The sequence below is a fragment of the Mesorhizobium sp. LSJC269B00 genome (assembly GCF_000502815.1).
Taxonomy (GTDB): Bacteria; Pseudomonadota; Alphaproteobacteria; order Rhizobiales; family Rhizobiaceae; genus Mesorhizobium.
In genome coordinates this window covers 57,672-153,971 of sequence record NZ_AYVN01000015.1, presented here as the reverse complement: position 1 = coordinate 153,971, position 96,300 = coordinate 57,672, and the positions used below count along the sequence as shown (strand labels likewise).

85 protein-coding genes and 4 pseudogenes (1 of these 89 cut by a window edge) are annotated in these 96,300 nt (G+C 63.3%); 48 read left to right on the top strand and 41 right to left on the bottom strand.

Annotated features, from left to right (window positions below):
• Positions 1 to 223 precede the first annotated feature (223 nt).
• Complete coding sequence (locus tag X771_RS139265; protein ID WP_023690043.1) at positions 224 to 1,018, bottom strand: class II glutamine amidotransferase; 795 nt, start codon at positions 1,016 to 1,018, stop codon at positions 224 to 226.
• 15 nt (positions 1,019 to 1,033) lie between these two features.
• Positions 1,034 to 1,288, bottom strand: a complete 255-nt coding sequence (locus X771_RS139270) for a DUF6356 family protein (RefSeq protein WP_023685117.1) — start codon at positions 1,286 to 1,288, stop codon at positions 1,034 to 1,036.
• Positions 1,289 to 1,402: 114 nt separating this feature from the next.
• On the opposite strand from X771_RS139270, the gene X771_RS139275 reads away from it, so the two are divergent.
• The 7 genes from X771_RS139275 to X771_RS139295 all read left to right on the top strand — a co-directional run bounded on the left by X771_RS139275 (position 1,403) and on the right by X771_RS139295 (position 5,992).
• Positions 1,403 to 1,873: an Lrp/AsnC family transcriptional regulator gene (locus X771_RS139275; protein WP_023690042.1), complete on the top strand. Its 471-nt coding sequence runs from the start codon at positions 1,403 to 1,405 to the stop codon at positions 1,871 to 1,873.
• A gap of 85 nt (positions 1,874 to 1,958) precedes the next feature.
• Positions 1,959 to 2,444 (top strand): dUTP diphosphatase, encoded by a 486-nt coding sequence (gene dut / locus X771_RS139280; protein ID WP_023690041.1) that lies wholly within the window; start codon positions 1,959 to 1,961, stop codon positions 2,442 to 2,444.
• The gene (locus X771_RS139285; RefSeq protein ID WP_023685119.1) at positions 2,445 to 3,104 is read left to right on the top strand and encodes an HAD family phosphatase; all 660 of its coding nucleotides are present in this window, start codon (positions 2,445 to 2,447) and stop codon (positions 3,102 to 3,104) included.
• A gap of 176 nt (positions 3,105 to 3,280) precedes the next feature.
• Positions 3,281 to 3,928 carry a hypothetical protein gene (locus X771_RS01000000165440; protein ID WP_023690040.1) on the top strand — a complete coding sequence of 216 codons (648 nt, stop codon included), beginning with the start codon at positions 3,281 to 3,283 and terminating at the stop codon, positions 3,926 to 3,928.
• Positions 3,925 to 4,098, top strand: a complete 174-nt coding sequence (locus X771_RS1000000169460) for a hypothetical protein (RefSeq protein ID WP_023690039.1) — start codon at positions 3,925 to 3,927, stop codon at positions 4,096 to 4,098. Before X771_RS01000000165440 ends, X771_RS1000000169460 begins: the two co-directional genes overlap by 4 nt.
• Positions 4,099 to 4,176: 78 nt before the next feature.
• On the top strand, positions 4,177 to 4,980 hold the full coding sequence (locus X771_RS139290) for an oxaloacetate decarboxylase (RefSeq protein ID WP_023690038.1): 804 nt from the start codon (positions 4,177 to 4,179) through the stop codon (positions 4,978 to 4,980).
• A 13-nt stretch (positions 4,981 to 4,993) separates the two neighbouring features.
• Positions 4,994 to 5,992, top strand: a complete 999-nt coding sequence (locus tag X771_RS139295) for a proline racemase family protein (RefSeq protein WP_023690037.1) — start codon at positions 4,994 to 4,996, stop codon at positions 5,990 to 5,992.
• Positions 5,993 to 5,997: 5 nt separating this feature from the next.
• Here the strand turns inward: X771_RS139295 and X771_RS139300 are convergent, their stop codons facing one another.
• Both X771_RS139300 and X771_RS139305 read right to left on the bottom strand, forming a co-directional pair.
• On the bottom strand, positions 5,998 to 6,699 hold the full coding sequence (locus X771_RS139300; RefSeq protein ID WP_023690036.1) for a sulfate transporter family protein: 702 nt from the start codon (positions 6,697 to 6,699) through the stop codon (positions 5,998 to 6,000).
• A 197-nt stretch (positions 6,700 to 6,896) separates the two neighbouring features.
• A complete protein-coding gene (locus X771_RS139305) occupies positions 6,897 to 7,799 on the bottom strand; it encodes an EamA family transporter (protein WP_023690035.1) in 903 nt (300 codons plus the stop codon).
• A 56-nt stretch (positions 7,800 to 7,855) separates the two neighbouring features.
• Between X771_RS139305 and X771_RS1000000169920 the strand changes: the two genes are divergently transcribed.
• On the top strand, positions 7,856 to 8,602 hold the full coding sequence (locus X771_RS1000000169920) for an adenosine kinase (protein WP_156936040.1): 747 nt from the start codon (positions 7,856 to 7,858) through the stop codon (positions 8,600 to 8,602).
• Positions 8,518 to 9,246, top strand: a pseudogene (locus tag X771_RS139315) (adenosine kinase); the annotation flags it as partial. The gene X771_RS1000000169920 and the pseudogene X771_RS139315, both read left to right, overlap by 85 nt.
• Positions 9,247 to 9,317: 71 nt before the next feature.
• Here the strand turns inward: X771_RS139315 and X771_RS139320 are convergent.
• From X771_RS139320 to X771_RS139330, 3 genes are all read right to left on the bottom strand, one after another.
• On the bottom strand, positions 9,318 to 10,391 hold the full coding sequence (locus X771_RS139320; RefSeq protein WP_023732507.1) for a sensor domain-containing diguanylate cyclase: 1,074 nt from the start codon (positions 10,389 to 10,391) through the stop codon (positions 9,318 to 9,320).
• Positions 10,392 to 10,515: 124 nt separating this feature from the next.
• Entirely contained in the window at positions 10,516 to 12,795 is a 2,280-nt protein-coding gene (locus X771_RS139325; RefSeq protein WP_023690031.1) for an NADP-dependent malic enzyme, read from the bottom strand.
• Positions 12,796 to 12,937: 142 nt separating this feature from the next.
• The gene (locus tag X771_RS139330; protein ID WP_033001488.1) at positions 12,938 to 14,119 is read right to left on the bottom strand and encodes a glycosyltransferase; all 1,182 of its coding nucleotides are present in this window, start codon (positions 14,117 to 14,119) and stop codon (positions 12,938 to 12,940) included.
• 165 nt (positions 14,120 to 14,284) lie between these two features.
• On the opposite strand from X771_RS139330, the gene mutS reads away from it, so the two are divergent.
• The 4 genes from mutS to X771_RS1000000166025 all read left to right on the top strand — a co-directional run bounded on the left by mutS (position 14,285) and on the right by X771_RS1000000166025 (position 18,857).
• Positions 14,285 to 17,014 carry a DNA mismatch repair protein MutS gene (gene mutS / locus X771_RS139335; protein WP_023690029.1) on the top strand — a complete coding sequence of 910 codons (2,730 nt, stop codon included), beginning with the start codon at positions 14,285 to 14,287 and terminating at the stop codon, positions 17,012 to 17,014.
• A gap of 73 nt (positions 17,015 to 17,087) precedes the next feature.
• Positions 17,088 to 17,552 carry a nuclear transport factor 2 family protein gene (locus X771_RS139340; RefSeq protein WP_023685130.1) on the top strand — a complete coding sequence of 155 codons (465 nt, stop codon included), beginning with the start codon at positions 17,088 to 17,090 and terminating at the stop codon, positions 17,550 to 17,552.
• A gap of 66 nt (positions 17,553 to 17,618) precedes the next feature.
• Positions 17,619 to 18,179: a TetR/AcrR family transcriptional regulator gene (locus X771_RS139345; protein WP_023690028.1), complete on the top strand. Its 561-nt coding sequence runs from the start codon at positions 17,619 to 17,621 to the stop codon at positions 18,177 to 18,179.
• A 129-nt stretch (positions 18,180 to 18,308) separates the two neighbouring features.
• The gene (locus tag X771_RS1000000166025) at positions 18,309 to 18,857 is read left to right on the top strand and encodes a hypothetical protein (RefSeq protein WP_023690027.1); all 549 of its coding nucleotides are present in this window, start codon (positions 18,309 to 18,311) and stop codon (positions 18,855 to 18,857) included.
• 28 nt (positions 18,858 to 18,885) lie between these two features.
• On the opposite strand, the gene X771_RS139350 is transcribed toward X771_RS1000000166025, so the two are convergent.
• From X771_RS139350 to X771_RS139360, 3 genes are all read right to left on the bottom strand, one after another.
• The gene (locus tag X771_RS139350) at positions 18,886 to 19,731 is read right to left on the bottom strand and encodes an aldo/keto reductase (protein WP_023690026.1); all 846 of its coding nucleotides are present in this window, start codon (positions 19,729 to 19,731) and stop codon (positions 18,886 to 18,888) included.
• A gap of 92 nt (positions 19,732 to 19,823) precedes the next feature.
• Positions 19,824 to 20,207 (bottom strand): DUF305 domain-containing protein, encoded by a 384-nt coding sequence (locus X771_RS139355; RefSeq protein WP_023685134.1) that lies wholly within the window; start codon positions 20,205 to 20,207, stop codon positions 19,824 to 19,826.
• 43 nt (positions 20,208 to 20,250) lie between these two features.
• Entirely contained in the window at positions 20,251 to 22,764 is a 2,514-nt protein-coding gene (locus X771_RS139360; RefSeq protein WP_023690025.1) for a heavy metal translocating P-type ATPase, read from the bottom strand.
• Positions 22,765 to 22,940: 176 nt separating this feature from the next.
• Here X771_RS139360 and X771_RS139365 point away from each other — a divergent pair, with 176 nt between their 5' ends.
• The 6 genes from X771_RS139365 (at position 22,941) to X771_RS139390 (ending at position 30,899) form a co-directional block, all read left to right on the top strand.
• Positions 22,941 to 23,783, top strand: coding sequence for a glycosyltransferase family 25 protein (locus tag X771_RS139365; protein ID WP_023690024.1), 843 nt, complete (start codon positions 22,941 to 22,943; stop codon positions 23,781 to 23,783).
• Between the two features lie 33 nt (positions 23,784 to 23,816).
• A complete protein-coding gene (locus X771_RS139370) occupies positions 23,817 to 26,612 on the top strand; it encodes a [protein-PII] uridylyltransferase (protein ID WP_023690023.1) in 2,796 nt (931 codons plus the stop codon).
• Positions 26,613 to 26,688: 76 nt separating this feature from the next.
• On the top strand, positions 26,689 to 28,296 hold the full coding sequence (murJ, locus tag X771_RS139375) for a murein biosynthesis integral membrane protein MurJ (protein ID WP_023690022.1): 1,608 nt from the start codon (positions 26,689 to 26,691) through the stop codon (positions 28,294 to 28,296).
• A 172-nt stretch (positions 28,297 to 28,468) separates the two neighbouring features.
• On the top strand, positions 28,469 to 29,536 hold the full coding sequence (gene trpS, locus X771_RS139380) for a tryptophan--tRNA ligase (RefSeq protein WP_023690021.1): 1,068 nt from the start codon (positions 28,469 to 28,471) through the stop codon (positions 29,534 to 29,536).
• Positions 29,537 to 29,636: 100 nt separating this feature from the next.
• On the top strand, positions 29,637 to 30,128 hold the full coding sequence (locus tag X771_RS139385; protein ID WP_023672856.1) for a universal stress protein: 492 nt from the start codon (positions 29,637 to 29,639) through the stop codon (positions 30,126 to 30,128).
• Between the two features lie 201 nt (positions 30,129 to 30,329).
• Entirely contained in the window at positions 30,330 to 30,899 is a 570-nt protein-coding gene (locus tag X771_RS139390) for a NifU family protein (protein WP_023685140.1), read from the top strand.
• 182 nt (positions 30,900 to 31,081) lie between these two features.
• Here the strand turns inward: X771_RS139390 and X771_RS139395 are convergent, their stop codons facing one another.
• Entirely contained in the window at positions 31,082 to 31,699 is a 618-nt protein-coding gene (locus X771_RS139395) for a L,D-transpeptidase (RefSeq protein ID WP_023692663.1), read from the bottom strand.
• Between the two features lie 238 nt (positions 31,700 to 31,937).
• Between X771_RS139395 and cueR the strand changes: the two genes are divergently transcribed.
• A complete protein-coding gene (gene cueR / locus X771_RS139400) occupies positions 31,938 to 32,357 on the top strand; it encodes a Cu(I)-responsive transcriptional regulator (RefSeq protein ID WP_023690019.1) in 420 nt (139 codons plus the stop codon).
• A gap of 259 nt (positions 32,358 to 32,616) precedes the next feature.
• On the opposite strand, the gene X771_RS139405 is transcribed toward cueR, so the two are convergent.
• The gene (locus X771_RS139405) at positions 32,617 to 33,024 is read right to left on the bottom strand and encodes a hypothetical protein (protein WP_156936039.1); all 408 of its coding nucleotides are present in this window, start codon (positions 33,022 to 33,024) and stop codon (positions 32,617 to 32,619) included.
• On the opposite strand from X771_RS139405, the gene X771_RS139410 reads away from it, so the two are divergent.
• Positions 33,023 to 33,523, top strand: a complete 501-nt coding sequence (locus X771_RS139410; protein WP_198025860.1) for an MmcB family DNA repair protein — start codon at positions 33,023 to 33,025, stop codon at positions 33,521 to 33,523. The two genes, X771_RS139405 and X771_RS139410, sit on opposite strands and share 2 nt — an antisense overlap.
• 52 nt (positions 33,524 to 33,575) lie before the next feature.
• On the opposite strand, the gene nhaA is transcribed toward X771_RS139410, so the two are convergent.
• The 5 genes and pseudogenes from nhaA to X771_RS139440 all read right to left on the bottom strand — a co-directional run bounded on the left by nhaA (position 33,576) and on the right by X771_RS139440 (position 40,532).
• Complete coding sequence (gene nhaA / locus X771_RS139415; protein ID WP_031203177.1) at positions 33,576 to 34,763, bottom strand: Na+/H+ antiporter NhaA; 1,188 nt, start codon at positions 34,761 to 34,763, stop codon at positions 33,576 to 33,578.
• 371 nt (positions 34,764 to 35,134) lie between these two features.
• Positions 35,135 to 35,698: an ActR/PrrA/RegA family redox response regulator transcription factor gene (locus tag X771_RS139420; RefSeq protein WP_023672848.1), complete on the bottom strand. Its 564-nt coding sequence runs from the start codon at positions 35,696 to 35,698 to the stop codon at positions 35,135 to 35,137.
• Positions 35,699 to 35,784: 86 nt separating this feature from the next.
• Entirely contained in the window at positions 35,785 to 37,110 is a 1,326-nt protein-coding gene (locus X771_RS139425) for an ActS/PrrB/RegB family redox-sensitive histidine kinase (RefSeq protein WP_023690015.1), read from the bottom strand.
• Between the two features lie 32 nt (positions 37,111 to 37,142).
• Positions 37,143 to 39,601, bottom strand: a pseudogene (gene hrpB / locus X771_RS139435) (ATP-dependent helicase HrpB).
• Between the two features lie 40 nt (positions 39,602 to 39,641).
• Positions 39,642 to 40,532, bottom strand: coding sequence for a DMT family transporter (locus X771_RS139440; RefSeq protein WP_023690012.1), 891 nt, complete (start codon positions 40,530 to 40,532; stop codon positions 39,642 to 39,644).
• A 26-nt stretch (positions 40,533 to 40,558) separates the two neighbouring features.
• On the opposite strand from X771_RS139440, the gene X771_RS139445 reads away from it, so the two are divergent.
• The 15 genes and pseudogenes from X771_RS139445 (at position 40,559) to X771_RS139505 (ending at position 55,154) form a co-directional block, all read left to right on the top strand.
• Complete coding sequence (locus X771_RS139445) at positions 40,559 to 41,257, top strand: PIG-L deacetylase family protein (protein WP_023715560.1); 699 nt, start codon at positions 40,559 to 40,561, stop codon at positions 41,255 to 41,257.
• Between the two features lie 247 nt (positions 41,258 to 41,504).
• A pseudogene (locus X771_RS03800) lies at positions 41,505 to 42,912 on the top strand (ABC transporter substrate-binding protein).
• A gap of 229 nt (positions 42,913 to 43,141) precedes the next feature.
• On the top strand, positions 43,142 to 44,089 hold the full coding sequence (locus X771_RS139450) for a sugar ABC transporter permease (RefSeq protein WP_031198535.1): 948 nt from the start codon (positions 43,142 to 43,144) through the stop codon (positions 44,087 to 44,089).
• The gene (locus tag X771_RS139455; RefSeq protein ID WP_023690009.1) at positions 44,086 to 45,036 is read left to right on the top strand and encodes a carbohydrate ABC transporter permease; all 951 of its coding nucleotides are present in this window, start codon (positions 44,086 to 44,088) and stop codon (positions 45,034 to 45,036) included. Before X771_RS139450 ends, X771_RS139455 begins: the two co-directional genes overlap by 4 nt.
• 214 nt (positions 45,037 to 45,250) lie before the next feature.
• A complete protein-coding gene (locus X771_RS0135020) occupies positions 45,251 to 45,454 on the top strand; it encodes a hypothetical protein (protein ID WP_023668776.1) in 204 nt (67 codons plus the stop codon).
• A 2-nt stretch (positions 45,455 to 45,456) separates the two neighbouring features.
• Positions 45,457 to 46,569: an ABC transporter ATP-binding protein gene (locus X771_RS139460; protein WP_023684204.1), complete on the top strand. Its 1,113-nt coding sequence runs from the start codon at positions 45,457 to 45,459 to the stop codon at positions 46,567 to 46,569.
• Complete coding sequence (locus tag X771_RS139465) at positions 46,562 to 47,575, top strand: ABC transporter ATP-binding protein (RefSeq protein WP_023690007.1); 1,014 nt, start codon at positions 46,562 to 46,564, stop codon at positions 47,573 to 47,575. Before X771_RS139460 ends, X771_RS139465 begins: the two co-directional genes overlap by 8 nt.
• A gap of 64 nt (positions 47,576 to 47,639) precedes the next feature.
• Complete coding sequence (locus tag X771_RS139470) at positions 47,640 to 49,283, top strand: dihydroxyacetone kinase subunit DhaK (RefSeq protein ID WP_023690006.1); 1,644 nt, start codon at positions 47,640 to 47,642, stop codon at positions 49,281 to 49,283.
• Positions 49,284 to 49,353: 70 nt separating this feature from the next.
• Positions 49,354 to 49,956, top strand: coding sequence for a dihydroxyacetone kinase subunit DhaL (gene dhaL, locus X771_RS139475; protein WP_023732533.1), 603 nt, complete (start codon positions 49,354 to 49,356; stop codon positions 49,954 to 49,956).
• On the top strand, positions 49,953 to 50,342 hold the full coding sequence (dhaM, locus tag X771_RS139480) for a dihydroxyacetone kinase phosphoryl donor subunit DhaM (protein ID WP_023690004.1): 390 nt from the start codon (positions 49,953 to 49,955) through the stop codon (positions 50,340 to 50,342). The genes dhaL and dhaM overlap by 4 nt, the downstream gene beginning before the upstream one ends.
• Positions 50,343 to 50,363: 21 nt before the next feature.
• Positions 50,364 to 50,666, top strand: coding sequence for an HPr family phosphocarrier protein (locus X771_RS139485; protein WP_023684207.1), 303 nt, complete (start codon positions 50,364 to 50,366; stop codon positions 50,664 to 50,666).
• The gene (ptsP, locus tag X771_RS139490; RefSeq protein WP_023690003.1) at positions 50,650 to 52,236 is read left to right on the top strand and encodes a phosphoenolpyruvate--protein phosphotransferase; all 1,587 of its coding nucleotides are present in this window, start codon (positions 50,650 to 50,652) and stop codon (positions 52,234 to 52,236) included. Before X771_RS139485 ends, ptsP begins: the two co-directional genes overlap by 17 nt.
• 10 nt (positions 52,237 to 52,246) lie before the next feature.
• Complete coding sequence (locus X771_RS139495) at positions 52,247 to 52,672, top strand: hypothetical protein (RefSeq protein ID WP_023668784.1); 426 nt, start codon at positions 52,247 to 52,249, stop codon at positions 52,670 to 52,672.
• Positions 52,673 to 52,694: 22 nt separating this feature from the next.
• On the top strand, positions 52,695 to 53,681 hold the full coding sequence (gene dhaK / locus X771_RS139500) for a dihydroxyacetone kinase subunit DhaK (RefSeq protein ID WP_023690002.1): 987 nt from the start codon (positions 52,695 to 52,697) through the stop codon (positions 53,679 to 53,681).
• Positions 53,682 to 54,128: 447 nt separating this feature from the next.
• Positions 54,129 to 55,154: a nucleotidyltransferase family protein gene (locus tag X771_RS139505; protein WP_023690001.1), complete on the top strand. Its 1,026-nt coding sequence runs from the start codon at positions 54,129 to 54,131 to the stop codon at positions 55,152 to 55,154.
• 8 nt (positions 55,155 to 55,162) lie between these two features.
• Here X771_RS139505 and X771_RS139510 read toward each other — a convergent pair whose 3' ends face one another.
• From X771_RS139510 to X771_RS139525, 4 genes are all read right to left on the bottom strand, one after another.
• Complete coding sequence (locus tag X771_RS139510; RefSeq protein WP_023690000.1) at positions 55,163 to 56,158, bottom strand: HPr kinase; 996 nt, start codon at positions 56,156 to 56,158, stop codon at positions 55,163 to 55,165.
• On the bottom strand, positions 56,155 to 56,589 hold the full coding sequence (locus X771_RS139515; RefSeq protein ID WP_023668789.1) for a lasso peptide biosynthesis B2 protein: 435 nt from the start codon (positions 56,587 to 56,589) through the stop codon (positions 56,155 to 56,157). Before X771_RS139515 ends, X771_RS139510 begins: the two co-directional genes overlap by 4 nt.
• Positions 56,589 to 56,876, bottom strand: coding sequence for a PqqD family protein (locus X771_RS139520; protein WP_023684213.1), 288 nt, complete (start codon positions 56,874 to 56,876; stop codon positions 56,589 to 56,591). Before X771_RS139520 ends, X771_RS139515 begins: the two co-directional genes overlap by 1 nt.
• A 545-nt stretch (positions 56,877 to 57,421) precedes the next feature.
• Complete coding sequence (locus X771_RS139525) at positions 57,422 to 58,219, bottom strand: DUF2259 domain-containing protein (protein ID WP_023689998.1); 798 nt, start codon at positions 58,217 to 58,219, stop codon at positions 57,422 to 57,424.
• Between the two features lie 218 nt (positions 58,220 to 58,437).
• Between X771_RS139525 and X771_RS139530 the strand changes: the two genes are divergently transcribed.
• Both X771_RS139530 and X771_RS139535 read left to right on the top strand, forming a co-directional pair.
• Positions 58,438 to 60,345, top strand: coding sequence for a propionyl-CoA synthetase (locus X771_RS139530; protein ID WP_023689996.1), 1,908 nt, complete (start codon positions 58,438 to 58,440; stop codon positions 60,343 to 60,345).
• Positions 60,346 to 60,416: 71 nt separating this feature from the next.
• Positions 60,417 to 61,118, top strand: a complete 702-nt coding sequence (locus X771_RS139535) for a metallophosphoesterase family protein (protein ID WP_023689995.1) — start codon at positions 60,417 to 60,419, stop codon at positions 61,116 to 61,118.
• An 88-nt stretch (positions 61,119 to 61,206) separates the two neighbouring features.
• Here the strand turns inward: X771_RS139535 and X771_RS139540 are convergent, their stop codons facing one another.
• The 6 genes from X771_RS139540 to X771_RS139565 form a co-directional block, all read right to left on the bottom strand.
• Positions 61,207 to 63,585, bottom strand: a complete 2,379-nt coding sequence (locus X771_RS139540) for a polysaccharide biosynthesis tyrosine autokinase (protein WP_023689994.1) — start codon at positions 63,583 to 63,585, stop codon at positions 61,207 to 61,209.
• Positions 63,586 to 63,775: 190 nt separating this feature from the next.
• A complete protein-coding gene (gene galU, locus X771_RS139545) occupies positions 63,776 to 64,672 on the bottom strand; it encodes a UTP--glucose-1-phosphate uridylyltransferase GalU (protein ID WP_023668795.1) in 897 nt (298 codons plus the stop codon).
• A 75-nt stretch (positions 64,673 to 64,747) separates the two neighbouring features.
• Positions 64,748 to 65,695 (bottom strand): glycosyltransferase family 2 protein, encoded by a 948-nt coding sequence (locus X771_RS139550; RefSeq protein WP_023689993.1) that lies wholly within the window; start codon positions 65,693 to 65,695, stop codon positions 64,748 to 64,750.
• Positions 65,685 to 66,632: a glycosyltransferase family 2 protein gene (locus tag X771_RS139555; protein ID WP_023684220.1), complete on the bottom strand. Its 948-nt coding sequence runs from the start codon at positions 66,630 to 66,632 to the stop codon at positions 65,685 to 65,687. Before X771_RS139555 ends, X771_RS139550 begins: the two co-directional genes overlap by 11 nt.
• A complete protein-coding gene (locus tag X771_RS139560; RefSeq protein ID WP_023711254.1) occupies positions 66,629 to 67,624 on the bottom strand; it encodes a glycosyltransferase family 2 protein in 996 nt (331 codons plus the stop codon). Before X771_RS139560 ends, X771_RS139555 begins: the two co-directional genes overlap by 4 nt.
• Positions 67,625 to 67,666: 42 nt before the next feature.
• Complete coding sequence (locus tag X771_RS139565) at positions 67,667 to 68,839, bottom strand: glycosyltransferase (protein WP_023689991.1); 1,173 nt, start codon at positions 68,837 to 68,839, stop codon at positions 67,667 to 67,669.
• A gap of 177 nt (positions 68,840 to 69,016) precedes the next feature.
• On the opposite strand from X771_RS139565, the pseudogene X771_RS139570 reads away from it, so the two are divergent.
• Positions 69,017 to 70,183 (top strand): annotated as a pseudogene (locus X771_RS139570) (polysaccharide pyruvyl transferase family protein); the annotation flags it as partial.
• 225 nt (positions 70,184 to 70,408) lie between these two features.
• Here the strand turns inward: X771_RS139570 and X771_RS139575 are convergent.
• The 9 genes from X771_RS139575 to X771_RS139615 all read right to left on the bottom strand — a co-directional run bounded on the left by X771_RS139575 (position 70,409) and on the right by X771_RS139615 (position 81,059).
• Positions 70,409 to 71,872, bottom strand: coding sequence for a lipopolysaccharide biosynthesis protein (locus tag X771_RS139575; protein WP_023684224.1), 1,464 nt, complete (start codon positions 71,870 to 71,872; stop codon positions 70,409 to 70,411).
• Positions 71,869 to 73,038, bottom strand: coding sequence for a glycosyltransferase (locus X771_RS139580; protein WP_023684225.1), 1,170 nt, complete (start codon positions 73,036 to 73,038; stop codon positions 71,869 to 71,871). Before X771_RS139580 ends, X771_RS139575 begins: the two co-directional genes overlap by 4 nt.
• Positions 73,039 to 73,259: 221 nt before the next feature.
• Positions 73,260 to 74,501 carry a glycosyltransferase gene (locus tag X771_RS139585; protein WP_023689989.1) on the bottom strand — a complete coding sequence of 414 codons (1,242 nt, stop codon included), beginning with the start codon at positions 74,499 to 74,501 and terminating at the stop codon, positions 73,260 to 73,262.
• A gap of 223 nt (positions 74,502 to 74,724) precedes the next feature.
• Positions 74,725 to 75,804, bottom strand: coding sequence for a glycosyltransferase (locus X771_RS139590; protein WP_023668804.1), 1,080 nt, complete (start codon positions 75,802 to 75,804; stop codon positions 74,725 to 74,727).
• A 31-nt stretch (positions 75,805 to 75,835) separates the two neighbouring features.
• Complete coding sequence (locus tag X771_RS139595) at positions 75,836 to 77,167, bottom strand: UDP-glucose/GDP-mannose dehydrogenase family protein (RefSeq protein WP_023668805.1); 1,332 nt, start codon at positions 77,165 to 77,167, stop codon at positions 75,836 to 75,838.
• Between the two features lie 55 nt (positions 77,168 to 77,222).
• Positions 77,223 to 78,122, bottom strand: a complete 900-nt coding sequence (locus X771_RS139600; protein WP_023668806.1) for a glycoside hydrolase family 16 protein — start codon at positions 78,120 to 78,122, stop codon at positions 77,223 to 77,225.
• Between the two features lie 121 nt (positions 78,123 to 78,243).
• The gene (locus X771_RS139605; RefSeq protein WP_023668807.1) at positions 78,244 to 78,639 is read right to left on the bottom strand and encodes a hypothetical protein; all 396 of its coding nucleotides are present in this window, start codon (positions 78,637 to 78,639) and stop codon (positions 78,244 to 78,246) included.
• Between the two features lie 127 nt (positions 78,640 to 78,766).
• Positions 78,767 to 79,789, bottom strand: coding sequence for a glycosyltransferase family 2 protein (locus X771_RS139610; protein ID WP_023689987.1), 1,023 nt, complete (start codon positions 79,787 to 79,789; stop codon positions 78,767 to 78,769).
• A gap of 145 nt (positions 79,790 to 79,934) precedes the next feature.
• Positions 79,935 to 81,059 carry a nucleotidyltransferase family protein gene (locus tag X771_RS139615; RefSeq protein ID WP_031203173.1) on the bottom strand — a complete coding sequence of 375 codons (1,125 nt, stop codon included), beginning with the start codon at positions 81,057 to 81,059 and terminating at the stop codon, positions 79,935 to 79,937.
• Between the two features lie 485 nt (positions 81,060 to 81,544).
• Here X771_RS139615 and X771_RS1000000167420 point away from each other — a divergent pair, with 485 nt between their 5' ends.
• The 6 genes from X771_RS1000000167420 (at position 81,545) to X771_RS139645 (ending at position 87,269) form a co-directional block, all read left to right on the top strand.
• Entirely contained in the window at positions 81,545 to 81,697 is a 153-nt protein-coding gene (locus X771_RS1000000167420) for a lasso RiPP family leader peptide-containing protein (RefSeq protein WP_023684233.1), read from the top strand.
• A 164-nt stretch (positions 81,698 to 81,861) separates the two neighbouring features.
• Entirely contained in the window at positions 81,862 to 82,131 is a 270-nt protein-coding gene (locus X771_RS139625) for a PqqD family protein (protein ID WP_245259933.1), read from the top strand.
• A 25-nt stretch (positions 82,132 to 82,156) separates the two neighbouring features.
• Positions 82,157 to 82,531, top strand: coding sequence for a lasso peptide biosynthesis B2 protein (locus X771_RS139630; RefSeq protein WP_023689984.1), 375 nt, complete (start codon positions 82,157 to 82,159; stop codon positions 82,529 to 82,531).
• A gap of 3 nt (positions 82,532 to 82,534) precedes the next feature.
• Positions 82,535 to 84,454 carry a lasso peptide isopeptide bond-forming cyclase gene (locus X771_RS139635; RefSeq protein WP_023689983.1) on the top strand — a complete coding sequence of 640 codons (1,920 nt, stop codon included), beginning with the start codon at positions 82,535 to 82,537 and terminating at the stop codon, positions 84,452 to 84,454.
• On the top strand, positions 84,451 to 85,428 hold the full coding sequence (locus tag X771_RS139640) for an HPr kinase (RefSeq protein WP_023689982.1): 978 nt from the start codon (positions 84,451 to 84,453) through the stop codon (positions 85,426 to 85,428). The genes X771_RS139635 and X771_RS139640 overlap by 4 nt, the downstream gene beginning before the upstream one ends.
• Positions 85,429 to 85,433: 5 nt before the next feature.
• Positions 85,434 to 87,269, top strand: a complete 1,836-nt coding sequence (locus tag X771_RS139645; protein ID WP_023689981.1) for an ABC transporter ATP-binding protein — start codon at positions 85,434 to 85,436, stop codon at positions 87,267 to 87,269.
• A 47-nt stretch (positions 87,270 to 87,316) separates the two neighbouring features.
• Here X771_RS139645 and X771_RS139650 read toward each other — a convergent pair whose 3' ends face one another.
• On the bottom strand, positions 87,317 to 87,589 hold the full coding sequence (locus X771_RS139650; protein WP_023668815.1) for a hypothetical protein: 273 nt from the start codon (positions 87,587 to 87,589) through the stop codon (positions 87,317 to 87,319).
• A 607-nt stretch (positions 87,590 to 88,196) separates the two neighbouring features.
• Here X771_RS139650 and X771_RS139655 point away from each other — a divergent pair.
• The 3 genes from X771_RS139655 to X771_RS139665 all read left to right on the top strand — a co-directional run bounded on the left by X771_RS139655 (position 88,197) and on the right by X771_RS139665 (position 91,584).
• On the top strand, positions 88,197 to 88,874 hold the full coding sequence (locus tag X771_RS139655) for a sugar transferase (protein WP_023668816.1): 678 nt from the start codon (positions 88,197 to 88,199) through the stop codon (positions 88,872 to 88,874).
• A gap of 217 nt (positions 88,875 to 89,091) precedes the next feature.
• Positions 89,092 to 90,315 (top strand): polysaccharide biosynthesis/export family protein, encoded by a 1,224-nt coding sequence (locus X771_RS139660; RefSeq protein WP_023689979.1) that lies wholly within the window; start codon positions 89,092 to 89,094, stop codon positions 90,313 to 90,315.
• A gap of 177 nt (positions 90,316 to 90,492) precedes the next feature.
• Positions 90,493 to 91,584, top strand: coding sequence for an acyltransferase (locus X771_RS139665; protein WP_023689978.1), 1,092 nt, complete (start codon positions 90,493 to 90,495; stop codon positions 91,582 to 91,584).
• Positions 91,585 to 91,594: 10 nt separating this feature from the next.
• Here the strand turns inward: X771_RS139665 and X771_RS139670 are convergent, their stop codons facing one another.
• From X771_RS139670 to X771_RS139685, 4 genes are all read right to left on the bottom strand, one after another.
• On the bottom strand, positions 91,595 to 92,878 hold the full coding sequence (locus X771_RS139670; RefSeq protein ID WP_023689977.1) for an O-antigen ligase: 1,284 nt from the start codon (positions 92,876 to 92,878) through the stop codon (positions 91,595 to 91,597).
• A 287-nt stretch (positions 92,879 to 93,165) separates the two neighbouring features.
• Positions 93,166 to 93,993, bottom strand: coding sequence for an SDR family oxidoreductase (locus X771_RS139675; RefSeq protein ID WP_023668820.1), 828 nt, complete (start codon positions 93,991 to 93,993; stop codon positions 93,166 to 93,168).
• A gap of 101 nt (positions 93,994 to 94,094) precedes the next feature.
• Positions 94,095 to 94,580, bottom strand: a complete 486-nt coding sequence (locus X771_RS139680) for an acetone carboxylase subunit gamma (RefSeq protein WP_023668821.1) — start codon at positions 94,578 to 94,580, stop codon at positions 94,095 to 94,097.
• On the bottom strand, positions 94,577 to 96,300 hold the 3' portion of the coding sequence (locus X771_RS139685; RefSeq protein WP_023689976.1) for a hydantoinase B/oxoprolinase family protein. The gene runs 481 nt beyond the window's last position; the window shows 1,724 of its 2,205 coding nt (coding positions 482-2,205); the start codon falls outside the window, past its right edge; it ends in the stop codon at positions 94,577 to 94,579. Before X771_RS139685 ends, X771_RS139680 begins: the two co-directional genes overlap by 4 nt.

Here is a 96,300-nt window from a genome sequence, read left to right as displayed (position 1 = left end):
CTTGCGATATCGCTGGCGCGAACCACCACGAAAGCGCAAGTTTCAGTCCATGCCAAAGCTATCTTAGCGCCTATGCCCACTTTGGGGGGCGATTGGCAGCTTTGGCTTCGGCGCCCCTTTTCCTGCGTTGAAAATTGGCGAAGGCCGCCGTGACCTCCAATCTCCCCCCTCGTGGGGAGGGCAGGACAGAGGGGGGCGCGAAGAATGCGGCCTAGACTAGGGCCTAGACGACCAGTGCCAGCCTTGCCACAGCCGGCACGAACGGCCGAATGCTCATCCCATCACCCGTAATGGTCACAAAACTCGCCGGCGGGATGGCCTGCCATTCCCCGCCCTCGCGATCGAAAGGCTCCGACACGATGCAACGGCCGGCATTGCGCACCGACGTGTACAGCGTCGGCGCGTGGGCGTCGCTGGCGTAGCGCACGGCATAGAGCGCCTGCCCATCCGAGAACGCTGCGGTCAGTTTCACGGCTGGCTCCAGACCGGCGTGGCGTGACGCCTCTAGAACCCGAGCGGTGGCGCGCGATACTGCCCCTTGCGGGTCGCCAGCAAGACCCTCATCGATCATCAGCAGGAAAAACAATTCGGAATCGGTGGTGCCCTCGCGCTGGTCGAAGACGGCGTCGCAGAGCGAGTTCTCCAGCGCGCGGCGGATCTTTTCGAAGCCGCCGATCTGGCCATTGTGCATGAACGACCAGCTGCCGGAGATGAAGGGGTGGCAGTTCATGCGGCTGGTGGCGCCGCCGGTCGACGCTCTGACATGGGCGAGGAACAGGCCGGATTTGATCTGTCGGCACAGGCTTTTCAGATTGGGATCCGACCAGGCCGGCAGGATGTCGCGGTAGAGGCCGGGCTCGGGCCGGTCGCCATACCAGGCAAGGCCGAAACCGTCGCCATTGGTCGGCGACTTGGCTTCCTGGGCGCAATGGCTCTGGGCAATCAGCGAGTGGCAAGGCGCGGTGACGACGTCCTCGAGGAAGACCGCGTCACCCAGATAGGCCGCCCATCGGCACATCGCTTCTAACCAATCCTAGGCGCGATCCAAGAGAGCCTGGGGCTCCTTGACCGCGTGCGAGCCTCTGTTGTGCGTCCGCTCGTAGAGTTCGCGAACGATTCGGCTTGCCGTAGTTTCGAAGAGAAACGGCAAGAAAGCGTGAACGAGTGCCGCACCAGCGGCCATCAGGAGGCGCGAGCAGAACCAGGCGGCAAAGGCCATATGGCTGAAATAGGTCTCGCCCACCTTGGCCGGGTGAGAGGTGAACAGCTTCGAAAACAGCGTCGTCATGGTGATCCCTCCTGCCGGGATAAGCCCCGATGTGGGTATCCTGCCACGGGGTAAAGGTTCATCGGTCTCAATTTGTCCTTGTCTAACGCCGTCGTTCGGGACATTCATCCCAACATGGCGCTTGAATTCGATGAAATCGACCGAAGATTGCTGGCCGAGCTGCAACGCGACGGCACACTGTCGGTCGATCAGCTCTCCGAAAAAGTGTCGCTGTCGCGCAACGCCTGCTGGCGCCGGGTCAAGCGGCTGGAAGAGGACGGCGTCATCACCGGACGGGTGGCGCTGGTCGATGCCGACAAGCTCGGGCTCGGACTTTCGGTGTTCATCCTGATCCGCACCTCCAATCATGACCCGGACTGGCTGCAGAAGTTCCGTGCGGCGGTGACCGGTTTTCCAGAGATCACCGGGGTCTATCGCATGTCCGGCGATCTCGACTACGTGCTGCGCGCCCGCGTCGCTGACATGAAGGCCTATGACCGCCTCTATCAGCGGCTGATCGCCAAGGTGGCGCTGTCGGACGTTTCGGCCTCCTTCGTCATGGAGGAGATCAAGGAGACGACGGTCGTTCCGGTGGAATTGCGCTAGGTCACACTGACGCCCGAAAGAAAGCCGTTGATAGGCCTGCGGACGAGTTGACCGAATCGCCGTTCGCGCCGATAGGATCGATTTTATGCGCGCAGCCCTCCACAATTCCTCCGTCATCGGTCCAACCGTCGGCTTCGTCAGGTTGCCGCATGGCGATGGACTTCCCCTTCCCGCTTACGAAAGCACCGGCGCCGCCGGCATGGATCTGCGCGCCGCGGTGCCGGAAGACCGGCCGCTGCTGATCCTGCCTGGCAAGCGCGCCTTGGTGCCGACCGGTCTGATCCTGGAAATTCCCGAAGGAATGGAAGGCCAGGTGCGGCCGCGCTCCGGCCTTGCCTTCAAGCATGGGCTGACCGTCCTCAATTCACCAGGCACGGTCGACAGCGACTATCGCGGCGAGGTTAAGGTGCTGCTGGTCAACCTCGGCGACGAGGATTTCGCGGTGACGCGCGGCATGCGCATTGCCCAGATCGTCTTTGCCGCGGTGACGCAGGTGACGGTTGAGGAGCGCTCGCTGGCCGGCGCCACGACGCGCGGCGCGGGCGGGTTCGGATCGACCGGCACCGCCTGAATGAGCATACCGAAACTGGTCATCTTCGACTGCGACGGAATCCTGGTCGACACCGAGAACCTTGCCAACCGGCGGCTTGCCGAGTGGTTTGTTGCCGCCGGTTATCCCACCACATTCGAATATTGCCGCAAATATTTTTCCGGCCGCAGCATGGCTTCGGTGCAGAAGGAAATCGAAGAGACGACCACGGTGCGGCTCGGCGCCGATTTCGTCGATCGCTGGAATGCCGGCCTGCCCGATCTGTTTGCGCATGGCGTCGAGGCGATCCCCTATGTGCGCGACTTCATCGAGGCGGTTCGCGCGGCCGGCATTCCCTATTGCGTCGCCACTTCTGCGCGTATCTCGAAGATGCACATCACGCTCGGCCAGACCGGGCTGCTGCCGCTGTTCGAGCATGCCATGTTCTCTTCGACCATGGTCAGCCGCGGCAAGCCGTTCCCGGACCTGTTCCTGCATGCGGCAAAGACCATGGGTTTTGCGCCGGCCGACTGCATCGTCATCGAGGACAGCGTAGCCGGCACGCAGGCCGGCATTGCCGCCGGCATGCGTGTCTATGCCTATCATGGCGATCCCTATTCCGACCGCGATGGCCTGGCCAGCGCCGGCGGCGTCCTGTTCGACGACATGCGCGAACTTGCCGGGCTGGTGCCGATCCACTGAAGCTGTGTTAGGTTCCGCGCGGCCAGCCTGAGGCGCCCATGCCAACGAACCTGCTTCGCTCCATCCTAAAGCGTTTCACCGTTTCATGGAAACGGCGAACCGCTCTATCTTTTTGTTTTGTTGCAATTTCCGGCCGGAAAACCGCACACACTTTTCCTGAAATTGCTCTAGCGCTTGTGCTGCTGCCGTGGCTTTGGACCGCAGCCGGCGCGCAAGCCGTCAGCTTCCCGGAATTCGGCAGCGCCATCCCCGGCCACATGGATGTGACCTATCTGGACCTCGCAAGGATGGTCATTCCCGGCCTCGCAGGTGACAGCAACGGTTTCTACCGGGGTGGATTGCCGATCGAGATGCGCCACATCGAGGGACCGGATGGCGGCGGTTCGCCGCCTGAGACATCGGGCCTCTCCAACGCCGGCGTGCTCGCCATCAAGGCCGGGGGCAAGGACCGGCTGGCGATGCTCTACGACCTCGGCGACTCTCCCGACAGCGCCGAAGGCTATGCCGTGCTGGCGCTCTACGACATCACAGACAAGCCGAAGCTGCTCGACGCCGTCAATGTCGCGCTCGACCGCGGCACCTATTTCCGTGAACCGGGCAAGCTTTCCGTTGGGCCGAACGACGACATCGTGATCACCATGAGCGCGCATTTCAATTCAAGCCAAAACTACGCGATCACGCCGCTGATCATGGTGCGCGACGACAAATTCCAACTGATCGACATGATCTTCACCTTCGATGAGAACCTGTGCGCCTACAGCCGCAAGCAGGATGTTGCTTTGCAGACGATCGCTGACGGACAGCCTTATGCGCGGTCAAAGTGACGGTGACCGACGCCACGGTGCTCAACGGCGAGAGCTGCGACGACCAGCCCCCCAAGCCTGAAGCCCACGCAATTTCCGTTACCTATCATTGGGACAAAAAGACGTTGCACTACGTCAAGGATTCCGACGCGCTGGACAAACTGGCAGGAGAGAACGCCAAACGCTTCTGAGCCAACCGCATTCGTTTGCCCGGTGCATTTCTGCACGATAGAAATCTGCCGACATTTCCGCATCTGAAGGGAGCACTCATGGACAAGGGCAAGATCTTTCGCGACCTGCACGCCTCGACCTTCGTCATGCCCAATCCCTGGGATGTCGGCACGACCAAGCTCCTGGCCTCCTTCGGCTTCAAGGCGCTGGCGACGACCAGCGCTGGCTTTGCCTTTTCGCGCGGCCTGCCCGACGGCGCAGTAACGTTCGAAGCGATGATCCACCATTGCCGCGAGCTGACGGCGGCGACCAGCCTGCCGGTGTCGGCCGATCTCGAGAAAGGCAAGGGCAACAGCGCGACGAGTGCCGCCGAGACGGTTTTTGCGGCCGAAGCGGCAGGTCTCGCCGGCTGCTCGATCGAGGACCATACTGGCGATCCCGACAAGCCGATCTATGAGTTTTCACACGCCGTCGAGCGCGTTGCAGCTGCTGCTGAAGCCGCACGGGCGCTCAAGCATGATTTCGTCTTCACCGCGCGGGCCGAGAATTTCCTTTGGGGCAAACCGGATCTCGACGACACGATCAAGCGGCTGCAGGCCTTCGAAAAGGCCGGCGCCGATGTGCTCTATGCGCCCGGCCTCAAAGATGTCGAGACCATCCGGAACATCTGCTCGGCGGTGAGCAGGCCAGTCAACGTCATGGCACTGCCGGCCTTCACCATCGCCGACCTTGCCATGGCCGGGGTCAAGCGCATCTCGCTCGGTCCGTGGCTGACCAATTTCGCCTTCGGCATGCTGGAAACCGCGGCGCGCGAGATCCAGCAGGACGGCACGTTCGGCTTCACCCGGGCCGCCATCCCGTTCGGCAAATTGCAGGCGCTGTTTTCCAAATCCTCAGGCTAGGGGGTCCCGGCGCATGACGCTCACCGTCGTCGACATGCACACCGGCGGCGAGCCGCTCAGGATCGTCACCGACGGCTATCCAGACATTCCCAAAGGCACGATCCTGGAAAAGCGCGCCTATGTGCGCGACCACCTCGACCATTTGCGCAAGCTGCTGATCTTCGAGCCGCGCGGCCACTACGACATGTATGGCGCGCTGCTGGTGGAGCCCGACCTGCCCGGCGCCGAGCTGGCCGTGCTGTTTATGCACAACGAGGGCTATTCGACGATGTGCGGCCACGCCATCATTGCGCTTGGCCGCTACGCCGTCGACGAAGGGCTGGTGGTCAAGCAGGAGCCAATCACCACCGTCAACATCGAGGCGCCGTGCGGCATGGTCGTCGCCTCGGTCGAGGTCAGGGACGGCAAAGCGGGATCGGTGTCGTTCGAAAGCGTGCCGGCCTTTCTGTTTGCCCATGACCAACAAATCGAATTGGGGGGATACGGCAAGATTGCGTTCGACATCGCCTATGGCGGCGCCTTCTACGCGCTGGCCGACTGCCATCAATTCGGCCTGGAGTTCGGCCGCAGCCGGGTGCGCGATTTCGTCGACGCGGCAACCGCGCTGACCGAGCGGCTGAAGGCGGCGTTCCCTCTATCGCATCCCGACCATGCCGATCTCGCTTTCCTCTACGGCACCGTCCTCACCGATGGACACGATGCGTTCTCCGGCGAGGCAACAAAAAACATCTGCGTCTTTGCCGATGCCGAGGTCGACCGCTCGCCGACCGGCTCCGGCGTCACCGCGCGGCTGGCGGCAATGCATGCCAAGGGTGAGATCAACCCTGGTCAGGAGCGGTCCTTCGAAAGCATCGCCGGCTCGCGCTTTTCCGGAGCGGTGGCGCGCACGACCATGGCCGGCCCGCATGATGCGATCATCGCCCGCGTCGGCGGCCGCGCCTACTATTCGGGCCGGGCGGAATTCACCGTCGAGCCGGATGACGAATTGGGACGCGGTTTTCTTCTGCGTTGATAGGCCTATCGCCCGGCGCTCTCCCGCGCGCCGACCGCCTTGTGCAGATGCACCATCATGGCGGCGGCAAAGAGCGGCGTCAGCAGGTTGAGCAGGGGCACGGCGAGAAAGGCGGCAATGAGCAGCCCGGCCAGAAACACGGTGCCGGCATGTTTCCGGCGCAACGCCCTCGCCTCGTCTTCCGGGCGGAAGCGCATGGCGGCGAATTCGAAGAATTCACGTCCCAGCAGATAGCCGTTGACGATGAAGAAGGCGGCGATGTTGACGCCCGGAACCAACAGAAGCAGCAGGGCGACGATGTTGCCCAGGATGACAACGCCGAAGAATTTCACCGACAACACGAGCGAGCGCAGCGCCGGCATGGCGCGTCCGACGGGATCGGCCGGATAGTCGGTGCGCTCGACCACTTCGGCGATGTCTTCGAGAAACAGGCCCGCCACGATTGCCGTCACCGGCGCGATCAGCAGCGCCATCCCGAAGGCAAGCGCGATGGCAGCGATGATGCCGCTCAGCCATCCGGCCCAGGACGGCAGGCCGGGCAGCAAGGAGTGAACCCATGGCAGGGCCAGCCAATCGACAAGCCCGGTCAAGACGAACCACAACGCGACCAGCGCCAGGACGGTCAAGCCCAGCGTCTTCAGGAAAACCGCGCGGAATTCGGGAGAAAACAGCCGGCTGAAGGCGGCGCGGGCAGCGTTGAAGATCACGGCGTTTCACCCCCAGGAACGAACGGATATCTCCGACATAGGCTGAGACCCTGTCAGCCGCAAGCCTGCTGGAGCGGGCGCAATTCCGGACGGGAACTAGAGCATGATCCCAAAAAGTGGGTACCGGTTTTTGGAAAAGATCATGCTCCAACAAAGGGTTAGATCATGATGAGATTTCAACCAAATCTCATCACGATCTAGCGCGCCAGCGCCCGGGAGCGGGCTGGGATGGTCATTGCCGCAACGCCGGCGACGACGCAGCCCATGCCCCAGAAAGCTGTCGGCCCAAGGCTCTCGCCGAGGAACACGACGCCGATGCCGACGCCGATCGGCACGCGCAGATAGGCCTGCGACGTCGTGCCGACCGAACCAAGCGTGTGGATGAGGCGGAAAAAGATGCAGAAGGCCAGCGCCGTGGAGAACACCGACAATGCCAACAAGGCCAGTATCGACGCCATTGAAGGCGACAGGGTCCACGGGCGGTCGAAGGCCAGGCTCAAGGGGACGAGGATGACCGCGCCGCACAGCATCGAGCCGGCGGCCGGCAGCATCGGGTCGAGTCCCCTAAAGCCGCGGCCGAAAATGGCGGCGCCGGCATAGCAGACCGTGGCGGCAATGACGGCAAGCTGCGCCCACAATTGATGGCCGAGCCCGCCAAGCGCCTGGGTGCCGACGATCAGGCAAATGCCGGCAATGCCGGCACCGACACCGAACAGCTTGCGTGCGGTCACGGATTCATGGCGGGTGATAAGCGCGGTCAGCAGGAAGGTGAAGATCGGCGAGGTCGCGTTGAGAATGGTGGCCAGACCGGCGTCGATGGAGCGCTCGGCGGCGGCGATCAGCGTGAACGGCACGACGCTGTTGAGGCAGGCCTGGACCATGAACCGCCACAAGGTCGCGCTGTCCTTGGGCATGGCGAGGCCGCGCCAGCGGATCAGCGCGAGCAGGATGGCGCCGGCAATCAAGGTGCGGGCAGCGATGAAGGATATCGGCGGGATCGTCTCGACACCGATCTTGATGAAGGTATAGGACGCGCCCCACAGGGCGGCCAGCACGCCAAGCAGCGCCAGTTCGGTGGTCATGTCGGTCTTTGCTTGCATGCGGGTGCTTCCAGCGCTTGATTTGAGGCCAAGCTTGTAGGCGACCCGGCGGTCAGATGCTTCGGCCACGGTCGAACTGTGATGGAGCCTCGTCCCAGGCGCGCGCGCCGGCTTGGGCCGGCAAAGGATGGAAATCGGTTGCCATTTTTCGGGGTGATGCTGTAGACCCGCCCGGGCGCGGCAGAAAGCCGGCAGGTTCCGAGGCGGAGACATTGATGCCGGATTTTGACGTGCTTTGCATCGGCAATGCCATTGTCGACATCATCGCCCAGTGCGACGACGCTTTTCTCGAGACCAACGGCATCATCAAGGGTGCGATGAACCTCATCGACACCAAGCGCGCCGAGCTGCTCTACAGCCGCATGGGGCCGGCGATCGAGGCCTCGGGCGGCAGCGCCGGCAACACGGCGGCGGGCGTCGCCAGCTTCGGCGGCCGCGCCGCATTCTTCGGCAAGGTATCGAACGACCCGCTCGGCGAGATCTACGCCCATGACATCCATGCCCAGGGCGTTGCCTTCGACACTAGGCCGCTTGAGGGACAGCCGCCGACGGCGCGCTCGATGATATTCGTCACCCCCGATGGCGAGCGTTCGATGAACACCTATCTCGGCGCCTGCGTCGAACTCGGCCCGGAAGACGTGGAGGCCGACAAGGCATCCGGCGCCAAGGTTACCTATTTCGAGGGCTATCTGTGGGATCCGCCGCGCGCCAAGGAGNAATCTACGCCCATGACATCCATGCCCAGGGCGTTGCCTTCGACACCAGGCCGCTTGAGGGACAGCCGCCGACGGCGCGCTCGATGATATTCGTCACCCCCGATGGCGAGCGTTCGATGAACACCTATCTCGGCGCCTGCGTCGAACTCGGCCCGGAAGACGTCGAGGCCGACAAGGCATCCGGCGCCAAGGTTACCTATTTCGAGGGCTATCTGTGGGATCCGCCGCGCGCCAAGGAGGCGATCCGGCAGACGGCGAAGCTCGCACACGAGGCCGGGCGCGAAGTGTCGATGACGTTGTCGGATTCGTTCTGCGTCGACCGCTACCGGGACGAGTTCCTCGAGCTGATGCGCTCGGGCACTGTCGACATTGTCTTTGCCAACAGCCACGAGATCAAGTCGCTCTACCAGACAAAATCCTTCGACGAGGCGCTGGCGGCTATCCGCAAAGACTGCAAGATTGCCGCCGTCACCCGCTCCGAAAAAGGCTCAGTGATCGTGCGCGGCGACGAGACCGTCACCATTCAGGCGACGACGATCCGCGAACTGGTCGACACCACCGGCGCCGGCGACCTCTATGCCGCCGGTTTCCTCTACGGCTACACCTCGGGGCGCAGCCTGAAGGATTGCGGCGATCTCGGCTCGCTGGCCGCCGGGCTGGTGATCCAGCAGCTCGGGCCACGGCCGCGGCAAAACCTGCGCAGCGCGGCCCAATTGGCGGGGTTGCTGTAGGGCCGTCTTTCGGCGCGCAGCGCCGAGCCAGATGAGGGGTTCCCGCCGGATCAGGCTGTCCGGCGCTCCGCTCAGGCGGTGCGGCGAAGGTCGTCGGACGTAGGCCCGGGTTCCAAAGCCCCGGCGGTGACCAGCCGGTTGCGGCCGCTCTTTTTGCCGATGTACATCAGTCGGTCGGCGAGCGTTATCAGCGCCTCCGAATCGGACGCTTCCGCCGGGTAGATGGCGACGCCAACGGTGCAACCAACATGGATGGCTCCATTCGGCGTCGGCACCTTGATCCGCAGCTTTTCCAGGATACGTTCGGCGACGCCCACGGCCTTCTGTCGGGCCCGGCTAGCCTCTCCTGAAAACAGGAATGCGAACTCGTCTCCACCGAGCCGCGCCACGAAATCAGCGCTGCGCAGGATGGTGCGAAGCTGACCCGCCACCTCCTGCAGCAGCGCGTCGCCGGCCTCGTGGCCGAGCGTGTCGTTGACCTTCTTGAACCTATCGAGGTCGATGAACAGCAGGCCGGCCGCCTGGCCGGTGCTGTCGCAGCGGTCGATCACCGACCTCAGCTCGTTGTGAAAGGCGCGCCGGTTGGGCAGGCCGGTCAATGCATCGTGGTTGGCCGAATGATCGCTCTGCTGCTTGGCCAGCTCGATCTCGCGCTTTTGTACGGAGAGTTCCTCATTGGCGGCCTTGAGTTCGAGCAGCAGTTCGGCATTGAGATCCTCGACTACCTTACGGTCGCTAATGTCGACGACGAAACCTTCGAGGAATTCGAGTTCGCCGGCACCATCCCAGACCCCGCCTCCGATCTCGCGCACCCAGAGCGGCTCGCCGACCTGTGGCACGATGCGGTAGTCGACGTTCCAGTTGCAGCGCGCCTCGAGCGCGGTATCGACGGCGGCATAGACCGCAGCGAGATCATCCGGGTGGATCGCCGAGACATAGTCGCGCACGGCATTTTGAATGAAGTCGCTCGGCCGATAACCGCTGACGGTTAAAATGCCGTCGCTGATGTAGAGCATGGTGTAGGACGCATCGTTGCGGCAACGGTAGAGATAACCGTCCATGCGGCCGGTGATGCTCAGCAGCGCATCCAGGCGCTCGTCGTGATAGACCCCCTGGCCGACCACAGATGCCGTGTCATGCTTCATGGCCGCACCCCCGTTTTGGCGGTCTGAGCGCGCCGCCAATGCCATAAGGCCATAGGGGGCGAGAACGTTCCCTATAGCAGCCGAATATTATCAATCTCTTATGCGTTGGCGATTTTGCCGCCAATCAGGCTCCCGCGCTATAGGCCGCGATCGCAGCCATGTTGACGATGTCCGAATCCTTGGCGTTGAGCGAGACGATCTGGACCGGTTTGTTCAAGCCGACCAGCAGCGGGCCGATGACGGTGGAGCCGCCGAGTTCCTGCAGCATCTTGGTCGAGATCGAGGCCGAGTGGAACGCCGGCATGATCAGCACGTTGGCCGGGCCGGTCAGCCGGATGAACGGATACTGCGCCATGGCACGGGCGTTCAACGCAACGTCGGCGGCCATCTCGCCGTCATATTCGAAATCGACGCGGCGCTTGTCGAGGATACGCACCGCTTCCTGCACCCGCTCGGAGCGTTCGCCCTGCGGGTGGCCGAAGGTCGAATAGGCAAGCATGGCGAGCCTCGGCTCGTAGCCCATGCGGCGGGCAAATCCCGCCGCCTCTTCGGCGATGTCGGCGATCTGTTCGGCATTGGGCATGTCGTGCACGGCGGTATCGGCGACGAGGACTGTTTTGCCCCGCGCGAGCACGATGGAGACGCCGATGACGCGGTGTCCGGGCTTGGCGTCGATGACGCGGCGGATATCGTCAAGCGCCGTGGAATAGTTGCGGGTGACGCCGGTGACGATGCCGTCGGCATCGCCCAGCGCCACCATGCAGGCAGCGAAATGGTTGCGGTCGTTGTTGATCAGCCGCTGGCAGTCGCGGAACAGGAAGCCTTTGCGCTGCATGCGCTCGTAGAGATAATCGGTGTAGATGCTGTTGCGGCGCGAAAGCCTGGCATTGATGATCTCGATGCCTTGCTTGTTCAGGTCGATGCCGGCGTGCCTGGCGTTTTCCTTGATGACGTCGTCGCGGCCAAGCAGGATCGCGGTGCCGAGCTTCTGGTTCACATAGGATACGGCGGCGCGCATCACCTGTTCTTCCTCGCCCTCGGCAAAGACGATGCGCTTGGGCTGGCGGCGGACGCGATCGTAGATGCGCTGCAAGGTCGAGGCGATCGGGTCGCGGCGGGCCGACAGCTCCTGCGCGTAGCGGTCGAGGTCGAGGATAGGCTTGCGGGCGACGCCTGACTCCATCGCCGCCTTGGCCACAGCGAGCGGGATGGCCGAGATCAGGCGCGGATCGAACGGCACCGGGATGATGTAGTTGGGGCCGAATTTCGGCCGGTTGCCCTGATAGGCGGCGGCGACATCGTCGGGCACGTCCTTGCGCGCCAGGTCGGCCAGCGCTCTCGCTGCGGCGATCTTCATGTCGTCATTGATGGTGATGGCCCTGACATCCAGCGCACCGCGGAAGATGTAGGGGAAGCCCAGCACATTGTTGACCTGGTTGGGGTAGTCGGAACGCCCGGTGGCCATGATGGCATCGGTGCGGATTTCGGCCACTTCCTCCGGCGTGATCTCCGGGTCGGGATTGGCCATGGCGAAGATGATCGGGTTCTTGGCCATCGACTGCACCATCTTGGTGGTCAATGCGCCCTTGGCCGACAGGCCGAGGAAGACGTCGGCGCCGTCCAGCGCCTCGGCCAGGCTGCGCGTGTCGGTCTTGACCGCATGCGCCGACTTCCACTGGTTCATGCCTTCGGTGCGGCCCTGGTAGACGACGCCCTTGGTGTCGCACAGGATGATGTTCTCGGGGGCAAAGCCTATCGCCTTCATCAGTTCGATGCAGGCAATGCCGGCGGCGCCGGCGCCGTTGCAGACCATTTTCGTGGTCTTCATGTCGCGGCCGGTGATCTCCAGCGCGTTGATCAGCCCGGCGGCCGAGATGATGGCGGTGCCGTGCTGGTCGTCATGGAAGACCGGGATGTCCATCAGTTCGCGCAGCCGCTGCTCGATGATGAAGCATTCCGGCGCCTTGATGTCTTCCAGGTTGATGCCGCCGAAGGACGGGCCGAGAAAGCGCACGCAGTTGATGAATTCGTCGGCATCCTCGGTGTCGACCTCGAGGTCGATGGAATCGACATCGGCGAAGCGCTTGAACAGCACCGCCTTGCCTTCCATCACCGGCTTGGAGGCCAACGCGCCGAGATTGCCGAGGCCGAGAATGGCGGTGCCGTTGGAGATGACGGCGACCATGTTGCCGCGCGTCGTGTAGTCGAAAGCGCGGCTGGGGTCTTCGGCGATGGCCAGCACAGGAACCGCCACACCCGGCGAATAGGCGAGGCTCAGATCGCGCTGCGTAGCCATCGGCTTGGTGGCGACGATCTCCAGCTTGCCGGGGCGGCCCATGGCGTGGAATTCCAGCGCCTCCTCGGCGCTGACGGAGGGGCCGCTGTTTTCGGTTTTCTTGGCCATGATGCTTTTGATTTCCTCGCCGGTGTCGCCCCCTTGAGACGGGTGCGTGTTTTTGAAACTTCTGGATCAAGGCTACACGCCACCGCTGTAAATCGCCAAGCGATCTTCACGCCCGCAGCGAATCTCCCGAAGTCGAACGGCGTCACGTCGGCTCTGGCTCGCTGACGAAGGCAGCGATTTCGCGCACCGTTCCCCGCCGCATCATGCCGTCTGTGCCGGGGAAAGGCCACGTCTCGATGGGTGGCGCACGGCTTCCCTTGCGCCGCAGCAATGCAGTCAGGAACGCCATGAGTTCGATGCGCTGGGCGTGAACCTTCTCCAGCGTGCGGCGGCGGATGTGCTGACGCGGTATGGCACGATCTCGCAGCGTCTCGACGGCGCGGCGAATGGCAGCCGGTTCCGGATCGGCGACGATGCAATAATCCGGATCGAAATAGACGTCGCGACCGCCAAGGCTCGGCGTACTGACGATCGGCAGGCCGGCCATCAGATATTCCATCGAGGAGTACATCGCTCCTTCCACGGCCGACAGGCACAGCCCGACGGCGGCCTGGTTGTAGACGTGGTTGACCTGTTGCGCCGTCAGCTTGCCCGGCCAGCCGTCGACGAGCGGATTGGCGATCTGGTGCAGCAGCGATTGCGCCTGCAGTCGCCGGACAAAGGCGCGGGCGGCAACCGGCGGCAATTCGCCGATCGAATAGGTGATGTGGGCCAGCCGCTCTATGTCGAAGGCCAGGTGATGGCGTTTGATCGGCGAGATGCGGCCATTGTAGACGGCGTCGAATTCGACCGGCACGTCCGGCAGCGGCCGGAATATATCCTCCGATACCATCAGATTGTGGTTGGAGAAGATGGCATTGCCGCCCGCAGCCGCGACGAGACGGCGCTCTTCCTCGGTGTTGCACAGGAAGATGATCTCGTGCAGCGGAAACCGGCCGGCGTACCAGGCGAGGTCGCGGCCCATCCGGGAGATGACCGCCGGCCGCTCCATGGTCCAGGTCTGCATCGTCAGGAAGGTGACGCGCCGTCCCGCCAGGCGCCGGCCAAGGGCCGCCAGCGGATAGAGCGGACGGGCTCCGCCAATCGGGACATAGAGCACCAGCGGGTCGCGGCTGAGCACATGCAGCGACATCTCGATGCCGCTATCGAGATCGGACAGCGGTCCCCGTGTCGGCAGGAGGAAGGGGACGCGCTTGCGCACTGTCCCGCTAAGCTTGCTTTTGGTGCGGTGGACGCGCCGCGCCGCCAACAGCAGCAGGCGCTCAAGCGCCGATCCAGCCGGACCGACCAGCTCTTCGAACGCCTCCTGTTTGTCCTGATCCATGCCGCTTATCCCCGCCATGGCGATCATAGGGTCTGGTTGGCGCCCGAAGCAACCAACGGCTTCACCCGGCATAGAGGGAGCACAAGCCGCCGTCGAGGCCGGTCGTCCCCTGCTTTTCGAGCCGCCTGCATTAAACCCCGCACCCACATCTGCTAGCGTGCGGGCATGAACATGCACACTTCAGCAGAAACCGACGCCCCAGAGGTGACACCGCCTGCGCCCGTCGGCAGCGTCACGCCGATGATGGAGCAGTTTATCGAGATCAAGGCGGCGAATCCGGATTCTCTGCTGTTCTACCGCATGGGCGATTTCTACGAGCTGTTCTTCGACGACGCCGAAAAGGCGAGCCGGGCGCTGGGCATCGTCCTGACCAAGCGCGGCAAGCACCAGGGCCATGACATTCCGATGTGCGGCGTGCCGGTGCATGCGGCCGACGACTATCTGCAAAAGCTGATCGGCCAAGGTTTTCGCGTTGCCGTCTGCGAGCAGATCGAGGATCCGGCGGAAGCCAGGAAGCGCGGCGGCAAATCGGTCGTACGCCGTGACGTGGTGCGCCTGGTGACGCCAGGCACCATCACCGAGGATAAATTGCTGGCGCCGTCGGAATCGAGCTTCCTGATGGCGCTAGGGCGGGTGAAGGGCGGCAACAGCGGTGACGCCTTCGCCCTGGCCTGGATCGAGATCTCGACCGGCGTCTTCCGCGTCGCCGAAACCACGGCCGACCGCCTGCTGGCCGATGTCTTCCGCGTCGACCCGCGCGAGCTGATCGTCGCCGAGCCGGTGTTTTACGATCCCGAGCTGAAGCCGGTGTTCGACGTCATCGGCCGCGTCGCCAGCCCGCAGCCGCCGTCGCTTTTCGATTCGGCTTCGGCAGCGGGGCGGATCGCGCGCTTCTTCGAAGTGGCGACGCCTGACAGTTTCGGTGCCTTCTCGCGCGCCGAATTGTCGGCGATCTCGGGCGCCATCGCCTACGTCGAAAAGACGCAGAAGGCCGAGCGGCCGCCTTTGTCGCGTCCCGAACGCGAGGAGCAGGGCTCGACGCTGTTCATCGATCCTGCGACACGCGGCAATCTGGAACTGTTGCGCACGCTGTCGGGCAGCCGCGACGGCTCGCTGTTCAAGGCTATAGACCGCACGGTCACCGGCGGCGGAGCCAGGCTGCTCGCCGACCGGCTGATGGCGCCGCTGACCGATCCGGCGGCGATTGCTGCCCGGCTTGATTCGGTATCGTTCTTCCGCACCGAGACGCGGCTCTGCCAGGCGGTGCGGTCAAGCCTGAAGAGCGTCGCCGACATGCCGCGGGCGCTGTCGCGGTTGGCGCTCAACCGCGGCGGTCCGCGCGATCTCGGCGCGCTGCGTGCCGGCTTCGAAGCGGCGGCCACCATTGCCGAACTGTTCGGAACGACCGTCCTGCCCGCTGAGCTGACCGCGGCACTTGCCGCGATAAAGGCGCTGCCGCGCGCGCTGGCCGAGCATCTGACCCAGGCTCTTGGCGAGGAACTGCCGCTGCTGAGGCGCGACGGCGGCTTCGTGCGTGGCGGCTACCATGCCGAACTCGACGAAATGCGGGCGCTGCGCGACGAATCGCGCAAGGTGATCGCCGGACTGGAGCGCTCGCTGATCGAGGAGACCGGCATCCGCTCGCTGAAAATCCGGCACAACAATGTGCTGGGTTACTACATCGAGGTGACCGCCAACCACCATTCGATCATGACCGGAAGCGACGGCGCCAAGGCGCGCTTCATCCACCGCCAGACCATGGCCAATGCCATGCGTTTCACCACGACCGAACTTGCCGAACTCGAGACCAAGATCGCCAATGCCGCCGACCGGGCGCTGAGCATCGAGCTTGCCGCTTTCGATACGCTGACGGCTGAGGCGGTCGGCGAGGCGCAGAAGATCCGCGCCGGCGCCGATGCGCTCGCCGTGCTCGACGTGTCGGCGGCGCTCGCGCTGTTGTCGGAGAGCGAAGCCTGGTGCCGGCCGCTGGTCGATTCCAGCCTTGCCTTCGACATTTCGGGCGGGCGCCATCCTGTGGTGGAACAGGCGCTGCGGCGTTCGGGCGAAGGGCCGTTCGTCGCCAATGATTGCGATCTGTCGCCGCAAGACGGGGCCAAGGCCGGCGCGATCTGGCTGCTCACCGGTCCGAATATGGGCGGTAAGTCGACCTTCCTGCGGCAAAACGCACTGATCGCCATCCTCGCCCAAACCGGTTCCTTCGTGCCGGCGACGTCGGCCCATATCGGCGTTGTCGACCGGCTGTTCTCGCGGGTCGGCGCCTCGGACGATCTGGCGCGTGGCCGTTCGACCTTCATGGTCGAGATGGTAGAGACGGCGGCGATCCTCAACCAGGCCGGTGAGCGGGCGCTGGTGATCCTCGACGAAATCGGCCGCGGCACCGCCACCTTCGATGGCCTGTCGATCGCCTGGGCGGCCGTCGAGTATCTGCACGAGAAGAACCGCTGCCGGGCGATCTTCGCCACTCATTTCCACGAAATGACGGCACTCTCCGGCAAGCTGCCGCGACTGCACAATGTCACGATGCGGGTCAAGGAGTGGGAAGGCGACGTCGTCTTCCTGCACGAGGTCGGCAAGGGTGCCGCCGATCGCTCCTATGGCGTTCAGGTCGCTCGCCTTGCCGGTCTGCCGGAAGCGGTGGTCGGCCGCGCCAAAGAGGTGCTGCATCAGCTCGAGGAAGGCGATGTCTCCGGCAAGGCCAACCGACTGGTCGACGATCTGCCGCTGTTTTCGGTGGCAATGAAGCGGGAAGCGGCAAAGCCTGCGGAGAGCGACGCATTGGGCGCAGCGCTGGGTGAGATCAATCCAGACGAGATGACGCCGCGCGAGGCGCTGGAAGCGCTCTACCGGCTGAAGGGGCTGGCGGGGAAAACCTAGCCCGATTTCGGCCTTGACCAATTGTACCGATTGGTACAATGCTCGCCATCGCCTTTGCCGATGGGAGAATGACATGAGCCGTCCGCCGCTGCCGCCCTTCACCGCCGAGACCGCCGCGCAGAAGGCTCGGCTTGCCGAAGACGCCTGGAACAGCCGCGATCCCGAACGGGTTTCGCTCGCCTATACGCAGGACAGCACCTGGCGCAACCGCGCCGAGTTCGTCTCGGGCAGAAACGAGATCGTCTCCTTCCTCACGCGCAAATGGGCTCGCGAGCTCGACTACCGCCTGATCAAGGAGGTCTGGACCTGGAACGACAACCGCATCGCGGTGCGCTTTGCCTATGAATGGCGCGACGACAGTGGCCACTGGTTCCGCTCCTACGGCAATGAGAATTGGGAATTCGACGCGGCCGGGCTGATGCGTAGGCGCGTCGCCAGCATCAACGACCTGCCGATCGCCGAGGGTGAGCGCAAATATCACTGGCCGCTCGGCCGCCGGCCGGACGACCATCCCGGCCTGTCCGAACTCGGATTTTAGAATATGATCCCTAGAGCTGTGTCGCGGTTTTCGGCAAAGATCATGCTCAAGCGGAAAAACTAGCGCATGCGCAGGATCGCGCCCGATCGCGCCGATTTGCTCTCCATCATCGGCGAGGTTTTCCGCGAACACGGCTATGAAGGGGCGAGCCTGGCGCGGATCGGTGCGGCGACCGGCCTAGGCAAAGGCAGCCTTTACCACTTCTTCCCCGGCGGCAAGGAAGAGATGGCGGCGGCTGTCATTGCCCATATAGATGGCTGGTTCGAGGAGAATGTCTTCGTGCCGTTGCAGGACAGGGCCTACCCTCGCACGGGCATCGATCGGATGTTCGAAGCGACCGACAGCTATTTCCGCTCGGGACGCCGGGTGTGCCTGATCGGCGCCTTCGCGCTGGACGAATCCCGCGACCTCTTCGCCATTGCGATCAAAAGCTATTTCGGCCGCTGGGTGGCGCATCTTGCCGAAGCGCTGACCCGAAGCGGGCACAGCGCTGGCAGGGCGGACGAACTCGCCGAAGAAGCGGTCGGCGCCATCCAGGGCGCGCTCACGCTGGCACGCGCCTTCGACGACACGGCAGTGTTTTCCCGCGCCCTGCAACGAGCGCGGGCGGCGCTGGAAACCACCTAGCCAATTGCATGGGCGTCTGGCATTCAGAATGCGAGTTGTTCATTGCCACCTCCTAGGCCCATCCATAACGAAATTGGGAAGGCAAATGGCGCGATCTCATGAAGCATTGCCGTGAGGATACTGCCCCACATGATTTGGACTCCGCACGAGGTCGTCAAGACTGAATTGCAACCTGGAGAAACCGTGCGCTGGACTGGATCTCCATCCTTTATGGGTATGCTTCGGACCCAGTTATTTCCGATTATTTTTGCCATCGCCTTGACCTGTTTCTGTACTCCACTCCTCCTCAGCGCTCTAAGCGAACCATTCCTTAAGCACATTGGGTGGAATTCACTCTCGCTGATCACGTGGTTTGTCGCTATTGGCTTTGGACTATGCCTGCTCGGCAATGCCGTCTGGAATACTTTGGCTGTATGGCGAACGGTCTACGCCGTGACCGATCGTCGAATCCTTATCATCAGCGATTTGTGGTGGCGGCATGTCCTTGCCATGGCCCCTAATGCCATAAACACCATTGAGCGAAACGAACGCTCGAACGGTAGAGGATCGATTACCTTTCGCCGGGAAACGGTTGATACGGGCGACGAACCAACCACAACCACAGTGAGCTTTGTCGGTGTCCGCGATGTGCGAAACGCAGCGCGCGAGATCGAAAACCTACGACTGGGCAGCAAGTAGACGGCCAGTCTGACCAACCGCAATCAATTCAGATCATCTCCAGCCCGCGCTTGCGCGTCGGCGGTGGAAAGGCGCGGTCGAGTTCGGCGAGGTCTTCGGCCGTCAGCCTGATATCGAGCGCGGCGACATTCTGGCGGACATGGTCGTGGCTGCTCGCCTTCGGAATGGCGATGACAGCGGGCTGCGCCATCACCCAGGCAAGCGCGATCTGTGCTGCCGTGGCGTTGTGGCGGGCGGCGATGGTTTCCAGCCTGGAATTGCGCGCCAGCGCGCCCTGCTCGACCGGCGAATAGGCCATCAGCGGGATGCCGCGCTGCCGGCTCCACGGTGCGAGATCGAATTCGGGGCCGCGCCGCGACAGATTGTAGAGCACCTGGTTGGTCTGGACATGATCGCCAGACGACAGGCCGGTCAACTCCTCCATCTCGTCGGTGTCGAAATTGCTGACACCCCAGTGGCGTATCTTGCCGGCCTCCTTCAGCGCCTCGAACGCCTCGACGGTTTCAGATAGAGGCACACTGCCCGGCCAGTGCAGGAGATAGAGATCGATGCGGTCGGTGCGCAGGCGCTTCAAGCTGTTTTCGCAGGCCCGCGCCACGCCGGCGCGCGAGGCATTGGACGGCAATACCTTGGAGACAAGAAAGAGTTCGTCGCGGCGCCCGGCAATGGCTTCCGCCACCACCTCCTCGGCGCCGCCGCTGGCATACATTTCAGCGGTGTCGATCAACGTCATGCCGAGGTCCAGCCCGAGCTTCAGGGCATTGACCTCCCCGGCGCGGCGGCGGGAATCCTCGCCCATCTTCCATGTGCCCTGTCCCAGCACCTGGACGGCCTCGCCCGAAGGCAGCGTGGTGGCTCTTATCGTCGATGGCATGTGGGCTCCTGGCGCCGTGTAATCGATGTGAATGGCATCACAACCACGGAGAGAAATCCAGAATGGATCTCTCCGGCATGGCCGTTGCTGCCTTACTTCGCCGGATGGGCGGCGAGCCAGGCCTGCATCTTGGCGATCTCGGCTTCCTGCGCGGCGATGACATCTTCGGCCAGCTTGCGGATTTCGGGATCCTTGCCATTGGCGAGTTCCACCTTGGCCATGTCGATCGCGCCCCGATGATGCGGGATCATGCCGCGCACGAAATCGACATCGGCATTGCCGGAATATTCGATCATCATGTCGGTGTGCATCTTGTCCATCGCCGCCTTGTAGCCGTCGGTCGAAGGACCTTGCGCGCCCATCGCGCCCATGTCGTGTTTCATCTCTTCGGATTGCGCCGGGACGCTTTCGAGGAAAACGGCAAGCAGCATTCCCGCCGCCATCATCAAAAGCACGATTTTCTTAGCCAAGGTCATCCATGATCTCCTGTTGATTGAAATTCGAATCTGGGGGCTTTGCTCAGAGTTTCAACGTCCGCAGCCGCAATGCGTTGGCGATGACCGAAACCGAAGACAGGCTCATGGCCGCCGCCGCCAGCATCGGCGACAAAAGCGTGCCGGTGAGCGGATAGAGCACGCCGGCAGCAACCGGCACGCCAAGCACATTGTAGAGGAAGGCGAAAAACAGATTCTGGCGGATGTTGCGGATAGTCCCCTGGGCGAGCGTTCGCGCCCTGACGATGCCGTTGAGATCGCCCTTGACCAGCGTAATGCCGGCGCTCTCGACAGCGACATCGGCGCCGGTGCCCATGGCGATGCCGACATCGGCGCTGGCCAAGGCCGGCGCATCGTTGACGCCGTCCCCGGCCATGGCGACGCCGGCACCTTTCGCACGCAACTCCTCGACAAGGGCGGCCTTTTGTTCCGGCAGAAGGCCGGCGCGCACCTCGTCAATGCCAAGGCTTTTGGCGATGGCGCGCGCCGTGCGCTCGTTGTCGCCGGTCGCCATGATGATCCGCAAGCCTCTGTCGTGCAGCGCCCTGATCGCCTCGGCTGTCGTTGCCTTGACCGGATCGGCGACCGCGACAATGCCGGCCAGTCTTTTGTCCACCGCAACGAACATCGCCGTCTTGCCCTCGGCCTGCAGCGCCTCAGCTTTCGCCGAAAGGGAAGCGGTGTCCATGCCCACGTCGGCCATCATGGCGGCGTTGCCGAGAGAAACCTTCCTGCCAGACACCGTGCCGGATACGCCCTTGCCGGTGACGGCGTCGAAGCCGCTGGCCTCGATGAGCGTCAGCCCGCGTTCGCCGGCGCCGCCGACAATGGCCTCGGCCAGCGGATGCTCCGAGCCTTTTTCCAGCCCGGCGGCGAGCGCCAGCAACTCATTCTCGGACAGGCCGTCGGCAGCGACGACATCGGTCAAGCGAGGCTTGCCTTCGGTCAAGGTGCCGGTCTTGTCGACGATCAACGTGTCGACCGAAGCGAAGCGCTCGAGCGCGGCCGCGTCCTTGATCAGCACGCCCGCGTGCGCCCCGCGCCCGGTGGCGGTCATGATCGACATCGGCGTCGCCAGGCCGAGCGCGCAGGGGCAGGCGATGATCAGCACCGAGACCGCCGAGACGATGGCAAAGATCAAGCTGGGTTCGGGACCGAAGATCGCCCAGGCGGCAAAGGCCGCGAGCGCGACCAGCACGACGGCCGGCACGAAGTAGAAGGAGACGCGATCGGCCAGACCTTGAATCGGCGCGCGCGAACGCTGCGCCTTTGCGACCAGCTCGACGATGCGCGAAAGCGTCGTTTCGGAGCCGACCTTTTCGGCGCGCATGATCAGCGAACCGTTCTTGTTGAGCGTGCCGCCGGTCAAGGCATCGCCTTTCGTTTTTTCGACCGGCAGCGGCTCGCCCGAGATCATCGATTCGTCAACGGCGGAACGGCCTTCCGTTACAGTGCCGTCGACCGGCACGGCGTCGCCCGGACGGATGCGTAGGTGGTCGCCGGTCTTGACCGCAACGAGCGGCACGTCGGTGTCGGAGCCGTCCTCCCCGATCAGCCTTGCCGTCTTCGGCGCCAGGTCGAGCAGCGCACGGATGGCCGAGCCGGTCTTTTCGCGCGCCCGCAATTCGAGCACCTGACCGAGGAATACCAGCGCGACGATGACGGCGGCTGCCTCGAAATAGACCGGCACTGTGCCGCCATGACCGCGGAACTGGTGTGGAAAAATGTCCGGGAACAGAGTGGCCGCCACGCTGTAGAGATAGGCAGCGCCGACACCGAGCGAAATCAGCGTCCACATATTGGGGCTGCGGTTGACCAGCGACTCCCAGCCTCGGTGGAAGAACGGGAAGGCCGCCCACAGCACGACGGGGCTGGCCAGCGCCAATTCCAGCCAGACCATCGTTCGCCCGTCGACAAACGCCTGGAACGTCAGGCCGAGCATCGGCGCCATGGCAACGATCAGCAGCGGCAGGGACAGCACCGCGCTGACCCAGAACCGTCTGGTGAAGTCTACCAGTTCGGGGTTCGGGCCCTCATCGCCAGTGGGAACGCCCATCGGCTCAAGCGCCATGCCGCAGATCGGGCAGGAGCCGGGCTTGTCTCTTACCACTTCGGGATGCATCGGGCAGGTGTATTGCGTGCCTTTCCGCACTGGCGACGGCGTCGGCCTGTCACCGAGATAGTTTTGCGGCTCGGCCTCGAACTTCGCCCGGCAGCCGGCCGAGCAGAAATAGAAACCCTGGCCTTCGTGGCGGAAAAAATGCCTGGCGGTAGCGCGGTCGACACTCATGCCACAGACGGGGTCGGTGGCGGTCAGGTATTTTTCGGGCCCGGCGACGAATTTCGTACGGCAACCCTCGCTGCAGAAGTGAAAGAGACGGCCGCCATGCTCGGCCGTCGGCTTGCCCGCTGCCGGATCGACGCTCATGCCGCAGACCGGATCGCGCACCACTGCTTCGGCGGCCGGCTCAGCAGCCTTTGCCGTACAGCAGTTGCCATCGGCCGCGTGCGCGTGGTGGTGATGCTCGGAATGCGCCATCGAAAAGTGCCTTATATCTGTCTGGGTGAGGAGGTAGTGCTTCCAGTAACTGGAAGGTCAAGGGGCGATTTCCACTTTTCGATCGTGGCCGTCATCGCGCACATCGAGGGAAAATCGCTTACGCAACTTTGTTCCCATGCTATGGACGCGCGTCCCACTGCATCGATCCCACCCAAATGAAATGCCTGATTATCAATCTCGATCGGTCCCGCGATCGCCTCGCCCATGTAACGGCGGAGTTCGCGCGCATCGGCATCGCCTTCGAGCGGGTCGCCGCCATCGATGCGCGAGATCGGCCGGATCTGGCCGAAATGCCGCAGGGCAAGAAGCATTTGCGCCTGGCCGACGCCGAGATTGCCTGCCTGCTCAGCCACCAACAGTGTTGGTCGACGATCGCTGCAGGTGAGGATGCTTACGCGGCGATTTTCGAGGACGATGTCGTTTTCCCGGACAAAGCCGGCGCTTTGCTTGCCGATGCGGGCTGGATTCCCGCCGATGCGGACATCGTCAAGTTGGAAACGTTCTTCAACCGGACCGTAATTTCACGCAAGCAAGTTGCCTGCGGCCACGGTTTTTCTGCGAGCAGACTGCACGGGCTCCATATCGGTACGGCGGGATACATCCTGTCCAGACAGGCCGCGCGGGACCTTCTTGCGGCAACGAATGAGATCAGCATTCCCGTCGATCACCTCATCTTCAATCCGCGTTTTGCGACCTCGTCCGACAAGGTCATTTACCAACTCGTCCCAGCATTGTGCCTGCAGGCACAATTCCTCGGCGACAGTCCGGTGAGATTGCCAAGCCTGCTCAAGCAGGAGCGAACAGAGGAATGGGTGGCAAGCGGGATAGGTAAACGGCGCCCCAGGCCAATCACCGCCAAGGTAAGGATCGAGACCAGGCGGTTGACGCGGCAGATCGCCGATCTCTTCCGGCTCCGGCGCGAGATGATCATCCCTTTCTGGTATCGCGGCCGACGCGTCCGTCCGCCCCATACACAGCGCCGTGAAAACGCGCTATAGACGCCGCGCAAAGGCGAGGCCCACCGGCAATCCATGGCAAAAATCTCCCTCAAGCTCGACGCGCTGATCGACAGCGAGGCTTTGCGCCGCGACATGACGGCGCTGATCTCGGCCGCCAGCGGCATCGAGCCCGGCGCGCGCGTCGGTGCGCTCCGGCTGCTGAAGGATCGGCTGACCGAGGGCCGCAAGGTTGCCGAGCGCATGCTGATGGACGATGGCAGCGGCACGGCCTGCGCCGCCCGGCTGTCGCATCTGATGGACGAGATCATCCGCGCCCTCTACGAGTTCGCCGCGACCCACGTCTACCGGGTGAAAAGCCCCTCGACCGCAGAGCGCATGGCGGTCGTTGCCGTCGGCGGCTATGGCCGCGGCACGCTGGCGCCGGGCTCCGACATCGACCTGTTGTTCCTGCTGCCCTACAAGCAGACGCCGTGGGGCGAACAGATCGTCGAATATATGCTCTATATGTTGTGGGACCTCGGGTTGAAGGTTGGCCACGCCACCCGCAACATCGACGAGTGTCTCAGGCTGTCGCGCAGCGACATCACCATCCGCACCACGATCCTGGAAGCGCGGTTCCTATGGGGCGAACAGAAGCTCTTCGACGAATTGCTGACCCGCTTCGACCATGAAGTGGTGCGCACCACCGGACCGGAATATGTGCAGGCCAAGCTCGCCGAACGCGATGATCGCCATGCCAAGGCCGGCGAAAGCCGCTATCTGGTCGAGCCCAACGTCAAGGACGGCAAGGGCGGCCTGCGCGATTTGCAGACGCTGTTCTGGATCGCCAAATACTTCTATCGCGTGCGCACCGGCGAGGAACTGGTCGAAAAGGGCGTCTTCACCGAAGCCGAGTACCGCGAATTCCAGAAGGCCGAAGACTTCCTGTGGGCGGTGCGCTGCCACATGCATTTCCTCACCGGCAAGCCAGAGGAACGGCTGCATTTCGATATCCAGCGCGAGATCGCCGAACGGCTGGGCTACACCACGCATCCCGGTCTGTCGGCGGTCGAGCGCTTCATGAAGCACTACTTCCTCGTCGCCAAGGATGTCGGCGACCTCACCCGCATCTTCTGCGCCGCGCTCGAGGAAGAGCAGGCCAAGCATGTGCCCGGCTTCAACCGCATCTTCCTCACCTTCCAGCGCCGCAAGCGCAAGCTGGCAGGCACGTCGGACTTCATTGTCGACAATCACCGCATCAACGTCGCCGACGACAGCGTGTTCGAGCGCGACCCGGTCAATCTGCTCAGGCTGTTCTGGTTCGCCGACAAGCACGGGCTGGAGTTCCATCCCGATGCGCTGAAGCTGCTCACCCGCTCGCTCGGTCTGGTCAACAAGTCGCTGCGGCGCGACGAGGAGGCCAACCGGCTGTTCCTCGACATCCTGACCTCGGACCGCAATGCCGAGCTTAATTTGCGGCGCATGAACGAGGCCGGCCTGCTCGGCAGGCTGATCCCCGATTTCGGCAGAATAGTCGCCATGATGCAGTTCTCGATGTACCACCACTATACGGTGGACGAGCACCTGATCCGCTGCATCGGCGTCTTGGCCGAGATCGAGCGCGGCGATGGTGAAAAGGTGCATCCGCTGTCGCACACGCTGATGCCGGGGCTAGAGAAGAGCCGCGAGGCACTCTATGTCGCGGTGCTGCTGCACGACATCGCCAAGGGCCGGCCGGAGGATCACTCAGAGGCCGGCGCCCGGATCGCACGCCGCATCTGCCCGCATATGGGGCTGTCGGCCGCCGACACCGAGACCGTCGCCTGGCTGGTCGAGAACCATCTGGTGATGTCGATGACGGCGCAGACGCGCGACCTCAACGACCGCAAGACGATCGAGGATTTCGCCTCGATCGTGCAATCGGTCGAGCGGCTGAAAATGCTGTTGATCCTGACCGTCTGCGACATCAGGGGTGTCGGGCCGGGCGTGTGGAACGGCTGGAAGGGCCAGCTCCTGCGCACGCTCTACTACGAGACCGAACTGCTTTTGACCGGCGGCTTCTCGGAAGTGTCGCGCGCCAAGCGGACGGCGGCGGCGCGCGAGCGGCTGGCCGAGGCGCTGGCCGATTGGCCGGACAAGGCCCGCAAGCGCTATGTCGGCCTGCATTACGAGAACTATCTGCTGACGGTCGACCTCCCCGATCAGTTGCGCCATGCCGAATTCATCCGCGAAGCCGACGCGGCAGGCAAGAAGCTCGCCACCGTGGTCAGGACCCACCAATTCGAGGCGGTGACCGAGATAACCGTGCTGGCGCAGGATCATCCGCGCCTGCTTTCGGTCATTGCCGGCGCCTGCGCGGGAGCCGGCGGCAACATCGTCGACGCGCAGATCTTCACCACGTCCGACGGCCGCGCGCTGGACATCATCCTGATCTCACGGGAATTCGACCGCGATGAGGATGAGCGCCGTCGCGCCGAGCGCGTCGGCCGGCTGATCGAGGACGTGCTGTCGGGCAAGAGCTGGCTGCCGGAGATGATCGAGAAGCGCACCCGGCCGCGGCGCGGCGCCAAGGTGTTCAAGATTCCGCCGCGCGCCGAAATCCGCAACACGCTGTCGAACCGGTTTTCGGTGATCGAGGTCGAGGGACTGGACCGGCCTGGGCTGTTGTCGGAAATCACCAGTGCGTTGTCCGATCTCTCGCTCGACATCGCCTCGGCTCACATCACCACCTTCGGCGAGAAGGTGATCGACACTTTCTATGTCACCGACCTTACGGGGCAGAAGATCGACAACCCGGCACGCACCGCCACCATCCACGCCAGGCTGATCGCGGCGCTTGAAGGCGTTGTCCCGGAGCGCGGCGGCAAGGCCAAGGCGGCGGCCGAGTGACCATCACTTTGTTCCAATCACCCCCTTTGTCCCAATCATCCCCTTTGTCCCAATCATCCAGGCAATCTCCCCGCGCATGAGCCTCGTCAAGAAATTCGCCACGGTTGCGTCCGGCACGCTGATGAGCCGCGCCCTTGGCTTTGGCCGCGAAATGCTGATGGCGGCCGCACTCGGCACCGGGCCGGTGGCGGACGCCTTCAACGCCGCCTTCCAGTTTCCCAACACGTTTCGCCGGCTGTTTGCCGAAGGCGCCTTCAACGCCGCTTTCGTGCCGCTGTTTGCCAAGGAGATCGAGACTCACGGCACCGACGGCGCCAAGCGCTTTTCGGAGGAAGTGTTCGGCGTCCTGTTCACCGCACTTCTGGCGCTGACCATCGTCATGGAATTGGCGATGCCGCTGATCGTGCGCTATCTCGTGGCGCCGGGCTTTGCCGACACGCCGGGCAAATTCGAGACGACCGTCCTGCTGGCGACGATCATGTTCCCGTATCTCATCTGCATGTCGCTCGCAGCCATGATGGCCGGCATGCTGAATTCGCTGCGCCGCTATTTCGCGGCTGCCGTGGCGCCCGCATTCCTCAACATCATCCTGATTAGCGTGCTCGGCTACGCCTGGTACCACGGCATGGATGCCCGTGAGGTTGGTTTCAGCCTGTCCTGGGGCGTGCTGGCGGCGGGGCTGGTACAGCTCGCCATTGTCTGGGTGGCGGTGCGCAATGCCGGCATCGCCATCGGCTTTCGCCGGCCGAAGATGACGCCCAACGTCAAGCGCCTGCTGATCCTGGCGCTGCCGGCGGCGATCACCGGCGGCATCACCCAGATCAACCAGCTGATCGGCACGGCGATCGCGTCGGCGCAGGACAGCGCCGTGTCGTCGCTTGCTTACGCCGACCGCATCTACCAGCTGCCGCTCGGCGTCGTCGGCGTCGCGGTGGCCATCGTGCTGTTGCCGGAGCTGTCGCGGGCACTGAAATCGGGCAATCTGGTCGAGGCGGCCAATCTGCAGAACCGCTCGGTCGAGTTCACGCTGTTCATGACCTTGCCGGCGGCGGCGGCCCTTTGGGTAATGGCGGAGCCGATCGTGCGGCTGGTCTATGAGCGCGGCGCCTTCGCCGCCACCGGCTCGACGCCGACCGTGGCCGCGATCCTGGCGATTTTCGGCCTCGGCCTGCCGGCCTTCGTGCTGATCAAGGCCTTCACTCCCGGCTATTTCGCCCGCGAGGATACGCGCACGCCGATGATGTTCGCCGCCATCTCGGTCGGCGTGAACGTGATCACCGCGCTGACGCTGTTCCCGAAAATGGGCGCGCCCGGCATTGCGGTGGCCTCGGCCGTCGCCGGCTGGGTCAACGCGGTGATGCTGCTTGCGGTGCTGATCCGACGTGGCCATTGGGGCCGCGACGTGCCGCTGCTGAAGCGCATTCCGCGTCTTGTGCTGTCGGCGGCGGTGATGGCGGTGGCGCTCTATTTCGCCGAGCACTGGCTGGCCGTCAGGCTCGGCCCCGGCTCGCCACTGGTGATCAAGGCCGTGACGCTTCTCTCATTGGTGGCCGGCGGGGCGCTGCTCTACTTCGTCACGGCTTTCGCCACCGGCGGCGCCGATTTCGGAATGATCCGGCGCAATGTGAAACGCGGCTCGGGCAAGGCAGCGGCGCCAGCCCCAAACGCCGATCTGGACGAATAGTCCGGGCGAGCTAACAGCAACACCGGTCTTGATCCTCTCCGCCCCTTCGTCCATAAGCGCGCCGTCGCAAGACTTTCGCCGCGCGTGGTTTCCAGCCGCGTGATTGGCTCCGAAAAGTCTGCAACTTTTCGGAATCACGCTTATACGGCCCTCCACAAGCCATGAGGACATCATGACCGCCTTCAAACAGCTCGTTTTTTCCGGGGTACAGCCGACCGGCAATCTGCATCTCGGCAACTATCTCGGCGCCATCAAGAAATTCGTCGCCCTGCAGGACACGTCAGACTGCATCTATTGCGTCGTCGACCTGCATTCGCTGACGGCACAGCTCGTCCATGATGACCTCGCCGACCAGACCCGCTCGATCACCGCCGCCTTCCTTGCCTCCGGCATCGACCCGAAGAAGCACATCGTCTTCAACCAGTCGCGGGTGATGCAGCATGCCGAGCTTGCCTGGATCTTCAATTGCGTGGCGCGCATCGGCTGGATGAACAAGATGACGCAGTTCAAGGACAAGGCCGGCAAGGACCGCGAGAACGCCTCGCTGGGCCTGCTTGCCTATCCCTCGCTGATGGCCGCCGACATCCTGCTCTACCGCGCGACCCATGTGCCGGTGGGCGAGGACCAAAAGCAGCATCTGGAGCTGACCCGCGACATCGCGCAAAAGTTCAATAATGATTTTTCGAGCCGCATCGCCAGCCTTGGCGTCGGCGTCGAGATGCAGGTCGGCCAGGAGACGGTGAACGGTTTCTTCCCGATAACCGAACCGGTGATCGGCGGGCCGGCGGCGCGCATCATGAGCCTGCGCGACGGCTCCAAGAAGATGTCGAAGTCGGACCCGTCGGATCTGTCCCGCATCAATTTGACCGACGATGCCGACACCATCTCGAAGAAGATCCGCAAGGCCAAGACCGACCCGGAAGCGTTGCCAAGCGAAGCCGACGGCCTGGAAAGCCGCCCCGAAGCGGAAAACCTGGTCGGCATCTATGCCGGGCTGGCCGAGATGTCGAAGGCGGACGTGCTGAAGGAATTCGGCGGCCAGCAGTTTTCCGTGTTCAAGCCGGCGCTCGCCGACCTTGCCGTGGAAAAACTGGCGCCGATCGCCGGCGAGATGCGCCGTATCGAGGGAGACCGCGCCTATGTCGACGCGGTGCTGAGAGACGGCGGCGAACGCGCCGGCGCGCTGGCTGGGACCACCATGAAGACGGTACGCGACATTATCGGCCTGTTGCAGGGCTGATCCTACCGTCAGTGCACCGCACCATTCTGGCCCAAGGCCGGCGGCTTGCCGCCGGTCTGTCGCGGTGGCAGATTGCGGCCGAAACATCGAGTAGATAGACATGGTCTCCAAACGCCTCAGTCGCGAAGCCGGCCATCGCAGGAAATTCCTGACGATCATCGACGACACGCCCGAGTGCGAGCGCGCCGTCGCCTACGCCTCCAAGCGGGCGCAGAGCACCAGCGGCACGCTGGTGCTGCTCTACATCATCACACCGGACGACTTTCAGCACTGGCTGGGCGTCGAGAAGATCATGCGCGAGGAAGCCAACGCCACGGCGCGCGCGGCACTCGACGGCTACGCCAACAAGGTGCGCCAGAAGCTCGGCATCGAGCCCGAGATGGTGGTGCGCGAAGGCAAGCCGACCGAAGAGATCCACAAGCTGATCGAGGAAGACCAGGACATCGCCATCCTGGTGCTGGCGGCAGGTGCCGGCAAGGAAGGACCCGGGCCGCTGGTCGGGGCTGTTGCCGGCAAGGGCGCCGCCTTCCCTATTCCCGTCACAGTGGTGCCGCAGAACCTTTCCGACGAGGAGATTGACAGCCTCGCGTAGAGAGTGATGCGGGAAAGTGTGAAGCGGTTCGGATAACATCACGATCCTGGATTTATAGCCCGCGCGGGATTCCTTCCCAGCCAGCAAAAACATTCCGCCAGCCAGCCATTTTGAGCGATGCGTTTCGCTTGAATGTACAGCCGATTGAGCCTATTTAGAACTATTCCAAACTAGCTGCCCGACTGGGGCACGGAGACGGCCATGTTCATCCAGACCGAATCGACGCCGAACCCGGCAACGCTGAAGTTCCTGCCCGGCAAGGAAGTGCTTGTCGAAGGCACCGCCGATTTCCGCGACGCCGACAGTGCAGCCAGCGCCTCGCCGCTGGCCGGCCGCCTGTTCGAGATCCCCGGCGTGACCGGCGTCTTCTTCGGCTATGACTTCATCACCGTGACCAAGGACGGCCCGGACTGGCAGCACCTGAAGCCGGCGATCCTGGGCGCCATCATGGAGCATTTCATGTCGGGCGCGCCCGTGATGGTCAACGCCGGCCCCGCCGCCGAGACCAGCCAGACCGGCGAATTCTACGACAAGGCCGATGAGCAACTGGTCATCACCATCAAGGAACTGCTCGACACCAGGGTGCGCCCGGCGGTTGCCCAAGATGGCGGCGACATCACCTTCCGCGGCTTCGAGAACGGCACCGTGTTCCTGCACATGAAGGGCGCCTGCGCCGGCTGCCCGTCCTCGACGGCGACGCTGAAGCACGGCATCCAGAACCTGCTCCGCCACTTCGTGCCGGAAGTACAGCAGGTCGAGCAGGTCTCCTAAGACCCCTTCACGCATTCGAGCGAGCAACAAAAAACCGGGCCAGATTGCCCGGTTTTCTGTTTTGGACGTCCGTTGTTGCCTAGACGGTCCGCGTACGAAGGGTAACGCCTATTTTGACCATGATCTTCCCGAAAACCGGTTCCACTTTTCGCTTTCGTGGACCTCGGTTCCGGATCATGGTCCTACATCACGATGACCTTGGCACCGACCGACGTGCGGTCGTAGAGGTCGATGATGTCCTGGTTCATCAGCCGGATGCAGCCTGACGACATCGCCTTGCCGATCGAATTCCATTCCGGACTGCCGTGCAGGCGGTAGCCCATGTCGCCGCCCTTGTTGAACAGATACATGGCGCGCGCGCCGAGCGGGTTCTTCAAGCCCGGCTCCATGCCGCTCGCGAACTTCGCTAGCTCCGGCTGGCGCTGGATCATCTGCCGCGGCGGCGTCCAGGTCGGCCATTCGCGCTTCAGCGCGATATGGGCGGTGCCGTGCCATTCAAAGCCTTCGCGGCCGACGCCGATGCCGTAGCGGATCGCCCGGCCGTCGCCTTCGACGAAGTAGAGAAACTTGTTCTGGGTATCGACGACGATAGTGCCCGGCTTTTCCGAGGTGTCGTAGTTCACCTCTTGCCGGTGGTACTTCAGCGGCACCCTCTCGATCGGGATGCGCGGCAGTTGGTAGCCTGCATCGTTCACCGAACCGTAGTTGTTGGTGAACAGCTGCGAGCCGATCGTGCTGCAACCCGAGATCGCGGCCGACAACGCAAGTGCGGCGACGATTGCAAATGACTTCATGCGCATGAAATGGTCCGATGCCCCGCCAAGATGTCGCGACACGTTACGGCCGCTTTTCCTGAGATCATTCATGCTGGCATTTGCTTTGCTTGCCAAGCGCGCGATGCCTATATGCAGGAGCTTACGTGCCGGTAAGCCGTCAACTATGGCATTTCGGCAACAGGACTCACGGGATTATGAAGGAAAAACAATGGTCGGTCCTGTCGGATAGCCTAGAATCAGGGAACCACATCGAGGAATCACAATGAATGTAGGCGATGCCGCGGCGCGGTCCGGCCTGCCGGCCAAGACCATCCGCTACTATGAAGAGATCGGCCTGATCGCGCCGGCGCGCGCCGGCAATGGCTACCGCGATTATTCCAGCGACGACATCCATCGGCTGGCCTTCCTGCGCCGCGCCCGCAACCTCGGCTTTTCAATCGAAGATTGCCGCCAGCTGATGGCGCTCTACCGGGATCGCAGCCGCGCCAGCCACGATGTGCGCGAGATCGCCGCCGCCCATGTCAGCGCCATCGAGGAAAAGGTGCGCGAGCTGCAGTCGATGCGCACGACCTTGCAGACGCTGATCCAGGCCTGCCATGGTGACGACCGGCCGGATTGCCCGATTTTGGATGATATTGCGGGGGCTGCGCTGCTCGAGAACAGGCCGGCTTCGGCCATATAGGTAGTATCTCGACTGACTAAAATACGGGAACGTCCAAGGGACAAGAACGGAACCAAAGCGGTTACATCAGACCTTTGCGTTCCCGGCGCAAGACTTTAGTCCGGCCGCCTTATAGCTAAGAACGGAAGTTGATCGGCGGACGCAGGGGCGTTCCGGAGCAATACCAGACCGCGCCGATACAGATATGGTGCGATCGCGGAAGGCGCTCGCATCAAGTCGTAGCCTCAGTTCTGTCAACCGTATAATTGCCGCCATTCCCCTACGGCTGGGTAGCGCTCGTGAGCAGTGGGTCATCTAGCTCTGCCTTTGTCTTCAGGACGGCATCAACGAGGGAACCGAACTCCTCGACGCTGAATGTGTAACTATCCTGGACCGCTCCCATATGGCTGAGGCGGAAGCGTACGAATTTCCGGTTTTCGGCTGGGATGCGCTTCACCAGAAACATGAATGAATAGGGACCCGCGATCGCTGAGTACCGGCGCAACTCTTCGGTCGCGGGGAAAAGCCGGTTGATGAATCCCAAAAACCCCATGGTGTCTCCCCTCGTGCCAAGGACCGTGCTTCTTATCATTGCGAGAGAAAATTCGCCTATGGGTTTGTCAACCGGATAATCGCCGTCCAAGCACCGGTTCAAACCGTGAACAAAATCTGGCATGGTGGCTGCCATGCCGATGATCTCCCCGATTCTCCTCAATCCCCTGATCGATGGCCGCCAGTCGGAACGCGCCATGCTGGTGCGGCGTGGCGTGCAGCGGCTGCTTATGCAAATGGGCATGCATGTGCTGCCCGAACTGTCGCTGGCCACCGGCCGGCGCGCCGACCTTGTGGCGCTGACCAGGCAGGGCGACATCTGGATCATCGAGATCAAATCCTCGATCGAGGATTTTCGCGTCGACCGCAAATGGCCTGATTACCGGCTGCACTCCGACCGCTTCTTCTTCGCCACGCATCCCGGCGTGCCCTCGGATATTTTTCCGGAGGAATGCGGCTTCATCCTGTCCGACGGCTACGGCGCCGAGATTTTGCGCGAGGCGCCCGAGCACCGCATGGCCGCAGCAACGCGCAAGGCGCTGATGCTGCGCATTGCACGGGCGGGTGCGGCGCGGCTGCTGGCGGCGGAGCTGGCGGGTGTGGCGGTGCCGGCGCTGGCGGGGGAGAGCGAGTAGACGAAGCTCAAGTTCCTCGCCCCACGAAGTGGGGCGAGGAACCCAAGAACACCTACTCCACCTCTTCCTCCGCCCCCGCAGCTGGCGCCACCAACAGCACGGTTGCCCCCAGCAGCGCTGCAACGAACGAGCCCGCCAGGATGCCGACCTTGACGGCGTCCTGCAGCGCCATGTCGTTGGCAAAGGCAAGCAGGCCGATGAACAGGCTCATGGTGAAGCCGATGCCGCAGAGCAGCGAAATGCCGATCATGTGCAGCCAGCCGGCATTGACCGGCAGGTCGGCGAAGCCGAGCCGAATCGCCAGCGCCGAGGAGCCGAAGACGCCGGCCAGCTTGCCCAGCACCAGGCCGGCGGCAACGCCGAGCGTCAGCGGCTCGACCAGGGCAGAGGCGCTGAGGCCGGCCAGCGACACGCCGGCATTGGCAAAGCCGAAAATCGGGATGACGAAGAAGGGCACGATCTTGTGCAGGCCGTGTTCGAGCCGGTGCAACGGCGAATGGTCGAGATCGTGGCCGCTACCGGCAGAGATTTTCAGCGGAATGGTGAGCGCCAGCGCGACGCCGGCCAGCGTGGCATGCACGCCCGATTTCAGAACCAGCACCCACAGCACGGCGCCGAGCACGAGGTAGGGCGTCAGCCTCGTCACCCGCATGCGGTTGAGCACGATGAGCACCGCGATGACGGCGAAGGCCGCACCGAGATAGGCCAGCGACAGGCCGCTTGTGTAGAAGATGGCGATGATGATGACGGCGCCGAGATCGTCGATGATGGCGAGCGCGGTGAGAAAGATCTTGAGCGACGCCGGCACGCGGTTGCCGAGCAGCGACAGTACGCCGAGCGCAAAGGCGATGTCGGTGGCGGTCGGGATCGCCCAGCCGGAGAGCGCGGCGGCGTTGTTGCGGTTGATGGCGACATAGACGAGTGCGGGAACCAGCATGCCGCCGCCGGCGGCTACGCCCGGCAGCACGCGGCGCGGCCAGGTCGAGAGCTGACCGTCGAGCATCTCGCGCTTGATCTCGAGGCCGACCAGCAGGAAGAACACCGCCATCAGCCCATCATTGATCCAGTGCGAGACGCTGAGCGGGCCGAGATACCCGTGGAGTGCTGCGAAATAGGCTTCTGCCAATGGTGAATTGGCGACGATCAGCGCCAGGGCTGCCGCCACCATCAGGATGATGCCGCCCGCCGCCTCGCCGTCGAGGAATTCGCGAAGGATGGATTTCGGCTGCTTGTCGCGCATCTGTGCTCCGTTGCCGGGTTTTCCGGCGGCGTTATTGCCGATGATGGGCAAAGGTCGATGGCACGGCAAGTGCAACTGTTTCCAGCGTTGGCGCCGCCCCTCATTGTCCTGCCGGACGTTCGTCATTCGAAAAGCCAAGCAGTTGGCTTTTCGTCCACTTCGCGGACCATTCCTCAACTCCCCACATAGCGACGGGGAGAAAGAGGCAGCTTCAGCCTCGCCGTCGTCTCCTGCAACGCCGGCGATTGGCGAAACCGGCGATGAGAGCGCCCCTCTCCCCCGTCTCTATACGGGGAGAGGATGCCGGCAGGCAGGTGAGGGGCAGCGCTGAGGTTCGGCAATTGGCGGCCGGCGCCACCGGCGCGTGAACCTCAGCGTGGTGCGCGCTTGGCGAGTATGCGCTGCAGCGTGCGGCGATGCATGTTGAGCCGGCGCGCGGTTTCCGACACGTTGCGGTCGCACATTTCGTAGACGCGCTGGATGTGTTCCCAGCGCACGCGGTCGGCCGACATCGGATTTTCCGGGGGGGCGGCGCGCTCGCCGGCGGTGCGGGTGAGCGCTGCAAACACGTCGTCGGCGTCAGCCGGCTTCGACAGATAGTCGATGGCGCCGAGCTTCACCGCGGTCACCGCGGTGGCGATGTTGCCGTAGCCGGTGAGGATGACGGTGCGGGCATCGTCGCGCTTCTCGCGGATGGCGGCGACGACGTCGAGGCCGTTGCCGTCGCCAAGCCGCATGTCGACCACCGCATAGGCCGGTGGGTGGGCGCGCGCCTTGGCCACTGCCTCCTCGACGCTCTCGGCCGTCTCGACCACGAAACCCCTGGTTTCCATGGCGCGGGCCAGCCGCGTCAGGAACGGCTTGTCGTCGTCGACGATGAGCAGCGAGGTGTCCTCGCCTTCGACCATTGCGCCAATTGCTTCTTCGCCAGTCATTATCTCAAAAAATCCTGCTGCCTTAATTTTACGCAGATATAGTTCCTGAACGCCATTGTCCAATTTTGCCGCCTCCGCCAAGGCTTTTACGCGGTGTCGAACATCGAGATCCCCACCGATTCCGGGTTGAGGAAGACCGTGCGCGGCCACGATATCTGCACGATCGCGCCTTCGCCCAGTCCGCTCGAATTGCGGAAATCGAGCGTGGCGCCGGAGCGTTCGAGCAAGGTCTTGGCGATGAACAGCCCGAGACCCAGGCCACCGCCAGCCTCGTTGCCCTGGCGTGTCGACATATAGGGCTCGCCGATGCGATCGATGATTTCGGGGGGAAAGCCCGGCCCGTCATCGATGATCGAGAAGGTGACGTCGAGTTCGTCCCAGCTCCATCGCACCGTCACACTGTTGCGGGCGAAGTCGACGGCGTTCTCGACCAGATTGCCGAGGCCGTAGATGACGCCGGGGTTGCGCCGTCCCACCGGTTCGGGGCCGACGCGCTCGCCCGGCCGAAGCTTGATCGAGATGCCGAAATCGCGGTGCGGCGCGGTCACCTCCTCGACCAGCGAGGTCAGCGGCAGACGCGACAGATGCGCCTCGCCCTCGGAGGACAGGCTGGTCAGCCGCTTCAGGATCTCGCGGCAGCGCTCGCTCTGCGACCGCAGAAGTTTGACGTCCTCACCGTATTTTGGGTCATCGCCAAGTGCCTTTTCCATCTCCTTGGAGACAAGGGCGATGGTGGCGAGCGGCGTGCCGAGTTCGTGCGCGGCGGCGGCGGCAAGCCCATCCAGAGCCGACAGATGCTGCTCGCGCTGCAACACCAGTTCGGTGGCGGCAAGCGCATTGGCGAGCAGGCGGGCTTCCTCGGCAACGCGGAAGGCATAGATGGCAGTGAAGGCGATCGAGGAAAACACCGCCATCCATATGCCGGCGACATAGATGAATGGCATGGGCAGAGGCGCGCCCTCATACCATGGCAGCGGCTGGTGGAAGAAGACCAGCAACGTGGCCGCCGCCATGACCAGCGCGCCGAGCACCGCAGTCAGCCGCAGCGGCAGCGACGCCGCCGAGATGACGACGGGCACGGTCATCAGCACCGAGAACGGGTTGGTGAGGCCGCCGGTCAAATAGAGCAGGCCGGCAAGCTGCAGGCTGTCGAAGGTCAGGATGAAAAAGGCTGAGAACGGGGTCAGCCGGTGCGCTGCCGGATAGCGGAAGGTCAGCACCAGGTTGAGCCAGGCCGAGCAGGCGACCAGCGCGAAGCAGAGGCTGACCGGCAGCGGGAACTTGAGCCCATAGGCGACGACCAGCACCGCCAGGCTCTGGCCCACGATGGCCAGCCAGCGCAGCCGGATCAGCGTGTTGAGGCGCAGCCGCTGGCTTTGCTGGAAGTCTGGCGCGTGCACGATGTTGATCATGGCCAAGGATTATAGCCGGGAAAGGACGAGCGCTAGGTCCCTCGCGGTTTGGCGCGGGCGGTGGCCGCAGCGAGCAGCGGATTTTCCGGCCAGACATGGCGGGGATAGCGGCCGCGCATGTCGGTGCGCACATCGGCCCAGGAGCCGCGCCAGAAGCCGGGCAGGTCGCGCGTCGTCTGGATCGGCCGGTGCGCCGGCGACAACAGCTCGAGCGTCAGCGGCACGGTGCCGTTGGCGATTGCCGGATGGCGGTCAAGGCCGAACAGCTCCTGCACGCGGATCGCCAGCACCGGCCATTCGCCGTCATAGCGGATCGGCACATGGCTGCCGGACGGCGCGTCGAAATGGGTCGGCGCCAGTGTGCCGATCTTGCGCTGCAAATCATGCGGCACCAGCGCCATCAGGCCCGACGACAGCGTGCCGGGATCGATGGCGGCGAAGGACGCCTTGCCCGACAGGAACGGCAGCAGCCAGTCGTCGAGGCGTTCGAGCAGGGCGGCTTCCGAAACATCGGGCCAAGGCGCACCGAGGCCGCGATGCAGCCAGCCTAGGCGCTGGCGCAGCGTCTCGCCGTCCTTGCCCCATTCCAGCAGCGACAGGCCGTGCTCGCGCAAGGCATCTGTTATGGCGCGGTCGGCGTCTGTTCCAGTTGGTGCGGGCAGCATGCGCTCCGACAAAGTGATGGCGCCGAGCCTGGCGGTCTCGCGCACGCGCACCGCGCGCCGCTCGCGGTCGAAGCTTGTCTCGCGGCGGATCTCGATCCTGTCGGCCAGAGCGGCACGGATGTCGGTCTCGTGGACCGCGGCCGCCGCCGTGATGCGGGCATTTTGCGCCTTGCCCTGCAGATCGGCGACGACCAGCCAGGTCTCGCCGGCCAGCGGATCGGCGGCATCCACCATGGCGCCGGAGCCGTTGGCGAGCACGAAACGGCCACGCTCGCCGCGCGCCCTGGCGACGCGGTCCGGCCAGGCGTGGATGAGGAGAAGACCNAAGCGGCTTCGCTGCTCTTGGGGCCGCCCGCCTGCTTCGCCAATCGCTCGGCAAGCTGCCTTGCCGCAACGCCGCGTGGCGATTTCTCAGTGCGAAAGCGCATCAGCCGCCGTTCGAGGTCGGCGCCGTCACCGCCGAGACCACGCTCGGTGAGCAGGACGGCTAGCATCGCAGCCTCGAGCGCGTGGCCGCCGCCAGCGGCTTCAGCGACCATGTGTGCGAGCCGCACGGGCAGCGCCAGCTTGCGCATCGCGCCGCCCGCCTCCGTCAGCCGGCCGGCCGCGTCGATGGCGTGCAGCGCCAGGAGCAGGGCCTGCGCCTCGTTGAGCGCCGGACCGGGTGGCGGATCAAGGAAGGACAGGCTTGCGGGGTCGGCGACACCGAAAGCGGCGCAGTCGAGCAGCAGGCCGGACAGATCCGCTTCGAGGATTTCGGGCGGGGTGAAGGCCGGCAAGGCCGCCGTCTGCTCGGCCCGCCACAGGCGGATGGCGACGCCTGGCTGCGTGCGCCCGGCGCGGCCGGCACGCTGATCGGCCGACGCCCTGGAGACACGCACCGTTTCCAGCCGCGTCAGGCCGCTCGCCGGTTCGTATCGTGGCAGGCGCGACAGGCCGGAATCGATGACGACGCGCACGCCGCCGATGGTGATCGAGGTCTCGGCGATCGACGTCGCCAGCACCACCTTGCGGCGGCCGGGCGGCGCCGGCTTGATGGCGGCATCCTGCGCCCTGTTGTCGAGCTGACCGTAGAGCGGCACGATGTCGGTGTCCGGACCGAGCCGGCCCTGCAGCCGCTCGGCGGTGCGCTCGATCTCGCGCTGTCCCGGCAGGAAGGCGAGCACGCTGCCGCTCTCGCCGGCAAGAGCGGAGCGGATCGCCTTGGCCATGGCGTCTTCGATGGGAACGCCGGCTGGCCGCTCGTCGTATCTGACATCGACGGGGAACGCACGGCCTTGGCTTTCGATCACCGGGGCGCCGGACAGGAGTTTCGCGACGCGCGCGCCATCGAGCGTTGCCGACATCACCAGCAGCCGCAAATCCGGCCGCAGCGCGCCCTGCACGTCGAGCGCCAGCGCCAGGCCGAAATCGCCGTCGAGCGAGCGCTCGTGGAATTCGTCGAAAATCACCGCCGAGACGCCGGGCAGCTCGGGATCGTCTAGGATCATGCGCGCCAGGACGCCTTCGGTGACGACCAGGATTTTTGTCCGGGCCGATGTGCGGTTTTCCATGCGCATGGCATAGCCGACAGTGGCGCCGGGCTCTTCATCAAGCAATTCGGCCATGCGGCGGGCGGCGGCGCGGGCGGCGAGGCGGCGCGGTTCGAGCAGGACGATCTTGCCGGCGACCAGCCAGGGCGCATCGAGCAGCGCCAGCGGCACCAGCGTCGTCTTGCCGGCGCCGGGCGGCGCCACCAGAACGGCGCTGTTGCCGGAGCCGAGCGCCTCGCGCAGGGCCGGCAGCACGGCGGATACCGGAAGCTCCGGCAAGGATCTCGTCGTCATTGCGTCCGCATATCAGCGGTCACCACAACCGTGCAACGGCTCAAAGCCTCGTGCGCGCAAACGGGTTCCAGCGCACCGTGCCCAGCCGCACCTCCTCGCGCACCATGGTGAGCAGGCCGGACGCGCCGACGACGGCCAAGCCGACCAGCGATATCCAGTCCGGATACTCCTGGAAGAACAACGCACCGAGGATCACCGCCCAGACGATCTGCGAATAATGCGTCGGCGCGATGCGGTTGGCCGGTGCGTATTTGGCGGCCAGCAGCTGCAGCAATTGGCCGCCGGCGGTAAAGGCGCCGCCCAGCACCAGCCACAGCAGCTGCATGGCGTTGGGGAGGGTGAACGATGTGGCGATGGTGCCGGCCCCGTTGAACAGCAGCCCGTAACCGATGAGCACGCCGAGCATGGTGGTGCGCTTTTCCTGCTGGGCGAGCGACCGCATCAGGATGACGCTGGCCGCGGCAAGGAAGGCCACCGTGAAGGCGGCAAGGTGTCCGAGATGCAACTCGCGAAAACCTGGCCGCACCACCAGCATGACACCTGCAAAGCCGGCAACCACCGCCAGCCAGCGCCATGGACCGACCTTTTCTTTCAGGATGACGGTCGAGAGAATGGTAACGCAAAGCGGCGCCAGGAAGATCAGTGCATAGGTCTCGGCCAGCGGAATGGTGGTGAAGGCATAGACGCTGAGCACGCCCGAGGCGATGCCGGCCCAGGCGCGGGCCTGCACCGCCCATGGCCGCCCGGTGCGCCAGAAGTCGCGCCAGCGTTCATCGACTGGGCGGCTGAAAAACAGGAAGCAGCCGGCAAACAGCGTGATGAAGAAGCCGATCTCGAGGACGGTGAACTGTCCGCCAAGGCTCTTGATAACGGCATCGCTGCACGAATAGCTTGCATAGGCGATGAGGGCGAGCAGGATTCCGTTCGTCACGTTTTTCCATTTCCGGGGAGAGTGCAGTGAAGGTATTGGCGCTCGGCGCGCATCCCGACGACATCGAGATATTCATGTTCGGTACGCTGGCTGCCTATGCCACGCAAGGCGCAGAACTGACTTTTGCCGTGGCCACGGATGGCGCCAGGGGCGGCATGGGCGACCCGAGCGTTTTGGCTCGTGTCCGCCGCGACGAGGCGGCGGCCGCTGCGGCGCTGCTCGGCGCAACCCTTCGCTTTCTCGACTTTCCCGACGGCGAACTGGTGGCTGATGCGGCACTGATCGCTTCGCTGAAAGCGCTGATACGCGAGACCGCGGCGGATCTGGTTATCACGCATGCCCCCAACGACTATCACGCCGACCATCGTGCTTTGTCGGACGGCGTGCGCATCGCGGCCTCGTTCGGCGTCCCCGTGCTGCATGCCGACACGATGGGCGGCACCGGCTTTGCGCCGACGCATTACGTCGACATTTCCGCCTACGGCGATATCAAGACGCAGGCGATCCGAGCGCACCAATCGCAGTGGCCGGAGCAATATGTCGACAGAGCGCGCGTTCAGAATGAGTTTCGCGCCGGGCAATGCAACAGCGTTCCCGGCTCCCTGGCCGAGGCCTTCCGATTCGAGCCGACATTTCCCTTCGCCGACATCCGCGCGCTGCTGCCGCCCGCGCCCCCTGTCCGGCCGGTGACGCCGCAGACGAAAATTATAGGCGACCCCGGCTAAGCAACTTCCGGGCGAGCCGTCCGGCAAATCATTTCCCAACGATTTCAATCGCCGTTTGGCCATGTTGCGGCGCAGCGACGAATTCGCTTGCCTTGTTTAGTAAAAATTGCATCACTAAACAAATTACTAAACATCTGCGGTGCACCGCGCCGACGCATAGCGCGCCGTGTTTAGGCCCTCGGAGGAGCGAGGGTTGAGGGGTTCTTGAAACGGCCATCCGGGCGCGTTTCGCAAATGGGAGGAAGGCATGAAATCGAGCTTGAAACTGGCGTTGGGGCTGGCCTCGGCGATTACCGCGTCGACAGCCGTCTCGAACGCCGCGCACGCTGAAGACCTGACGCTTTGCTGGGCCGCCTGGGATCCGGCAAACGCGCTGGTCGAACTGTCCAAGGATTTTACCAAGGAAACCGGCATCGGCATGAAATTCGAATTCGTGCCGTGGACCAACTATGCCGACCGCTTCCTCAACGAGCTCAACTCGCACGGCAAACTGTGCGACCTGATCATCGGCGACAGCCAGTGGATCGGCGGCTCGGCCGAGAACGGCCACTACGTCAAGCTGAACGACTTCTTCGACAAGGAGAAGATCAGCATGGACGACTTCGTGCCGGCAACAGTCGTCGGCTATTCCGAATGGCCGAAGAACACGCCGAACTACTGGGCGCTGCCGGCCATGGGCGACGTCGTCGGCTGGACCTATCGCAAGGACTGGTTCTCCAAGCCGGAGCTGCAGAAGGAATTCAAGGAAAAGTACGGCTGGGACCTCGGCCCACCGACCACCTTCGACCAGCTGAAGCAGGTCGCCGAGTTCTTCCAGAAGCGCGAGATCGACGGCAAGACCGTCTATGGCGCTTCGATCTACACCGAGCGTGGCTCGGAAGGCATCACCATGGGCGCCATGGACGTGCTCTACAGCTACGGCTTCCAGTATGAAAACCCCAAGAAGCCCTACGAGATGGAAGGCTTCGTCAATTCGCCAGACGCGGTCAAAGGCCTGGAGTTCTACAAGTCGCTCTACGATTGCTGCACGCCTCCGGGTGCCTCGAACAGCTATATGGGCGAAGGCGTCGACGCCTTCAAATCCGGTCAGGTGGCCATGCACATGAACTTCGCCTTCACCTGGCCCGGCCTGCAGAAGGACGAGAATGTCGGCGGTGACAAGATCGGCTACTTCGTCAATCCGAAGGGTCCCGGCGGCGCCCAGTTTGCGCAGCTTGGCGGCCAGGGCATTTCGGTGGTGTCCTATTCAGACAAGCAGGAATCGGCGCTGAAATACATCAAGTGGTTCGCCAACAAGGATGTGCAGGCCAAATGGTGGTCGCTCGGCGGCTATTCCTGCCNCGCTGAAATACATCAAGTGGTTCGCCAACAAGGATGTGCAGGCCAAATGGTGGTCGCTCGGCGGCTATTCCTGCCTGAACGCGGTGGTCAAGGACCCGGCCTTCCCGTCCAGCCAGCCCTATGCACAGACCTTCCTCGACTCGATGGCGATCGTGAAGGACTTCTGGGCCGAGCCGAGCTACGCACCGCTGCTGCAGGCGTCGCAGAAGCGCTTCCACGACTATGTCGTTGCCGGCCAGGGTTCGGCCAAGGACGCGCTTGACGGCCTGGTCAAGGACTGGACGCAAGTGTTCCAGGACGACGGCAAGATGTAACCGGACCAACGGCTCCTCCCGAGCCTGACCCCAGAGGCGGATGATTTTCAGGCCGAATCGATCAGAAATCATCCGCCTCTGGGCTAAAAAGAGAGAGAGCATGATGTCGTCCGAAAACCGCTTCACACTTTTCGGCATCATGCTCTTGGTCCCGTGCTGCCCTTGGCACGGGACGCAGTTCAGATAAATTCCAGTGTCGAGACTTGACGTGACCGAAGCAGGACTCACCATGCTCAATCGGACTGCGGAGAACGTTGCCCGGGCGACCCCGGAGCCGTTGGCCCGCAAGGTCCGGGGCATCAGCGACAAGGGCCTCGCCTGGCTGTTCATCTCGCCGACGATCCTGTTGCTCTTGGCCATCAACATCTTCCCGCTGTTCTGGGCGATCTACCTGTCCTTCACCAACTTCCGGGCGAACCGCCCGAACGAGGTGGTGAAGAACCTCGGCTTCGCCAATTACCAGCGCATCCTCGGCGACCAGGACATCTGGATCGCCATGCAGACGACGGCGCATTTCGTGTTCTGGACGATCCTGCTGCAGACGCTGATCGGCTTCACGCTGGCCTGGCTGATCGACCGCAAATTCCGCGGCCACGCCTTCTGGACGACAATCATCCTGGTGCCGATGATGCTGTCGCCGGCGGTGGTCGGCAATTTCTGGCGCTTCCTCTACGAGCCGCAGATCGGCCTGTTCGCCTACGCCATCTCGTTCGTCACCCGGATACCACCGACCGACATCCAGATGCTGTCCAACGTGTCGCTGGCGCCGTGGTCGATCATCATCGTCGACACCTGGATGTGGACGCCCTATGTCATGCTGATCTGTCTCGCCGGCCTGCGCTCCATCCCCGAATACATCTATGAAGCCGCCGAGGTCGACCGCGCGTCCAACTGGCGGCAGTTCTGGTCGATCACGCTGCCGATGGCGCTGCCCTTCATCATGCTGGCGGTGCTGTTTCGCGGCATCGAGAACTTCAAAATGTTCGACATGGTCAACCTGCTGACCGGCGGCGGGCCGGGCTCGACCACCGAGGTCGCCTCGATCACGCTGAAGCGGCAGGCCTTCGAGAGCTGGCGCACCGGCTATTCCTCGGCCTTCGCCATCATCCTGTTCGTCGCGGTGTTCGGGCTGGCCAACATCTACGTCAAGGCGCTGAACAAGGTGAAGCAGAGATGAGCCTGACCACCGCCCACTCCGTCGTCGCCCCCTCGGCCAATTCGAAGCGGATCGCCGGCACGATCATCGTGCTCTACGCGCTGATCTCGATCGTGCCGCTGCTGTGGATCTTCGCCACCAGCTTCAAGACGCCGCCGGATTCGATCGCCTATCCGCCCAAGATTCTGTTCCAGCCGAGCATCGAGGGCTATTGCAACCTGTTCACGACGCGCACCAGGCAAACGCCCGAGTATATCAACTCGCTCGGACCCGCGACCGGTTTCTGCGACGAGACCTCGCGCAAGCGCAACATGGTGATTGCCGGCCCGTCCAATTTCCTGCCGCGCTTCGTCAATTCGCTGATCATCGCCTTCGGCTCGACCTTCTGCGCGGTCTTCCTCGGCACGCTGTCTGCCTATGGTTTCTCGCGCTTCAAGGTGCCGCTGGCCGATGACCTTCTGTTCTTCATCCTGTCGACGCGCTTCATGCCGCCGATCGCGGTCGCGATTCCCATCTACCTGATGTACCGCGAGCTCGGCCTGTCCGACACCGCGCTGGGCATGATCCTGCTCTACACCGCGGTCAACGTGTCACTCGCGGTGTGGCTGCTGAAAGGCTTCATCGACGAGATCCCGCGCGAGTATGAGGAAGCGGCGATGATCGACGGCTATACCAGGCTGCAGGCCTTCTGGCGCACCGTGCTGCCGCAGGCGACCACCGGCATCGCCGCGACCGCCATCTTCTGCCTGATCTTCGCCTGGAACGAATATGCCTTCGCCGCACTCTTGACGTCCGGCACCGCGCAGACCGCGCCGCCCTTCATCCCGACCATCATCGGCGAAGGCGGCCAGGACTGGCCGGCGGTGGCGGCCGGCACGACGATCTTCCTGGTGCCGATCCTGGTTTTCACCGTCCTGCTTCGCAAACAATTGCTGCGCGGCATCACTTTTGGGGCGGTGCGCAAATGATTGATGTGCCAGGTCGACCCCCACTCCCTCGAGCTTCGCTCGACACCTCTCCCCCGATCGACGGGGTAGAGGAAGGACGCGAACTTCATTCAGCCAGGCTCCCTTCCTCTCCCTCCGGAGGGGGGAGAGGTGGCGCTGCGAAGCAGCGACGGAGTGGGGGAACCACCTGGCAACCGTCTCGCCCCGTTACCGGGCAGAAGGAAGGGAGCTACGCATGACGCGCCCAGCCATCTCCAAAAAGTCATCCTGGCCTCGCTGGGCCCGGCGCGGCCTCATGGAAAATATCGCCACGACGCTGATCGCCATTGGATTCCTGATGCTGTTCCAGCCCTTCGCGCTGGCGCTCTACACCTACTCCTTCATCACCATGCTCGCCGGCACGGTGATGTTCATCATCGTCTCGAAATTCCCGGAATAATCATGGCCGAAATCCGCGTCCAACATTTGAGAAAGGCCTTCGGCGATTTCGTCGCCGTGCAGGATTCCAGCTTCGTCGTCGAGGATGGCGAGTTCTTCGTGATGCTTGGGCCGTCAGGCTGCGGCAAGACGACGACGCTGCGCATGATCGCCGGGCTCGAACTGCCGACCGGCGGCCAGATCCTGCTCGGCGGCGAGGATGTCACCATGCGCCGGGCGCGGGAGCGCGACATTGCCTTCGTGTTCCAGCTGTTCGCGCTCTATCCGCATATGAATGTGCGCAAGAACATCGGCTTCCCGCTGCTGGCGCAAGGCATGCCGTCCGCCGAGATTCGAAGCCGTGTCGAGGAAACGGCGAAGCTGCTGCGCATCGACCACCTGCTCAACAAATCGGTCTCAGGGCTTGCCGGCGGCGACCGCCAGCGGGTCGCGCTCGGCCGTGCCATCGTGCGGCGGCCAAAGTGTTTTCTGATGGACGAGCCGCTCGGCACGCTCGACACCGAATTCCGCGATCTGATGGTGCATGAGCTGCGCGAGCTGCACAACCGCATCCACGCCACCACCGTCTATGTCACGCACGACCAGATGGAAGCGATGTCGATGGCCGACAAGATCGCCGTCATGAACCATGGCGTCATCGAACAGTTCGGCAGCCCGCGCGAAATCTACGACCGCCCGGCAACCATGTTCGTCGCCGACTTCATCGGCTCGCCGCCGATGAATTTCCTGGGCTTCGGTGGCGGGCTGGCGAAGGGGGCGAAGGAAATCGTCGTCCAGGGCGCCAAGGTGGCGGTGCCGGAAGTGCGCGAGGAAATTGCGCCCGCCGACATGGCGCTCGGCATCCGTCCCGAGCACATCCGTTTCGACGATGCGTCGAAACTGCGCGGCGCCATCTACGGCACCGAATATCTCGGCACGACGCAGATCGTGGCGGTGGAGACGGCGGACGGCATCATCAAGGCGCGGGTGCCGGCCGAAATCCGGCTCGCTGCCGGCGATCACGTCGGGCTGACGTTGAACAGCGCGCGGCTGTCGCTGTTCGACAAGGGCTCGGGTCGGGCGGTGCGCACCGCGATCCACGATACCGCCTCTCAAGGGAGAGCGCAGCATGGCTGACGTGCACATCAAGGGCGTGACCAAAAGCTTTGGCGATCATGTCGCCGTCAATGGCCTCGACCTTAACATCGCCGACGGCGAATTCGTCGTGCTGCTCGGCCCGACCGGCGCCGGCAAGACGACGACGCTGAGATTGATCGCCGGACTGGAGAGGCCGGATGGCGGCACGATCCATATTGGTGGCCACGATGCGACGACGCTGTCGCCGGCCGAGCGCGACACGGCTTTCGTGTTCCAGCAGTATTCGCTCTATCCGCATCTGTCGGTCTACGACAACCTCGCCTTTCCGCTGCGCTCGCCGGCGCGGAGAATACAGGAGGACCAGATCCGCCGCCGCGTTGAAGAGGTGGCAAAGATGGTGCGCATCCATCACAAGCTCGCCAACCGCTCGACCAAGCTGTCGGGCGGCGAGATGCAGCGCGTCGCCATCGGCCGAGCGTTGGTGCGCAAACCGTCGATCTATCTGATGGACGAACCGCTGTCGTCGCTGGATGCCAAATTGCGCGCCGATCTCAGGCTCGAACTCAAGCGCATCCAGGCCGAACTCGGCGCCACCATGCTCTATGTCACGCACGACCAGATCGAGGCGATGACCATGGCCGATCGCATCGGCATCCTCAATGACGGCGTGCTGGTGCAGATCGGCACGCCGCGCACCATCTATTCCGAGCCGGCAAACCTTCATGTCGCCGCACGGCTCGGCCAGCCGGCGATCAATCTGCTGCCAGCGGGACTGCTGCCTGATGGTGGGGCGCCGACCGGAACCAAGACCATCGGCGCGCGCACCGAGCATCTGTCGATCGAGAAGACCGCAAACGGCCATGCCGACGGCGTCGTCGACTGGGTCGAACATCTCGGGGACCAGAACCATCTGCATGTTACGGTCGGCCCGAAGAAACTGGTGACGCTCACCGACCCCGATACGGATCTGGCCGAGGGCGACAAAGTGGTGATCCGCTACCGCTCGCCACTTTATTTCGGCGCCGACGGACAAAGACTGATGTGAGGTTTTCGGTGTCTCGCCAAGGGCACGGCACCGGCTTCTGATTGACGAATACAGGACGAATTCGATGAAGCACTTTTTCAACCGCAGGGAAACGATCGTCACCGAGGCGCTGGACGGGCTGTTGCGGACTATCGGTTCCGGCGATCTCGCGCGCCTCGACGGTTACCCCGAGATCAAGGTCGTGCTGCGCGCCGACTGGGACAAGGCGAAAGTTGCCGTCGTCTCCGGTGGCGGCGCCGGACACGAACCGTCCCATGCCGGCTTTGTCGGCAAGGGCATGCTGACGGCGGCGGTTTCGGGCGAGATCTTTGCCTCGCCCAGCGTCGAGGCGGTGCTGGCGGCCATCCGCGCGGTGACCGGCCCCGCCGGCTGCCTGCTGATCGTCAAGAACTACACCGGCGACCGGCTCAATTTCGGCCTGGCGGCCGAGAAGGCGCGCGCCGAGGGGTTTCGCGTCGAGATGGCGATCGTTGCCGACGACATCGCCCTGCCGGGTATCAACCAGCCGCGCGGCGTCGCCGGCACCTTGTTCGTGCACAAGATCGCCGGCCATTTGTCGGAGACCGGTCAGGACTTGGCAGCCGTTGCTACAGCCGCTCGCGCGGCGGCGAAGGACATCGTCTCGCTCGGCATGTCGCTGTCGTCCTGCTCGATCCCCGGCCAGCCACATGAAGAGCGGTTCGGCGAAAATGACGGCGAACTCGGCCTCGGCATCCATGGCGAGCCGGGCGTCGAGCGCATCGCGGTGCAAAGCGCCGACAAGCTGGTGGCGATCATGGCGGAGCGGCTGGCCGCGCGGCTCGACCCGAACGCCAGCCACGCGTTGCTCATCAACAATCTCGGCTCGGTGCCGCCGCTTGAGATGTCGCTGGTCGCCAATGCCGTGCTGGCCTCGCCGCTGGCCAAAACCGTCAAACTTGCGATCGGCCCCGGACCGCTGATGACGGCGCTCAACATGAACGGCTTTTCGCTGTCGCTGATCAAGCTCGATGCGGCGCGCGAGGCAGCCTTGCTGGCGCCTGTCGGCCCACATGCCTGGATGCCGGCCAAAACCGTCGTCGCGCCGGCTATCGTGCCTATGGCGAAAGCGGCTGGAAACAGCGCAGCCCAAAAGGCCAGTCAGGATCCCGGTACCAGGCGTTTGATCGTCACGGTCTGCGAACGGCTGATCGGGCTCGAAGAGACACTGAACGGGCTCGACGCCAAGGCGGGCGACGGCGATACCGGTTCGACGGTGGCGACCGGCGCGCGCAGCGTGCTGGAGAAGCTCGATACACTGCCGCTGGCCGACCCTGCCGCCACGCTCGCGGCTATAGGCGATAGTCTGGGCGTCGCAATGGGCGGCTCCTCAGGCGTCTTGCTGTCGATCTTCTTCACGGCAGCGGCTCAGGCTTCGAACGGCGGAGCAACCCTGTCCAAGGCGCTGCTTGCCGGGCTTGACCGCATTACTTTTTACGGTGGCGCCAGGGTCGGCGACCGCACCATGGTCGATGCCTTGGAGCCGGCGCTGAAGGCGCTCGATGCCAAGGGGCTGGATGCCGCGGCTACAGCGGCACGGCACGGCGCCGAGGCGACCGCTGCCATGGAGAAGGCGAAGGCCGGACGCTCCGCCTATGTTGGCGCCAAATTGCAAGGCGTAGTCGACCCTGGCGCCCATGCCGTGGCCGAAGTGTTCGCGGCCGCCGCCGCGCTGCATGCAGCGGCCTGACGGCATGCTTCGATTGTCGAATGAAAACTCTTGCGATACTGCCGGCAGGATCGAAACCGGGAATCTGGACATCGCAGCGTTCGACCTTGCCAGGCTGATCACCGCCGCCGCGGACACGATCGCCGCTCACTCGGAAGAGTTGACCGCGCTCGACCAGGCGATCGGCGACGGTGACCATGGGCTGAACATGAAGCGCGGCTTCGAGGCTGTGCGCGCCGATGCCGGGGCGTTCGCTGCAAAGCCGCTGCCCGAGGCGCTGAAGGCGATCGGCACCAAGCTGGTGATGACGGTCGGCGGCGCGTCCGGGCCGCTGTTCGGCACATTGTTCCTGGCGCTGGGCAAGGAGATTTCAGGAGAGCCGGATCGCCCCAAGCTGACGGCTGCTTTCGGCAAGGCAATCGAGGCGGTGGCCGCCAGAGGCAAATCGCAGGTCGGCCAGAAGACGATGCTGGATGTGCTGTATCCGGTGCATGACGCGCTCGCGAATGGAAAGACAGGCTCGGAAATCGCTGATATTGCCGACGCGGCTGCCGAAGCGACCGTGCCGATGAAGGCAACACGCGGTCGCGCCTCATTCCTCGGCGACCGCTCAATCGGTCATATGGATGCCGGCGGACGCTCTGTGGCGCTGCTGGTGCGGACCGTCGCCGAAACCGTCGAGGGCCAAGCATGAGCAATGTCGGCATCGTCATCGTCTCGCATTCGCCGCTGGTTGCCGAAGGCACGGCCGACATGGTGCGGCAGATGGTGGGCGACGAAGTGCCGCTTGCATGGTGCGGCGGAAACGGCCATGGCGGGCTCGGCACCAGCGTCGAAGCGATCATGGGCGCCATCGACAAGGCGTGGTCGGAGGCGGGCGTCGCCATACTGGTCGATCTCGGCGGCGCCGAGACCAATTCGGAAATGGCGGTGGAAATGATCGGCGAGCCGCGGGCGCAGAAGATCGTCGTCTGCAACGCGCCGATCGTCGAAGGCGCGGTGATGGCTGCGACGGAGGCGTCCGGCGGGGCCTCGCTGAAGGAAGTGGTGGCGACGGCGCATGAATTGTCGCCGTCGTGAGCGAACGGGAATTTTGACCTGATGTCCGCATTTGCCGAGGCCACCGTCCTGATCACCCACGAGGTAGGTCTGCACGCGCGCCCTTCGGTGAAGTTCACCAAGCTTGCCAAGAGCTTTGCCGCCGAGGTGGAGATTGCGCTTGCCGCCAACGGCCCATGGTTCGACGCCAAGAGCATCGTCAAGGTGATGGCGGCCAGGGCGCCGAAAGGCACCATGCTGCACATCCGGGCCACAGGCGACGGCGCCGATGATGCCGTGAGAGCGCTGGCCGAGCTGGTGCGACGCGGTTTCGACGAGGATGCGGGCCATGCCCGAACCGCTTAGGCTGCAGGGTATTTCGGCGTCGGCCGGCTATGCCGAGGGTCCGCTGTTCAACCTCGATGGCGGCACTGCGCGCTACCCAGGGAAGGCGACAGCCGTCGAGGAGAAGGCCGCATTGGAAGCAGCTATCGCCAGTTCGGCTGACCGGCTCGCGACCCTGATTGAAACCGCCGATGAGGAGGCCGCCGGCATTCTCGAATTCCAGCTCGCCATGCTTGAGGACGATGCCCTGGCCGGCCCGGCTTTTGCCGCGATCGCGTCCGGCATGCCGGCTGACATGGCCTGGCGACAGGCGCTGGACGCCGAGATCTCCGGCTACGAAACGTCAGACCAGGACTATTTCCGGGCTCGCGCCGCCGATATCAGCGATATCCGCGACCGCGTGCTGCGCGCCCTTACCGAGGAGCAGGAGAGCGCTCCACCAGCGGGCGCCATTCTCTATGGCGAGGACATCGCGCCGACGCGCTTTCTCGAGACCGACTGGAGCACCGGCGGCGGCATCGCGCTGAGGGCCGGCAGCGCCGCCAGCCACGTCGCCATGCTGGCGCGCTCGCGCGGCGTGCCGATGGTGGTGGGGCTTGGCGCTTCGCCGGCTAATCCCGTCGGTCTGGCTCTGCTCGATGCGGAGCATGGCGGTATCGTGCTTTCGCCGACCACGACCGAGATCGAAGCGTTCCACCGGTCCTCGTCCTCGTTTGTGGCACATCGAGACAAGGCCGGAGTCTATCTCGCGAAACCGGCGGTAACCCGGGCCGGGACGACAGTGCGCGTGCAGGTCAACATCGCCGATCCGTCCGAGGTCGACGGCATCGACATTTCGACCTGCGACGGGGTCGGGCTGATGCGCACCGAATTCCTGTTCGGCAAGGCGCCGCCGGACGAGGAGACGCAATACCAGGCCTATCGCAAGGTGCTGGAATGGGCAGGCGACAAGCCGGTGACCATCCGTACCGTCGACGCCGGCGGCGACAAGCCGGTGCCGGGCTTCACCGTCGAGGAGAGCAACCCGTTCCTCGGGCTGCGTGGCATCAGGCTGTCGCTGGCAAGGCCGGAGGTGTTTCGCGTACAGATCCGGGCGCTGCTGCGCGCGGCGGTGCACGGCAATCTGAAGGTGATGTTTCCGATGATCGCCGTCGCGGAGGAATACCAACGCGCCGCCGCTCTGTTCGTGGAGGAGCAGGCCGGGCTTGCCGCGCGCGGCATCGCGCAAAAAATGCCGCCGCTCGGCATCATGGTCGAGGTGCCTTCGGTGGCGATCGCGCCGGAGGCGTTCGCCGATGTCGCCTTCTTCTCGATCGGTTCGAACGATCTGACCCAATATGTAATGGCGGCTGCCCGCGATAACGCAGCCGTGGCGCATCTTAATTCTGTCCGCCATCCCGCCGTGTTGCGGCTGATCGGCTCGGTTGCCGCTTTTGGCCTGCGCGCGAAAATCCCAGTCAGCCTGTGCGGCGATGCCGGCGGCGATCCGGCATCGATCCCGGCACTGCTCGAGGCCGGCCTGCGGGATCTCTCGGTGGCTCCCGCCCAACTCGCCATGGCCAAGGCGGCCATCTCGGATGCATCGGTCTAGGATGACTGAGATGGCCGACAAGACACCAGAAGCCGGCTCCGAAGAGGCGATCCGCGCCTACAAGACGATCCTGTCGCAGGTCATCGACCAGCGACCGTCGGGTATGCGACAACGCCTTGCCGATGCGCTTGGCAAGCACCGCAGCTTCGTCACCCAGATTTCCAGCGCGGCCTATTCGACCCCGATCCCGTCAAAACATCTGCCGGCTATTTTTTCGGTCTGCCATTTCAGTCCGGCCGAGCGCGATCAGTTTCTGGCTGCCTATCATCTGGCGCATCCCGGCAAGATGTCGGTTGCGGCAGGCATGCGCAAGACCCGGCATGTCTCGCTGATCGTGCCCGATTTCGGCGACGACAAGCAGAATGCAGCGCTCGACAAGGCGATCAACGAATTCATCCAGAAGATCACCAGCATCACCGGCAGGAGTGGCGGCTGATCGTGTTGTGTCGGGAGGACACATGAAGAAGTTTATGAATTCCGTCGACACGGTGCTGACCGAAAGCCTCAACGGCTTCGTTGCAGCTAATGCCGACATCCTGGTGCTGGGCGAGGAGCACAAATTCATTCGCCGCAAGGTGATGAAGCCGGGGAAGGTGGCGCTGATCTCGGGCGGCGGTTCCGGCCACGAGCCGTTGCATGCCGGCTTTGTCGGTCACGGCATGCTGGACGCCGCCTGCCCCGGCCAGGTCTTCACCTCGCCAACGCCGGACCAGATACTGGCGGCGGCCGCCGCCGTCGATACCGGCGCCGGCTGCCTGTTCATCGTCAAGAACTATGAAGGCGACGTGATGAATTTCGACATGGCCGGCGAAATGGCCGACGGCGTCCTGCAGGTGGTGATCAATGATGACGTCGCCGTCGAGAATTCGTCCTTTACGACCGGCCGGCGCGGCGTCGCCGGCACGCTGGTGGTGGAGAAGATCGTCGGCGCCGCCGCCGAGCAAGGCATGGCGCTGGCGGATCTCAAGGCGCTCGGCGGTCGCATCAACAGCGCGACGCGTTCGATGGGCGTGGCGCTGACCAGTTGCACGGTGCCGGCGGCGGGCAGGCCGACCTTCGAGATTGGTGATGGCGAGATGGAATTCGGCGTCGGCATTCATGGCGAGCCCGGCCGGCGTCGCGACACGTTGAAAAGCGCCGATGCGATCGCCGAAGAGATTTGCGCCGCGATCCTGGGCGATCTCGGCGACAGGGCGAAAGGCCCGGCACTGTTGTTCATCAACGGCTTTGGCGGCACGCCGCTGATGGAGCTCTATCTGATGTACAACAGCGCCCGAAACATCTTCGAAAAACAGGGCGTGACGGTGACCCGCTCGCTGGTCGGGTCCTACGTGACATCGCTCGACATGGCCGGCTGCTCGATCACGCTGACCATGCTGGATGACGAGGCAACGTCAATGTGGGACGCGCCGGTGCACACAGCCGCGCTGCGCTGGGGACTGTAACGGAGGGGCCTTGCCCATATCCCGAACAGGCGGCTTATGAACTTGCCTTAGCCTGCGGGACCGGACGGACCGTTACCGCAGTCACGCCGACAGATTGCCCGCCTGCAGCGCGGCCTGCCTTGCGGCCGACCGCTCCGGCTTCATCCAAACCGAAGCCGTAGAAGTCTTATTGCGGTATCGGCAGCGACGGCCCGGCCACCACGCTGGACAACTTTCCTGCCTTGCGCAGCACGGGCGCTTCATACTTTTTCTTGGTCATTCCAAACACCCTTTTCAGTCCAGTGCAAAAGAATGGACGGAAACCGTGGAAAGTCAATTCATGAGCTGGTTCTGCCATCACACGCTGGCTTCATGCATGCTTTTCTGCAACATACGCTCCTCTGAGTTGGTTGTTTGACGCAATTCCGGACGGGAATTGCTCATGTGGGCGAACGTCATCCGGGTTTGATGCTGCCATCTCTTGCGCCTGCCGATGAAAAACTGCTGCTGACCTTCGCCGACCCGGAGGCGACGGTTGCCATTGGCCGTGACGTCGCTGCCGAAAGCTTGCTGGCACTGCTCGTCAATGCCGAGTTCCACGGCGTGCTGCCCATCATGCTGCGCAAGCTCAGCGAGATCGGCGACGCCCAACTGCCTGCCGACGCAGCCTTGCGGCAAAAGCTGTCGGAACTGCGTGATCGCTCGACGCTGGCGACCGGCCAATCGATGCTGCTGCAGTACCATGGCGACCGCATCATGAAGGCATTGGCGGCGAAAAATGTTCCGGCCCGCATCGTCAAGGGTCCGGTCTTCGCGCGCAAACTTTACCGCCACGCCGCCGACCGGCCGTTCACCGACATCGACATTCTGGTCGAGCCGGCCAGCATCATTGAAGCCAGCACGGTGATTGCCGGATGCGGCTTTGAACTCTGGAGCGAGGAGACGCAGTCGCAGGATCTGCAGGAGTTCAAGTGGCTGGAGAAGGAGAATACCAGCCTGCTGATCGAACTGCACGGCAACCTGGTGCATGATTCCGGCATGCGGCGGCGGCTGTCGCTGGGCTTTCGCGAATTGCAGATCATCGACGGCAGCGAGGCCGACACGCCGGCCGCGCTGCTGACCATCGCCATTGTCCACGCCGCCGGCGGGCACAAGTTCCACCGGCTGCAGCTTTGCGTCGATGTGCTGCAGGGCGTGCGCGCGCTGCGGTCGCCCGCGGATGAAGACCGGCTTTTCGAGGCGTCGCGCATCAGCGGCATCGAGCTCGAACTGGCGACGGTTCTCAATGTGACGGGGCGGCTGTTTGATGCACCGCGCGCGATCGAACTGGCCGACCGCATCAAGCCCGACCTCTCGATATTTTTGGCCAAATTGCTGATCACCGGCGATACGCTGCTCGGCGTCAATTCCAGGGACAAGATGCATTCGCGCCTGCGCCGCGACGCCTTCCGCTGGATCCAGCGCCTCGCCAGGCCAAAGCCGCATTCTGCCTGAAGGGTGCTTTAGTCCCGCGCCGCCACCGCCGAGCGGATCAGCGGGGCCGCGTCGGCCGGGTTGGCGCCAACTTCCAGGGTAAAGGTCGGGACGGCTTTGACCAGCGTTGCGATAGTTGCCATGCGGCGCTTCTGCGCCGGCAAAAGGCCGGTCATGCCGGTCCTGACATTGTCGGTGGCAAGCGCCACCATGGCGTCTGTCCTGGTCATGGGCACGAGCCGGGTTTGCGCGTCCGCCGAGCGGGCGAGATGAAACAGTGCCGCAACCGGTCTGCCGACAGTTTCCTCGATGCGGATGATCTCGGCGAGACGTTCCAGCGAGACGGCCTGCTCGCCATTGGCGTCCCATTTGTCGCCAAGGCAAGGCGCCACGAAGGGCAGCATTGCCGCGGTGTGGCGGTGGACCTTCACCTTGCGCGGCAAGCCCCAGGCCGTGATGCCGCCACCGGCCAAAACCTTGAGGATCATGGCGTCATCCGAGCACAGGCCGAAACCTTGCGACGCCAGCGCCAGCGACGTCGTTGACTTGCCGGTGCCGCTCGGCGCATGGATCAGCACGAGCGCCTCGCGGCCGGGCAATGTCAGGCCGGCGGTGTGCAGCATGTGCTGGTCGCCGGCATCAAGTGCTGCATCCAGCACCATCATCAGCACCGTCCATTTGACCTTGGCATCGGGATGGACTCGTATCTCGGCCCAGCCTCCATCGGCATTGATCGAGACGGTCTGCAGGCCGGGAAAGACCAGATGAACGGTGCCGCCACCGTCGATCAGCCGGCAATGGCCGTCCTCCGGCACCTCGCCGTCGAAAGCGAGTTTTCCGGCAGGCGATTCCGGTAACTCCCGCGTCTCGACGATGTCGACGCGGAAATCGGGCTCGACCGGCCCGCTCACGCGCAACGTGCCGAGCAAGAGGTCGAAGCTCGGCCAGAGATCGGCCCGCGAGGCCGATATGCTGATGACCTGGCCCTGGAGATCATAGCAGAAGGTGGTCGCCGGACCGGTCAAGCAGCGTGCGCCTTTCCGGCATCGGCGTGATGGCGATAGATCTGCACCATGCCGGGGAGGCTGTCCGAGACCACCGGGCGGCCATCGAGACAGACCCAGCAATGGGCAGACATACGCGGCGCCTGCATCGACTTCGGATCGACGCCGAAGCGCAGATCCGGATCGAAGCCGGCAAAGCGCAGGAAGCGGTGGGCGAGCAGGCCCTCGCGCAGGCATCTGCGGTCGCGCATCAGCCAGGGGTGCCGGACGGTCCGGTTGACGGCAGCGACGATGTAGGCTGACGACAGGCCGCGATAAGGGGTGGGTGCGCTGAGCGGCGCCCATTTCAGCACCGATTCGAAGCTGCGGCGGCCGATCAGGGTCGGCATCAGCCGCGCGCTTGCCCATAAATGGACACGAAACAAAGCGCGCAGGAGAACGCCGTCCACCATCAGGGAGCCGGGTCGGCGAGAATGCCTTCGCTCACCAGTTCGGCGGCCAGCGCCGCCATGTCCTGGTCGAGCGTGCCCTTGTCGACCTCGAACTCGTCAGACAACAGGACGACGATCTGGTCAAGGCTGCGGGCGCCGTCCACCTTGTCGAGAAAGGCTTCGGTGGTGCCGTTGCAGGTGTAAAGCTGGCCGCTGCGCGCCAAGAGCACGACGGCGCCATCGCCGACATGCTGGACCGAGGCGTCGTCCGCCAGCCGCAGAACCATTTCAGAACCGATTTGGGCCATGGAGCCCCTCCACCATTTTCCTGGAGAGCAGATAGCGCGGCGATGCGGGTCTGTCCATTGCGCGGACGAGAGGGAGAACAAGCCGGCCTGACCGTTCTGTGGCAATCCGGCAACGCCACCATCCTCACGACACAGGCAACCGAAGCCTAATGGAGACATCCAATTTCAGATTGTGGTAACTTCCACATCATTCAGAGCCTGAGAACGGGGAAGCACCCCAGAAATAGTCGGTGATTGCGGCTGGGAATCACCGCCGCAAACGGTCAAGCCAGCTATCTCGCAGGGTCAAGGTGTTGCTTTTCTTACCTAAAGTAAGCTATGGAGTCGCGGGGTTTTGGGAGAGCATTGGGTATGCGTTACAACTGGGAGCGGGCGCCGACCGCGTTCGAACGTCATCGAAAAGCGTTGGCAGCCGCCATATTGATTGCGGGTGGCGTCGGGCTGATGCTGGCGGCCTTGCCGCTTTAAGACTGATATCCGACACGAACGCCCTGCTTTCTCCGGGCGCATGAGCTTTTTCTGCCTGCCACAAGACGGGCCGCGGCTTAGCGTGCATGGCCGGTTACGGCGATGAAGCGGCGGTCGCGTCCTTCGAAGCCCTGGCTGAAGCGCTGCACCAGCACCGCCACTACCGCCGGCCTGCCGGGCGGGGTGTATTCGTAGGATTCCGACAGGCTGTAGGAAGTCGGGCAGTTGCGCGAGCCCGGCACGGCCTTGTCCTCGTGCAGCACCTTGAACGGCTTGCCGTCCTGCCCCTGCAGCGACAGGCGGAAGCCGCGCGCCTTGCCCGTCTTGGCGCCTTGAAGTTTCTTTTCGCCCTGAAGTGTCTTGTCGCTCGGAAGAGCCTGGTCGCTTGGCTTGGCGTCATCGAAGCTTGCCGAGCAGTCCGTCTTGCTGTCGGCCAAAATCTCATCGAGCTGGATGGTCGAAATCTGTGTTTCGCCATAGAACGGCGACAGCCATTTCTGCGCGGCTTGCTCGAGGCGGGAAATGTCGTTGTACTCGACCGTGTCGTCCGGGAAGGTGAACCTGTCGGAGGCCGTGCGCGTGCCGCGCTCGGCGATGCCGTATTTGGCCAGGATTGGCGCGGCCTGCTTTGCGGCCTGCGCCCGTGCCTGCTCCACCGTCGTGGTCGCCTCTTCCGATTCGTCGAGGACAAGGATCGGCTTGCCGCCGACGAACTCGTCTGTGCTTGTGTCGATGATGTCGATCTGCGACCAGCCGGAAACGGCAGCGTCGAGCTCGCCATATTGCTCGAAGGCGAAATATTTGCCGTCGGGGGAAAAGCCGATGATGCGCCGCGCGGCGGCATCGCCGGCCTGGGCGGCGGAAACGATCGTCAACAGCAGCGCTGCTCCAACGGCAGATCCAACCCCGTATCGTACCGTCATTGCGCGCCCTGCCCCGATTTCAAACCCGGCCATGGTGCCTGCAATTTATGGCCAAGGCGAGATCGGCCAAGCGCCAAATTTCGGGAAAGACATGGCATTTGGGGAAAGACGTGGCCGGGAAAACCCGCATAGGCTATTGCAAGATAGAGAGTTTTCCCGAGGAGGGATGAATGGCGTCACGCTACCACGAGGTCTATGACGGCTGGAAACGCGACCCAGAACAATTCTGGGCCGATGCGGCCGAGGCGATCGACTGGTATTCGCCGTGGACCAGCGTCTTCGATGCCAAGGCCGGCGTTTACGGGCGCTGGTTCAACGGCGCCAGCTGCAACACCTGCTTCAACGCTCTCGATCGCCATGTCGCAGGCGGCCGTGCCGACCAGATCGCACTTATCTACGACAGCGCGATCACCGGCACGGTCAAGAAATTCACCTATGCCGAATTGAAGCGCGAAGTGGTAGCGCTGACTTCGGTGCTCAAGAACCGCGGCATTCGCAAAGGCGACCGCGTCATCATCTACATGCCGATGGTGGCCGAAGCGGCGGTCGCGATGCTTGCCTGTGCCCGCATCGGCGCGGTGCATTCGGTGGTGTTCGGCGGCTTTGCCTCGCACGAGCTCGCCACCCGCATCGACGACGCCAAGCCGAAGCTGGTCATCTCCGCGTCCTGCGGCCTGGAGCCTGGACGTGTCGTGGCCTACAAGCCGCTGCTCGACAAGGCGATCGAAATGTCCCGCCACAAGCCGGACGCCTGCCTGATCCTGCAGCGCGACCAGCTGCGCTGCGATCTGAGGGAGCATTACGATATCGATTTTGCCGACGCCGTTGCCCGCGAGCGCGCCGCGGGCGCCAACGTCGATTGCGTTCCGGTGCTCGCCACCGACCCGCTCTACATCATCTACACCTCCGGCACGACCGGCCAGCCGAAGGGCATCGTGCGCGACAATGGCGGCCACATGGTCGCGCTCAAATGGACGATGGAAAACGAGTTCGGCGTCAGACCGGGCGAAGTATTCTGGGCGGCCTCCGATGTCGGCTGGGTGGTCGGCCATTCCTACATCGTTTACGGACCGCTGCTGCATGGTGCGACAAGCGTGCTGTTCGAGGGCAAGCCGATCGGCACACCCGACGCCGGCACCTATTGGCGGGTGATCGCAGAACACGGCGTGGTCGCGCTGTTCACCGCGCCGACGGCCTTCCGCGCCATCAAGGGGCAGGACCCCAAGGGCGAATTCGTGCCGAAATACGATCTGTCGAAATTCCGCACTCTGTTCCTGGCCGGCGAACGCGCAGACCCGGAAACCATCAAATGGGCGGAGCAGAAACTCAACGTGCCGGTGGTCGATCATTGGTGGCAGACCGAGACCGGCTCGCCGATGACCATCAACCCGGCGGGCCTCGGCCTGCTGCCGGTGAAATACGGCTCGCCCGGCGTGCCGATGCCGGGCTACGACATTCGCGTGCTCGACGATGCCGGCCATGAAGTGCCGCGCGGCACACTTGGCAATGTGGCGGTGAAACTGCCGCTGCCGGCCGGCTGCCTGCCGACGCTGTGGAATGCCGACGAGCGTTTCCGGCAAGCCTATCTCGAGGAATTTCCCGGCTTCTACAAGACGGCCGATGCCGGCATGATCGACGACGACGGCTACCTCTATGTCATGGCGCGCACAGACGACATCATCAATGTCGCCGGACACCGGCTGTCGACCGGAGCCATGGAGGAGGTGCTTTCAGCGCATCCCGATGTTGCCGAATGCGCCGTCATCGGCGTCGCTGACGCTATGAAGGGCCAGGTCCCGCTCGGCTTCGTCGTGCTCAATGCCGGTGTGTCGCGCGATACCGCTGCCATCGAAGGCGAAGTGGTGGGGCTGGTGCGCGAACGGATCGGCCCGGTCGCGGCCTTCAAGACCGTGGTGACGATCAAGCGCCTGCCCAAGACGCGCTCCGGCAAGATCCTGCGCGGCACCATGCAGAAGATCGCCGACAAGGAAGAATGGACGATGCCGGCGACTATCGACGATCCCGCCATTCTTGACGAGATCACCGCGGCGCTCAAAGCCCGCGGCATCGGGGTCTGACGGCCCCAGTGGCGTTGTTCCAGCGATCCAGGCCCCCCCGGCCGGCGCCGCGCGAGCGCCTGGAAATGGATATGGACGACACCGTCGTCTACGCGATCGGCGACGTGCATGGCTGCTACAAGGAATTGCTGTCGCTGGAGCAGAAGATCCAGCTCGACGCGCTGCAATTTCGCGGCCGCAAGATTATCGTCATGCTCGGCGACTATATCGATCGCGGGCCGCAATCGGCGCGCGTGCTCGACCACCTCTTGGCGCTGCCGCCAACAGGGTTCCTGCGCGTCTGCCTGGCGGGAAACCACGAAGTGGCCATGCTGAACTATCTCGACGGCTATCTGTCGCGGGACCGCTGGCTGGCGGTCGGCGGCCGCGAGACTCTGTTTTCCTATGGGGTCGATCCGGCGCGGCTTGCCAGCCTCTATGCCTCGAGCGACGCGGTCGACCGGCGCGTGAAGGAGGTCATTCCGGCCAGCCATATCGACTTCCTGCGCAGCCTGCCGGTGCTGCTCTGTTCGGATAAATTCGTTTTCGTCCATGCCGGCATCAGGCCGGGCATCGACCTGGTCGCACAGGATGAGCAGGATCTGCTCAACATCCGCGACGAGTTCTTCAAGGCCGCACATCTGCTCGACCGCCTTGTGGTGCATGGGCACACGCCGGTCGATATCCCCAGGCTTGACGGGCGAAGGCTCGGCATCGACACCGGCGCCTTTCAGAGCGGACGGCTGACAGCGCTCAGGATCGCGGGTAAGTTCGGCAAGCTGATCTTTTCCTGACCTGCCGTGCTTCTTCGTTTGAGCGTGATCTTTTCCGAAAACCGGATCCGCTGTCCGGATCACGCTCCTTTTCAGGATCGCGCTCCGTTCAGGCGGCGGTCTTGGCTCGCACGTCCGATTTCTCCAGATAGTAGGTCGAATAGCGGTCGAAGAACTTTTCCGAGCCGCCGAGCGAGCCGTATTTCGGCAGCTTCTTCAGATCGACCTTGTTGAGCACGGCGCCGACGACCTTGCTTGCGACGTAGGGTTCCTGCTCCAGCAGCGAGCGCACCATGGCGCGCGGCGTGCGGCCCCATTCGGCAACCAGCACGAAGCCGTCGACCAGCGGCGCAAACGCCTTGGCGTCGACCACGGGGCCGAGCGGCGGCAGGTCGACGATGATGTACTCGAACGTCTCCTTGGCGTTGTCGATGAAGCGCCGCATGCCGGCCGACGACAGCAGCTCGCTGGTATGCGAGAATTGCCCACGCAGCACGGCCGGGATGATCGCCAGCTTGGTCTGGCGGTCGACTTTGCCGACCGACTGCCAGGTCTGGCCGTTGACCACGGCCTCCATCAGCCCCTGCTCGGCTTCCATGCCGAGGTTGCGGCTGAGGCCAGGATTGCGCAGATCGGCGTCGATCAAAAGCGTCTTCGAGCCGTTGGCGGCCAGCAATCCGGCGAGATTGGCGGCGACCGTAGACTTGCCCTCGCCGGGCAGGACCGAGACCACGCCTATGACCCGGCTGCCTTGCCCTTCCATGACGACGTCGAAGGCGATCTTGGCGTTGCGCAGCGTTTCGGAGAACATTGATGCCGGCGCATCGACGCTGACCCGCATGCGCGCCCGTTTCTCGGCCGCCGACAATGTGTTGGCGCCTTTGGCATCCGCCGCACCGCCGTCGGCGTCCTTGCCGAGCCTGCCGCCGATCATCGGCAAATAGCCGAGGAATTTGAGGCCGACGCGATCGCGAATGTCCTCGCCGGTCCTGAAGAAGCGCTCGTTGAACTCATTCAGGCCACCAAAGCCGGCGCCAAGCAGCACGCCAAGCACCAGCGACAGCGCCAGCACCCTGGAGGTGCGCGGGCTCGAGGCGGAAAGCGGCGTTGAGGCATCCGAGATGATGCGGACCTTGCCGACCGGGAAGGATTGCTGCTGCGAGGCCTCCTCGTAGCGGCTAAGGAAGGTCTGGTAGAGCGTGGTCAGCGCCTGCGCCTGCTGGTCGAGTTCGCGCAGTTTGACCTGGCTCTGGTTGTCGATGGAGCTCTTGCCGGCCGCGTCGGCGATCTTCTGCCTCAGTGAGGTCTCGCGTGAAAGCGCGACTTCATATTCATTGCGATAGCTTTCGGTCAGTTGCTTCAACTCGCCGAAAATCTGGGTCGACAGGTCGGCCTTTTCCTTGGCCAGCGCCACCGCCTGCGGATGGTCGGCGCCGAAATTGGCCGTCACGTCCTGCAGCCGCTTGGCCACTGCGAGATAGCGGGTCTTGAGCGTTGCAATGACGGAGCTTGCCGGCTGATCGCTTGAGATGGCGGAATCGTTGAAGGCATTGTCCGAGCCGCTTTCGACGATGGTCTTGTATTGCTGATAGCGGGCGCTGGCGCGCGCCGTATCGGCCTGCGCGACGATCAGTTGCGCGGTGAGATCGGCAATCTGCTTGTCGCTGATCAGCTGGCCGTCGCTGTTGGCGGCCAGACCATGCTCGGCCCTGAATTTCTCGACCGCCATAGCGGCCGCCTGTGAGTTCTGACGAAGCTCGGTCAGCCGGCCCTGCAGCCAGACCGCAGCGCGCTCGGTGGCGTCGAAGCTGGCATTGAGCTGGTCGGCGAGATAGGCGTCGGCATAGGCCTTGGTGATGGCGGTGGCGAGCGCCGGATTGGTCGACTGGTAACCGATGGCGAGCACATAGGAGCGGCCGTTGCGCTGCGCCAGCACCTCGCTCTGCAGCTTCAGCACGGCATAGTCGTGGCGCGCCGTCTGCATCATGGCCTGGCGTGTCGCCTCATCGACGTTTTCCATGCCGGGAATCTGCTCGGCGGAACTTGAGCGGAAATAGCCGATCACGCCGCGCACGAAGCCGATGCCCTTGACCAGCGCCGATTGCGGCGGGTTCATGAACTCTGCGTTCTGGTCGAGTTTCAGCTTGTCGACCACCACCGAGGCCAGCCGCGCCGAGGTGATGATTTCGATCTGGCTGAGCAGGGCGGCGTCGGTCTGCATGGTGACGGATGCAGCCGAGATGTCGTCGATGACCTTGTTCAGGCCTTCGTCGATCAGCACGCTGGCGACCGACATGTATTGCTTGGGCGTGGTCTGCAGATAGAGCAACCCCAGGAACAGGCCGATGATGGCGCAGACCGCCACCACCTTGACCTGACGCGCCGCCATGCCAAGCAGGCGCTCGACGTCGATGAAGTCTTCACCCTTTTCCTGATCGGGGTTGGGCAATGGCATCCTCTTGTCGAGAGGAAAGCTGGCATAATTCATCTTCGATCCAATTCTAGGTTACAGGCGCCGGAGCGAGACGGGTCAGGTCCCACCTCGTCCGAAGCTGCGGAGATCGGGGGCAAGATATGCAACGCAAGCTTCATGCCATCCGGCGCCGGGCCTGAGCGGCCAGGCGTGCAGGCATGAGCCGCGCCATCGTCCAAACGCATATGCCCTCGAAAGATGGGCATTATGCGGCCACTTCCTGACGCTCATGCGACCGCACGAACGCCTGCAGCATTTCCAGCACAGGTCCCTTCATGTCGTCGCGCGCCAGCGCGAAGGCGATGGTCGCCTCTATGAAGCCTTCCTTGGAGCCGCAGTCGAACATGCGGCCATTGAAAGGCTGGGCAAAGAAAGACTGGCTTTTCGCCAGCCGCACCATGGCATCGGTAAGCTGGATTTCGTTGCCGGCGCCGCGCTGCTGGTTGCCCAGCAGCGAGAAGATCTCGGGCTGCAGGATGTAGCGGCCGTTGATGTAATAGTTCGACGGCGCATTGGCCGGCGCCGGCTTTTCGACCATGGCCGTCACCTCGAAGCCGCTGCCTGTCTCGGCGCCGCGCCCGACGATGCCGTATTTGCTGGTCTCGCTGGGATCACAGCGCTCGACGGCGATCACATTGCCGCCGGTCTGCTGATAGAGATCGACTGTTTCAGCCAGGCAACCTCGGCGACCGAACGACACCATATCGGGGAGCAGCAGGGCGAAGGGCTCGTCGCCGATGACTTCGCGTGCGCACCACACCGCATGGCCGAGACCATGTGGCGACTGCTGGCGGATGAAGCTGGTGGCGCCGGCCACGGGCAGCATGCTTTCGAGCGCCTCCAGCTGGGTCTTCTTGCCGGTTTGTTCGAGCGTTCCAATCAGTTCGGGGTGCAGGTCGAAGTAGTCCTCGATGACAGCCTTGTTGCGGCCGGTGACGAACACGATGTGCTCGATGCCGGCTTCGAAGGCCTCGTCCACCGCATATTGGACGACCGGCCGGTCGACCACGGGCAGCATCTCCTTCGGAATCGACTTGGTTGCCGGCAGGAACCGTGTTCCAAGCCCCGCCACAGGGATGACTGCCTTCCTGATTTTCTTCATCGCAAATTCCTTCTGAGCAGATCGATTTCAGCCTGTTGCAGGCCACGAACAAACGTCTTCATGTACTCGCCCTCCTTACTCCGCGCCGACAGCAAACTGCGCCGCCACCCTTTTGAGGCGGACGGCGATCGGCATCGACATGTGCCTGACAGCCGCCGGATCACTTAGCGCGGTGCGTATCGCTTTCAACGGCGAACGCGCCTTGATGTGCTGGACCAGCGACAGGAACGATGCCGCCTTGCGCAGGCTGCGGGCGCGTTTGGCGAAGGCGGCCGCAGCAGCAGCGTCCATGGAATTGGTCTCGGCGAAGACCGCGTCGGCCTTGCGCATCGCCTCGATATGGTGAAGCTCGAGCACGCGCGAGATCGAGCCCGTGCGGATGTGGTAGATATAGCCGGTCGTCGGCTCGACGACGCATTTTCCGCTCTTGGCCAGCGCGTTGGCGAGCAGGATGTAATCCTCGCCTATGCTCAGACTTTCATCATAGCGAAGCCCGTTTTCGATCAGGAAACGGCGCTGGAAGATCGGCTTGAGATAGCCAAGGTTGAACGTGGATTCGAAAACGATGTTGCCAGCGATGTAGTCGGCGAGCGTGATTTCACGCAGGCCCTCCAGATATTTGGCGGGAAACATCGTCGCTTCGGCAATGCCGTCCTCGCGCACCACCTGGAGGTTGTCGACGGCGATCACAGCGCCCGCGCTTTCGGCCCGCGCGATCATGGCAGAAAGCCGCCCGGGCAGGACGGCATCGTCGGAATCGAGCACCGCGACCCAGCGGCCGGAAGCCAGTTCGAGCCCGGCATTCCTGGCGCCGCCAGGGCCACGATTTGCCGGCAGCGCAACCACTTTGACGACATTTTTTGGATAGGCTCTTGCGACGTCGAGCGTGTTGTCGCGCGACTGGTCGTCGGCGACGATGATTTCGACGCTGACATCGCGCTGGGCCATGGCGCTTGCGATCGCCCGGTCGAGCGTGGCCGCGGCATTGTAGGCTGCGATGACAAAGGAGACGTCAGGCTGCACGCTTGCCTCCTTGCTGCGGGGAAGACAGTCCGTATTGGCGAATTTCGCTGATACCGACCAGGCCGCTGACGACGCCGACATGCATGATGCCGCGCAGCACGCTGCGGTTGCGGCGGACCGGGCTAATCGCGGTCAACGCCGCCATGCCGAAGCAATAGACGGCCTTGGCCGAGGCAAGGCCGACAGCCTTCGCACGCTCTATCACGCCTGCGTCATGGCCGATGAGGTGGCCGTGCGTCTGGCCGAAGCGGAAGCGGCGGCGGCGTAGCCAGTCGAAAGCGGCTCGCGAACGCGGCACGACTTCCTCGACCCACGCCTCCGGCGCAAAGGCGATGCGACCGCCTGCCTTGACCATGCGGTTGAAGAATTCGGTGTCCTCGCCGCCGCTCTGGCCGCGCGCCAGGCTGAAACGACGGTCGCGCAAGCTGTCGGCGCTCATCCTCAAAAGGACGTTGCAGGTGTAGCCGGTGCGGATTTCGCCCTGCACCCAGACCGGCAAGGTCGAATGGAAATCGCCCTTGCGCATCCAGTCCGGCGCATCCGGGCGGTAGAGCGCCCGCACCGGACCGAGCACGGCCTCGGCGCCGCTTGTCTCCGCGATAGCAATCAGTTCGGCCAGCCATTGCCGGGAAGCGGTTTCATCGTCGTCGATGAAGGCGACAAAATCGGCCGTGCTGGCATCAAGACAGGCGTTGCGGGCAACCGAGATGTTGCGCGCCGGGGCGTGCCGGTAGCGGGCCACGAGCTTCAATTCGCTCGCCAGCGCGGTCACCAGCGGCTCGGCGGTCGGCTCGTCGTCATTGTCGGCGACGATGACGCCGATGCCGAAACCGGCAGGCATATCCATGGCAGCGAGCGACCGCAGCGTGTCGGCCAGTTCCGGCCGCCGGAACGTGCAGACGCAGATGTCGATTCGGCGGCTGTCGGCGACCATCATGCCACCCCGCGCTGCGATCGCGAGCCGAGCAGTTGCAGCCAAAACCCGAGCGACCAGCCGAAATGCATGACCATCGCCGAAATGCCCGCCAGCACATTGTTGGGATTGCGCTGGCTGATGGCGGTCACAGCGCCGTAGCCCAGACAGACCGAAGCCCAGACCAGCAGCGGCACCGCCGCCAGCCAGTGGATAAAGGAAAATACCGCGAGAAGGACGACCGGCGCCACCAGCAGCGGGATCATCTGCCGAACTTTCGGGATCATGCGGTGCTTGAGCACATTCTTGGCGCGGCCGCGGCCATAGCCGAGATATTGGAAATACAGGCCCTTCAGCGACGAACGCGGATAGTAGACCATCTGCGTCTTGCCGCTCATCCAGATGCGGTAGCCTGCCCGGCGCAGGCGGTAGTCGAGTTCGGCATCCTCATTGTGGCTGAAGGTCTCGTCATAGCCGCCGACCGCGGTGAAGGCCGAGATCCGGATCAGCGCGTGATGGCCATGGTCCACCCATTCGCCGGCCGAGAAGTGCCGATGCTTGGAGCCGCCGGTGCCGAGCTTGGAATTCTGCGCCGCCGCGACCGCTTTCTGCACCGCGCCGCTGCCGCTGGTCAGCATCGAGACGACGACCGAATCGGCTGAAGTAGCGAGCGCCTCCTCGACCAGCCGGTCGCAATAATCGGCGGGATAGCCGCCATGGGCATCGATGCGGATCAGGTATTCGGCGCCGTCACCGAGGCTGGCGACGGCGAGATTGATCGCCGCGCTCTGGATACGTTTTGGGTTGTGCAGGAGGACGACCTGAGGGTCCTTGGCCGCAACCGCTTCGACAATGGCCAAAGTACCATCGGTGCTGCCGCCATCGGCAACGACGATGCGGGCGCCGAGCCTTAGCGCTGCCGGCCTGAGCTGCTCGAGCAACGCGCCGATATGGGCTGCCTCATTCAGGCACGGAATGACGATCAGGCTTGGCGGCAGCGCTTCGGTTTGCGTCATCGGCGCCTTTCCATGAACTGCACTTTTGTCATTGGTCATCCTTCAGGCCAGTGCCTCGGTGGCGAACGAACCAGGGGCAACCGCAAGGCCGCGCAGCCTGTCGACAAAGGCGCGGCAGTCGCTGCGGTCGTAGCTCCAGGTTCGTGGGTTGCGGGCCAGCACACGCGCCTTGGCCTTGCCGAAGTGCTCCTGGTCCATGCGGCCGAGCGCGGTTTCCAGGATTTCGGGCGTGGCAGCAGAAAGCAGGATGCCAATGTCCTGCTGGTTGAGAAAGCGCCCCGTCTCGGTAGTGCCCATCGAGATCGGTACGGCGCCGAAGCGGCAGCCCTCATAGAGGCGGTTGGGCAGCAACCATTCCGAATTCTGCCCTTCCTCGAAGAAATCGATCGCCCAGGAAAAATGCACTTCGCCGTAGATCGCGGCCATGTCTTCCGGGTTGCGGTAGGGGCCACGAAAGGAGAGATAGGGTTCGGCCTCGACAAAAGCATGGAAATCCGGGAATTCCGAGAGTGCCGGACGGCCCCGGAGGACGACCTCGAAGCGCCCGCCCTGACGGCGCGTGAAGTCGGCCAGCAGCTCCAGCGAGCGGCGGCAGCGCAGCGCGCCGAACCAGCCGATGCGCCACGGGGGTGCTGCAGGGTTTTCGGCCTTTGACCTGTCATCCAAGGCGATCGGCGCGGTTTCGAAGTATTTGTTTTCGACCAGTTCCACCGGTGCGGCGACCTGCCCGAACGGCTTGAAATAATTGGCGATGAAGGCCGGTGAGCTCGTCACCAGAAGCTTCACGTCGCGGGCGAGATAACGCTCCGCTGTGCGCAGTGCTTTGCCCAGCATGTCATTGCGCAGCACCAGGCGATGGATGTCGAGGCATTCGTAGACGATCGGCACGCCGCCGCGAAAGGCGGCCTTGGCGCGCCTGGCCAGCGCCAGCATTTCCAGATTGCGCGCGATGATGAGGTCGGGCTTCGGCATCGCCGCAAGCTTCGAGCCTATCGACAGCGCCGCCTTGGCGACCGCCGCCAGACGCTGGCCGAATCGGCCGTCACGCGTCGCGCCGAGGTCGACCGGCTGCAGCCCCTCGACGTCGGGAACAGCATTTGTGGTCCGACGGAAGCCGGCCAACGTGACCCGCGCGCCGCCTGCCTTGAGCATTATGATCCGCCGGCGCACCGCCGGGTCGGAAACATCGTGCACAAGGTACAAGACATGCAGCATGAAAACTCGACCGCTGTTGGCCCACCCACGGGAATGCTAACCCAGCTTTTGCTGCATCGCAACATTTTTGGTGCGCCGTAGCATAAGTGCACGTTTTTTGTTGCACTGCAAAATTGATGCGTTACCCTCCGTCGGGCTTGAGCGCCGCTCTGGCTGGTCACCCAGCCCGATGCAGCGATGGATTGTGACGCGAGCCGCATCGGGATCGTCCTGGCGTGGGTATTTTCGGTCACCATGCCCGTCCTAGGCACCGCAGGCCACGCCGCGGAATCTGCTGACGAAATGAGGTATCCCATGAAGATCGTCGTTGAAAACACAGTCTGCCTGAATACCGGGGATGCGGCGATTCTGCTGGCGATCCGCCACATTCTCAAGACGATCGTGCAAGGCGACGTGCGGTTTGCCGTCTTCGACAGCCAGCCCGAGGTTGCGGAACGACTCTATCCGAAGACGGATTATCCCGACCTCGAATTTCATAAGCTGCTGTCGGAATCCCTGTTCCGATACAAGAATGGCAGCGGGCTGAGGGACCGGTTCAAGCCGATCTACAATCGGCTCGTTCTCCAGGCTCTGCGCTGGTTTGGCAGCAGCGCGCTAGGCAATTTTTTCAGCTATCGCGACCGGCGCGGTCTCGATATCTACGCCGACGCGGACATGGTGGTCACCACAGGGGGAACCTATCTCGTCGAGAACTACAATCTCGAACGACGCCTCAATCAGTTCAGGCTCGATGCCGTATTTGGCAAGGATCCGGTCTTCTTCACGCAATCCCTCGGTCCGTTCGACAAAAGTTACAACCGCCAGGAGCTCGGCCCGATCTTTGACCGCAGTCCGCTCATCCTGTTGCGCGACGAACGGTCGCGGACCCATATCCGGGACTTGGTGAAGGATCTCGGCAAGTGCCGCGTGGTGGCCGATGCCGTATTCGCCTTGGCCGATACCGACAGGATCCGCAAGCGTCTCGCTTCCAGCCAGCCGCCGGCGTCGACGGGCCGCGTCGCTATTTCGGTCCGCCACTGGAACTACGTCAGCGACGGTGAGGGCGGCATGCGCCGCTATCTGGATTCGGTCCGCGAGATCGCCACAATTCTTGTCAGGGACCTTGGCAAGGAGGTGACCTTCGTCTCCACGTGTCAGGGCGTGCCGGAATATGCCCATGACGATTCCAAGACCGCACAGGCCATCGTTGCCGAGCTCGATCCTGAGATCGCCAGCCACGTAACGGTGGACGCTTCGTTCCACACGCCGGACCAGTTGATGGCGCTGGTGAAGGGCTTCGACTTCGTCGTCGCGACGCGCATGCATATGATGATCATGTCGCTTTGCGTCGGCACGCCGGTGCTGCCGATCGCCTACGAGTTCAAAACCAAGGAAGTGGCCAAGCGAATCGGTGTCGACGATGTGCTGCTCGACATCGACACCGTGACGCCCGAAGAGGCGCGCGAAAAGCTCGGCCGATTTGCGGGAAATCTCGACCGCTATCGCAAGACAAGCCTTCAGGCCGTGCTCGAAGAACATGCTTCGGCAATGTCGGCCACAAACCTGCTGGCGCCGCTGATCGCCGGCCGCTCAGCGGATATTGCGCGCGGCGTTGGACAGGGTGGTGAACAAAGCGCGTCGCGACTGCGGGACGGCAAGCATGAAAACGAGACCGATGCCGTAGTTGAGGGCAAGCGCCAAAAAGACCGCGAGCAGGTCTGACTGGCCCGTTAGAGACGCCGGCAACCACAGGTACAGGAACCAGGCAAGCAGGGACGAGGCGATGAAAAGCCCCTGCATGAGCAGGAAGTCGGCGGCGGTCACCGGACCGACGCGATGGACCAGTAGCGCCAGCACGGGAACGCGCAGCACGTAACCGCTGATGGCATAGGCCGCGGCAACGCCGACGGCGCCCCAGTGCAGGCCGACGACGAAGGCAGCGACGGTCGTCAGCGACGAATAGATGCCCCAATGGAACATGGTCTTCGTCTTGCCCTGACAGATGAATATCCATCCCGTCGTGCTTGAAACGGACTGGACCAGGCTGGCGATGCCCAGCCAGGCAAAGATCGGTGCGACCGGTGCCCAGCCCGCGCCGAAGAGAAGTCCGACGATCTGATTGGAGGTCAGCGTCAGCGCCGCGATGCCCGGCATGGTAACGGCCGCCAGCATCCAGTTGGTGCGCACATAGATATCGCGAAAGCGGGCCTTGTCATCGTGGATGCGGCTGAGCAGCGGCACCATAACCCGTGTCAGCGGCTGGTTGATGTTCTGCAGCGGGAACAACAGGAGCTTGTAGGCGCGGTCGTAATAGCCGAGTTCGATCGCACCGGAATATTTTCCGATGAGAATGTTGTCGAGATTGCGCGAGAAGAAGTTGGCGAGGTTGAAGCCGGTCAGGTTGGCGCCGAACGACAATATATCGGCATCGACCTTCAGGTCCGGCCGCAAAGGCGTCCAACGCGCCACCAGCCAGGCGGCAGCCAGGGCGATAGCTGCCGAAACCGCCGGGCCGATGACCAGCGACCAGTAGCCCAACCCCGCATAGGCCGCGATTGCGGCGGCCAGAAGTCCGGCGGCGGCGCTTATCACGTCGTTCAGTGCGAGCTGGCCGAACTGCAGGTGCCGGTTCATCAACGCCAGCGGCACTGCGGCGAGACTGCCGAGAAGCAGCGGCAGGGCGGAGCCAAGGGTGATGCCGGACATACGTTGATCGCCATAGAACGCGGCGATGGCAGGCGCCAGGCCGGCCACTACCACGGCACTACCCAGCCCGACGAGCGCGCTGATCCAGAACACCTGGTTGAGCTGCTGGTTGCTGATGTCCTTGCGCTGAACCACAGCCTGCTGCAGGCCCAGATTCTGAAGCAGCCCGACGAAGGCCACGATCGGCCCGACGGAAGCCACCAGACCGAAATCCTCGGGGACGAGCAGACGGGCCAGCACGATGACGGAGAGAAACTGGATCGCCATCTTGAAGCCCTGGGCGCCGATGGTTACCAGCCCGCCGCGCAGGGCGACACGACCGAACTGGGGGGGCGGATTGGCGTTCATGCAAGCGACCTCGTTTCGCCAAGCCGCATGGCGATTTCCACGAAATGTTGGTTCAGCAGATCGGAGTTGAACTCGGCCTCGATCTTCTTGCGCGCCGCGAGAGCGATCTCTTCACACGGCTTCGGATTCTCGGCGATCCAGGCAAGCTTTCCGGTCAGCGCCGCAACGTCCCGCTCAGCCACGAGAAAACCCGTCTTGTGATCGTCGATCAGTTCAGGGATCCCGGAATGATATGTGCTGACCACCGTCAGGCCGGCGGCCATCGCTTCCATCAGCGAAACCGGAATGCCTTCCAGATCGCCATCGCGGGCGCCGACGCTGGGCAGCAGGAACACATGCGCATCGCGCAGACGCTGTTTGACTTCGCTGTGCGGCCGGGGCCCAAGAAAATTCACCCTGTCGGCAATGCCGAGCTCTGCGGCGATCCCCTTCAGCTCCTCGAGAAGTTCTCCGCCGCCGATCACCGAGTAGATCCAGTCTCGCCGCGGCAGGCCAGCAAGCGCGCGAAGCGCATATTCGATGCCCTTCTTTTCAGTCAGGCGGCAGACCGAGATGAAAGACAGCGTAGCCTGCTCCCATGAACGCCACCGATAGTCGATGTCACTCGGCCGCACCCCCATATGGTGAACCACAACCTGCTCCGGCGATGCACCGACCTCAATCAAGGCATCGCGGAAAAACGCATTCACCGGCAGTTGAAGAACGCCCTTTTCGAACACAATCTTGTAGCGCGCGAGCGTATTGTCATGCAGCGGTTCGCCGACATCACGGCCGTGAAATATCGTCACCAGGGGAGCGGAAATCCTCCCGCGCTTGATGGCGCGGGCCACGCGCATGCCGTTGTTGCCGAAATGGGCAACGATGACGTCGGCGCCCTGCAGTTTTCGCGCATGAGCAATGTCGATGGCGGTCGAGAGCTTGTCCCAGAACCTGCCGGACCACTTCCTGAGCAGCGGGCGATAGCGACCCAGGCCACCCCACCAGCATACGACCTTTCCTGGCAACGCCTGCCAGCGCGGATCATCGATGTTGCTGTCCCTGCCGAAGGACGTCTCGTTGCAGACGACGCCGACTTCCATGCCGCGCTCAAGGCATCCGGCTATCTGGTCGAGAACAAAGGTTTCGGACAATGAGGGAAACTTGTCGACTACAAAGCAGATCTTCATCGGCAGGATGCGCTCGTCCGGGGAGCCGGTGTCCCTTTGACAAAAGCCGGGCCGAAGACAGGGTGGCGGAAGCACAAGACATGCAGCATGGAACTCTACCGCTGTTGGCCCACCCGCAGGAACGTTAGTACAGGTCTTGCTGCACTGCAACATTTTTGGTGCAGTGTAGCAAGATTTCCCTCAGCTTGGCGTGCCTGCCGATCAAACGCAGAGGAGCAGTGTCAGCCGGCAGATGAAGGATCCGCCAAGCCCTCGGAAACGCCGACATGACCGGTGGGTGCATGCGCAGGGCTCGATGTGGCCAGTTGGGTAACGATCTGCGCAAAACGTTCATTCAGAACATCTGCGTTGAAGTCCTCCTCGACTTTGCGGCGTGCGGCAAGCGCGATACGCTCGCATTCGGTCGGGTGCTCCGCGGCCCAGGCAAGCTTGCCGGCAAGCGCTGAAATATCTCGCTCGGGCGCAAGCAACCCCGTCTCCCCATCCTTGATGAGCTCCGGGATTCCCGAATGATACGTGCTGACCGCAATCAATCCGGCGGCCATGGCCTCCATGAGCGCGACCGGAATGCCTTCCATATCCCCGTCGCTGGCAGTGATACTTGGCAGCAAAAAGAGATGCGCCATGCGAAGCCGTCTTTTCACCTCTGCGTGAGGGAGGCTGCCGAGGAATGTTACGCGACCAGCCAAGCCCAGCTCTACGGCCAGCTTCTCCAGATTCATCCGCAGAGGACCGTCGCCAACAATGTCGTAACGCCAGTCTAGCTGCGGCTGGGAGGCCTTGAGGGAGGCCAGGGCTCGCAAGGCGAACTCGACGCCTTTCTTTTCGACCAGGCGGCAAACCGTCGTCACGACCAGTTGGGTGCCTTCCCACGATTCCCAGCGATAGCCGATTTCGCGGGTGTCAATTCCCATATGGTGGACCGTCGTGCTCGCCTGGGACAGGCCGGCTTCCAGCAGCATCGTGCGGAAGTAATCGTTGACGGGCAGGTTCAGGGTCCCATGCTTGGTCAGCCCGGCATATTGTGTCGCGAGCACTGCCTGCCGCGCCGGGATCGCCACGTCCGCGCCGTGAAAGATGGTTATGATCGGTGGTTTGAGCACCTTCCATTTCTTCAGTGCGGCTGCTCTCTCGCCGTTCTGTCCGAAGTGGGCGACAATCACGTCGCAGCGGTTCAGGCGGCGTGCAAAGGCGATGTCGAGAACGGTCGAGGCCTTGTATCGCAGACGCGGCGGCAGACGCTGTACAAATTTGCTGATTACAGCGGCCCATCGCCACCAATGTCGGGTTCTGGCGAGCAGCGTCGCCATCGGCTCGCTTTGCCGGTCAATTCGGTGGTCACCTTGCATCTTTTCGCAGACCACTTCGACCTGAAAGCCCCGCGCCAGCAGCCCAGCCATCTGGTCCACGACGAAGGTTTCCGAAAGCAGAGGGAATTCGCCGACGACAAAGCCCACGCGCATGACCCGCCCATAAGGTTGGGGCTTGCTCGGACCAAGCGGTCCATATCGCACAAGCCCTAATGTAGACAGGCAGAATACACGTTGATTGCTGCAGTGCCACAAAATATTGCACTGCAGCAATTAAAAGTGATCCGGACGGGCGCACGACGCCTGGACCTGGCTAACGGGAACTTTGCGCGACCACGGTCGTGCAGCGTCTCAGCTGAAATGCAACACGACGCGTTTAGGCTGCGCGCTCCAAACCGACACGTCTTGCGCGGTCGAGAACGCCCATGAACGTTGCGAACTGGCTGTCGGGGTTCATTTGCCGCCGCTCCGAAAACTGACGTGCTGTCGCTGACAGCCGCTTGTACTCGGCCTCATCGCTCCACAGCCGCCTGATCGTTGCGACCCAGTCGGCGAGCGGGGCGTCGTAGTCCAGTACCACGCCGCCGGCGCCGATCGCTTCCGGCAGACCGCCGCGCCGCGAGCCGACCACGGGAATGCCACTACAATGCGCTTCCGAGGCCACCCGGCCCCAGGCTTCTTCCCATTTGCTGGGCGCAAGCAGGATTTTCGTGCGGCCGTAGACCGTCTTCATGTCGCTGGTGCGGCTTTCCAGCTTGACGTTCTGGAGGGGAGAGATTGTTGCTTCGATCCGGGCTCGATGATCGTCGTCGAGCTTCCAGCTTTCGACGAACAGGAACGGGATCTCGGGACAGGCGGCGGCAATGCGCACCGCAAGATCGAAGCCTTTTTCCTCATATGGATTGATGAGCGTGACAAATTCACCGGTCGTCGGTGTGCTGTAGAACGCGGGATTGATGGTCGGCGGAATAACCGTCGAATCGATATCGAATTTTGCCTTATAGGCGCGCGCGGTGAACTCGGAGTTGGCGATATAGACCGCCGAATGGAGCTCACGCAGATCGCCGGCCAATTCGTCGAATTCGACATTCCTCAGATAGACGGTCAGCGGCACGCCAAGCCTCTGCAGCTCTCTGCCGATCGGCACCGAATTGTGGCACTGCACGACCGCGACATCCGGCCTCAACTTTTTGACGGCGAAGTCGGCCGCTTCCCAGGGGAACCACGCCCGTACAACCGGATAGCCCGGGAAATTGTCGATGACCGCGCGCTGACGAAGGAGCTTCATCTTGGCGCGCGCCCTGAAGCCGAACATGCCGTCGCCGAACAGGGCTGCCAGAACGGATGCCTCGTGACCGTTTTCGCGCAATTGCTCGACCAGGTGGTGGGTGCTCGACTGGACGCCCCCGCTGAATTGCGGCGTGTAGCCGGTGCCGCCTGCAAACAGAACTTTCATGAACCTGGCTCCGCGTTGTGCCGCCCTGCCTTCACGCCGCCATCCTGCCGATCGAGAAATACTCGATGCCGTGACGGGCGATGACCTTGGGATCATAGAGGTTACGGCCATCGAAGATGACCGGCGTGGTCAGGGCATCCTTCACCGCGTCGAAGGACGGGGCGCGGAAACTCTTCCATTCGGTGGCGATCAGCAACGCGTCGGCGCCGCGCAGTGCCGCCTCCTTGGTGCCGCACAACAAAAGGTCGTCGCGCAGGCCGTAGATGGCCTGGCATTCCTGCATCGCCTCGGGGTCGTAGGCCTGCACATTGGCGCCGGCCTGCCACAGCGCCTCCATCAGGACGCGCGCCGGCGCCTCGCGCATGTCGTCGGTGTTGGGCTTGAAGGCGAGGCCCCAGAGCGCGAAGGTCTTGCCCTTGAGACTGCCCTTGAAATAACGGTGCACCTTGTCGAACAGCACCGACTTCTGGGCATTGTTGCGCTCCTCCACGGCGCGCAGCAGCTTGGCGTCGAACTTGACACCTTCGGCGGTCTTGATCAGCGCGCGGACATCCTTGGGAAAGCACGAACCGCCATAGCCGAGGCCGGGATAGATGAAGTGGTAGCCGATGCGCGGATCCGAGCCGATGCCCTTGCGTACCTCCTCGATGTCGGCGCCGAGCTGCTCGGCCAGATTGGCCATTTCGTTCATGAAGGAGATCTTGGTCGCCAGCATGCAGTTGGCGGCGTACTTCGTGAATTCGGCGCTGCGCACGTCCATCACGATCATCTTCTCGTGGTTGCGGTTGAACGGCGCGTAGAGCTCCCGCATCACCGCCTCGGTGCCCTCGCTGTTGGTGCCGACAATGATGCGGTCAGGCTTCATGCAGTCGGCGACGGCGGAACCCTCCTTGAGGAACTCAGGATTGGAAGCGACGTCGAAAGCCAGGTCCTGGCGCCCGCGCGCCTTCAGCGTCGCGGCGATTTTGGCCTTCACCTTTTCGCAGGTGCCGACCGGCACGGTCGACTTGCCGACGACGATCTTGGGACCGTCCATTTCGCGGCCGATGGTCTCGGCCACCGCCAGCACATATTTGAGGTCGGCCGAACCATCTTCGCCGGGTGGCGTGCCGACCGCAATCATCTGGATCTCGCCATGCTTGACGCCGGCGGCGGCATCGGTGGTGAACTTGATGCGGCCGGCGGCGTGGTTCTCCTTGACCAGGGCCTCCAGTCCCGGTTCGAAAATCGGCACCAGGCCCTGGTTGAGCCGCTCGACCTTCTTTTCATCGACATCGACGCACACCACCTGGTGCCCGACCTCCGCCAGCACCGCGGCCTGCACGAGACCGACATAGCCAATTCCAAAGACCGTCAAATTCATTCGGGTTAATTCCTGTTCACGCCCTTTGGCCTTATATAGCCGGGCCGGTTCAGATCTACTTTATGCTGCTTACACTGCATGCCAGCGATTCCGGAAACTGGCACGGCTGGCCGAGCGCGGTGAAGGCGACGCGCTGCACCTGCATCGTCACCTGGCGGCCGGGGTCCGAAAAGGCGCCCATCCAGTTTTTCAGCGTGTCGCTGCCCCAGAGGCTGAAGAATATCTTCTGCGAGTGGGTCGGCAATTGCTCGGGATTGGTCACTTCCTGGACCAGCTTGCCGTTGACGTACCAGCGCAGCCGGTCCTTTTCCCAGATAAAGGCATAGTCGTTGAAGCCCTTGTCGGCGCCGCCTTCGACCTCGGCCAGCTTCTCGTTCTTGGGCTTGCCGGCGATGTAGCTGTTGACCTGCACCTTGGATGTATCCTTGGTCAGCACCTCGAAGTCGATCTCATACCAGGGCTGTTTGTCGGCAGGGCCGATATAGGTGAAGAAAGCGGCGTTGAGACCGGATCCGGTGTCGGTCTTCATCCGTGCTTCATAGGTCCCATAGCCGAAGCGCTGCTTGGTCTGGATCTCGGCGCAGGCGAACTCGCGGTCCTTCAGTTTGCGCTTTTCGAAGCCGAGCGTCAGCATGTTGTCGGAAAATTTTACCAGGCTTTTCGACCAGGTGCAGTTCTGGTGATTGCCGTTCGACCAACCGTCGGAGACATACCAGCGCGAACGATCGAAACTCTTGAAATCGTCGACGAAGGACGGTGCGCTTTGCATCTCCGGGGAGGCGTCCTGGGCGCGGGAGGGGTGGGCGGCGCCGAGCAGAGCTGCGGCTGCCGCCAACAGAAGCGCACCAACGGATAGAAGACGCGTTGGGTTTACAAGACGCATTGGCCGATTTGGCCGCGTCGAAATCATGGCATCGATTGCCGCCATGGGCGTCGTCTTCGGATCTGCGTTCATATCAATTCACCTTTGTGCTGTTCCGCCCCAACCCAAAGTCACCGATTGGCCCACATTGCTAACGGGCCGATCCCGATCCTCCGTCCCCGAACTTTCTCTTCTGTGTCTCGTGTGACCGTGTTCAGCCGAAGCGACCTGCGGGTTTGACATATTCCCCGTGCGAATCAGAACTCTGGCCATCCTCGCCGACGATCGCGTCGAGTGAATGACGCAGTTCCTTCATCCGGCTCGTCTGGCGCACCAGCTCGGCGATGCGCTGTTCGCAGTTCAGGATGGACTTCGTCAGCTCGCCGACTTCCGACAGCTTGCGTGCCGACGCCGAGCCGTTCTCCATCGACTCGACCAGGAAGGCCGCGTTGGTGGACTTCGACCGGTAGCGGGCCTCCAACCCGGTCTTCTCGGCCGCAATCTCGGCCGTGATCTGATCCAACAGCTTTGCCAGACGGTCGAAACGCGCCAGATCGGTCTGCTTGTCGCGCGCTGGGTCCCTGGACCTGAAGCCGAAAATTGAAGCCATCCGGTTGGCCTTCCAAAATTGCTGCACCGCAACATACAGTGCCATCGTCGGGGCGTGTAGGCAACCTCCGAGTTTCAGAAAGGCAATTTTTTCAGCCTTGCGGCCGCCGTCCCGGACTTGGCGGAGCCTACTTTTGCGCCGCCGTGCTGGTAGCGGCCATGAGGAAGCGCAAGGGCGGCACCGGCTGCTGCCGCGGGGACAGACCGGCGTGGCGAAACAACGCATCGAGCTTGTCGGCGGCCACGCCGACAACGATGGGAATGAAGTTCGACTGGCTGGCCAGCGCATAGGCGGCGGCAGACGCCATGCCGCGCTCGGCCTTCACATCGAGGAAATTGCGCAGCCGGTATTTGTCACGCACATGCCGCTCGTGCTTGCGCAGCAGGGCCTTGGAGCCTTCCGGCAGGCTGTCGATCTCGAGCAGTGCCAGATCCGCATCGGCGAGGCGCTTCAGATCCTGTGTCTTGTGGCGCCCGCTCAACGAATCGGCGCGCACGATCGCGCCATAGCCGCAGGAACGGATGACCTTGAAGCGTGCGCCAAGGGCAAAGGCGCGAGCGTAGAGTTCGTAATCTTCGCCGAGACGCAGGTTCTCGTCGTAACGCAGCCCATGCCTGTCGAGGAAAGCTCTTGATATCACCGGCTTGAGAAAGCCGAGTTCGCCGCGCTGGACACGCCGTCTGGAGATGTTGCCCTCGATGAATCGCTCGAAGTCGAGGAATTCCGGGTCCGCCGAAAAGGACGGGGCGACGATCTTCGAGACATCGGTCGCCGTATCGTCACGGATCAGCATGATGTTGTCGGCGGCGAAATCCCAGTCGGCGCTGGCAAACAGCTGGCGAAACCGTCCCTGAAGGAAGAAATCGTCGGCGTCGAGAATGCTGATGAAAGGTGATTTCGACCCGGCAATGGCGGTATTGCGGGCGAAGGACGGGCCGCGATTGGCGTCGAGCCGGATGACCGAAAGCCGGCCGCTGCCATCGTCGGCAGCGCTGGCCACTTTTGCGGTGTCGTCGGTGGAGGCGTCGTCGACGACGACGACTTCCGCCACCTCCGGCTCGCGCAGCGCCGAGGCGATGGCTGCGGGAATGGTCCGGGCCGCGTTGCGCGCCGCGATGATCACGCAGACCCGGGATTCTGTCATGGACATAGGATGGCCTTTCGATTGCGTAAAGTGTCGCGAGGCCCCTCGCCCTCCCGGCGCGCGGCGCCGGACCCCGATCCATCCTCCCATGATCCATCCCCAGCGGATCGGGACGGAACGTTTTCTGCCTGCTGCATGACGACCCTCATCGTCACCGGCTTTCCCGCTCGAAAATCCGCCGGCTGAGGTCGGCTGACGCGGCCCAGCCGGCCTCGGTCAGGTAGCGGACAGGTTCGCGGCCGCACAATTCCCACAAAACGGTGCGCCGTTGCGGCCATCTGAGCGACGACAGCCACGGCGCGATGACCATGTGGAACAGGTCTTCATTGCCGATGCGTGACAGGATCCTGGTGGCCCGATCCGACAGCAGCGTGCCGGCGCCACCAAGCAGCACATCGGCGGCGCGCAGGCCCAGCAGCAGGGTGTCGGCCAGCCCCTGCTCGGCCGCGTAGTCGAGCACAGTCTGCTGCTCGGCCTCGCTCAGCCGACTGGCAGCGGCCCGGATATCGCAGACATAGCCCGCGCATGGCTCGCGGTTGAACAGCGCCTTTGCGACACTGATGCAGGACAGAAGCAAAGTGTCGGAGGCCGAGATGAACGGCACGCTGGAGCCGGCGATCGCAAGCGCGCGCTTGCGGCGCAGGAACCCTTCCGTATCGCGCGGGCTGGGCGATCCCGGCTGCTGGAGCCGGTAATGGAGATCGACGGTGGACAATTTCTGACCCTGGCTGCGAACCATGTGCTGCTCGCCCAGAAAGCGCACCCACCAGACGGAGCGGGACTTGCCGGCGACCTCGTAGCCGATCGAGCGCAGCGCATCACGAGCTCTAAAGAAGCCGGCCGGCGACACCAATATGTCGACATCTCCGGACGGCTTCATGAAATGGTCGCCATAGAGCAGTTGCTGCTGGAGGGGGCCCTTCAGGAAGACGAAATCGATGCTGCTGCCGCGCAGCGCCTTGTCGATGGCCATCGAATCCATGATGCCGGACGAGTTCATCGCAATCGTGCGCCGGCGATAAGTGTCGAGCCACTCGAGCAATCCCGGCGGCGTCTCGCCCGCCGGTGGGCGCGACAGCGCCTGCAGCATGAAGGTGGCGACCTTGTTTAGCCTGGCGATATCGCAAACATCGGCAACGGAGATGGCCGGTGCAGGCGCGGCGCTGGGGCTCGCCCTGGAGGCGAAGAACAGCCGCAGACAAGCCTGCACATAGGCCACTTCGTCGGCGCAGCCAGCGGCGCGCAACCTTTCGAAGGTCCCTTCCTGCAATGCCATATGCTGCAGCATCTCCGCAAAAAATTCGCCAGGCGCGTTATATTGCAACTGCGAAGCAAAGCATCGCCAAATTCATGCGCCGCGTCCAGTTTTTCCTTTGGAGACAATTTTCCTGCAACCTGGACGTCTGGCGACACAGTCGTACAACGTGATGCAAGGCGTCGCCTGATCGGAGCCTCTGCCGACACGTCAGCAACAATCTTGTGGGAACGCGCCGGCGCCCCAAATGACGAGCATCGACTAGAAAATTTAATGTAATAAAATCAGTTGCTTAGTTAAGCACCACGGACACTGCGCTGAAATCGCCTAGGCTGTGAAAATGCAAGCGGTTTTGATCACCATTGAAGGCAACCGCAACCGGGAATTGATTAACGGCGGGTAAATCAGGCTTGACTCATAAATGCTGCCATGCAGCTATTGCGGTGCAGCAATAGCTCGCTGCCGGCAATCGACAGGCCGCTTCCAGTCCACAAGTGGAGAGTAAATTGGAACAGAATGTTGAAAAGCATGAGTACGAAACCCCTAGCCTGACGGTCCACGGCTCGATCGAGACCATCACGCAAGGCGGTAGCGGTACTACGGCACTCGACGCCTCGTTTCCGGCACATACGCCGGTCGGCGAACTCACCTTCTCCTGAGTCTTCTCTCGTTGGGGTGACAAAGTCCGGACTCTGCAAACAGAGCGCACTAAGGAGAGTCGGGGGTCAAACCCCGGCTCTCGCGTCTTTGTCCGGAATTGCCGAAGCGTTGGTGTTGTGAGCGAGGTTTAGGAATGGACTGGAACCCCACGGACCACGATCGGATGAGCGCGAGCAAGGATGCCGTGGCCTGCGAATTCGGCAACGGCCTGGCGCTGCTCGATATGAGGTCCAACATCTATTACAGCCTGAACAGCGTCGGCGCCTATATCTGGGAGCTGATCCAGGAGCCGCGGCCGATTTCCGAAATCCGCAGCGCCGTGCTGGATCGCTACAATGTCGATCCGGAACGCTGCAAGGCCGATGTCGATGGATTGTTGAAGGGCTTGGCGGACGCCGGGCTTGCGAGGCTCCATGATGAGGAACTTGTCTAGAGCTTTCTCACTGAGCGGGCCGGAGATGCTCTTTCTCGCCCACTGCCTTGCGGTGGTCGTGGCGGTGCGGCTGGGGCTGACGCTGCTTTCCTACAACAAAGTGCGCCGCGTGGTGACCCGGCTCGACGCGCGCGAACCAGCCGACATCGGCGATCTCAGGCGTGTCGCCTGGGGCGTGGCTGCGGCTGCCCGCCTGGTGCCTGGCGCAAGCTGTCTGACCCAAGCGCTTTCCGGCCAGTATTTGCTTGCCCGCCAGGGCAACGCCTCAAAAATCCGCATCGGCATCGAGCGCGACACCGGCACCGAGTTGAAGGCGCATGCCTGGCTGGTCAGCGGTGACCACATCGTGCTCGGCGGCTCGCTTGGCAGGTTTAACCATCTCGTCGACCACGGCCAGTGAGCGATGAGCGGCGTCGCCGGAATTCTGCTGAGGCAGGAAGGCAGGCAGGCCGCCGCGGCCGACATCCAGCGCATGCTTGCCCGCATGCAGCATCGCGCGCCTGACGGCAGTTCGTGGTGGATCGACGAGGGCGTCGTTCTTGGCCACGCCTGGCTCAACACCACCGATGAAGCCGGCCCCGGCCCGCTGACCATGGCCGGCGGCAAGCTCGCAATCACCGCGGACTGCCGGCTGGACAATCGCGACGAATTGCTGGCCAGGCTCGGCATCCGGGACAATTCGGTTGCCGACGCCGTGCTTGTGATGCGCGCCTATCTGCGCTGGGGCGAAGCCTGTCCCGAATATCTCCAGGGCGACTTCGCCTTTGCCATCTGGGACGCCGAGCGCCAGAAGCTGTTTTGCGTGCGCGATCATTTCGGCGTCAAACCCTTCTACTACCATTCGAGCGACCGGCGTTTCGTCTTTGCCTCGGAGATCGGGCCGATCCTCGATGTCGGCGGCGTCGACATGCGCATCAGCGAACACCAGATTTCCGGCTTCCTCGCCGGGCTGCCCGACGATCCGCAATCGACTGCCTATGCCGATATCTTCCGTCTGCCCGCGCGCCATAGCCTGACGGTGACCGGGAACCAGGTGGTGTTGCGCCGCTACTGGCAGATCGAACCCTCGCCAAGGCCGATGCGATCGGATACGGCCGAGGAATTCCGGCATTTGTTTTCGCAATCGGTCCGCAACCGCATGCGCGGCACGCGGGCGGTCGGGGCGATGCTGAGCGGAGGCCTCGATTCCTCCTCGATCGCCTGCGTGGCGGGCCTTCAGAATGCCGCGCAGCGCAAGCCGAGGCTGCCGACCTTCTCGCTGGTGTTCGAAAGGGGTTCGCCGATGGACGAGCGGCCTTTCATCGAGGCAGTGCTTGGACAGGAGAAGGTCGACGGCACTTTGATTTCCGTCGGCAACTACGCGCCCTTCGCGGAATTCGAACGCATTCTGGAAGAGCAGGAAGAAACGTTCCTGGCCCCCGGCCTGTCGCTGACCCGCGACATCTACAGGACGGCCGGCGCCAAGGGCATGAAGGTGCTGCTGGACGGCCATGGTGGCGACGAGGTGGTTTCGCAAGGCCACGGCCATCTGCACGAACTCGCCGACGCCGGCAAATGGATGGAGCTGTGGCGCGAGCTGCGCAGCGCCTCCAACACCTATGGCGATGGCATGCTCGGCCTCTACTACCAGTTCCTTACCCTTTACGGGCCGGCCTGGCGCATCGCGAGAATCAAGCGGTTCGCGAACCGCGTGCTTGGCAAATTGCGGCGCCATCCCACTGGGCGGCCGGCGACGAGCTGGCGCGCCCTGATCAATCCGGACCTGGCGATGCGTACCGACCTCGTCGAACGGTTCCGCAGGGCCGGCTATATGCCGCCCGCGGTCAGCGCCAGCGAGACCTTGACCCATCGCTGGCTGCTGTCGAACGGCATGGTGCCGCACGCCTTCGAGGTTCTCGACAAGGCCGCCGCCAATTTCGGCGTCGAGCCGCGCTACCCCTTCTGGGACAAGCCGCTGGTCGAGTTCTGCCTGGCGCTGCCCGGCGCGGAAAAGCTGAACCAGGGCTTTGGCCGCTCGGTGCTGCGCCGCGCCATGGAAGGTATCCTGCCGCCGGCGGTGCAGTGGCGGCGCGACAAGATCGATTTCACCTCGAACCTGGTCAAAGGCATGCTCGGCAATCACCGTGATCTCCTCGACAAGGTGCTGGTAGCGGATGCGGCGCTGATCGCGCCCTATGTCAATTTGCCCGAAGTGACAGCCGCCTATGGCCGCATCTCGCGGCAACCGGACGAAGCCACCCTGCCCGATGTCCAGTATGTCTGGCGTTCGATCGCGTTGTCGCTGTGGCTAAGGCAGGTGCAACAGCGCGGGAGCCAAGCATGACACTGGCCAACATGCCACTCACCGCCGATGCGATCCGCGATGCCGGCCATCCCAAGGCTCGCGCGCAACGCTTCTACAGGGCTTATGGCCTGACGATCGGTTCGCAGGTCGAATTGCCCGAGCTGGAGCCGAGCGCGCCGGCGGCGGTCGATGTGGTGATTGCAGTCGGCCCGATCGACTTGCCAAAACCCTCGCCCGAGACCGGAACTGCTTTCCGCTTCGAGGCGCGGCAGCAATATCTGGCATGGCAGACGGTCGGCGCCTTCCTGATTACCGATGCCTGCCGCATCGAGGTGGAGCCGGCGCCTGATGTCGACGACGCGCTGCTGGCGTTTCCGCTGCTCGGTCCGGTCATGGCACTGCTCCTGCACCAGCGCGGCCTGCTCATCCTGCACGCCAGCGCCATTGCGGTCGGCGGCAAGAGCGCGGTCTTCATGGGCGACAAGGGCGCCGGCAAATCGACGACGGCGAGCGCGATGATCCGTGCCGGGCATCGATTGCTGACCGACGATGTCGTGGCGCTCGATCTCAGGGACCGGCCGATGATCGTTCCGGGTTTTCCGCAGTTGAAGCTCGCCGCCGATGCCGCCGCCGCGTTTCCCATCCGCCAGGCAGAGATACGCCCGCAGGTGCATGCGGCGATCGACAAGATGCAGCACCGCCTGCACGCCGGATTTGCGGCAGACGCGGTGCCGGCGACCCGGATCTATATCCTCGAGCGCAGCGACAAGGCAGCGATCACGCCGCTGCCAGGCATCGGCGCCCTGCCGGCAATCATCAAGTTTTCCTATGTGACGCGTTTCGGCCGTCCAGCCCTGGTCGGCGATTTTGCCACGACACATCTTCGCCAATGCGCCGCCCTGGCCAGCCAGATCGGCGTCTGTCGCCTCGAAGTGCCCACCGGGCTCGACCGTATCGGCGAAGCCGTCGCCCTGATCGAAAACGATCTGGCGGCCGACAAAGGGCCGCGGTGACTGACATGTCCGCATCGCAGATCCTGCGCTTTTCGTTTTACCGCGATGTCGCCGGCTTCGGCGCCGCCATGGCCCGGATCGGCGGGCGCAGGACCTTCACGGCATTGCTGTTCCTGATCCTGGGAAGCCTGACCGAAGGCATCTCGATCCTGCTTCTGGTGCCGCTGCTGCATCTGGTCGGGCGACCCGAGCAGAATTTCGCGGTCAGGTTGCCTGACCGCGACTGGGTGCGCTGGCTGGCTCCGGACGGAACGCTGCAATTGACCACGGTGCTTTGCCTGCTGGTCGGGCTTGTCGCGCTGCAGGCAGCGTTCAACCGCTATAAATCCGTCTACATGGCGCGGCTGCTGCTCGACTTCATCAATCGCCTGCGCATGAACCTGTTCGAGAGCATCGGCAAGGCGCGGTGGGGGATATTCGCGCGCATGCGCAGCTCCGATCTCGACCATGCGCTGACCGGCGATATCGACCGCGTGCAGTCGGCGGCGTTCTCGCTGCTGATGCTGGTGCAGATCGCCGTGCTTCTGGCGGGTTATCTCGTTGTGTCGCTGTTCATTTCGACAGTGATGACGGCGTTTGCCATTGTCGTCGGCATCGTCACCTTCCTGGCACTGCAGCCGTTTCGGGCACGAGCCAGCGCCTTCGGCCGGGTTTTGACCAGCAATCGCCAGGAGCAGTACCGAACGGTCTCGGAGTTCCTCGGCGGCATCAAGGTGGCCAAGAGCCTGAATGTCGAGGCGACCTATTACGCGCAGCTTCGGGCGACGCTGGAGAAGATGAAGGCCGACAACATCAACTATGTGCGCAACAGCACCATCGGCACCGCGCTGTTCCAGGTCGCCAGCGTCATTGGTCTGAGCCTGTTCATCTATGTCGCCCTGGTCCGCTTCAACCTCTCACTGGCCGAGATCGTAGTCTTGCTTCTGGTGTTCATGCGCATCGCGCCGCGTTTCATGGACATGCAGATGCAGGCGCAGCAGGTGCTGATCAATCTGCCGGCCTATGCCTCGATGCGCGACATGCAGGCGCGTTTCGATGCCGAACGCGAGCCGGCAAACCTCGAATCGGATGCCAAGCTGTCGCTCGATGTCGGGCTCAACATCCGCAATGTCTCCTTTGTCTATGAGGCCGGCGGCAAGCCGGTGGTGAGCGATGTGACCTTTGGCCTTCCCGCCGGCAAGGTAACGGCGCTGATCGGTCCGTCAGGATCGGGCAAGAGCACGCTTGCCGACATGCTGCTTGGCCTGCTCGAACCGAGCGAGGGCAAGATCCTGGCCGATGGCGTCGAGATCGGCGCGGCCAATCGCCGGCGCTGGCGCGACCAGGTGGCGTATGTGCCGCAAGACGTGTTCCTGCTGCACGATACGATCGCCGCCAATCTGCGCCTTGCCGCGCCGCAAGCCAGTGACGCGGAGCTGTGGACTGCACTGCGCGCTGCGCATGGCGCCGACTTCGTCGAGCGGCTGGAGTTGCGGCTCGACACGGTGGTCGGCGACCGCGGCGTCCGGCTCTCGGGCGGCGAACGCCAGCGCATCGCGCTGGCGCGCGCGCTGCTGCGCAAACCTTCGCTGCTCATTCTCGACGAGGCGACCAGCGCGCTCGACTGGCAGAACCAATCCCTGATCGCCAAGTCGATCGACGGCTTGCGCGGATCGATGACGATCCTGACCATTGCGCACAGGCCATCGATGATCGCCTTCGCCGACTGGGTGGTTGCAGTCGAAAACGGACGAATCGTCGAAGTGGGGCAATATCAGAGGTTGAAAGCGAAGGCCGGCAGCCGCCTGTCGAAAATGCTTTCAGGCGAGCAATCGGAACCCGAGCCGGCCGAAGCAGGCTGAGTCCGGCTGCAAGATGATCCGAGGCCGACCTTGCGGCTTCAGACTGCTCAATGCACGCTGCGCCTCGCCGAGAGCTTCTCGCCTTCAACCGCCTTGTCGGCGCCGAGGCTTCTTTCGGCGTCGCGAGCCCTGTCGGCCGATGTCGGCGCGCTCCTGGCGATCATCACATACACCAGCAGGAAATAACCGATTTGGATGAGGACAGCGCAGCCGATGACGCGAAGCACCGTTGTGGTGACCGTCGCGCCGTCGACATAGGACCACGCGACCACGATCGCGAGGGCGAAAACCATTCCAATGACGAATTTTGGTAATGACATGTTCGGCGGCCCGTCAACCGGCCCGAGCATGCAAAAGCGATGACTTACCCACCCGAGTATCTCCCCATTCGCCATGCGAGCTTATTTAGCTGCTCTTTTTCGGCCGGTTGCTTCCGGCCTTCCCAACCCATCCAGACTCTATCAGGAATAATTTGCGACTCTATTAAGGCGCGAAACTGACGGCAAGGGCAACCTGCAATAATTTTCGGCTTGGCGGCGGCTTGGACTCCGCCATGCTGCGATGCACACGCAGGGGTGGTGACCTAACTCGTCATGCGCTTTATACTACAGTAGAACCTACAATGTTGATTAGTATTTTACTTGATTAATTTAGCAAAGCCAGTGATTCGAAAATCAGTTAAAGCCGTTCCCTCTGCGGCAAAGGACGATTTGCCCAAAACCCGCCGAAAAAAGGCATTACATTTCCTACGGTTGCTAATTATTCGTCACAAACCCGCCATAAAGGGCAAAATTTGGGCAAGGAGCGTTTATTATTTAGTCAATTCCTGACGTGACTATTTCAGCCATATGGGAAATTGTGTGTTGCGCTGCAGCATTTTTTTGGTATCGTGGCATAAACCATCCGTTCAACGTATGGAGCTTTTGCATGAGGGACGTTGCCAAGTCGGCCAATGCGGCATTTTCGCATGTCGGCGTAGATTTTCCGCCACCCATCGGCGGGCTGCTGAAGCGCAGTTTCGATATTTTCGGTTCACTTGTCGGCCTGGTGGCGCTTAGCCCGCTGTTCCTGATGGTGGCCCTTCTGGTCAAGCTTTCCGACGGCGGCTCGATCTTCTACGGCCACAAGCGCATCGGACGCGGTGGGCGGATTTTCCCCTGCCTCAAGTTCCGCACCATGGTCGAAGACGGCGAACGTGTGCTGGCCGCCTATCTCGCGGCCAATCCGGAAGCCAACGCCGAATGGATCGCGACCCGCAAGCTGAAGAACGATCCGCGCGTCACCCGCGTCGGCGCCGTTCTGCGCAAGCTCAGCCTCGACGAGCTGCCGCAGATCATCAACATCCTGCAGGGCGACATGAGCCTTGTCGGGCCTCGCCCGGTGGTGCGCGACGAGCTTGAGATCTACGGCAGCGCCGCGGTCTATTATTTGAAGTCGCGGCCGGGCCTGACCGGGCTCTGGCAGGTCAGCGGACGCAACGATGTCTCCTATGACAGTCGCGTCGCGTTCGACCGTCACTATGTCGAGAACTGGTCGCTGTTCGAAGACGTTCGCATCATCCTCAAGACCGTGCCCGCGGTGTGGATGTCGCGCGGTTCCTACTGACCGACCGCAACTGGTCAGCAATCGGGCCGGCACGGCCCGAAGCCAATCCGGTCCAAAGCTATTCGGCGATGGGCCGGTCTCGCATTGCAGCCATAGTGTTCTGCCAGGTTCCGAAGGAGGCACTCGGCAGCAGGCCTATCGGGCGGATGGGGCCAAAACGGATCGGAAACGTCAGTTGAAAACAGACATATCAGCGTATTTTCGCCTTGCCGGCCCGATGCGGCCGGCACGGCTCGTCGCCACGTGCCTCGCTCTGTCGCTCGCGGTTCCGGCCATGGCCGACGAGTACCGGCTCGGCTCGCAGGACAAGCTCAACATCCGCGTCGCCGAGTGGCAGACGGTGGAAGGCACGTTCCGTGACTGGTCGGCGGTAAACGGCGAATATTCGGTCGGTCCAGCCGGCAATTTGTCGGTGCCGTTCGTCGGCGAACTGCCGGCCGCCGGCAAGACCACTTCAGAAGTTGCGGCCGCGATCAGCGTCGCCCTGCAGCGCAAGCTTGCCTTGTCGGACAAGCCGGAAGCCTCGGTGGAAATGGTGCAGTTCCGGCCGTTCTACATCTCGGGCGAGATCCAGACGCCTGGCCAGTTTCCCTATGTGCCGGAGCTGACCGTGCTCAAGGCGATCAGCATCGCCGGCGGCATCCGGCGCAACGCCGATTTGAGCACCCAGCTCGGCAAGGACCTGATCACCGCCAAGGGCAATTTCGACATTTATGACGACCAGCGCGTGCGGTTGATCGTCAAGCGTGCCCGCCTCGATGCCGATCTCGCCGGCAAGGAGAGTTTCGAGGCGCCTAAGGAAGTCGAGGGCGACCCGCGCCTGGCGACAATCGTCTCCGACGAAATGCAGATCCTGATCTCCGACCAGAAAGCGTTGAAGCTGAAGCTGCAGGCGCTTGACGATCTGAAAGGGGTCCTGCAGTCCGAAATCGAGGCGCTGCAGAAAAAGATTGTCAACCAGCAAAAACAGGTCGACTTGGCGCAGCAGCAGGCGGACAGTATCGGTCCGCTGGCGCAAAAGGGCCTGGTCGCCAACGCACGCCTGCTTTCCTCGCAACAGTCGGTCACCGATCTGCAGGGCAAGATCCTGGACTATGAGACGGCGATCCTCACCGCCAAGCAGTCGGTCAGCAAGGCGACGCAGGATGCCATCGATGCCCAGAACACGTTGAACTCGAGACTTGCCGCCGACCGGCAGCAGGTCGAAGCAGACCTCAACGAAGCCGCACTCAGGGTCAACATGCAACAGGGCCTGATGGCCCAGGCATCGGACCCGGCCACGACCGCCGCCATCACAAACAACAATGAAGGGCCGGCGCTCATCTATTCGCTGGTGCGCGTGACCGACGGCAAGACCAGCGAGATCGACGCCAAGGAAGATACGCCGGTGCTGCCGGGCGACGTCATCAAGGTGAAGCTGGCGCCGACGGCCAGCCAGTAACCTGTTTGTTTGGAGCAATTCCGGACGGAAAACCGTTTCCCACTTTTCCCGGAATTGCTCTAGCGCTCGGGCTCGCTCGGCGAGGCCCGCGCGATGGAGGCGGGAGGAACCAGTTCGGCTCGTTCGCGCCAGGGTGCGGGCGGGAACTTCCGTTTTTCGACCGCTTGAAGGCATTCCATGCAGCCCGCCGCACCGCGCCACGTCTACCTCAATCTCGATGCCATCCGCGGCGTCGCGGCGATCAGCGTCATGCTCTACCACTTCTCGCCGTTCCTGGCCGCCGGCAAGGTGCTGCCGTCGAGCTATCTGGCGGTCGACCTGTTCTTCCTGCTCAGCGGCTTCGTCATCGCGCATGCCTATGACCGCAAGATCGAAAACGGCATGGGCTTCGGCACGTTCGTGGCGATCCGCCTGATACGCCTCTACCCGCTCTACCTCGCCGGCACGCTGCTCGGCTTCTTCTATCTTATGGTCAAGAACCGGCTGATTCCGGCGGAATACATGCCGATCTCCGAGATCGGCACCATGCTGACGACCGGCATGTTCTTCATCCCGCTGGTCAGCGATGCCTATCACACGATCTTTCCGCTCAACCCCGCGTCGTGGTCGCTGTTCTTCGAGCTGATCGTCAACATAGCCTATGTCGCCGTCTTCTTCCTGCTGACGAAACGCGTGCTGAGCACGCTCATTGCCGTCAGCCTGGTGTTGCTGGTGGTCGTCTCTATCATTGCCGGCACCCTCGACTTCGGCATGACCGGATCGACCATCATCAGCGGCCTGCCGCGCGTCTGTTTCTCGTTCTTCCTGGGCGTGCTGCTTTGCCGGTCCATGACACGCTATCAAAGCGGGCTCGGCTTTCTGCGGCGCGGCTGGTGGATAGAGGCCGCGATCGCACTGACGCTCGTTGTCTTTGCCATCGCGCCGGTCGGCGGCGCGCGCGTCGCCTACGATCTCGCCTGCGTCGTCTTTGTTTTCCCGGCGCTGGTGGTGGTCGGCACTATTGCGCCGACGGCGCCGCGCCTGTCAGGCCTCTATGGCTGGCTGGGGCGGATTTCCTACCCAATCTACATCATCCACACGCCGCTGCTGATGATCATCGCCGGGGCGGGCAAGGCCGCAGCGATCGACCCGTTCGCGCATCATCCCTGGTTCGGCATCGTCATGGCGGTTTCCGTCATCGTCATCGCCGACATCGCCACGCGCCTCTATGACGAGCCGTTGCGCCGCTTCCTGCAGCGGCTGATGCTGCGCAAGCGCGCCGTCGCCTGAGATAAGCAAGTCAGACGCGCGCCGGCATGCGGCCGTTGGCGGTGTTCTCGTCCGGCACCGGAACATAGGCCCGCCTTGCCCTGGCGAGCGGCACCGGGCGCAGCTTGAACAGGCCGTAATAGACGATGAACGAGGCCATGAAATAGGGGCCGAGGATCTCGACCTCGAAGAAGGAGCGGATCAGCATCATGCCGACCGCGCCGGCGAGCACCACTGAATCGGCGCTCCAGTCACCGAACACCACCTTCGAAACATGGCCCCAGAAGGAGCGCAGGATGATCAGCGCCAGCATCGTCACGCCGATGAAGCCGAGCTCGACCAGCGTCTCGATATAGGTGTTGTGGAAATGGAAGCCGGTGCGGGTGGAGATGTAGAACTCGGCCCAGAGCCGTTCCGGATCGGCAAAACCCTGGATCCAGTAGGCGGCATAGCCATAACCGAGCACCGGACGCTGCTGCGCGGCGGCCCAGCCCTGTTCCCAGAGATAGGTGCGGCCGGTCAGCGTCGAATCCTTGCCGAAGATGCCGAGCACGACATCGAGCAGGCCAAGGTTCAGCGCAGCCATCACACCGCCGACCAGCGCGGTAGCGCCGACGACGAACAGCACGCGGCGGTAGCGGCGTGACAGAACCTTGCTCATGGCAAGCAAGGCAACGACACCGATCACCGCCGGAAGCGAAGCGACCGACGTCGCCGAGTGGGCGATCGCCAGCATATAGACCGACAGCAGGATGATCGGCGCGGTCCAGACGAAGCTCATCCAGTTGCGCCGGTAGAAGGCCAGAAAAGCGAAGCAGAAGAAGATGCCAAGCGAGGCGAAGAAGCCGATCTGGTTCTTGGAGCCGAAGGCGCCGACGAAATTGGTGGTGCCGTCGATAGTGTCGAGCGCATAGGCGCCAACCTTCAGCGAATACAGCAGCACGATGAAGATGCCGATTAGCGAGCCCAGCACCAGCGTGCGCGTGCTGATGGTGCGCGCCGCGATGTAGGCGCACAGCATGTGGGAGAAATATTGCAGCCCCGCCCGCGCGCTGGTGCCGGCCGCTTGCGACCAGAACAGCGACAGGCAGACATAGGCCGCAAACAGCAGCGGCAGCCAGGCGCTGGAGAGATCGCGGGCGAAACGCCGGTAATCGACGAACAGCAGCGGCAGCCATACCAAATAGTAGGCGAGGATCAGGATCTGGCCGAAATTGGTGGAGTAGGCGAAGGCAAACACCGACACCGCAACGGCGAAGGCGGCATAGGCCTTGTTGTTGTCCGGATCGATCAGAATGGATTTCGGGATCTTCATATCCGTACCGGATTTCTCATGCTACCGCCTTTCGGCTGGGCTTAAGCGCCCATGGTCGGCTTTTCTGCGTCAGGTCCGCCCTTACATGCGAGATCGCCGGAACCTGCCCTTGCCGGACCCGATCAGCGGGCATCCATTGTGCAGTGCACAATATAACCTCTATCGCCTGTCACTCAATGGTAAATTTGCCGCGAGGGGTAAAGTTGCCGCGGGCAGGGCAAAACGACCATGCAACCGACAAATGGCGTTAATACGGCTCGCTCGTTTGAAAATTCAAGCGGTGACAGCTACCACAGCGCTCCGCCGGTGACCTGAATGTTTTCCATGGTGATGCCCTTGGCCAGATCCGAGCACAGGAACACGGCTAGTGCCGCGATTTCCTGCGGCTGCAGCATGCGCTGCTGGGGATTGCCCTTGGCGATCTCGGCCATCGCTTCCTCGGCGGTTCTGCCCTTGCCCTCACGCTCGACGACCTGCGCCACGTTGCGGCGCATCAGTTCGGTCTCGACCCAGGTCGGGCTGATCATGACGCAAGTGACACCGTGCGCGGCGCCTTCCAGCGCTACACAGCGGGTAAGGCCGAGCAGCCCGGCCTTCGAGGCGCAGTAGGCCGGGTTGTCCTTCCAGCCGACGGAAGCCGCCGTCGAGCCGATGTTGACGATACGGCCCCAGCCGCGCTCGATCATGCCGGGCAGCACAGCTCGGGTGACGCGGAACGCTCCGCTGAGATTGGTGTCGACGATCTTGTCCCACAGCGCGTCGGAATGGCCGCAGACCGGCTGTTCGGCGGTGGTGCCCGCGGCATTGACCAGTATGTCGGCCGGGCCGATGGCGGCCTGCACGTCGGCTGCAAACCGGTTGGTCACCTCGCTGTCGCGGACATCGAGATGGGCGGCACAAACCCTGGTGCCGTGTGCCGACAGGGCCAACCGCACGCCCTCGAGTTCATCGGCGCCGGGATAGTAGGCGGCGTCGGATCTGTCGGCGCCGGCGGGCGCGATGTAGGAGCCGACGGCGACATTGGCGCCGGCTTGCGCCAGGGCCGTAGCAATGGCGAAACCCATGCCGGAAAACCCGCCGGTGACGATGGCGCTGCGACCGGAAAGGTCTGTCATGGTGGGCAGTCTCCGATGCGACGTACGATGCGTTTATTCATAGTCCGTCGCCGGCTAGGAGCGCTACCTTGCCGGCAACGCGGCCGTAACATCGAGTTTCGCTAAAGCGGTTTGCCCAGCCACTCGCGGTAGAAGCCTTCGAGATCTGGCTCGAAATCATGGACGATCGGGTAGCCCGGCGCCGCCGCTTCCACTTCGTGCATGGTGCCGCATTGTGGACAGATGAATTCGCGAATTTCCATCCATTGCGGATCGGGAATATCGCTGTTGGGATAGATCTCGCGCAGCGCTTCCTCGGTGTTTCGCACGTTGATCGCGGCCTTGAGCTTCCAGTTCTTGCGGTAGTCGCCGAAGGAGTGGCCGCATTCGCAGCGGGTGATCCGTTCATCGCCGCTTTGGCAGATGAAGAGGTGATCCGAGACCGGCAGCAGGATCGGGTCCTTCCATGCGACACGGTCCTGATAGACGGCGAGCATCTTGAAGAAGCGGTCGTCGTCCTTGTAGGCGCTCATGATGCGCTTTGTCTGCGGCCAGGGCAGCTTGCCGGCTGAGAGATCGCCGAGGACTTCCTTGCTGTATGAGGTCATGGCTTTGCTCCCGGCATGAAGATCGATCTGGCGTCGACGGTCCAGAAATCACTGAAATCCCCGGTGAAGCGCGACGATAGCTTGATCGCGCTGGCATACATTTTCTTCACCTCGGGCGCGAAGTCGGCCTTCTCGACACGGCCGCGTTCGGCAGCGATCCAGTCCGAAACCGGGATCGCCTTGGCCAGACGCTCTCTGCGCATGGCGGCACGACGTTCGACGGTGGCGTCGATATCGGCAACCGGATAACCCTCGGCGTCGTCCTTCAGCACGATGCCGAAAATCTGGACCGCCGCCTGGCGGGTGAGAAAACCGTTCTCGACATCCCAGGCGGTCTTGACCGGATCGCGCTCCAGCACGTCGCCGTAACCGCCGCCACCATTGTAGGAATGGCTGAAGATGTCCCCCGACTTGTGCGGCGAGGTGATGTAGGGGCCTTCGACCACGGCATGGTCGCCGCCGATGTTCTTCTCGTAGTCGGAGACATGCGGATCGATACCTGGGGCATGCGCGAGCGGTTCGCCTTTTGCCGCCAGTTCGTGGATGTTGGAGTTGCGCACCGCGCGATGCTTCTGGCAGGTCGGCGCGGGATAACCGCCGCACATGCCGCCATTGTCGAATACCCGCGAGGAGTGTTCCGAGGTGTGCAGTCGCAGGTGCGAGGTCTTGTTGATCAGCCAGGTCGAGACGAAGGAACAGCCGCCGCGATATTTGCCGGCGCCCCCTGAATTGGGCACGATCGAGCGGCCGATATAGACCATCGGCATCGACTGTTCCCAGACCTCGATATTGCCCATGTCGGATTCCGGATTCCAGCCGACATAGGCGGTGTCGAGGCCATCGGCGATGGCCAGCGCGCCGGAGCCGGCGGCGGCGCATTCGAAATGCGCCATGCCGAACGACGTGCCGTACTGGCTTTCGCCGCCCATCTCGATCATCGGGCTGTTGACCTGGCCAACGAAGGCTTCCTCGACGAAGCCGCGCGCGACGAAGCCGCGCGACAAAAGGCGCTGGAACACGCCATAGGCCGGCAGCAGCAGCGCCCAGGATGTGGCGGTCGCCACCATCTCATTGTCGGGGTTGGTCCAGGTGCCGTGCGGCAGCTTCAGCTCGGTCGCCATCCAGGCGCCGTCATTGACCAGGCCCTCGAAATTCATGTGCTGGGTCAAGGTGACGAACATGCCGCCATCCATGCCGGCCGGCGTGCAGTTCATCGAATGGTAGCCCCAGGGCTGCGTGCCCTCGAAGTCCATGGTGATCTTGCCGTCGGTGGTGATCTCCATCTCGATCGGGATGTTGTAGAGCCAGTCGGGATCGCCAAGCAGCTGGAAGCCGGGCTTGCCCGCCGTGACATGGCCGTAGAACGTGTGGCCGCGATAGATGCCGGGCACGGTGAGCTGGCGGGTGCGGGCAAGCTGGGCGCGACGGCCCTCCTCGATAAACTCCTTCGACACCTTCATCCAGTAGTCGAGGCCGATCTCGGAGATCAGCTGCTTGACGCTTTCGCGCATGTCGATGCAGGAGGCAACCTTGGCCTTCTCGTCGAGCACCCAGTAGATCGGCATGCGCAGATTGCGCTCGCAGCGGATGACGTAGTCGCGGCGGATCTCGTCATTCTCGCCGATCTTTTCGGCGCAGACGAACAGGCCTTCGGTGAAGCGCTCCTGCGCCAGGCAGACGTCGCCGCCGGGCGTGATGCCGCCGGCCTCCAGCTCGTGGC

What these genes read in the sequence shown, in the direction of transcription:
- X771_RS139265 (WP_023690043.1), bottom strand. Translation starts at nt 1,018, where the DNA reads ATGTGCCGATGGGCGGCCTATCTGGGTGACGCGGTCTTCCTCGAGGAC.
- X771_RS139270 (WP_023685117.1), bottom strand. Translation starts at nt 1,288, where the DNA reads ATGACGACGCTGTTTTCGAAGCTGTTCACCTCTCACCCGGCCAAGGTG.
- X771_RS139275 (WP_023690042.1), top strand. Translation starts at nt 1,403, where the DNA reads ATGGCGCTTGAATTCGATGAAATCGACCGAAGATTGCTGGCCGAGCTG.
- dut (WP_023690041.1), top strand. Translation starts at nt 1,959, where the DNA reads ATGCGCGCAGCCCTCCACAATTCCTCCGTCATCGGTCCAACCGTCGGC.
- X771_RS139285 (WP_023685119.1), top strand. Translation starts at nt 2,445, where the DNA reads ATGAGCATACCGAAACTGGTCATCTTCGACTGCGACGGAATCCTGGTC.
- X771_RS139290 (WP_023690038.1), top strand. Translation starts at nt 4,177, where the DNA reads ATGGACAAGGGCAAGATCTTTCGCGACCTGCACGCCTCGACCTTCGTC.
- X771_RS139295 (WP_023690037.1), top strand. Translation starts at nt 4,994, where the DNA reads ATGACGCTCACCGTCGTCGACATGCACACCGGCGGCGAGCCGCTCAGG.
- X771_RS139305 (WP_023690035.1), bottom strand. Translation starts at nt 7,799, where the DNA reads ATGCAAGCAAAGACCGACATGACCACCGAACTGGCGCTGCTTGGCGTG.
- X771_RS139320 (WP_023732507.1), bottom strand. Translation starts at nt 10,391, where the DNA reads ATGAAGCATGACACGGCATCTGTGGTCGGCCAGGGGGTCTATCACGAC.
- X771_RS139325 (WP_023690031.1), bottom strand. Translation starts at nt 12,795, where the DNA reads ATGGCCAAGAAAACCGAAAACAGCGGCCCCTCCGTCAGCGCCGAGGAG.
- X771_RS139330 (WP_033001488.1), bottom strand. Translation starts at nt 14,119, where the DNA reads ATGGATCAGGACAAACAGGAGGCGTTCGAAGAGCTGGTCGGTCCGGCT.
- mutS (WP_023690029.1), top strand. Translation starts at nt 14,285, where the DNA reads ATGAACATGCACACTTCAGCAGAAACCGACGCCCCAGAGGTGACACCG.
- X771_RS139340 (WP_023685130.1), top strand. Translation starts at nt 17,088, where the DNA reads ATGAGCCGTCCGCCGCTGCCGCCCTTCACCGCCGAGACCGCCGCGCAG.
- X771_RS139345 (WP_023690028.1), top strand. Translation starts at nt 17,619, where the DNA reads ATGCGCAGGATCGCGCCCGATCGCGCCGATTTGCTCTCCATCATCGGC.
- X771_RS1000000166025 (WP_023690027.1), top strand. Translation starts at nt 18,309, where the DNA reads ATGATTTGGACTCCGCACGAGGTCGTCAAGACTGAATTGCAACCTGGA.
- X771_RS139350 (WP_023690026.1), bottom strand. Translation starts at nt 19,731, where the DNA reads ATGCCATCGACGATAAGAGCCACCACGCTGCCTTCGGGCGAGGCCGTC.
- X771_RS139355 (WP_023685134.1), bottom strand. Translation starts at nt 20,207, where the DNA reads ATGACCTTGGCTAAGAAAATCGTGCTTTTGATGATGGCGGCGGGAATG.
- X771_RS139360 (WP_023690025.1), bottom strand. Translation starts at nt 22,764, where the DNA reads ATGGCGCATTCCGAGCATCACCACCACGCGCACGCGGCCGATGGCAAC.
- X771_RS139365 (WP_023690024.1), top strand. Translation starts at nt 22,941, where the DNA reads ATGAAATGCCTGATTATCAATCTCGATCGGTCCCGCGATCGCCTCGCC.
- X771_RS139370 (WP_023690023.1), top strand. Translation starts at nt 23,817, where the DNA reads ATGGCAAAAATCTCCCTCAAGCTCGACGCGCTGATCGACAGCGAGGCT.
- murJ (WP_023690022.1), top strand. Translation starts at nt 26,689, where the DNA reads ATGAGCCTCGTCAAGAAATTCGCCACGGTTGCGTCCGGCACGCTGATG.
- trpS (WP_023690021.1), top strand. Translation starts at nt 28,469, where the DNA reads ATGACCGCCTTCAAACAGCTCGTTTTTTCCGGGGTACAGCCGACCGGC.
- X771_RS139385 (WP_023672856.1), top strand. Translation starts at nt 29,637, where the DNA reads ATGGTCTCCAAACGCCTCAGTCGCGAAGCCGGCCATCGCAGGAAATTC.
- X771_RS139390 (WP_023685140.1), top strand. Translation starts at nt 30,330, where the DNA reads ATGTTCATCCAGACCGAATCGACGCCGAACCCGGCAACGCTGAAGTTC.
- X771_RS139395 (WP_023692663.1), bottom strand. Translation starts at nt 31,699, where the DNA reads ATGCGCATGAAGTCATTTGCAATCGTCGCCGCACTTGCGTTGTCGGCC.
- cueR (WP_023690019.1), top strand. Translation starts at nt 31,938, where the DNA reads ATGAATGTAGGCGATGCCGCGGCGCGGTCCGGCCTGCCGGCCAAGACC.
- X771_RS139410 (WP_198025860.1), top strand. Translation starts at nt 33,023, where the DNA reads ATGCCGATGATCTCCCCGATTCTCCTCAATCCCCTGATCGATGGCCGC.
- X771_RS139405 (WP_156936039.1), bottom strand. Translation starts at nt 33,024, where the DNA reads ATGGCAGCCACCATGCCAGATTTTGTTCACGGTTTGAACCGGTGCTTG.
- nhaA (WP_031203177.1), bottom strand. Translation starts at nt 34,763, where the DNA reads ATGCGCGACAAGCAGCCGAAATCCATCCTTCGCGAATTCCTCGACGGC.
- X771_RS139420 (WP_023672848.1), bottom strand. Translation starts at nt 35,698, where the DNA reads ATGACTGGCGAAGAAGCAATTGGCGCAATGGTCGAAGGCGAGGACACC.
- X771_RS139425 (WP_023690015.1), bottom strand. Translation starts at nt 37,110, where the DNA reads ATGATCAACATCGTGCACGCGCCAGACTTCCAGCAAAGCCAGCGGCTG.
- X771_RS139450 (WP_031198535.1), top strand. Translation starts at nt 43,142, where the DNA reads ATGCTCAATCGGACTGCGGAGAACGTTGCCCGGGCGACCCCGGAGCCG.
- X771_RS139455 (WP_023690009.1), top strand. Translation starts at nt 44,086, where the DNA reads ATGAGCCTGACCACCGCCCACTCCGTCGTCGCCCCCTCGGCCAATTCG.
- X771_RS0135020 (WP_023668776.1), top strand. Translation starts at nt 45,251, where the DNA reads ATGACGCGCCCAGCCATCTCCAAAAAGTCATCCTGGCCTCGCTGGGCC.
- X771_RS139460 (WP_023684204.1), top strand. Translation starts at nt 45,457, where the DNA reads ATGGCCGAAATCCGCGTCCAACATTTGAGAAAGGCCTTCGGCGATTTC.
- X771_RS139465 (WP_023690007.1), top strand. Translation starts at nt 46,562, where the DNA reads ATGGCTGACGTGCACATCAAGGGCGTGACCAAAAGCTTTGGCGATCAT.
- X771_RS139470 (WP_023690006.1), top strand. Translation starts at nt 47,640, where the DNA reads ATGAAGCACTTTTTCAACCGCAGGGAAACGATCGTCACCGAGGCGCTG.
- dhaM (WP_023690004.1), top strand. Translation starts at nt 49,953, where the DNA reads ATGAGCAATGTCGGCATCGTCATCGTCTCGCATTCGCCGCTGGTTGCC.
- X771_RS139485 (WP_023684207.1), top strand. Translation starts at nt 50,364, where the DNA reads ATGTCCGCATTTGCCGAGGCCACCGTCCTGATCACCCACGAGGTAGGT.
- ptsP (WP_023690003.1), top strand. Translation starts at nt 50,650, where the DNA reads ATGCCCGAACCGCTTAGGCTGCAGGGTATTTCGGCGTCGGCCGGCTAT.
- X771_RS139495 (WP_023668784.1), top strand. Translation starts at nt 52,247, where the DNA reads ATGGCCGACAAGACACCAGAAGCCGGCTCCGAAGAGGCGATCCGCGCC.
- dhaK (WP_023690002.1), top strand. Translation starts at nt 52,695, where the DNA reads ATGAAGAAGTTTATGAATTCCGTCGACACGGTGCTGACCGAAAGCCTC.
- X771_RS139505 (WP_023690001.1), top strand. Translation starts at nt 54,129, where the DNA reads ATGCTGCCATCTCTTGCGCCTGCCGATGAAAAACTGCTGCTGACCTTC.
- X771_RS139515 (WP_023668789.1), bottom strand. Translation starts at nt 56,589, where the DNA reads ATGGTGGACGGCGTTCTCCTGCGCGCTTTGTTTCGTGTCCATTTATGG.
- X771_RS139520 (WP_023684213.1), bottom strand. Translation starts at nt 56,876, where the DNA reads ATGGCCCAAATCGGTTCTGAAATGGTTCTGCGGCTGGCGGACGACGCC.
- X771_RS139530 (WP_023689996.1), top strand. Translation starts at nt 58,438, where the DNA reads ATGGCGTCACGCTACCACGAGGTCTATGACGGCTGGAAACGCGACCCA.
- X771_RS139535 (WP_023689995.1), top strand. Translation starts at nt 60,417, where the DNA reads ATGGACGACACCGTCGTCTACGCGATCGGCGACGTGCATGGCTGCTAC.
- X771_RS139540 (WP_023689994.1), bottom strand. Translation starts at nt 63,585, where the DNA reads ATGAATTATGCCAGCTTTCCTCTCGACAAGAGGATGCCATTGCCCAAC.
- galU (WP_023668795.1), bottom strand. Translation starts at nt 64,672, where the DNA reads ATGAAGAAAATCAGGAAGGCAGTCATCCCTGTGGCGGGGCTTGGAACA.
- X771_RS139555 (WP_023684220.1), bottom strand. Translation starts at nt 66,632, where the DNA reads ATGATGGTCGCCGACAGCCGCCGAATCGACATCTGCGTCTGCACGTTC.
- X771_RS139560 (WP_023711254.1), bottom strand. Translation starts at nt 67,624, where the DNA reads ATGACGCAAACCGAAGCGCTGCCGCCAAGCCTGATCGTCATTCCGTGC.
- X771_RS139565 (WP_023689991.1), bottom strand. Translation starts at nt 68,839, where the DNA reads ATGCTGCATGTCTTGTACCTTGTGCACGATGTTTCCGACCCGGCGGTG.
- X771_RS139575 (WP_023684224.1), bottom strand. Translation starts at nt 71,872, where the DNA reads ATGAACGCCAATCCGCCCCCCCAGTTCGGTCGTGTCGCCCTGCGCGGC.
- X771_RS139580 (WP_023684225.1), bottom strand. Translation starts at nt 73,038, where the DNA reads ATGAAGATCTGCTTTGTAGTCGACAAGTTTCCCTCATTGTCCGAAACC.
- X771_RS139585 (WP_023689989.1), bottom strand. Translation starts at nt 74,501, where the DNA reads ATGCGCGTGGGCTTTGTCGTCGGCGAATTCCCTCTGCTTTCGGAAACC.
- X771_RS139590 (WP_023668804.1), bottom strand. Translation starts at nt 75,804, where the DNA reads ATGAAAGTTCTGTTTGCAGGCGGCACCGGCTACACGCCGCAATTCAGC.
- X771_RS139595 (WP_023668805.1), bottom strand. Translation starts at nt 77,167, where the DNA reads ATGAATTTGACGGTCTTTGGAATTGGCTATGTCGGTCTCGTGCAGGCC.
- X771_RS139600 (WP_023668806.1), bottom strand. Translation starts at nt 78,122, where the DNA reads ATGAACGCAGATCCGAAGACGACGCCCATGGCGGCAATCGATGCCATG.
- X771_RS139605 (WP_023668807.1), bottom strand. Translation starts at nt 78,639, where the DNA reads ATGGCTTCAATTTTCGGCTTCAGGTCCAGGGACCCAGCGCGCGACAAG.
- X771_RS139610 (WP_023689987.1), bottom strand. Translation starts at nt 79,789, where the DNA reads ATGTCCATGACAGAATCCCGGGTCTGCGTGATCATCGCGGCGCGCAAC.
- X771_RS139615 (WP_031203173.1), bottom strand. Translation starts at nt 81,059, where the DNA reads ATGGCATTGCAGGAAGGGACCTTCGAAAGGTTGCGCGCCGCTGGCTGC.
- X771_RS139625 (WP_245259933.1), top strand. Translation starts at nt 81,862, where the DNA reads ATGAGCGCGAGCAAGGATGCCGTGGCCTGCGAATTCGGCAACGGCCTG.
- X771_RS139630 (WP_023689984.1), top strand. Translation starts at nt 82,157, where the DNA reads ATGCTCTTTCTCGCCCACTGCCTTGCGGTGGTCGTGGCGGTGCGGCTG.
- X771_RS139635 (WP_023689983.1), top strand. Translation starts at nt 82,535, where the DNA reads ATGAGCGGCGTCGCCGGAATTCTGCTGAGGCAGGAAGGCAGGCAGGCC.
- X771_RS139640 (WP_023689982.1), top strand. Translation starts at nt 84,451, where the DNA reads ATGACACTGGCCAACATGCCACTCACCGCCGATGCGATCCGCGATGCC.
- X771_RS139645 (WP_023689981.1), top strand. Translation starts at nt 85,434, where the DNA reads ATGTCCGCATCGCAGATCCTGCGCTTTTCGTTTTACCGCGATGTCGCC.
- X771_RS139650 (WP_023668815.1), bottom strand. Translation starts at nt 87,589, where the DNA reads ATGTCATTACCAAAATTCGTCATTGGAATGGTTTTCGCCCTCGCGATC.
- X771_RS139655 (WP_023668816.1), top strand. Translation starts at nt 88,197, where the DNA reads ATGAGGGACGTTGCCAAGTCGGCCAATGCGGCATTTTCGCATGTCGGC.
- X771_RS139660 (WP_023689979.1), top strand. Translation starts at nt 89,092, where the DNA reads ATGCGGCCGGCACGGCTCGTCGCCACGTGCCTCGCTCTGTCGCTCGCG.
- X771_RS139665 (WP_023689978.1), top strand. Translation starts at nt 90,493, where the DNA reads ATGCAGCCCGCCGCACCGCGCCACGTCTACCTCAATCTCGATGCCATC.
- X771_RS139670 (WP_023689977.1), bottom strand. Translation starts at nt 92,878, where the DNA reads ATGAAGATCCCGAAATCCATTCTGATCGATCCGGACAACAACAAGGCC.
- X771_RS139675 (WP_023668820.1), bottom strand. Translation starts at nt 93,993, where the DNA reads ATGACAGACCTTTCCGGTCGCAGCGCCATCGTCACCGGCGGGTTTTCC.
- X771_RS139680 (WP_023668821.1), bottom strand. Translation starts at nt 94,580, where the DNA reads ATGACCTCATACAGCAAGGAAGTCCTCGGCGATCTCTCAGCCGGCAAG.